Raw genomic sequence first — 112,349 nt, 5'->3', positions numbered from 1 at the left:
GGCGATCTCTTGCGCCGCTCGGCGGGCCGCGAGCCGAACAAGCTCGCGGTAAGCTGCGGCGATGTGAGCTGGACCTTTGCCGAGATGGACGCGATCTGCAACCGGCTCGGCCGCGGCCTGCTCGGGCTCGGCGTCAGGAAGGGCGATCGTATCGCCGTGCTGTCGCGCAATTCGCACGCCTTCGCCGCGCTGCGCTTCGCGGCAGCGCGGATCGGCGCCGTGCTGGTGCCGATCAACTTCATGCTCAATCCGGACGAGATCAATTTTATCCTGAAGAGCTCCGGCGCGAAACTGCTCGCAACCGGCCCCGATTTCGTCGGGCCCGCACGCGCGGCGAGCGCGAAGGATTGCGCGGTCGAGAAGACGATCTGGCTGCCGGGCGAGGATCCCGCATCGGCGCCCGCGGGCCTCATCACTTTCGACGATCTCCTCGACGCGGACGGCTCGTTCCTGGACGCATCGGTCGACAGCCGCGATCTCGCGCAGATCGTCTACACCAGCGGCACGGAATCCCTGCCCAAGGGCGCGATGCTGACCCACGAGGCGGTGATGTGGCAGTATGTCAGCTGCATCATCGACGGCGGCATGAGCGCGGAGGACAAGTTTCTGCACGCCCTGCCGCTCTATCATTGCGCTCAGCTCGATGTCTTCCTTGGCCCGCAGATCTATCTCGGCGCCTCCGGCGTGATCACGGGCAAGCCGACCGCCGACAATGTTCTGGCGCTGATAAAGGCACACAAGATCACGTCCTTTTTCGCGCCGCCGACGATCTGGATCGCGATGCTGCGCTCGCCGAATTTCGACAACACCGATCTGTCGACATTGCAGAAGGGTTATTACGGCGCTTCGATCATGCCGGTGGAGGTCCTGCTCGAGCTGCAGCGCCGCCTGCCGAACGTCAAATTCTGGAATTTCTACGGCCAGACCGAGATCGCGCCGCTTGCGACCGTGCTGCGACCGGAGGATCAGCTGCGCAAGGCCGGCTCGGCCGGCAAGCCCGTGCTCAATGTCGAAACGCGCGTGGTCAACACGGCGATGGAGGACGTCAAGGTCGGCGAGGTCGGCGAGATCGTGCACCGCTCGCCGCATCTGCTGTCCGGCTATTACAACGATCCGGTGAAGACGGCGGCGGCGTTCTCCGGCGGCTGGTTTCATTCCGGCGATCTCGCCACGGTCGACGACGAAGGCCACATCACCGTGGTCGATCGCGTCAAGGACATGATCAAGACCGGTGGCGAAAACGTCGCGAGCCGCGAGGTCGAGGAGATGGTCTACCGCATCCCCGCCGTCTCCGAGGTCGCTGTCGTCGGCCTGCCCGATCCACGCTGGATCGAGGCGGTGACCGCGATCGTCGTGGTCAAGAGCGGGGAGAAGCTGGACGAGGACGCCGTCATCAAGCACTGCGCCGGCCAGATGGCGCATTTCAAGGTGCCCAAGCGCGTCATCTTTGTCGATAGCCTGCCGAAGAATCCGAGCGGCAAGTTGCTGAAGCGCGAGCTGCGCCAGCGCTTCGTCGGCGGCGAGACGCTCGACGAGGCGATCCAGAAGAATTTCGGGACGTGATGATCTCGCCTCAATACTTCTTCACGGTCGCACCGAAGGCCAGCCATAGCGCGATCGACGCGAGCCCGAAGCCGCCGAGCAGCAGGAAGGTCGGTCCGTAGCCGATCCATTGCGCGATCCAGCCGCCAAGCGCGGGACTGAGGCTCGCGCCGATGCCCTGCACCGTGATCACAGCGCCCTGGCCGAGATTGATGCGACCGGTGCCGTTGAGCGAGCGCGCGACCATGCCGGGGACGGCGATAGTCTGCAGCCCGGTGCCGATGCCGTCGAGCACCTGCATCGGCACGACGCCCCACCATCCCGTGACGAAGAAGGCAAGCACGCCGCGGATCGGCAGGAACATGAAGGAGACCAGAATCACCGGCCAGTAGTTGCGCTTGCTCGCGGCCTGCATCGCGATCAGCGACGTCACGATCATCACGCCCTGCGCGATCACCACGTTGGTCGCGACGAAGCTCGGCCCGTTCGCCTGCTCCTCGGCCACCGCGGCAAGTCCCCGACGAACGGCCCGATGCCCGACTGCATGTCGGCCATGAAGAAGTTGAGCGCGAACAAAGGCCAGATACAGGACGAGGTGGGGGACCGCGATGCCATCGATACTCGAACATGCTCTTCGTGTGTCGTGATCCCTTTGGCCAATCATTCTGACGTGGAGACCTGAACGTAACTGGCGCTCCTCGCGTTGGTTCCAGTCACTGCTGCCGGCCATCGATCTTGCCGAGAGCTTGTCCGCAATGGCATCCTGCGATCATCCCACGGAGCACGAGTCATGCCCCTCTGGACCTGCGAAACCTGCGGCGCTCAATTTCCCTCACGCGGAGCGCCGCCTGACTCCTGCCCGATTTGTGAGGACGAGCGGCAGTTCGTGAACTGGAAAGGACAGACCTTTCTCGCGCGCGAGGAACTCGCGCGGCGGCATCGATTGGTGGGACGCGACGATCTTGGCCTCACCGGGATCGGGATGGAGCCGAGCTTTGCCATCGGGCAGCGCGCGCTGCTGGTGCCTCAAGACGACGGCTGCGTGATGTGGGATTGCATTCCGCTGGCGACCGACGAGGCCATCCAATATGTCGCAGCACTCGGCGGGCTGAAGGCCATCGCGATCTCGCATCCGCATTACTACGGCGCGGTCGCCGACTGGAGCGACACGTTTGGCGGGGTGCCGGTCTATCTGCACGCCGACGACCGCGCTTTTGTCACACGGCCTCATCCGGCGATCGTGCACTGGACCGGCGAGAGCCATCGCATCTCCGATGACGTGCTGCTGCTGCGTACCGGCGGGCACTTCGCCGGCGCCACCATGCTGCATTGCGCGCGTGGTGCGGACGGCAGGGGCGCGCTGCTCACCGGGGACATCGCGCAGGTGACGATGGACCGCCGCTTCGTCAGCTTCATGTATTCCTATCCGAATTACATGCCGCTGGGCGCCGCCGCGGTGCGGCGGATCGCGGCCGCCGTCGAGCCGCTCGCCTTCGACCGGATCTACGGAGCCTGGTGGGGCCGCAACATCGCCAGCGGCGCCAAGGCCGCGTTCGCGGCGTCGGTCGCGCGCTATCTGTCGGCCATCGCCTGAGCCGGACCTGCGGATCGGATTTATCTTGCCGGCCTCAAATAACTGTACTATAAGTACAGTTATTGGGCCCTGCCGCAAAACCACGCATCTGCGGGTCCGGCATGATCGATGCATCGCGGAAGCCGTGGGGTGTTGCGGCCTCCGTGAGCGGGAGCTGAATGCATGACGGCGTATCGCGACTACGAGATTTTCGAGGCCGGGGACGTCTTGCTCCGGTCCGGGACTGTCTTTCCCTCCTTGAAGCTCGCCTACAAGACCTTCGGCACGCTGAGCCCGGCCCGGGACAACGTCATCCTCTATCCGACCTCGTTCAGTGCGCAGCACACCGATACGGAATGGCTGATCGGGCCCGACGGCGTGCTCGATCCTACGCGTTACTTCATCATCATCCCGAACCTGTTCGGCAACGGTCTGTCGTCCTCGCCGTCGAATACGCCCGTGCCCTTCCCCGCGGTGACCTATCACGATGCCATCGCGGTCCAGCACCGGCTGCTCGCCGAACGCTTCGGCATCTCAAGGCTTGCGCTGGTCTATGGCTGGTCGATGGGCGGTATGCAGGCCTATCACTGGGCGGCGCTGCATCCTGACATGGTCGAGCGTGCCGCGGTCGTCTGCGGCAGCGCCCGTTGCGCGCCCTACAATTATGTCTTCCTGGAAAGCGTGAAGGCTGCGCTCACTGCCGATCCCGCCTTCCGCGACGGCCGTTTCGTCGAAAAGCCCGTTGCCGGCTATCGCGCCATGGGGCGCGTCTATGCCGGTTGGGCGATGTCGCACGGCTTCTATCGCGACGAGCTGTGGCGCGAGGCCGGCTTCACATCGCTGGAGGATTATCTCGTCCGTGCCTGGGACGCGACGTTTGCGCGGCGCGACGCCAACGACCTCCTGGCGCAGATCGGGATCTGGCAGAATGGCGACGTCAGCCGCTGCCCGACATTCGCAGGCGATCTCGATCGGGCGCTGGCGGCGATCAAGGCACACATGCTGCTGATGCCGGGCGCGACCGATCGCTATTTCGACGTCCGCGACAACGAGGACGAACTCGGCCGGCTCGTCAATGCGACATCAGCCGTGCTGCATCCGATCCCATCGCTGCATGGCCATCGCGCCGGCAACCCCGTCAACAATCCGCGCGACCAGGCCTTCATCAAGGCCGAGATCGCCGAGCTTCTCAGCAAGTAAAGCAGGCAACCGATCATGAGCGACTCAACCGTTTCAGAGCCCGGTCATCGCCTGAAGCCGCTGACACCGGCCATGCTGCGCGAATTGTCGGTTCGCTCCAATATCAGGGGGGCGATGCAGAGCCTTGGCCATTACGGCGTGATCCTGCTGGTAGGCGCGTTGATCTGGAAAGTTTCGGCGACGTGGGGCGTGCTCTGGGCGCTGCCGCTGATGGCGGCGCAGGGCTATGTCGTCGCCTTCCTGTTCATGGCAGTGCACGAGACCGCGCACAAGACCGCGTTCAGGAGCCGCAGCCTCAATCTCGCGGTGGGCTATCTCTCGGCCTTCATCATCGGACTGCCTTACGAATATTACTGCCTGTTTCACTGGGACCATCACCGCTACACGCAGGATCCGGCGAGGGATCCCGAGCTGATCGTCGGGGCGAAGCCGACATCCGATACGCAGCTTGCGCTGGCCTATAGCGGCCTGCTCCAGGTCGCCGGCCGGCTGCAGCTGATGCTCGGCCATGCGCTCACCGGCAAGGTCACCGTGCCGTGGATTCCCGAGGGCAAGCGCGCCGTTATCGTGACGGAGGCGCGAATCCATGTCGCACTCTATGCACTGCTGCTCGCGCTCTCACTCTGGTTTTCCTCAACGCTGCTGCTCTGGGTCTGGATCGTGCCGCTCATCATCGGGCAGTTCTTCCTGCGGCCCTACCTTTACGCGGAGCATACAGGTTGCGACCGCACCCGCAGCGCCTTCCAGAACACTCGCACCACCTATACCGGCGCGGTCGTCAAATGGTTCGCGTGGAACATGCCCTACCATGTCGAGCACCACGCCTATCCCTCGATCCCCTTTCACGCGTTGCCGAAGCTGAACGAGATCGTCGATGGCGAGATCGTCCATCGCGGCCGCGGCTACATCAGAACGACGCGCGAGACCTGGGCCTGGTTTCGCCGGCAGCGGCCCGCCGGCTAAGGCATGATCCGGAAAAGTGCGCAGCGGTTTTCCGAAAAGATCATGCTCAAACAACAACCCAAAGCGCGATGACGATTCATCCTAATCGCATCGCGCTTTAGTGCATGATCCGGACCCGAAGGACAGCGTAGACAATCACGTCGTGCTTTGGCCGACGAAAAGCTCCGGTCGCGGCGCGACCGGAGCTTTGTCGCGGAAGCAAGGTATCAATAGATCCCGTAGGCGCAGACATTCACGACGCGCACGCGCAGGCCATGACGGGTCCGGACGAGGCGCTCCTGGTAGCAGTTGCTGACGCCGGTGTTGACGTAGACGCCGCCGAACCCGAAGCCGGGACCCCAGTGATGATGGTGACCCCAGTGATGGCTATGGAAACCGCCGGCCGAGGCGGCGGTGGGGGCGAGAGCGGCAACGCCGAGCGAGCCGGCGGCGATCAGACCAAGTGCAAGCTTACGAAACATCTTCATTCTCCAGTTTGGCGCGAGGCCGTTGTTGTGTCCCTGCATCTCGGTCGAGACGAAACGCGAATGCGTTCATGGCGCGAGGGAGGAATCGTGTTTCAGGATTGTTTCGTGGACTGCGGCAAAATGTGCCGCCGTCGGGCTTTTCGCACTGCGCGATAGCGCATGGCCATCGCCTGCGTCAGCTCGATCATCTTCTCGCGGAGATCGGCGGGCTCCAGCACTTCGGCCTCGGGGCCGAGCCGCAGCAATTCAGCCGCGGCGTGCCACGACGTCTTGCCGACCGGGACTCGCGCAATGCGCCAGCCATCGGCATCGGTGGCCTCTTCAAGCTGCGTGCGTGCCTTGACGTAGGGCTGGCTCAGCGCGTCGAGCAGTTTGACGCCGAGCGGCGAGAGCCGCACGATCGCGACATTGGGATGCATCTCGGCCTCGAGGCGCAGCGTCGCGGCCTGCCAGTACGCGGCGAGATCGAAGCCGGCGGGACGATCGAAGCGGTCATCGAGCGCCGTGCAGTCGAGGACGCGCGCGACGCGATAGGTGCGCACGCTGTCGTCGACCTGGCCGGCGAGATACCAGCTGCCGCCCTTCAGCACGAGGCCGAGCGGCGCGACGCGGCGTTGCTTCTCCGCGCGCCAGCTCTGGTACCGGATCCTGATCAGCGTCCCGCGCAGCACGGCGCCGGCGATGGCGCGCAGGTGCTTTGGGTCTTCCGCCTCGCCGAACCAGCCCGGCGCGTCCAGGTGAAAACGCTCCTGCATCCGCTCGGCGTCTTCGCGCAGATTCTCGGGCAGCGCAGCCATCAGCTTGTTCTGCGCGGCGATCATCGCGGCATCGAGCCCGAGCGCCGCCGCCGGGCCGGGCAATCCCGCCAGGAACAGCGCGCCCGCCTCGCTCTGCGACAGGCCGTTCAGCCGCACGCGATAGCCGTCGAGCAGGCGATAGCCGCCTTCCGCGCCGCGGTCGGCGTAAACGGGAACGCCGGACGCCGCGAGCGCGTCGATGTCGCGATAGATCGTGCGCACCGAGACTTCGCAGGCCTCCGCGAGCGCGGGCGCGGTGACCCGCCCCCGGGCCTGGAGGGTGGTGAGGATCGACAGCATCCGGCTCGCGCGCATGATCCCTTAAACCATACCTGACAGAAGATGTCAGGTATGGCCGGCTACAAGCTGCGCCATCGCCAAAAGGCCCGATGGAGACCGCCATGACCGATCCAAACCGCATCACGCTGTATTACTCGCCGCAAAGCCGCGCCACCGGCACGCGGGTGCTGCTGGAGGAGCTGGGGGCTCCTTACGATCTCCATGTCCTCAACATGAAGGCCGGCGAGCAGCGTAAGCCCGCCTATCTCGCCATCAATCCGCTCGGCAAGGTGCCGGCGATTCGTCACGGCGAGGCACTGGTGACGGAGCAGGTCGCCATCACCATCTATCTCGCCGACCTGTTTCCGCAGGCCGGCCTCACGCCCGCGCTGAACGATCCGCTGCGCGGCCCTTATCTGCGCTGGATCGCGTATTACGGGTCTTCGTTCGAGCCGGCCCTGATCGACAAGTTCATGCAGCGCGAGCCGGCGCCGATCACGCAATCGCCCTATGCCGATTACGACACCATGTTAGGTGCGCTCGAGGCGCAGCTGTCGAAGGGCCCGTATCTGCTCGGCGAGCGCATGACGGCCGCCGACGTGTTGTGGGGCGTCGCGTTCAGCTGGACCATGATGTTCGGCATCGTGCCGAAGAAGGACGTGTTCGTCCGCTATGCCGAACGGATGACGGCGCGACCGGCGTTCCAGCGCATCACGGCAGCCGACGCCGAGATGGCGGCGCAGCATGCCGCTTCGGTTGGGGGCTGAGCTGGTCCGCCAATTTCCGCTGTCGTCCCGGATATGCGCTTCGCTTGTCCGGGACGACATCGAGTATTTGGCACGGCCGTACACTGCCTGACCGTCGTCGCCGGCAGCAGTCCCCGCTCAAAACCGCGGTGCTCGCTTCTCGGCAAACGCCTGTATGCCTTCCTTGATCTCGTCGCCCCGCATGCTGTCGCGGTGGCGCTGGTCGGCGGCGGGTTCATCGAGCTCGCCGCGAGCGAACTCGTTGATGGCGCGCTTCATGCCGCGCATTGCCTGCGGGGCGTTGCCGGCGAGGACGCCAGCGAGCCTGTCGACTTCCTCGTCGAGGAGTTCCACCGGCACCATCGCGGTGAGATAGCCGATGCGCAGCATCTCCGGCGCGCTGATCTTCTGCGCGGTCAGGAACAGCTTCTTGGCATTGTCCGCGCCGAGACGCGTCACGTAGCGTTTGATGCCGCCCGGGTAATAATGCAGCCCAAGCCGCGCCGCCGGCATGAACATTTCCGCGGTATCGACGCCGATCCGGAAATCGCAGGCGAGCGCGAGGTCGGTCGAGCCGCCATAGACGCCGCCGTTGAGCCGGCAGATGGTCGGTACGCCCAAATCCTCCAGCCGGTTGACGACCACCTCGAAGGCCGAGCCCGCGCTCTGCTGCTCGCTCGCGCTGACTGCGCGCTCCGCCACCGAATTGAGATCATAGCCCGCGGAGAAGGCGCGCCCGGTGCCGGTCAGCACCAGCACGCGAATATCGGGATCGGCCTCGACCCGGTCGAACAGTCTTGTCAGTTCGCCGAGATCCTCCGCCTGGAGCCGGTTGAGATGTTTCGGCCGATTGAGGCGTATGGTGGCGCGTGCGCCGGCGATTTCGAGCAGGGGGCCGGTGGCTGCGTCGGCGGTGTCCGACATTCTTGTCTCCATTGTACTTGTTCTCGAGCGCGCGGCGTTTTGCGTCCGCGTCGATGGTCTCCGCGAGATCGGGATGCCGCGCCATCAACACGCGGAAGAGCGGAGATCAGCAGCTTGGACATGCGGGCAGGCTATTCGGTCTCGGGCAAGGCTTGAGGCCCCGGTTGGGACGTCGGCGCCAAAGTGCCCGCCCGGGAGGAGGCCGTCAACGACGGTGCAGGCCGCTCTTTCGGTGCCGCTGCGCCGGGCCTGCTCGTCCGTGCCGTCGTCGCTGGCGGAGTGCCTACTTGAAATCTGGCGGCTCGTCGTAGCCGCGGCGGCTGCTGAAGAACAGCAGCACCATGAGCCCGACGCCGACGATGACGGAAAACCCCGCGCCCAGCGCCAGCGCCACATAGCCTTCCGTCGGGATCGGATCACCTTCGATCGCCATTGCGGAATAGGCGAAGTAGCCGACCGCCGGCAGCATGGCCAGAAGGAGGATGATGAGGAGTGCACGCATGCCGCGTTCTCCGGTTGCAGCCGGAAAACCAACAATTGCGCATGGGCGGAGTTCCAGGCGGCCGAGCGGCGCTGACGGCAGCGGCCCCAAACCGGTGGATCAGGCGCTCTGGGCGGTCTTCACCACCACGACCTTGCTGTCGTCCAGCTGGGCCGGGCCGGCATCGCGCACCGTCTTTTCGGCTTCGCTGGCATGACGTTTCAAATAGTCGCGGCGCATGCCGATCTCGTCGCGGACGAATTCGTAGCCGAGCTTGAAGGTGTCGAGCCCGTCGGTACTGATCGTGCCGTCTCGTAGGCCGATAACGGCACCGCGCAAGATGGCCTCCAGCTCGTCCTGGAGACATTCGAGCTGATCCAGCGAGTGGGCGTGCTCGATCCGCTCGCCGATGTCGAGGATGGCCGTCGAGAGCTCGCTGGCCTTCCCCGGCGCGATGCGGGTGATCTTGGCGTAGATCGCCGCGAAGATCGAGCCGATGACGCTGAGCGCGGCGGCGCCCACATACATCAGGTCGGTGTACCTATCCATGAACGACTTGGTGTCGTCGTTGATGTAGTCGGCGGCCCCCTGGTGCGCCATCACGAAGGCGTCCTTCTCGATGGAGGCCGGCTCGATCCTGGTGGCAAAGCCGTTGTCGAGTCCGAGCGCGGATTTGTTCTCGTAGATGGTGCGGGCCAGTTCGCCTGCCGTGGACGTCGCCATCCTGGATTGCGCAACCAGCAGCCATTCGAGCCCGATCGTGTCGAGATCGTCGTCGGGAATTTGCGGCGAAGCCGACAGCGTGCCCGCCGTCAGCGTCTCCTCGGAAATGCCGGGGAATTTGCGCGCCAGCGCCTTGACTTCGTCGATCGCGTTGAGCGTGAAGCCGCCGCGCCTGGCGACCTGCTCATAGGCCTTGTCCCTGACAGCCCTGGAGGCGTGGACGATGGCGATCACAGCGCCAAAGCCGTTTGGCGGTGCGAACAGCTTGTCGAGCGTCGCGCCTTGCGGCGCCATCTGGATCCTCGCAGCGTCGGGGATGTCGAGGATGCTGCGGACGAAGGCGAGGGAGGATTCATTCTCGGCGACGACCGCGACCTTCCTCTTCTTCAGATCGGCGATCGACTTGATTTTCCTGTTGCCGGGGCCCAGCAGGAGCACGAGATCATGCTCGAGGATCGCGAGCGTGCGCGCGCGCAGCGGCACCTTGGCATCCGTGCGCAGGACGGTGAGATCGGCCTGCTTGCGGTCGAACTGGGCGAGCGCCTTGGCGCTGTCCGCGTTGTTGACGATCTTGATCCGGACGCGCGAGGCGTTGTCATTCAGCACAGTGGCGAGCTTGGCCGCGAACAGCGCCTCGTCACTGTTGGGAGCACCGACGGCAAAGGTCAGCGTCTCCGAATTGTGCACCAAGGCGCGACCGCCCCAGACGGTGGCGAACGACAGCAGCAGGGTGAGCACGACGTAGAGGAAAACCTGCTGCTGATTTGTCTTGATCACCTTGGGGCGCCGGGGCGCCGCTTCGGTCGGCGATGAGGTGGGGCCTTCAGTACTCATGGCAGCACCTGGCCTTAGTCTCGGAGGGCGGCGGCTCGCGGCGGGCGCCCTGTAATTCGTAAACGTCTGAAAAAAGAAAGATATTCTCTGTCGCCGATGATAGCGCGAAGGTAACAGAATGCAAATTTCGAGCCGGCGGTAACCTTACGCGATGCGTCCGCGGCGATTGGTCATCCTATCACCAGTTAGCCACAGTTGGCGATTTTCCGGTTCCCCCGGCTGCATTCCGTCGCGGGAAATGTCATAAATCGCGCGTCCCGGCGATTTGACCGGTCCAAGAAGAAGTTGCGCTGAACGCTCCAATTCTTCTCGTCACGTCAATGAGGGCGTCAGCTTGTCGTTTCCACCCATGTCATCGGCGATTCCGGTTGAAGCGCTCATTGGCTGGATGTTGCTGCTCACCTTCAAGCACATCATCGCCGATTTCGTTCTCCAGACCGCCTGGATGGCGCACGGGAAGGACCAGAAGCATGGCTGGGCCCTGCCGCTGCTGGTGCACTGCCTGATCCACCTTGCCGTTGCGTTGCCGCTGATCCTGATCGTGGCGCCGAAATTCTGGTTCGTGGCGCTGATCGATTTCGCGATTCACATCACGATCGACCGCGCCAAGGGCTTCGTCTCTGCCAATTTCGGCGTCGACCTTGCGCATCCCTGGTTCTGGACCTTGATCGGCGTCGATCAGGCGCTGCACCATCTTACCGGCTTCGGCCTTTCCATCTACATGGCGGCGAACTGACTGCTGAGCAGTCATTCCGGGGCTCGCGAAGCGAGAACCCGGAATCTCGAGATTCCGGGTTCGGTCCTGCGGACCGCCCCGGAATGACGGAGTCACAATCTTCATGCTCCAACTCCCCCCAATGTGATTGCCCCCGCGCCTCCGATTCGCGGCCAGGGCGCAAGCACCCCGGGCGACTACCGGGCAGCGTGGTTAACCTTTCGTTAGAGAATTGCACTGCATCTTCCCTGCACGAGGGAGAACTGCAATGTTTTCAAGCCGCGACACCTTTGAAAGCGATTTCTGCCCGGTCCGCGACGAGCTCCTTGGCGAGATGTATCGCGCCAGCGAGAGTGGTCTGCCGAGGCTGGTTGAGAGTGTTTCCCCTGACGCGCGCGCCAGGCTGGCGCTGTTCTGCTACCGCCGCAGCCATTTGCACTCGCTGGCGGTCGCGATCGCAGCAAGCTGCAGCGAGCGCGACCTGGTCGAGAACGGCGGCCGCGTCGGTTCGACGCTCTTCGCGCTGTCGCGCCAAGGCACGGCGAAATCTTCACCGTCGCTGTCCGGCGGGCGCAAGCCGATTACGCTGTCGACCAAGCCGCTCTCGGTGCTCGCACCGCTCGATGACGAGCTCGACGATGAAATCGGCGAACCCGTTCCCGCCTAAGCGCCTTCTATAACGGGCAACCCGAACTTCCGACGTGCCATCGCGCATTCGGCGTCGCCCGGCATGCAGGTGCGGCACACCTCCGGCCGCACTTCGTAGATGCCGCAGGCCGTCATCTTTCCGATCTCTCCCTGCAAGGCCGAGCAGCGATCACCCTCGCAACGCATGCCGGACTGGCGCGCATTGACCAGCCCTTCGGGAATCGCGGCGAGCTCCTCGTCGCTCTCGATCGAGAAGCGCGGCCAGTTCTGCGAATAGCCGCAGCAGGCGCCGCAACCCTGGCAACAGCTCGACGGATCGATCCGGGAACTCTCTTCCATCATCATGTGTCCTTTGGCGGACCCCACACCAGGCTCTGCCGCCATCTTGCGCGCAGCACGTCGCGCCGCTCCGGATATCTCTCGTCGAGATAAGTCGCCTCGACCACGCGGTCGGTGCGGAAGCTGCGGAAGTCGCTGCGCAACTCGCACCAGGCCGCCAGCAGCCGCACCGCTTCGAGATAGCCGACCGAAATCGGCCAGATCACGCGCTCGCTGGGGCGGCCCTGCTCGTCGCGGTAGCGCAGCACGATCTTCTTGCCTTCGTGGATCTGGGTGCGGGTGCGCGCCATGTCCAGGCGGTCGGGCTCCCTGTTCCAGCTCGGCCGCGCCCGGCTCGCCGGCTCCAGCACGAAGGGCCGCAGGCGCTCGGGCACGGTGTCGGCGATCTTGGCCATCAGGTCTTCGGCCGCGCGCGCCAGCGCGGAGTCGGCGTGGCCTGCGACCCATTGCGCGCCCAGCACCGCCGCCTCGATCTCGTCGGGTGTCAGCATGAGCGGCGGGAGGTCAAAGCCCTTTTCCAGGATGTAACCCATGCCGGCTTCGCCGCGGATCGGCACGCGCTGGCCGATCAGCGTCGCGATGTCGCGATAGATCGTGCGCTTCGACGTCTCGAGCTCGGCCGCGATCGCGTCCGCCGTCAGCGGCTTACGCGTGCGCCTCAGCACCTGGATGATTTGAAACAGCCGGTCGGCGCGTCTCATGACAGTCCCTTGTCGCTGCTTTTTTCTCGGTGGTCTTTTCAGAAGGCGGCGCGCGGCTGCTGACAGGATGTTGGCAGCAGGGGAGTTCTATACCGGGACAACACATCGACTGAAGAGGATTTGTCCATGATTATTCCAACCCATTTCGGCCCGGCCGGCCCGTTGTGGCGGAGCCAGCCTTTCCAGGTCCGGGCGTGGCAAGCCTGGGCATTCCGCCGCCTCGTTTCGCTCGATGTCACGGTCGTCGACCTCCGCCTTGCGCTCGCGACCGCCGTGACGCGTTCGCTGCTCCATGCCGCGGATGCGCTGGTCCGCCACGTGATGGGCCGGGCTTGGCGAGGGGCCCGCTTCGCAGAAGATATCACGGCTGCTGCCACCATGGTGGCAGCAGCCGGTCGCTAGGTTCCGTCAAATCGTTCGACAGGTTCAGGAGAGCTCGCATGATCACGCTTTACGGCTTTGGCGCCGGCTTCGGCCTGCCGGAAATCAGCACCTTCGTCACCAAGACGGAAGTGCAGCTCAAGATGGCGGGGCTGCCCTACCGGAAGGAGCGGGCGATGCCGCCCGCTTCCCCCAAGGGGCAGCTGCCCTTCATCGACGACGGCGGCGAGGCGGTGGCCGATTCCACTTTCATTCGCGCTCATATCGAACGCCGCTACGGCTTCGATTTCGATGCCGGGCTCTCGTTGCAGGAACGCGCGCAGGCCTGGGCATTCGAGCGGATGATCGAGCATCACGTCTACTGGGCCCTGGTCGGCGCACGCTGGGTCGATCCGGTCAATTTCGCCAAGGGGCCCGCGCATTTCTTCGACGGCGCGCCGGAGCACAACCGCGAGAAGCTGCGCGAGGATGCGCAATTCCGGGTCGCCGAGAACTATCTGCTCTCCGGCCTCGGCCGCCATGCGCCGGATGACGACGTCGATCTCGCGGTGCGCTCGCTGTTCGCGCTGTCGGTGCAACTCGGCGACAAGGCGTACCTGATGGACAACAAGCCCTGCGGCGTCGATGCCACCGCTTTCGGCGCTCTGGCCGGGATACTGACGCCGTTCTTCGAATCGGCCTTGCGCCAACGCGCTGAGGGATTTCCGAACCTCACCGCCTATGTCGATCGCATGATGGACAATTACTATCCGGAGTTCGCCTGGACGCCGCTGCGGCAGGCGGCGTAGGAACGCGGTGTATCTGCTTCGTCATGCCCGGGCTTGTCCCGGGCATCCACGTTCTTCGCGCCGCGTGGCAAGGCGTGGATGGCCGGGACAAGCCCGGCCATGACGACCTCAGTGGCGATGCCATTCAAGAACCGAAAAACAAAAGAGCCGGCCAATGGGCCGGCTCTCGTCGTCTCAGATCTTTCGCCGTACCTACTTCACCAGCATGTACTTGCCGTCCTTCACCGTGAGCAGGATGCGCGAGCGCTCGTCGAGGCCGTAGCGGTCCTTTTCGGTGAAGTTGTAGACGCCCTGGCTCGCCGCCAGCTCCTTCTCCGTCAGCAGCGCCTGGCGAATGGCTTCGCGGAATTCCGGCGTGCCGGGTTTTGCGGTTTTCAGCGCCGTCGGGATCACGCGCTTGAGGATTTCGAACGCGTCATAGGAATGGCCGGCAAACTGGCTGCGGCTGTTTGGGCCATATTTGGCTTCATAGGCCGAGTTCAGCGCGAGGCCCGGCTTCTTGGTCAGCGCGCTGTCCGGCTGGTCCTCGGGGTCCATGACGGGCCCGGAGGCCATCAGCACGCCCTCCGCCGCTTTGCCGGCGATGCGGATGAAGTCCATGCTGGCAGCACCGTGGGTCTGGTAGATCAGGCCCTTGTAGCCGCGCTCGCGCAGCTCGGTCTGCGGCAGCGCGGCTGCGGTGCCGGACGCACCGACCAGAATCGCGTCCGGATTGGCAGCGACGAGCTTCAGCACCTGTCCGGTCACCGAGGTGTCGGGACGGGCAAAGCGCTCCTCGTCGACGATGGTCATGCCCATCGGCACGGCCTGGGCCTTGAGGTCGTTGAACCAGAGGTCGCCGTAGGAATCGGAATAGCCGATATAACCGAGCGTCTTCACGCCCTTTGTCTTCATGTGATCGTACAGCACCTTGCCCACGATCGGAATCGGCTGCGGCATCGCGACCGACCACTTCATGCGCTCGGGCGTGATCGGGAACGGCGCAAGACCGAAATGCGGGATGCCGGCTTCATTGGCGACGTTGGAGACCGCGATGGTCGGCGGCGTCAGCGCCGAGCCCATGATGAGGTCGGCCTTGGATTCGGTCACGAAGCGGCGGGCGTTGGTGGTCGCGGTGGTGGGATCGCCGCCGTCGTCGAGCACGATCACCTTCAGCGGCACGCCGCCGATTTCCTTCGGCACGAATTCCAGCGCATTGCGCTCGGGAATGCCGAGCGCGGCGCCCGGGCCGGTCGTGGTGGTGGTGATGCCGATGGTGATTTCGCTGGTCTGGGCCAGCGCAGGCAATGCCGGCAGCGCCAGCGCGGCCGCGGTGATGGCGGCGGTCAGGTAAAAGCGTTTCATCTATTCCTCCCTTGACGAGTTTCTTTGAAAGCAGAAATCGGGGGGTAATTCAGCCCCCTCTTTTGGTGATGCGGCGATTTAGCTCCAGACTTAACTCCCCGTGAATTTGGCTACCATTTCCGCCGGGAATGGTGCGGATTTCAGCTTGTCGGGGTTAACGGGATCGCGGCCGACCAGGACGCGGGTCTCGAACCCCTCGAGCGCCAGCGCCTCGCCCTTGTAGACGTTGTGCTTCACCTCGAAGCTCGAGCGCTTGATGCTCTCGATCCTGGTTTCGATGGTGATCCAGTCGCCATAGGTCGAGGGGATGTAGAACTTGGCCCGCGTGTCGACCATGGGAATGCCAACCAGGCCGTATTTGCGGACCAGGTCCTGCTTGGAGAAGCCGGCGACCTCGAACAGGGTCGAGGTCGAATCGTCGAACATCGCGAAATAGCGCGGGTAATAGACGATGTTGGCGGGGTCGCAATCGCCCCACTGGATCTGGACCTCGCGCCGGTTCACGAACATGCGCGGCGCCTTATTTCGGCGCCATGCGCAGCGAGCCGTCGAGACGCACCACTTCGCCGTTCAGGTAGGCGTTCTCGACCATGTGCAGCGCCAGCGCGGCGAACTCGTCGGCATTGCCGAGCCGGCGCGGGAACGGGATCGCTGCGGCGAGCGAGTCCTGGGCTTCCTGCGGCAGGTTGGCCAGCAGCGGCGTGAGGAACAGGCCGGGCGCAATCGTCAGCACGCGGATGCCGAATTGCGCGAGCTCGCGCGCGATCGGCAGCGTCATGCCGACGATGCCGCCCTTGGACGCCGAATAGGCCGACTGGCCGATCTGGCCGTCATAGGCGGCGACCGAGGCGGTGTTGATGATGACGCCGCGCTCGCCGGTCGCCTGCGGCTCGAGCCTGGACATCTCGGTCGCGGCAAGGCGCAGCATGTTGAAGGTGCCGATCAGGTTGACCTTGATCACCTTGTCGAAATCGGCGAGCGCCATCGGGCCGTCGCGGCCGACCACGCGCTTGGCAACGCCGATGCCGGCGCAATTGACCAGCACGCGGGCCGGGCCGTGGGCCTTCGTCGCCTGCGCGATCGCGGCTTCAGCGGAGGCGGCATCGGAGACGTCGCAGGTCACGGCGACGCCCTTGATCTCGGCGGCGACGGTTTCCGCGAGCTTGGCATTGAGATCGAAGACCGCGACCTTGGCGCCCTGCGCCGCCAGTTTTCGCGCAGTGGCAGCGCCAAGCCCCGATGCACCGCCGGTCACGATGGCTGCCTGATCCTTCAACAACATGGCGTTCTCCTTTGGCGATGATTTCTCAAGCGACCGATATCACACGGTTCGACGGATTGGCAGCGTAGAGCTCCTCGATCAGCTCGCCGCGATGCTCCAGCACCGCGCGCTGGTTGATCGAGCCCTTGTCGGTGACCTCGCCCTTGTCGATCGACAGCGGCGCGTCCATCAGGATCGCGCGGGTGATCCGCGTCGAGGAGCCCGTGGCTTGACTGAGGAAACGGGTCAGGCGCTCGCGAAAAGCCTCGCGGACCAGGCGGTCGCGCGTGGCGACGACGAGATCGTCGGTCGGCAGCGTCGGGTTGATCAGCCGGCAACCGTCGAGATCGAGCACGACGAGCGCGGAGACCTCGTCGCGGTTGATGCCGGCGATGATCACGTCGCGCACCAGCGGTGCGCAGGCCGCAACGAAGCGTGCGCGCAACGGACCGACGCTGACCCAGGTGCCGCTCGCCAGCTTGAAATCCTCGCCAATGCGGCCGTCGAAGTCGAAGCCGGCGTTGAGATCATCGGGATCGGCCGGCTTGAGCGCATCGCCGAGCTTGTAGAAGCCTTCCTCGTCGAACGATTTTGCAGTGATGTCCGGCTGGCGCCAGTAGCCGGGCATCACGTTCGGCCCCTTGCAGCGGACCTCCAGCTTGCCGTTGTTCGGAACCAGCTTGGCGTCATTGCCCGAGACGGGCAATCCGACATGGCCGGAGCGGCTGGTGCGCGGATTGACCGACATGAAGAACGGCGCGGTCTCGGTGGCGCCCAAGCCCGTCAGCATCGGCACGCGGTAGCCTTTTTCCTTCACCGCGAGCTCGTCAAGGCTGTCCCAGACGAAGGGCGACAGCGCCGCGCCCGAGAAGAACATCGCATGCAGCCGGTCGAAGAACTTTGCGCGCAGGCCCTGGTCCTCGCGCAAATACGGCAGCAGCGATTCGTAACCCTTGGGCACGTTGAAATACACCGTCGGCGAAATCTCCTGGAGATTGCGCACGGTCTCCTCGATGCCGCCGGGCATCGGCTTGCCGGCGTCCAGATACATCGAGCCGCCATTGTAGAGCGTCAGGCCGATATTGTGGTTGCCGCCGAAGGTGTGGTTCCAGGGCAGCCAGTCGATGATGACGGGCGGCTCGTCCTTGAGGAAGGCGAGCGTCTCGCGCAGCATCACCTGGTTGGCGCAGATCATGCGCTGGGTGTTGATGACGGCCTTGGGGTTGCCGGTCGACCCCGAGGTCAGCAGGAATTTTGCGATGGTGTCGGGGCCGATCCTGCCGTGGACGTCGTCGAGATCGCTGCGGAGCGGCGTTGCCATGAGGTCGGCGAGCAGGGTGACGTCGCGGCCCGGCACGTGGCCAAAGGACGCGGCGATCTCGGTGCCGAGCGAGACATTGGCGGTGAGCGCGTCGGCGAACTTGTCGGCATCCTCGGCGAAGACGAGGCCGGGCGTCAGCAGCTTCATCAGATAGGACAGCTTGCCGTAATCCTTCGACACCAGCGAATAGGCCGGCGACACCGGGCAGAACGGAACGCCGGCATAGAGCGCGCCGAAGGCGAGCAGGGCGTGGTCGATCGAGTTGCCGGAGAGGATGACGACCGGGCGCTCTGCGGACAATCCGCGTGCAATCAGGCTCGACGCGATGTGCCGGCTCGCGGTGAGCAGCTCGGCATAGGTGATCTTGCGCCAGAAGCGGCCGGCTTCGCGCTCGGCCATGAAGACGCGGTCCGGCGTCGTCGTCGCCCAATGATGCAGGCGGTCGGTGATGCGGACGGGATAGTCGCCGAGCGGCTGCTTCGGCCTGAGGTAAATCGTGCCGTCATCGCGGCGCTCGACGTTGACGGCGGGATCGCCGAACGAGATCGGGCGCAGCGGGAAAGTGCTCGCGCCGCGCTCCGTGCTGGAAGAGGACGGCTGCGCGCTCATGACTTCGGCTTCACCTTCGCGGTCTTGTGTTCGAGGAACTCGCGGATCCGGCGCTTGGCCTCCTTGTCGCTCTGCGCGACGGTCGCCATCAGCGATTCCATCAACAGACCCGTCTGCGGATTGGCCTCCGCGATCATCGGCAGCGCCTGCAGCACGGCAAAATTGGTCAGCGGCGCGTTGGAGGCGATCTTGGTCGCAAGCTCCAGCGCCTTGCCGAGCCCGTTGCCGGCCTCCGTCAGATATTGCGCGAAGCCGTAGGACGCGCCCTCGGTCGCGCTATAGACGCGTCCGGTCAGCATCATGTCCATCATCCTGGCGACGCCGATCAGGCGCGGCAGCCGCACCGAGCCGCCGCCGCCGACGAAGATGCCGCGTTGCCCCTCCGGCAGCGCGAAATAGGTCGAGGGCTCGGCGACGCGGATATGCGCGGCGCAGGCGAGCTCCAGCCCGCCGCCGATCACGGCACCCCGGAGCGCCGCGATCACGGGCACGCGGCTGTACTGGATGCGGTCGAACACCCGGTGCCACATCTGGGAATGGAGCAGGCCGCCGGTCGCATCGTGCTCGGTGAGCTCGGAGAGATCGAGGCCTGAGGAGAAATGATCGCCGATGCCATGGATCACGACCGCGCCGATGTCCTCGGGCAGCGACGCAAAGCACTCGCCGATTTCCAGGATGATGCCGTCATTGAGCGCATTGCGCTTGGCCGGCCGGTTCAGACCCACGGTCAGAACCCGGTCCGCCCGCTCGATCCTCAAAAGCCCGGAGGCGCCCGCGCTGGCGGTCTCGGCGTTTCCCTGTGTCATTTGCGTCCTTGTCAGAATAGTTATGTTGTATAACGAATTCCGGGGGAGTCAAGGAGGGGCGGCGCCCGATATCGCTCTCGGCTGGCATTGATCTGCCCGGCGTCCGCCCGGCGAGGCGGCGCGCCAGGGGTGGGGTGGGTAGCGCAACTGTCGCCACATTCTCCGTCACTGCGCGCAATGACGAGGTGGCAGCTTTCTCACATGACCTGGTGCACGTCGATCACGACGCGGTCCGCATGGCGCGCGGCCGAGCCGACAAAGATATGCTCCATCAGCCAGCGATATTTGTCGTGCCCGGTCTCGAACTTCGGCACGGTGCGGAAATAGATCAGCTTGGGATCGACCGGCTCGCCGCGCTTGAGCTTTTGCAGGAGCTCGACCGGGCCGAAGCGCATTCCCTTGTTCTCGACATAGACGATGGCGCCGTCGTCGGTCTCGAAAGCGTATTTCGCCTCGAGATCGATCAGCTCGTTGGGACGGATGACTTGGAAGTCGGCGCCGAACGGCAGCACACGGCCCTTGACCGCGCCCGTCACCTCGCCGCCGACGATCGGGATGATGCGCCGGACGCCGATGCCGGTCTCGCCGGCGGTGACGACCTCGCCGATGCGCGCGGTGATGGTGAAGACGTACTTTGTTTCCAGCGTGGGTGTGGTCATCGCTTCATCTCTCAATGCGCCATCATGCGCGTCGGCAGCCAGGTCGCCAGCAGCGGGAAGGCGATCAGGATCACGAGGCGCACGAGGTCGGTCGCCACGAAGGGGATCACGCCCTTGAAGATCGTGGAGAAGGACACGTCCTTCACCACGCTTTTTATGACGAAGACGTTCATGCCGACCGGCGGATGGATCAGGCCGAGCTCGACGGTCATGACGATGATGATGCCGAACCAGATCGGGTCGAAGCCGAGATGCATGATCACCGGGAAGATGATCGGCACGGTCAGGATGATCATCGCCATGGCGTCCATCAGGCAGCCGAGCACGAGATACATCACCATGATCAGCGCCAGCACGCCGTAGGGCCCGAGGCCGAGACCGGTGAGGAATTCCGTGACCTTCTGCGGCGTCTGCGTCACCGTGAGGAAATAGCCGAAGATCAGCGCGCCGATCAGCACGGTGAACACCGCGGCCGCGGTGCGCGTGGCCTGCAGCAGCGAGGCCAGCACCTTCTCGCGGTCGAGCCGGCCGGTCAGCACGCCGATGATGAAGGCGCCGGTGGCGCCGACGCCGCCGGCCTCGGTCGGCGTGAAGCGCGGCAGGAAGGGCAGGCCGTAGAGACCGCCGATCACGAAGACGAATAGCAGCACCGGCGCCCAGATCTCCTTCAATCCGGCAAAACGTTCGCGCCAGGGTGTCACCTTGCCCTTGGGCAGGAAGTCGGGGCGGAAATAGCCGATCAGGAAGATCGTGATCATGTACATGGTCATCGCGAGCAGGCCCGGGATGATGCCGGCGATGAAGAGCTTGCCGATGTCCTGCTCGGTGATGATGCCGTAGACCGCGAGCACGGTGGAGGGCGGCAGCATCGCGCCCAGCGTGCCGCCCGCTGCGATCACGCCGGTGGCGAAGGATTGCGGATAGCCGAACCGGCGCATCTCGGGGTAGGCGACCGCGGAGAAGGTCGCGGCGGTCGCCACCGACGAGCCGCAGATCGCAGCGAAGCCGCCGCAGGCGCCGACGGTCGCAATGCCAAGCCCGCCGCGCAAGTGGCCGACAAAGCCATTGGCGGCCCGGAACAGCTCCCGGCTCATGCCGGAATTGCTGACGAAGGAGCCCATCAGCAGGAACATCGGAATGACGCCGAAAGTGTAGTCGGTGACCGTTCGCATTGAGGTCTGGCCGACCAGCTTCAACGCCGGCGTCGCGCCGACCAGATAGGAAAAGCCGGTGACGCCGACGAGGCCCATGGCCATGCCGACCGGCACGCGCAGCAGCATCAGGACGAAGAGGGAAACGAAGCCGATAACGGCGACGGCATCGGTGCTCATGATTACTCCGTCGCCTTGATCTTGGGGTCGTGCATCTCTTCGGGATGGAAGATCAGCCGGTAGGTGCGGATCGCGATCAGCAGCACGGCGCAGACGTCGCCGATCCAGGCGACCGCGAAGAACGGCCAGGTCGGCATGTGCAGGTCGAAGGTCTGGACGTTGTCGTTGTAGGTGCCGCGCACCTTGTCGAACAGCGTCCAGGTCTGCACGGTGACGACGAACAGCAGCACCAGCGTCGCGAACACGTCGATCCAGCGCTGATGGCGCGGGCCGACATTGCCCCAGACCAGATCTACCGTGATGTGAGTGCCGCGATAGGACGTCGCCGCGATGCCCCAGAAAATGAGGATGCCGAGCAGCATGCGGCCGATGTCGAAACTGTCGGGGATCGAATAGTTCAGCGTGTTGCGCAGCAGCACCGACAGGAAAATGTCGAGCGCGACGATGCCGACGAAGCCGGCCGCGATCCATTCGATCGAGTCGATCACGCGATCCATCCAGGAGCGCTTCATGGGGGAAGAATCCTATCTAAATCCAGCGAAGCCGGGTTCAGTTTTTCCGCGAGGGAGGTGCGCTCCCTCCCCCGCTTGCGGGGGAGGGTTGGGGAGAGGGTGCTTCCACAATCGAGAGCCCGCAAGAGGAGAGAGCCCCCACCCGGCGCTTCGCGCCGACCTCTCCCGCGAGCGGGAGAGGTGCAGCGAGTGCGCGGTCGCAGTTGGGCGTCACTCCGCCAGCGCGTTGTACTTCTTCAGCGATGCTTTCAGGTCCGCGAGCGCCGCACCGGGATCGACGCCGGCCTTCTTGGCATTATCGCTCCAGGTCTTGACCAGCGGCTCGGCGGCCTTCTTCCAGGCGGCGGTCTGCTCGGCCGTCAGCTTGTAGACCTCGTGACCGGACTCCGCCTTCACCTTGGCGATGCCGGCATCCTCGAACTTGCCCCAGTGCTCGCCGACCGTGCCCGCCATCTCGACCGTGCAATTCTTGTCGATCGCGGCCTTCTGCTTGTCGGACATCGCATTGTACTTGTCCTTGTTGATCACGAACACGAAGGTCGTGGTGTAGAGCGGCGCCTCCATGTCGTATTTGGTCACCTTGTCGATGCCGAACAGCACCAGGGAGCCCCAGGGGAAGGTGACGCCGTCGGCGACGCCGCGCTCGATGATGTCGCGTACTTCGGGTGCGGAGGACTGCACATTGGTGCCGCCGAGCGAAGTGACGAAATTCGCCATGGTGGCATGAGCGGGGCGGATCTTCAGGCCCTTCACGTCCTCGGGGTTGACGATCTTCTTGGTGCGGGAGTGGAACGAGGAGGGCGAGTGGACGAAGGCGAGACAGTATTTGACGTCCTTCATCTCCTTCTCGGCATATTTGCGATACCAGGCGTCGAGCCCCATCGAGCCGCCCTTGGCGTCCGAGATCAGGAAGGGCAACTCGCCTGCGCCGATGATCGGGAAGCGGCCGGGCTGATAGCCGGGGTTGACATAGGTGACGTCGGCGATGCCGTCGCGCGCCATGTCGTAATGGTCGAACGCCTTGCCGAGCTGCTGGGCCGGAAACACCTTGCCCTTGATGGTGCCGCCGGAATCCTTCTCGACCGCGGCGGCCCAGTCCTCGAGTGATTTCTGCAGCGGATGCGAGGCCGGCACCCAATGCGAGATCTTCAAATCGAAGGTCTTCTCCTGCGCGAACGCTGGGCTCACGCTTGCTGCCAGCAGCAACGCCAGACAGGCTTTCCTCATCACGCGTCTCTCCCTGTTTTCGACGGCGGGCTTCGATGGCCCGGTCTCGTTAATTAACATGTTATCTAATTGGCCGGCGCGTTCAAGCCGGAATTGCCGCGCACCTCGCCGCGCCGTCTACATCATCCATGTTGCATGGATTTGTCGCGCTGCGGCGAACGCCCTCCCTTCTTCCCAACCGTTATATGATATAAGTATCCTGCGCGGAGCGAGGCGACAAGCGACCCGCGATGAAAGCCTACAGGATCGGAAGGAGCAAGTATTGCGGACAAAAGTCGCAATCATCGGAGCCGGCCCGGCCGGATTGTTGCTCGGGCAACTGCTGCACACATACGGCATCGACAACGTCATCCTGGAGCGGCAGAGCCCGGACTACGTGCTCGGCCGCATCCGCGCAGGTCTCCTGGAGGAAGGAACTGTCTCACTGCTCGATCAGATCGGCGCCGGCGCGCGGGCCCATGCGGAAGGACTGGTGCACGAAGGCATCGAGCTCGCCTTCTCCGGCCGCCGTCACCGCATCGACATGAAGGGCGCAACCGGCAAGACGGTGATGATCTACGGCCAAACCGAGGTCACGCTCGACCTGATGAATGCGAGGAAGGCCGCTGGTCTCATCTCCGTCTACGAGGCCAGGGACGTGCAGCCGCATGATTTCGACGGCAGTCACCCGCGCGTAACTTATGTGAAAGACGGCGTCACCCACGCGATTGATTGCGATTTCATTGCCGGCTGCGACGGTTTCCATGGCGTCAGCCGCGCCAGCGTCCCGTCTTCGGCGATCGAGGAGTTCGAGCGGGTCTATCCATTCGGCTGGCTCGGCATTTTGTCCGACACCCCGCCTGTCAGCCACGAGCTGATCTATTCCAACCACGCCCGCGGCTTTGCGCTGTGCACCATGCGCTCGACCAAGCGCAGCCGTTACTATGTGCAATGCGCGCTCGACGATCATGTCGACCAATGGCCGGACGACCGCTTCTGGGACGAATTGAAGCGCCGGCTCGACCAGGAGGCGGCCGACAGCCTCGTCACGGGCCCGTCGATCGAGAAGAGCATCGCGCCGCTGCGCAGCTTCGTCGCCGAGCCGATGCGCTTCGGCCGGATGTTCCTGTGCGGCGACGCCGCCCACATCGTGCCGCCGACCGGTGCCAAGGGGCTGAACCTGGCCGCCAGCGATGCGCATTATCTGTCGAGCGCGCTGCGCGAGTTCTACGACGAGAAATCCAGCGCCGGCATCGACGCCTACTCCGCCAGGGCGCTGGCACGCGTCTGGAAAGCTGTGCGGTTCTCCTGGTGGATGACCTCGATGCTGCACAAATTCCCCGACACCGGCACCATCGGTGCCCGCATCCAGCTCGCCGAGCTCGACTACGTCACGCAGTCGCAAGCGGCGATGACGTCGCTGTCGGAGAATTATGTCGGGCTGCCGTTCTAGAGCGGCATCGCGCGTTCTCTCAACATCGTCATTGCGAGCGAAGCGAAGCAATCCAGGAATCCCGCCGTGGAGACGGTCTGGATTGCTTCGTCGCGAGAGCTCCTCGCAATGACGGCGTGCCCGTTTCAAACGCCCGCGCAAATCCCGTTTAAAACTTTGTAGGCGGTGAAACTGTCATCCACATCGCGTTCAATGGCGGAAGCCAACCACACGCGAGACAGCCATGACCTCCACCGAGATCCCCGCCGGCTTCGAGCCGCATTTCCGCAAAGCCCCGCTCACCGATCCCTGGGAGCCGCTCTATTCGAAGAAGACCGACAAGGGCGTCACCGTGGGATTGCGGCTGGCGACGCCGCACACCAATGCGCGCGGGCTGATCCATGGCGGACTGATCGCGGCGCTGGCCGATGCCGCCATGGGCTACAGCTGCGCGCAGGCGACGGACTGGACGACGTCATTCGTCACCATCTCGCTGTCGGTCGACTATGTCGGCGCCGCCGAGATCGGCCAATGGCTCGCGGTCGAGGGCGAGGCCATCAAGACCGGCTCCACGATCTGCTTTGCGCAATGCCTGGTGAAGGCGGACGATGCCGTGATCGCGCGGGCGAGCGGGACGTTCCGCGTGGTGCCGAAGAAGGGGTGAGGCCCAACTCTCTCCGTCGTCATGCCCGGGCTTGACCCGGGCATCCACGTCTTTGGCGCTGCATGCGTGGAGGCGCGTGGATGGCCGGGACAAGCTCGGCCATGACGAAAAGAGATCACACAAACCTCCACTCCACCGTCTCCACCACGAGATCGACGAACGCCCGCACCTTGGCTGAGAGCAGGCGCGAGGTCGGATAGACGATGTGGATCGGCAGTGCCGGCTGCTCGTAGGCCGCCAGTACTATTTTCAGCCGACCGCGCTTCAGTCCTTCCGCGGCCTGATAGGCCAGCACCCGCGTCACGCCGCCGCCGGCCTTGGCATATTGCAGCGCCGCGTCGGCGCTGTTGCTGGTGAAGCGCGGGGTCGGTATGACCTCGATGTCGCGGCCGTCGCGCAGGAAGCGCCATTCGGACCAAGGGCCGAACTGGATGGTCTGGTGCTCGCGAAGGGCCTCCGGCGTCCTCGGCTCGCCATGGCGCTTCAGATAGCCCGGCGCTGCCACCACGATCCGCCGCATCTCGCCGACCTGGCGCGCAACGAGCGAGGAATCGGCGAGATGGCCGATCCGCACCGCGGCGTCGACGGCGTCCTCGACGAGGTTGACGAGATGATCCGACAACCGCAATTCGCAGGCGACTTCGGGATAGCGCGTGAGATAGGCGGTCATGATCGGCCCGACATGTAGCCGGCCGAAGCCGACCGGGGCCGACACCACCAGACGTCCGCTCGGGCGGTTGCGCTCCTCCCGTGCCGAGCCATCGGCTTCATCGACGTCGGCGAGGATGCGCCTGACGCGCTCCAGATACCGGGCGCCGACGTCCGTCAACCTCACCTGCCGGGTCGTCCGCTGCAACAGCCGCGCGCCGAGATGCTCCTCCAGCGCCGCGATCGTTCGCGTCACCGCCGAGGGCGACAGCCCCAGCTTGCGTGCCGCCGGCGCAAAGCCGCGCAGATCGGCGACGGTGACGAAGACGTGCATGGATTCGAGGCGGTCCATGGCATTATTGCATATATCGCAACGATGAAGTGTCAAGCGGGTCGATTGTTTTGGCCGGCGTAAGGTCCATCTTGCGCACGGAAGACGCAGCGATGCGCCGGGATTTCAGGAGATGTTCCGATGACGACAGCAGTCCACACCTATGCCAGCGACGTCGCCTTCTCGCCGGCGGTGAAGGCGATCCAGGCGCGCAAGGGCTCGCGGGAGGCCTATGCGCGGAGCGAGCAGCGCGGATGGCGCACCGAGGTCGACGAGAACCTTGAAGCCTTCCTCGCCGAGGCCAACAGCTTCTATTTCGCCACCGCTTCGGCGGACGGCCAGCCCTACATCCAGCACCGCGGCGGACCGAAGGGGTTTCTCAAGGTGCTCGACAAGCAGACGCTGGCGTTCACCGACTATGCCGGCAATCAGCAGTTCATCACGCAGGGAAATCTGTCGGAGAATCCCAAGGCCTATATCTTCGTGATGGACTACGCGCATCGCCGCCGCGTGAAGATCTGGGGCGAGGCGCGGGTGGTCGAGGACGACGCGGCGCTGACCACGTCGCTGATGCCGAAAGGCTACCGCGCGCGGCCGGAGCAGGTGATCCTGTTCAAGATCGCCGCCTGGGACACCAACTGCCCCCAGCACATCCCGCAGAAGTTCGACGCGGGCGACGTTGCCGCGGCGCTGGCGGCTCGGGACGCGAGGATCGCGGAGCTGGAAGCGGAGATCGCGGCGTTGAAGGGCGAGAAGGCGGAAACTTCGTAAACGCGCCGCTCGCTTACCCTCCCCCTCCAGGCAGGGCAATCGCATATGGAAGCGCGGCGGGAAACTCGCCTGCGGCCATCCTTCGAGACGCCCGCCTCCGGCGGGCCCTCAGGATGAGGGCGGAGTGTGCAGCGGCAGTTTCAAAGGACACCGCTCTAGCGAAGCCTCATCCTGAGGAGACCGCGGAGCGGTCGTCTCGAAGGACGAGGCGCTTGCTCAGACCTTTCCGAGAGATCACATGCGATTCCCCTGCCCCTCCAGGGGAGGGTGAGAAACTACACCACGCTCTCGCCTTCGTGCTGGAAGCCGAGATAGCTCGCCGCGACGCGCTCGTTTGCCGCGATGTCGCTGGCCTTGCCGCTGAGCACGAACTCGCCGAGCTCCATCACGTAGGCCTGGTCCGCGATCTTCAGCGCGGCCTGCGCGTTCTGCTCGACCAGCAGCACCGAGACGCCGCTGGCGCGCAGCTCGGTGACGATCCGGAAAATGTCGGCGACGATGATCGGCGCGAGGCCGAGGCTCGGCTCGTCCAGCATCAAGAGCTTTGGCTCGCCCATCAGCGCGCGGCCCATCGCGAGCATCTGCTGCTCGCCGCCGGAGAGCGTGCCGGCGAGTTGCTTGCGCCGCTCCTTCAGCCGCGGGAACAGCGTGTAGACCCGCTCCATCGAGGCCTTGGCCTTGCTCCGCTCGATGCGGAAGGCGCCCAGCTCGAGATTGTCCTCGACATTCATGGTCACGAACAATTCGCGGTGCTCGGGGACGAGGCCGAGGCCCATCGCGACGCGGTCCTCGATGTCGAGCCGTGCGAGATCCTGGCCGGCAAAGGCGACGCGGCCCTTCAGCGGCAGAATGCCCATGACGGCCGAAAGCAGCGTGGTCTTGCCGGCGCCGTTGGCGCCGACGATGGTGACGATCTGGTTGGCCCCGACCTCGAGCGAGACCGAGCGCACCGCCTCGACCTTGCCATAGGCGACATGGGCATCGGTGACGGACAACAGCGCGCTCATGCCGCCACTCCGAGATAGGCCTTGATCACTTCGGGATTGGTCTTGATCGTGGCGGGGGTGCCTTCCGCGATCTTGGTGCCGAAATCGAGCACCACGATGCGGTCGGCGAGGTTCATGACAAAGCCCATGTCGTGCTCGACCAGGAGCACGCTCATGCCGCCGTCGCGCAGCTCGCGGAGCAGCGCGGCGAGGCGCTGCTTCTCCATGTGGCGCAGGCCCGCGGCCGGCTCGTCGAGCAGCAGCAGCATCGGATCGACGCAGAGCGCGCGGGCGATCTCGACAATGCGTTGCTGGCCGAGCGAGAGGCTGCCCGCGAGCTGGTGCATCTGGTCGGTGAGGCCGACGCGCTCGATCTGGCGTGCGGCCTCGGCGAGCAGCTTGGCCTCGTCGGTGCGGTCGAGCCGCAGCATCGAGGCGATCGGGCCGGAATGGCCGCGCAGATGCGCGCCGATCGCGACGTTCTCCAGCACGGTCATGTCAGGCACGAGCTTGACGTGCTGGAAGGTGCGGGAGATGCCGAGCTTGACGATCTCCTGCGGTGGCGCGTTGTCGACCTTCCTGCCGAGCACCGAGATCGAGCCCGAGGTCGCCGACAGCACGCCGGTGATCAGGTTGAAGGTGGTGCTCTTGCCCGCCCCGTTCGGCCCGATCAGCGCGACGATCTCACGGGCCCGGACGTCGAAGGAGACGTTGTTGACTGCGATCACGCCGCCGAATTGTTTTCGCGCTTTCTCCACCTGAAGCAGGACGCCGGACTGAACCGGTGAGCGTGTGCGCGACTCCAGCTTCAGGGAGGTGTCGGGCTTCGTGCCGCCGGTGCGTTCGGGCAGGAACGACATCAGCCAGGGCCAGAGGCCGCCGGGCGCGAGCTGCAGCAGGGCCACCAGCATGATCCCGAACACGATGGTCTCGACCTGGCCGGAGCCCGGCAGGATCAGCGGCAGATAGCTTTGCAGCACTTCCTTCAGCACCACGACGATCGCCGCGCCCAGGACGCCGCCCCAGACATAGCCGGCGCCGCCAACCACCGCGATGAAGAGATACTCGATGCCGGCCTGTGCGCCGAACGGCGTCGGGTTCACCGCGCGCTGAAGATGCGCATAGAGCCAGCCGGAGAGGCCGGCGAGCACCGCGGCATGGATGAACACCAGCATTTTTGCGCGCGGCGTGTGCACGCCGAAGGCTTCCGCCGCGATATGGCCGCGCCTGAGCGCGCGGATGGCGCGGCCGGTGCGGGAGTCCAGGAGGTTCATCGTCAGCAGGGCCGAGAGGATCACGGCGACCCAGATCGCGTAGTAGATCGAGCCGGGCGAGAGCATCTTGAACGCGCCGATCGACAGCGGCGGGATCGCCGAGATGCCGTCGTTTCTCCCCAGGAATTCCAGCTTGCTGAAGAGATAGAACAGCCCGAGCCCCCAGGCGAGCGTGCCGAGCGGCAGATAATGGCCGGAGAGGCGGACGGTGACCAGACCGAGCAACACCGCGAGCGATCCGCTGACCACGAGCGACAGCGGCAGCGTCAGCCAGGGCGACAGGCCGTAGGCCGTCGACAGCACCGCGGTGGTGTAGGCGCCGAAGCCGACGAAGGCCGCTTGTCCGAAGGAGGTCAGGCCGCCGACGCCGGTCAGCAGCACGAGGCCCATCGCGACGAGCGCCGCGAGACCGATATTGTCGAGCAGCACGATCCAGAACGGCGGCATGCCCGGGACGAACGGGATCGCCGCCATGAGAGCTGCGAATATGAGGATGGGAAGCCGGCTCTGCATCGCGCGTCAGTCCTTCTCTTCCTCGACCGCGGGCGCGGCGAGCGAGCGCAGCAGCAGCACGGGGATCAGCAGCATGAAAACGATCACTTCCTTGTAGTTGGAGGCATAGAAGGACGAGAACGCCTCGACGATGCCGACGACCAGCGCCGCGACGGCGGTGAGGGGATAACTGACGAGCCCGCCGATGATCGCGGCGACGAAACCCTTCAGGCCGATCAGGAAGCCGCTGTCATAGTAGAGCGTCGTGATCGGCACGATCAGGATGCCCGACAGCGCGCCGATCACGGACGCCAGCAGGAAGGCGATCTGCCCGGACAGCGTGGTGCGGATGCCGGCGAGCCGCGCTCCCAGGCGGTTCACGGCGGTCGCGCGCAGCGCCTTGCCGTAGAGCGTCAGGCCGAAGAACAGCCAGAGCCCGACGATGAAGGCGATGGTGATGGCGTAGACGGTGATGCTCTGGCCGGTGAAGCGCAGCGCGCCGGCGGTGAAGGCACCGGGCAGCACGGCAGGTCCGCGCTGGCCCTCGGCGCCGAAGAACAGCAAGCCCAGCCCCTGCAGCGCGAGATGGACACCGACGGACGCGATCAGCAGCACCAGCACCGAGGTGTGCGCCAGCGGCTGGAACGCGATACGGTAGAGATAGAGCCCGATCATCGCGACGATCACCAGCGACAACGCGATGCAGACCACGACCGGCGGCTTCTGCGCGGCGAAGTAAAGCGTCAACGCCAGCACGAGGGCCGGCAGCACGATGTTGGTGATGAGGCTGCGCACGATCAGCCGCGCATGCAGCGCCTTGCGCGCCACGAACAGGTCGAAGGCGAACGCGCCGATGCCGAGTGCGAGCGCGAGCTTGGCCGTGCCCGGCATCTGGCCCGCGGCCAGCGAGGCATAGGTCAGCGCGCCATAGGTGACGAATTCGCCTTGGGGAATGAGGATGACGCGGGTGACGGCGAACACCAGGACCAGCGCCAGGCCGAGCAGCGCGTAGATCGCGCCATTTGTGATGCCGTCCTGCACCAGGAACAGCATGATGGTGGTATTCAAGACCGGACGCTCCCCCTCAAGATTGAGGACCGGTCTCCGCAATTGCGGTGGATGGTCCCCTCACAGCCATTGAAATACGCTGACGATATTTGATATGGTCCATAACAATTATCAAATATAACATCAAGGGTGGGGAACGACCCGACCCGAATTTAGCGGGATTGCGAGCACGAGGCGATGACCGTTTCCAAAACCGCTGAAAAGTCCTCCGAAAAACCTGCCGACGCGGCCAAGGGCCGCAAGGACGCGGGCGACGTCCAGGCCGAAGCGCTCCAGCTCGGCGAGCTCTCCGAACAGCTCGGCTATGTCCTGAAGCGGGCCCAGCTCAAGGTGTTCGAGAACTTTCTGCGCTGCATGGCCTCGCTCCAGCTGACGCCGGCGCAGTTCTCGGTCCTGCTCCTGGTTGAGAAGAACCCTGGCCGTAACCAGACCGAGATCGCCTCCACCCTCGGCATCCTCAGGCCGAACTTCGTGGCGATGCTCGACAATCTCGAAAGCCGCGACCTTTGCGCGCGGATCCGCTCCACCAACGACCGCCGCTCGCACATCTTGGTGCTGACCGACAAGGGCAAGGCCGTGCTGGCGCGGGCGAAAAAGCTCGTCGCCACCAAGCACGAGGCCCGGCTGAACGATCTGCTCGGCCAGGCCAACCGCGAAGCCCTGATCGGGATGCTCTCGAAGATCGCCAACGAGTTTTGAGGCGGTTAGTCATTCTTGGGTGCGCGCGCGATCCAGGAATTTCGCGCCGCACTTGCACGTATCGCCCTTAAGACCAGACATCAGATGCGCAATTGCGCATTGAGGATCGCACCCACGCGCCCGGAATAACGGACGAGCCTGATGGCGGAGTGCGAGGGCGCGAGCTCCGAGGACGTCCACGGAATGATGCGCCGCATATAGAAAATGATGCTTGAAACGTCATTTTGTGTGCCCTAAGCTTGGTATATTGATCACCGCAACTGCCAGGGACATCCTGCCCCGTGATCACCGCCGCGCAGCTTCGAGCCGCCCGTGCCTTGCTCAGGATCGACCAGCGCGAACTCGCGCAGCGCTGTTCGCTGTCTCTGCCGACGATCCAGCGCATGGAGGCCTCCGAAGGGGTGATCCGCGGCAATGTCGACTCCCTGGTGAAGCTGGTCGAGGCGCTGTCGGTTGCCGGCATCGAGCTGATCGCCGAGGGGGCGGCGTCGAGCGCCGGGGGCCGCGGGGTGCGGCTGAAGTCTCCACCCCCGAGAGCAGGCGACCAATAGCGATGGCGACGCGCGCGCAGATCATGATCGAGGAGTGGCCATGATCGCCGTGGCGCTATGGTCAGTGGCGGTTCTGCTGGCGCTGGCGCCTGCGGGAGTCGTGCTGTCGACGCGCCCGCGCGGCTCGATCATCCTTTACGGCGGATGCCTGGTCGCCACATCGACGCTATGTGTCACGGCGCTGTCCGATCTGCTCTATTTCCCTCATCTGTCAGCGAGCGTGACACTGCCGATCGGATTGCCCTGGCTCGGTGCTCATTTCCGGCTCGATGCACTGTCCGCCTTCTTCCTCGTCGTCGTTAATCTCGGCGGCGTCGCTGCGAGCCTGTTCGCGCTCGGTTACGGCCAGCACGAGGACTCCCCCGGCCGCGTGCTGCCGTTCTATCCCGCCTATCTCGCAGCGATGAATGTCGTCGTGCTGGCAAACGATGCCTTCAGCTTCCTGGTCGCCTGGGAATTCATGTCGCTGACCTCCTGGGCGATGGTCGTGTCGCATCACCGGGAGGCCGAGAATGTCCGCGCCGGCTATGTCTATCTTCTGATGGCGAGTTTCGGCACGCTGGCGCTGCTGCTCGCCTTCGGCCTGCTCGCGAGCGGCGCCGGTTACGATTTCGATGCGATCCGAGCCTCGCATCCTTCCGCTGCGCTGACCGGCATGGTTGTGATCCTCGTGCTGCTGGGCGCCGGCTCCAAGGCCGGCCTGGTGCCGCTGCACGCTTGGCTGCCGCTCGCCCATCCCGCCGCACCCAGCCACGTCTCTGGTCTCATGAGTGGCGTCATGACCAAGGTCGCCGTCTACGGTTTCGTGCGCATCGTCTTTGATCTTCTGCCCGAACCGGTGTGGTGGTGGAGCATGGTCGTACTGCTGGTCGGCGGCCCTACCGCGACGCTGGGCGTGCTCTATGCGCTGATGCAGCGCGATATCAAGCGCGTGCTGGCCTATTCAACGATTGAGAATATCGGCATCATCTTCACCGGCCTCGGGCTGGCGCTGGCTTTCAAGGCGGAAGGGCTCGACTGGGTGGCGGCGCTCGCTTTCACCGCGGCGATGCTGCACGTCTTCAACCATGCGCTGTTCAAGAGCCTGTTGTTCTTCGGCGCCGGTGCGGTGCTGGGGTCAACCGGCGAGCGCGACATGGAAAAGCTCGGCGGGCTGATCCATCGCATGCCGAAGACGGCGTTCGCGGTACTGGTCGGCTGCGTCGCGATCTCGGCATTGCCGCCGTTCAACGGCTTCGTTTCGGAGTGGCTGACCTTCCAGGCGATCCTGCTCTCACCGCAACTGCCGAACTGGGGATTGAAGCTGATCATCCCGGCGGTCGGCGGACTGCTGGCGCTCGCCGCCGCGTTCGCCGCGGCGTGTTTCGTCAAACTCTACGGCATCAGCTTCCTCGGCCGTCCTCGTTCGGATGTCGCCGCATCCGCGCACGAAACGGATCGCTTCTCGCTCGCCGCGATGTTCGCGCTAGCCGCTCTCTGCTTCGTCGCCGGCATCTTGCCCGGCCTCTTCATCGACGCGCTCGCACCGGTGAGCGAGGCCATGGTCGGCAACGTCATGCCGCACCAGACCGGACTGGACTGGCTGACCATCGTGCCGATCGCGCAGAGCCGTAGCTCCTATAACGGCCTCTTGGTGTTTCTGTTCGCGGCGCTCAGCGGCATGGCCGCAGCCTCCGCCATTCATCGCCTGGCGTCCGATCGCTTGCGTCGCGCTCCGGCCTGGGATTGCGGCTATCCGGATCCGAACCCCGCGATCCAGTACTCCGCCTCCAGCTTCTCGCAGCCGATCCGCCGCGTGTTCGGCAGCGTGATCTTCGCTGCGCGCGAGATCGGCGAGATGCCGCAGCCCTTGTCGCCCGCGCCGGCCCGGTTCACCGTCGAGATGCGCGACCTGATCTGGGAGGCGCTCTACGCGCCGATCGCCAAGGTGATCGGCGTTACGACCGAGCGCGTCAATATGCTGCAGTTCCTCACCATCCGCCGCTATCTGACTCTGGTCTTCGCTGCGTTGATCGTGCTGCTCCTGGTGGTGGCGCTATGACCGCGCTTCGTGACCTCCTCTCGCAAGGCGTTCAGATGTGCCTCGTGCTGCTGCTTGCGCCATTGCTAACCGGCTTCGTCCGCAAGGTGAAGGCGCGGCTGTTGCGTCGGCGCGGTCCGCCGCTCTTGCAGCCCTATCGCGATCTCATCCGCCTGATGCGCAAGGACGTCGTGCTCGCGGACAACGCCTCCTGGCTGTTCCGCGTCATTCCCTATCTGATGTTCGCAGGAACCTGGGTCTCGGCCTCGTTGGTGCCGACTTTCGGCAATGGTCTGTTGTTCTCCTGGAGCGCCGACCTCATCGCCATCACCGCACTGCTCGGCAGCGCGCGTTTCTTCCAGGCGCTCGCCGGCATGGACGTCGGCACCGCCTTCGGCGGCATCGGCTCCAGCCGCGAGGTGATGATCGCCTCGCTCGCCGAGCCTGCGATGCTGATCACCGTCTTTTCCGTCGCGATGATCGCAGGCTCGACCCAGCTCTCCAACGTCGCCGAATTCATGGGCTCGGACGCGGTCGGTCTGCGTGTGTCGCTGGGCATGGCGTTCGTGGCACTGACCATCGTGGCGCTGGCGGAGAATGCCCGTATCCCCGTCGATAACCCAGCCACCCATCTCGAGCTCACCATGGTGCATGAGGCCATGGTGCTGGAATATTCGGGGCGGCATCTCGCGCTGATCGACCTGTCGTCGCAGCTCAAGCTCCTGCTCTATGTCTCGCTGATTGCCTGCGTGTTCCTGCCATGGAGCACCGCGACTGCGGACGCGAGCGTTGCGAGGCTCGTTTCCGGCGCGCTGCTCTATTTCGGCAAGCTGGCGGTCCTTGGCCTTCTGCTCGCCGTGTTCGAGACGTCGATCGCCAAGATGCGGGTATTCAGGATCCCCGAGTTCCTGGGCGCGGCGCTGATGTTGGCGCTGCTTGCCACCCTGTTGCGCTTCGTGTCCGGGAGCCTCTAGCGATGAGCAGCCTGCAATTCGACATCGCCCATCTGCTCTCCGGCTCTCTGGTGCTCGCGAGCTTCATGATGCTCTATCAGGACCGGCTCTATGCGCTGCTCAATGTCTATGCGCTGCATGCCGGCGTGTTGGCGCTGTCGGTGGCGTGGCAGGCCTATGTGCAGCACGCGCCACATCTCTACGTCACGGCGCTGATCGCACTGGTCTTCAAGGCCATCATCATTCCGGTGGCGCTGCACCGGATCATCCGACGACTCGGCATCCACCGCGAGATCGAGAACGTGATCGGCGTGGGCCTGACCATGATGGCCGGCATCGGCCTCGTCGCGCTGTCGATGGTGGTGATGCTGCGCGTGACCCCGGGCGCCGACGCGCTGGCGCGCGAAGACCTTGCCTTCGCGCTGTCGGTGGTGCTGCTCGGGCTCCTGATCATGGTGACGCGACGCAACGCCGTGAGCCAGGTGGTCGGCTTCATGTCGCTGGAGAACGGGCTGGTGCTGGCGGCGACCGGCGCCAAGGGCATGCCGCTGGTTGTCGAGATCAGCGTCGCCTTCTCGGTGCTGATCGCCTTCATCGTGATCGGCATCTTCCTGTTCCGCATCCGCGAGCGTTTTGACAGCGTGGACGTGCAGGCGCTCGATCGCTTCAGAGGAGAGCGGCGATGACGATCGATGCGCTCGGTGCGATCCTGCTGATCCCGGTCATCTCGGCCGCGCTGCTCGCGATCCTGCCTGGCTACATGCTGACGGCGAAGCTCAACGTCGTTGCGGCGCTCGCGACCTTCCTCACCTCGCTGTCGCTGTTCGTGATCGAGCCGACGTCGGGGCAATATCTGCTGCTTGACGACCTCAACAAGGTTTTCATCGTGCTGACGACCTTCGTCGGCTTCACGACATCGGTGTTCAGCGCGAGCTACATCCACCACGAGATCGAGATCGGGCGGCTGACGCAGGCCTTCCTGCGTTTCTATCACGCGATGTATCAGATGCTGATGTTCGCAATGAACCTCGCGCTCGTCGCCAACAATATCGGCCTGATGTGGGTGGCGGTCGAGACGGCGACGTTGACGACCGTGCTGATGGTCGGCATCTACCGCACCCATGAGGCGCTGGAAGCCGCCTGGAAATATTTCATCCTCGGTAGCGTCGGCATCGCGCTCGCGCTGTTCGGCACGATCCTGGTTTACATGGCGGCGCGTCCTGCGGTGGGCGAGGGGCTGGACGGCATGGTATGGACGGTGCTGGTGAAGCACGCCGCACAGTTCGACCCGGCGTTGCTCAACGTCGCCTTCGTCTTCCTCTTGCTGGGCTACGGTACCAAGGTTGGCCTCGCACCGTTGCACGCCTGGCTGCCGGATGCGCATGCCGAGGGCCCGACGCCGATCTCGGCGGTGCTGTCCGGCCTGTTGCTCAATGTTGCGCTCTATGCGCTCCTGCGTTTCAAGATGATGCTCGCGGTCAACTCCGAGGCGATCGCGCCGGGTCCGCTGATGGTGACCATGGGCCTGATCTCGGTGATCTTCGCGGCGCTGATGCTGTACCGTCGCCGCGACATCAAGCGGATGTTCGCCTATTCCTCGATCGAGCATATGGGCATCATTGTATTCGCCTTCGGCATGGGCGGGCCGCTCGCGAACTTCGCAGGTCTGTTGCACATGACCATGCATTCGCTGACCAAGTCGGCAATCTTCTTCGCCGTCGGCCATATCGCACAGGTCAAGGGCACACAGAAGATCGCCGATATCGGCGGCCTCACGGCGACCAACCCCGTGCTCGGCTGGGGCCTGATGCTCGGCGTCATCGCCATCGTCGGGCTGCCGCCGCTCGGCATCTTCATGAGCGAGTTTCTAGTGGTGAGCTCGACTTTCGCCCGCGCGCCCTGGCTGACGGTGATCCTGGTGCTCGGCATCATCATCGCACTCGGCGGGCTCTTCCTGCGGGTCGGCGAGGTGATGTTCGGCGAGCCCAAAGGCAAGACCGCGCCCGCGGAAGCCTCCTACGTACCGATGTTCATGCACCTCGGATTGGTACTGATGGCCGGGATCTATCTGCCGCCGGTGCTGGTCACCGGCTTCCAGAACGTCGCCAAGCTCCTGGGGTAAGCGATGGGCATCCTCGACGGCATCCCCCATGTCAATGCGGTGTTGTCGCACCAGCCCTGGCCGCGCGCGGTCGTGACGGAGGCGGGCTGGCAGGCGGCGATCGATCGACTGGTCGAGGGAGGCCTCACACTGCTTGGCTTCTGGGGCGAGCCGACCGCTGTGCATATGGCGATGCTCGATGGAGGCTCGGCCGAGATCGCGGTCGTCACTTACGAGTGTACGGCCGGCACATTTCCAAGCGTCGCCAGCCGTCACCCGCCGGCGCTTCGGCTGGAGCGGACCATCCATGATCTGTTCGGGCTTGTTCCGACGGCTGCTGACGATCTGCGGCCATGGCTCGATCACTATGCCTGGGGCAAATCCTATCCGTTCTCCGGCCGCGACGCATCGCGCGACGTGCGGCCATACCAGTTCCTTCCGGTCGACGGCGAGGCGTTGCACCAGGTGGCGGTCGGCCCCGTCCATGCCGGGATCATCGAGCCCGGCCATTTCCGCTTCACCGCCAATGGCGAGCATGTGGTGCGGCTGGAGCAGTGGCTCGGCTACACCCACAAGGGCATCGAGTCGCTGATGCAGGGCGCGAGCCTCGAGGCCGCGGCAAAGCTCGCCAACCGGACCTCCGGCGACAGCGCCGTCGCCTATGCCTTCGCCTTTGCGTGTGCCGTGGAAGCGGCGCTGCAGATCGAGGCGCCGAGGCAAGCGACCCTTTTGCGGGCGCTGATGGCGGAACTGGAGCGGCTCGCCAATCATTTGGGCGACATTGGAGCCATCTGTAACGACGCGTCGTTCGCGCTGATGCATGCCCAGACCGGCATTTTGCGTGAGCGTTGCTTGCGCGCTGCGAATGTCGCGTTCGGCCATCGCCTGATGATGGACGTCATCGTGCCCGGTGGTGTGATGCGTGACATCGCGCCGGACGGCGTTTCCGCGCTACGGGCGCTGCTCGCGGAGCTACGCAAGGTCTTTCCGCGCTTGATCGAGCTCTATGACAACACGGCGTCGTTGCAGGACCGCACCGTCACCACGGGGATCGTGAAGGCGGAATACGCGCGCCAGTTTGGCGCCGGCGGTTATGTCGGCCGCGCCTCTGGCCGCGATTTCGATGCGCGGCGGGCGATTGCCTACACGCCTTACGACGCGTTGTCGTTCGAGGTACCGGTACTACAGGCCGGTGACGTAAACGCGCGGGTCTGGATCCGAATCCGCGAGGTCGAGCAGAGCATCGAACTGATCGAGCAGATCCTCGACCAACTTGGGCCGGGAGGGCTCGAAACCGCGCTGCCTCCCAGGATCGGCCGCGGTGCCTGTGAAGGCATGGCGCTCACCGAGGCCTTCCGCGGCGACGTCCTGGTGTGGTTGCGGCTCGATGGCGAGTTGCGCGTCGAACGCTGCCACCTGCGCGACGCGTCGTGGTTCCAGTGGCCGCTGCTGGAAGCCGCAATCGAGGGCAACATCATTGCCGACTTCCCGCTCTGCAATAAGTCGTTCAACTGTTCCTATTCGGGCGCGGACCTCTAAGCCATGCGCAAGACCCTGCTCGAAAGCCTCACCCATGGTTCGCTGACGGAGCCCGCGCCGACGCCGGACGATTCGGCGCTGGCGGAGCTTGCAACGAAGGTCGACCGCGCCGCCCGGGCCAGGCTCGGGCGTTCTCTTGCCATTCGCGAGGTCGATGCCGGGTCCTGTAACGGCTGCGAGCTGGAGATCCACGCGCTTGCCAACGCCTTCTACGACATCGAACGTTTCGGCCTGCGCTTCGTCGCCTCGCCACGCCATGCCGACGTGCTGCTGGTCACGGGTCCCGTGACGAAGAACATGCGACAGGCGCTGGAGCGGACCTACAACGCGACACCCGATCCGAAATGGGTCGTCGCGGTCGGCGGCTGCGCGATCGATGGCGGCATTTTCAGAGGTAGCTACGCCTGCGTCGGCGGCGTCTCGGAGACTGTTCCGGTGGATCTGCACATCAAGGGCTGCCCGCCGTCTCCGATGGAGTTGCTGAAGGGCCTGCTCGCGCTGCTGGAGCACGTCAGCGGCAAGCGGTAAGCCGCATCCGCACCTACATACTCCGTCATTCCGAGCCAGCGGGTGCGCTCGCCGCACTCCCGCTGTCATCGCCCGCCTTGTGCGCACTTACGGCGCTGGGGCGCGCGATCCAGTATTTCACAGACAGCGCGAGGATACGGAGAAGCCGCTGCTTGCTGGATTCCCCGCGTTCGCGGGGAATCCAGTGGTGTTGTGGTCGAACTGGTGCCCAAATGCGGAGACGACGCCGGACGGAGCACCTCTCAATCCACCAAAATCACCCTGATGTCGTTCACGTTGGTCAGCGTCGGTCCCGGCGTGAGCAGATCGCCTGTCGCCTCGAAGAACGAGGTCGCGTCGTTGTTGGCGAGATAGACCTGCGGCTGCAGTCCCTGCGACTTCATCTTTGCGAACGTTGCGGAGTCGATCAGCGCGCCGGCGGGGTCGGTGGGGTTGCCGGCGCCGCCGTCGGCGCCGTCGGTGTCGCCGGCGAGCGCCGCGATGCCGGCCATGTCCTGCAACAGGCCGGCGAGCGCCAGAGCGTATTCCTGGTTCGGTCCGCCGCGCCCCTGGCCGCGCACGGTGACCGTGAGCTCGCCGCCGGAGAGGATCGCGACGCGCTTGCCTTGCGCACGCGCTTCGAGCGCGAGCCTGGCGTGATCGGCGGCGACCTCGCGCGCCTCGCCTTCGAGGTCGGCGCCGAGATCGATGGTTTCGTAACCGGAGGCGCGCGAGAGCTTCACCGCGGCGTCGAGCGACTGCTTGGGCCGCGCGATCAGCTCGAAATGTGCGCGCGCAAAGGCCGGGTCACCCGGCTTGCAGCTCTCGTTGGCGGGATCGTCGAGCGCGCGGCGCACCGCATCGTCGATGTCGAGCCTGTACTTCGCCACGATCGCGCGCGCATCCGCCAGCGTCGTCGGATCCGGTACGGTGGGGCCGGAGGCGATCGCGGAAGGATCGTCATGCGGCACGTCGGAGATCGCGAGCGTGACGATCTCTGCCGCGTTTCTGCCGGCGCGCGCCAGCCGCCCGCCCTTGATCCGCGACAGGTGTTTCCTGACGATGTTCATCTCGCCGATCGGCGCGCCCGAGCGCAGCAGCGCCTTGTTGACCGCCTGCTTCTGCGCGAAGCTGATGCCATTCGCCGGCGCGATCCAGTTGGCCGATCCGCCGCCGGTGAGCAGCACCAGGAGCAGATCGTCGGGCCGGGCCTCGCCCGCCAGCGCGAGCGTGTCGGCCGCGCCCTTCAGGCCGGCTTCGTCAGGCACGGGATGCCCGGCCTCGACCACGCGGATGCGGCGCGTCGGCACGCCGTAGCCGTGGCGCGTGGTGGCGATGCCGATCAGCCGCTCCGGCGGGAGCTCGAGCGCATCGAGATAATGCCGCTCGGCCGCCGCGGCCATTGCACCTGCGCCCTTGCCCGCGGCGAGGCAGATCACGCGTCCCTTGGGCGCGGGGCGCAGATGCGGAGCCAGAATCGTGTTCGGGTGGGCGGCGGCAACGGCGGCGTCGTAGAGCGCGCGGAGCAGGGGACGGCGGTCGGTCATGACGATGGCCTTGAGCAGACTGAAGTGGTGGCGATGAGGTCGCCGGTCATCTGCCTACCGCATCGTGCGCCAAAGCGTAAGCGGCCTGCACCATCATTCGATTGTGCAATCGCGTGATCAAAAACCCCGCGCAAGCAAAAGCCCCCTGCGCGACCGGCGCAGGAGGCTTCTCGTCGTGCGTTTCGTGCGCCGGCTAGCCGCCGGCTTCCGCGTTGATCACGTCGCCGAACAGCTCCCATCGCTCGCCCTTGAAGCGTTGCAGCTGCAGCGAGCTGATCGGGGCGAAATCGGTCGCCGACGTGTTGATCTTGATGCCGGGCAGCAGCGCCTCGGTGCGGAAGTCCTTCAGGCTCGCGGCCTGCTTCATGACATTCGCGCGCGTGAGGTCGTCACCGCAGTTCTTCAGCACCTGGACCAGCGTCTGTGCGACGCCGTAGCCGACGATCGTGCCGCCGTCGGTCTTGTCGCCTTCGGGGAAGTATTTCGCCATGAAGTCGAGGAATGCCTTCATGCCGGCATCGTTGGCCCATTGCGCATCGGTGGTGTCCTTCAGATAGGCCGCCGAGATGATGCCTTGCGCGTTCTCGAAGCCTGCCGGCTTGATCACGCTGCCGACCGAGGCCGAGACGTTGTTGAGGAAGTGGATCGGCTTCCAGCCGATCTCGGCATTCTTCTTGATCGCCTGCGCCGCGAATTTCGGCGTGGTGATGTTGATGAAGACGTCGGCGCCCGTCGCCTTCAGCTTGACGATGTGGTTGTCGATGGTCGGCTCCGATGTCTCGTAGCTTTCCTCCAGCACGATCATGCTTGCGGCCTTGGCGCCGAGGCCGTCCTTCAGGCCTTTCAGGTAATCCTTGCCGTAATCATCGTTCTGGTAGAGCACGCCGATCTTGGCGTTCGGCAGCTCCTTCAGGATGTATTTCGCGTAGATCTGAGTCTCGCTCTGGTAGTTGGGCTGCCAGCCCATCGTCCAGGGGAAGTCCTTCGGATCGTTCCACTTGGTGGCGCCGGTGGCGACGAACAGCTGCGGCACCTTCTTCGAGTTCATGTATTTCTGGATCGCCGAGTTCGGCGGCGTGCCGAGCGAGTTGAAGATGAACAGCACCTCGTCGCTCTCGACCAGCTTGCGGGCCTGCTCCACCGTCTTCGGCGGCGAATAGGCGTCGTCATAAGAGATGAAATTGATCTTGCGGCCGTTGATGCCGCCTTCGTCGTTGATCTTCTTGAAATAGGCGGCTTCGGTGCGCCCGATGATGCCATAGGCGGAGGCCGGTCCGCTGTAGGGCATGATGTTGCCGATCTTGATTTCGGTGTCGGTCGCGCCGGTATCGTATTTCTTCTGGGCCGATGCAGTTGAAGTCGAGGCCGCAATGAGCGCGAGCGCCAATGATGCGGCCGCAAGCTTGCCGGTAACAGCAGGCATTCCAATCTCCCTATTTTTCTTGGTGTGTGCGTCCCTTTTCTTGACTTGATTGTTTTTGGCGACGCGGCTGCAATTCAATACGATTTGCCGGAAAGCTTCAAGGAAAACCCCTGCGGCAGGACCGCAGGGGCTGCGTCTTTAGTCTATTGAGGCTTACATCTTTAGCGGCTGGTTAAGGTCAGCCGCCGACGTCCCCGCTCAAGATCTCGCCAAATCGCTCCCAATGCTCGCCCTTGAAGCGGATCAGTTGTAGCTGCGAGAGCGGCGCGAAATCGGAGGCCGACGTGTTGACCTTGATGCCCGGCAGCAGGCCGGCCGGCTCGAAATTTTTGATGCTGGCGGCCTGCTTCATGACGTTCTCGCGGGTCAGATTGTCACCGCAGGCCTTCAGCACGTGCACCAGACCCTGGCTCACGATATAGCCATACATCACCGAGGCGTCGGCGCGGTTCGCATCCGGATAGTACTTATCCAGGAATTCGTTCCAGGCGATCATCGCCGGGTCCTTCTTCCATTGCGCGTCGGTCGGGTCCTTGAAGTACTGCGACGAGATGATGTCCTGCGCGTTCTCGAAGCCGGCCGGCTTGATCACGCTGCCGATCGAGCCCGAGACGTTGTTGAGGAAATGCAGCGGCTTCCAGCCGAGCTCGGCGTTCTTCTTGATCGCCTGCGCCGCGAATTTCGGCGTGGTGATGTTCATGAAGACATCTGCGCCCGTGGCCTTCAGTCTCACGATGTGCGAGTCGATGGTCGGCTCGGAGACCTCATAGCTGTCCTCGATCACGATCATCGAGGCCGCCTTGGCGCCGAGGCCGTCCTTGAAGCCCTTCAGATAGTCCTTGCCGTAATCGTCGTTCTGGTAGAGCACCGCGATCTTGGCGTCCGGCTTGTTCTTCAGGATGTACTTCGCGTAGATGACGGTCTCGCTCTGGTAGTTCGGCTGCCAGCCCATCGTCCACGGGAAGTCCTTAGGATCGTTCCACTTGGTGGCGCCGGTGGCGACGAACAGCTGCGGCACCTTCTTCTGGTTCATGTATTTCTGGATCGCCGAGTTCGGCGGCGTGCCGAGCGAGTTGAAGATCAGCAGCACCTCGTCGCTCTCGACCAGCTTGCGCGCCTGCTCCACGGTCTTCGGCGGCGAATAGGCATCGTCATAGGTGACGAAGTTGATCTTGCGGCCGTTGATGCCGCCTTCTGCGTTGACCTTGCGGAAATAGGCCTCCTCGGTCTTGCCGATCACGCCGTAGGCGGAGGCCGGTCCGCTGTAGGGCATGATGTTGCCGATCTTGATCTCGGTGTCGGATGCGCCGGTGTCGTATTTCTTCTGGGCGGATGCTGCCGTGGAAAGAGCGGCAGCCAGCACGAGGGCAGCCGAGAAGGCCCCCAATCGCACATGCATTGCAGGCATCTTGATCTCCCTGGGAAGGTTTGAATGTGTCGATTGTTCTTGTTGGGGGCGATCGTTGCTCGTCGCTCCATCGCGCATTCAATACCTATCCACGGCGGTCAGCAAGGAGAACGCAGCGCATCAGCGTCGCAGGGCCGGCGATCTTTCGAAGACGATGCTGGAATATTCCGGCGCGTGAGATTTGCGGCGCCAATCCACCGCTGGAGTTGCTTCTTGCAGATGCTGCGATCTTGAATTGTGCCGCCGCTCAGTGGCCGATGTCGCTGGAGATGATATTGCCGAACAGCTCCCATTTCCGGCCCTTGAACCGCATCATCTGGAGTTGCTCGATCGGGGCATAATCGTCCGGCGCGGTATTGATCTTGATGCCGGGCAGCAGCGTATCGGGTTCGAAGTCCTTCAGGCTGGCGGCCTGCTTCATGACGTTCTCGCGGGTGAGATCGTCGCCGCACATCTGCAGCACCTTCACCATGGTCTGCGCGGCGGCATAGCCGAACACGACGCCGGCATCGAGCTTGTTGGCCTTGGGGTCAAATTGGGCGAGGAAGCTGTAGAACTTCCTCATGCCGTCATCGGCATTCCACTGCGGATCGGAGCCGTCCTTGGTGTAGCTCGCCGACAGGATGCCTTGCGAGATCTCGAACCCCGCCGGTTCGATGACGCCGCCGACTGAGGCCGAGACGTTGGAGATGATGTGGACCGGATGCCAGTTGATCTCCGCCGCCTTCTTGATCGCCTGCGCCGTGAATTTCGGTGTGGTGATGCTGATGAAGACGTCGGCGCCGGAGGCTTTCAACTTGACGACGTGCTCGTCGACCGCCGGCTCCGAGGTGCTGTAGGCCTCTTCCAGCACGATCATCGAAGCCTTGGCGCCGAGGCCCTCCTTCAGCCCGTTCAGATAGTCCTTGCCGAAATCGTCGTTCTGGTAGAGCACGCCGATCTTTCCGTCCGGCTTCTCCTTCATGATGTATTTGGCGTAGATGCGCGCCTCGCTTGCGTAGTTCGGCTGCCAGCCCATGGTCCAGGGATATTGCTTGGGATCGTTCCATTTCGACGCGCCGCTCGCCACGAACAATTGCGGCACCTTCTTCTCGTTCATGTATTTGCGGATGGCGGTATTCGTGGAGGTGCCGAGCGAGCCGAAGATCAGGAGCACCCCGTCGCTCTCGACCAGCTTGCGCGCCTGCTCCACCGTTTTCGGCGGCGAATAGGCGTCATCATAGGAAATGAACTTGATCTTGCGGCCGTTGATGCCGCCCTCGGCATTGACCTTGTTGAAATAGGCCTCCTCGGCCCTGCCGATCGAGGCATAGGCGGAGGCCGGCCCGCTATAGGGCATGATGTTACCGATCTTGATCTCGGTATCGGATGCGCCGCTGTCGTATTTCTTCTGCGCCAGCGCTTCGCTGCTCATTGCAGTGCACAAGGCGAGTGCGGCCCAGAGGGACGCAACCTGGAAACGAACGGCGACCATTGTTCTCCTTCCTCGGGGTGGATGGGTCGCATTGAACAAGATTGACACCCGCCGTCAACAAAAAGCCCCCGCGGTTGCCCGCGGGGGCTATCTACGCCGGATCGTTGCGTCAGCGTGTCACTCGGAGGCGAGGTCGCCGCTGATGATCTCGCCGAACAGTTCCCACTTCTCGCCCTTGAAGCGCTGCATCTGGAGCTGGGCGATCGGGGCGAAGTCGGTGGCGCTGGTGTTGATCTTGACGCCGGGCAGGAGCGTGTCCGGCGCAAAATCCTTCAACGAAGCCGCCTGCTTCATGAGATTGGCGCGGGTGAGATCGTCGCCGCACATTTCCAGCGCCTTGGCGAGGGTCGACGCAGCACCGTAGCCGTAGACCATGGCGGTGTCGGTCTTGTCCGCACCCGGCATGTACTTGTCGATGAACTCGTTCCACCTCTTCATGCCGGGATCGTTGGCCCACTGCGGATCGGTGGAGTCCTTGGCATAGGCCGCGGACAGCACGCCTTGCGATGCCTCGAAGCCGGCGGGTTTCATGACGCTGCCGACCGAGATCGACACGTTGGTGAGGATCTGGAGCGGCTTCCAGCTGAGCTCGGCGGTCTTCTTGATGGTCTGGGCCGCGAACTTCGGCGTGGTGTAGATCAAGAGCACGTCGGGATTGGCCGCCTTGATCTTGACGATGTGGCCGTCGATCGACGGCTCGGAGATCTCGTAGCTCTCTTCCATGATGATCATGGATGAGGCCTTCGCGCCGAGACCGTCCTTGGTGCCCTTGAGGTAGTCTTTGCCGAAATCGTCGTTCTGATAGAGGATCGCGATCTTGGCGTCGGGCTTCTCCTTCATCAGCCATTTTGCGTAGATCCGCGCTTCGCTCTGGTAGGAGGGCTGCCAGCCCATGGTCCAGGGGAAGGTCTTCGGATCGTTCCACTTGGTAGCGCCGGTGGCGACGAAGAGCTGCGGGATCTTCTTGGCGTTGAGGTATTTCTGGATCGCGGTGTTCGAAGGCGTGCCGAGCGGGTTGAATACGGCCAGCACCTCGTCGCTCTCGACCAGCTTGCGGACCTGCTCGACCGCCTTCGGCGGCGAGTAGGCGTCGTCATAGGTGACGAAGTTGATCTTGCGGCCGTTGATGCCGCCCTTGTCGTTGATCATCTTGAAATAGGCTTCCTCGGTCTTGCCGATGAGGCCATAGGCCGACGCCGGACCGCTGTACGGCATGATGTTGCCGATCTTGATCTCGGTATCGGACGCGCCGGTGTCGTATTTCTTTTGGGCGAGTGCAGCGCCGGAGGCGAGAGTGACGGCCGCCGTTGCCGTGACCAGCGCGGCGGCTCGCAGTGTTCTTCCGAAAAGCAATTGGGTCTCCTTGGTTAAACGACAGTCCTTGAGAGTTTTCAGTTCTTCCTGAGCTTGCCGACGAGTTGCTGGCCCAGGATCGCGACCTGCCTCGCGCCATGCGGCACGAGGTAGATGACGAGGAACAACAGCACGCCGAACACCGCGCCGGAGAGCCCCTTGGAGATGCTTTCCGCCATGTTCGGCACGAAGATGATGAAGGCCGCTCCGACGAACGAGCCGGGCAGCCAGCCGACGCCGCCGACGACCATGCCGAGGAACAGCGAGATCGCGAGCGTGATGGTGTAGCTGTCGGGCGCGACGAATTGCACGGCGATGGCGCCGAGCGAGCCGGCAACGCCGGTGATGCCGGCGGACACTCCGAAAGCCAGCGTCTTGTAGAGCGCGACGTTGACGCCCATCGAGGAGGCCGCGATCTCGTTGTCGCGGATCGCCATGAAGGCGCGGCCCGAGCGGGAGCGCAGCAGGTTCACCGAGAAGATGTAGATCGCGACCGTCACGGCGAGCGTGAAGTAGTACAGCCACATGTCCTGCGACATCGGCAGGCCGAACGGCGCGTCCGGCTTGGTGACGACGAGGCCCTGGACGCCGCCGGTCCAGTGCTCGAGGAAGTTCAGCTTCAACAGCTGCGGCATCGCGGTGGCGAGCGCGAAGGTCGCTAGCGCGAGATAGACGCCCGACAGCCGCAGCGCTGGCTTGCCGAACAGGTAGCCGAAGCCGAAGCAGACCGTGGCGGAAATCGGAATTGTCAGCGCATAGTTGACATTGAAGTACTCCATCAGCACCGCCGACGTATAGGCGCCGACGGCGTAGAAGGCGCTCTGGCCGAGCGAGAACTGGCCGGAGCCGCCGGTCAGGATGTTCAGCGCCAGCACCGCCAGCCCGTAGATCAGGAGCATCGTCATCTGGAAGATGACGAAGTTCTTGACGAACACCGGCACGATCAACAGCGCCACCAGCACCACCAGCGAGGTGCCGGTGCCCAGCGTCATGGCCCGCTTCGGAACGGCCTCGACCGCCTCGTGGCCTTCGGCAACGACTTCTTCTGCTGCGCTCATGATCAAACTCGCTTGACGATATGCCGGCCGAACAGGCCAGCGGGTTTGACGACCAGGACGGAGATGATCAGCGCGAGCGCGATCGGGAGTTTCAGCTCGTTGCCAACGCCGGGGATGTAGGTGCCGGCGAGGTTCTCGAAGATGCCCATGAGGAAGCCGCCGACGACGGCGCCGAACGGGCTGGTCAATCCGCCGAGCACGGCGGCTGCAAAACCGTAGATCAGTACGCCGCCCATCATGTTGGGCTCCAGGAACACGACCGGAGCGATCAGCATGCCGGCGATGGCGCCGATCGCCGAGGCCATGCCCCAGCCGAGCGCGATCATCCAGGAGGTGTTGATGCCGACGAGGCGGGCGGATTCAGGCACCGAGGCGGCGGCCCGCATGGCGAGGCCGATCCGCGTGTACTGGAAGAAGAAGTAGAGCCCGACCAGCAGCAGCACCGTGACGCCGATCATGCCGGCTTGGTGGGTCGAGATCAGCTGGCTGCCGAGGAACGGCGAGGAGCCGAACGGGGTCGGGTATTGCTTGATGGTGAAATCCCAGATCAAGCCGGCTGAGGAGTTGATGATCGCGAACAGGGCGATGAAGCCGGCGACATTGGTCAGCACCGGCGCCTTGGCGAGCGGCTTGAACAGGATGCGCTCGATCGCGACGCCGCCGACGAAGGCGAAGACCAGCGTGATCACGAACGCAGCCCAATAGGGCACGCCCCACTGCATCAGCTGCCATGAGACGAAAGTCGCAAACATGGCCATCTCGCCTTGCGCGAAGTTGAGATGGTCGATGGCCTGGTAGATCATCACCACGGCCAGCGCCATGCAGGCGTAAATGGCGCCGGTGGCGATTCCAGCCAGGACCTGGTTGGTGAAAAGCTCCATTTGTCCCGGCTCCCTCAGTAACCCAGATAGGATTTGCGGATTTCTTCGTTGTTCGCGATGTCCTTGGCGTTGCCCGACATCACGATGCGGCCGGTCTCGATCACATAGGCCTGATCGGCGAGCTCGAGCGCGAGCTGGGCGTTCTGCTCGACCACCAGGATCGACACCTTGTCCTCGCGATTGATCTTGCCGAGGATGCCGAACAGATCGCGCACCACCAGCGGCGCAAGGCCGAAGGAGGGCTCGTCCAGCAGCATCAGCCGCGGCCGCAGCATCAGGGCACGGGCGACCGCGAGCATCTGCTGCTCGCCGCCGGACAGCGTGCCGGCCTGCTGGGTGTGCCGCTGCTTCAGGACCGGGAAATGCGCATACATGCGCTCGATGTCGGAGACGATGCCGGCACTGTCCTTGCGGGTAATGGCTCCGAGCTGGAGATTTTCCTCCACCGTCATGGTGGTGAAGGTGCCGCGGCCCTGCGGCACATGGGCGATGCCGAACCGCACGATGCTCTCGGTGGAGCGGTTGTTCAGCGGCTTGCCGTCGAACTCGATGCCGCCAGTGGAGCGCACCATGTTGCAGATCGCGCGCAGCGTGGTGGTCTTGCCGGCGCCGTTGGCCCCGAGCAGCGTCGTGAGGGAGCCCTCGTTGAGCGAGAAGGACAGGCCATGGAGCGCCTGGACCTGGCCGTAATAGGCGCGCAGGTCCTTGACGTTGAGCAGTGTCGTCATTGGTCTTTGCTCCCGAGATACGCCTTGATGACGTCGGGGTCCGCCTGCACCTGGGCAGGGGTGCCTTCCGCGAGCTTCTTGCCGAAATTCAGCGCGACGACGTGATCGGCGATCGACATCACGAGTCCCATGTGATGCTCGACCAGGAGCACCGTCATGTGGCGCTCGTCGCGGATTTTGCGGATGAGGTCGCCGAGCACGTAGACCTCCTCATGATTGAGGCCGCCGGCGGGCTCGTCGAGCAGCAGGATCTTCGGATCGGCCGCCAGCGCGCGCGCCAGCTCGACCCGCTTCTGCGTGCCGAAGGGCAGGCCGGAGACGACGGTGTGGGCGACGTCCTCGAGGTTCAGATAGGCGAGGATCTCATGCACCTTCCTGTTGACGTCAGTCTCGCTGCGCCGGACCCAGGCCAGGCGCAGGGAGTCGCTGATGATGTCGCTGGAGGTCTTCGAATGCGCGCCGACGCGGACGTTGTCCATCACCGACAAGTTCGGGAACAGCGCCACGTTCTGGAAGGTGCGGCCGATACCGATCTCGGCGATCCGATGCGGCGGCCGCGAGAGGATGCTGACGCCATCCATCAGGATGTCGCCGGACGACGGCTGATACAGCCGCGAGAGGCAGTTGAAGAGCGTGGTCTTGCCGGCGCCGTTGGGGCCGATCAATCCGAGGATCTGGCCCTTGTGCATGTCGAAGGACACGCCGTTGAGCGCGACGATGCCGCCGAACACGACGCTGACGTCGCGAACTGCGAGCAGGGGCGATGTCCCCCGCGCGAGCTGTGCCTGCGTCATCTCGTCTCGCTCACGTCGTTCGGTGAGCGATGGGGCGATGCGAACCGCTCCCGATGATGACAAAAGCTATCTGAACCCCTCGGCCACACGTGCAACTTTTCCTCCTGATTTCAGCTTTTTGCTGACGTCTTTTTTTGAGTGCGGCATCAGACCCCCGAGCGCCGCTTCGATGTTCCTTACCATCGCAAGCAGACGCGGTCCAATGTCGTTGATCAAACGCTCTTCCGTGAAACGGAATGCCGGCGCGCCGCAATTGAATGCGTAAGGTCCGGTTCCGTCGTTGAGCTTGAGCGCGACGCCGGCGGCACCGATGTCGTCGTGCCAGTCGCCGACGGATATCGCAAAGCCGTATTTCGCCACGGTCTCGCCGGAACGCTCCAATCCGTCGCGCATCTTCGGCCAGCGGCTGCCGTAATGTTCGCGCAGAATGCGCGACACTTCAGCGCGACCCTCGTCGTCGAGCGCCCAGAAATAGGCGCGACCCATCGCACTGGTTGCAATCGGCACGCGGGCGCCGACGTCAAGTTGAACGCCGACCGTCTCGCTGCCGCGGCTCTGCCCGAAATAGATCATGCTGTGACGGTCGCGGCCGCCGACGGCGACGGCACCGCCGGTCGCGCGCATCACTTCCTCCCGGAACGGCTCCGACAAATGCCGAACGCCCAGATTGGCCAACGCAGCGTAACCGAGCGCCATCGCTGCGGGGGCGAGCTGGTACTTCTCGAAGCGGGGAACCGGCGTCAGATAGCCAAGCTTGGTCAACGTGTAGGTCAGCCGCGACACGGTGGGCTTGGGCAGATTGGTGCGGGCCGCAATCTCCTGATTGCCGAGAAGGCCGTCATTGGGGTGGAACGCGCGCAATACATCCAGTCCGCGGGAAAGCGCGACGACGAAATTCCGATCGGTCGCAGTCTTCTTTCCTGTACGCTTCATCCCTGATCTGCTTCTTGCGCGGAGTCGTTGACAACGTCCGTGCTTCAAAATAACCCTGCCGTCAAGATGCGGAATTAAATTCCGCACCGCGAAATCGAACAAAAGTAAATCCCCACCAAGGAGGGACACCGTGAGCGAAGTGGTCAAGCTTGAGCGTCATGACGAAATCGGGATCGTCACGGTCAACAGTCCTCCGGTCAATGCGCTGAGTGCCGCAGTCCGCGGCGGCATTCTGGAATGCATCAAGGCCGCAATCGCCGATCCCGCCATCAAGGGTATCGTGCTGACCTGCGCCGGCCGCACCTTCATCGCCGGGGCCGACATCACCGAATTCGGCAAGCCGCCAAAGCCGCCGGCCCTCAACGACGTGCTGTCCGAGATCGAGAATTCGCCGAAACCGGTCGTTGCCGCGATCCACGGCACCGCGCTCGGCGGCGGCCTCGAGGTCGCGCTCGCCTGTCATTTCCGCGTGGCGGTGAAAGAGGCCAGGCTCGGCCTGCCCGAGGTGAAGCTCGGTCTCCTGCCCGGCGCCGGCGGCACCCAGCGCCTGCCCCGCGCGGTCGGGCCGGAACTCGCAGTCAAGATGATCGTCGGCGGCGACCCGATCGGTGCGGCGGAGGCGCTGAAGAACGGCCTGATCGAAGAGATCGTCGTAGGCCCGGCCTCGGGCGGCGAAGCCTTCGTGCGCAAGCTGCTGGCCGAGAAGCGCCCGCTGCGCCGCCTGCGCGACGACGATTCCAAGATCGCGGCCGCCAAGGCCGACCGCTCGATCTTCACCAATGCCGTCGCCGCCATGACCAAGAAGTCGCGCGGCCTGGAGGCGCCGTTCGCGGCGGCCGACGCAGTCGGCTACGCCATTGACCTACCCTTCGACGAAGGTTTGAAGAAGGAGCGCGAGGGCTTCCTGAAGCTCGTCGCCAGCGACCAGTCCAAGGCGCAGCGCTATGCGTTCTTCGCCGAGCGCGAAGCCGCCAAGATCGCGGGTGTCCCCGAAGGCACCAAGCCGCGGCCCGTGAACCGCGTCGCCATTCTCGGCGCCGGCACCATGGGCGGCGGCATCGCGATGTCGTTCGCCAATGCCGGCATTCCCGTCACCCTGATCGAGACCGCCGACGAGCAGCTCAAGCGCGGCATGGGCGTCATGCAGAAGAACTGGGAAGCGACCGCGGCGCGCGGCGGCATCCCGGCGGACGCGCCCGCCAAGCGCATGGCGCTGATCGACGGCAAGGTCGGCATCGAGAATGTCGGCGACGCCGACCTCGTCATCGAGGCCGTGTTCGAGACCATGGCGGTGAAGAAGGAAGTGTTCGGCAAGCTCGACCAGTACGCCAAGCCCGGCGCGGTGCTCGCCTCCAACACCTCGTACCTGAACATCGACGAGATCGCGAAGTCGACCAAGCGTCCGCAGGACGTGCTCGGCATGCACTTCTTCTCGCCGGCCAACGTCATGAAGCTGTGCGAGATCGTGCGTGCCGACAAGACCGCGCCGGACGCTCTCGTGACCGCTGTCACGATCGCGCGCAAGATTGCAAAAGTGCCGGCCGTGGTCGGCGTCTGCGACGGCTTCGTCGGCAACCGCATGCTCGCCCAGCGCGGCAAGCAGTCCGAGAAGCTGCTGTTCGAAGGCGCCTTGCCGCAGCAGGTCGATGCCGTCGTCACCAAGTTCGGCATGCCGATGGGTCCGTTCGCGATGGGCGACCTCGCCGGCCTCGACATCGGCTGGCGTTCGCGGAAGGACCGCGGCATCAAGTCGGAGATCGCGGACGCGCTGTGCGAGGCCGGCCGCTTCGGCCAGAAGACCGGCAAGGGCTACTACAAGTATGAAGCCGGCTCGCGCGCCCCGCTGCCCGATCCCGAGGTCGAGAAGCTGATCGACGAGACGCTGCTGCGCCTCGGCCGCAAGAAGCGCGTCGTCAGCGACGAGGAGATCCTCGAGCGCATGATGTATCCGATGATCAACGAGGGCGCGAAGATCCTCGAGGAGGGCATCGCGGCGCGTCCCTCGGACATCGACGTGGTCTGGCTCTACGGCTATGGCTGGCCGATCTACCGTGGCGGCCCGATGTACTGGGCCGACACCGTCGGCCTCAAGCATATCGCCGATCGCCTGTCCTTCTACGCCAGGGAGACCAACGACCCGAGCCTCGAGCCCGCACCGCTGCTGAAGAAGCTCGCGGCCGAAGGCAAGACGTTCGCCTCGCTCGCGGCGTCGAAAGCGGCGTGATCAAGGGCGCCGTGGCCGCGATGTCTCGCTCCGGGCAACGCTCTCTCCGTTCCCTCCCCCCTTGTGGGGGAGGGGCAGGGAGGGGGGTAGCCCCGGGCACCAGCGTTTGTGGCCACCCCCTTCCCCAACCCTTCCCCACAAGGGGGAAGGGAGCCTGGGCAGTTTGCCCGCCTCACCGCAATCAAGACCATTCATGACCCATCCCGGCGAACAGTTTTACCCCGAGGGCGTGCGTTGGGACGATACCATCGTCCAGGGCACGCTGCCCGACCTGCTGGCGAAGGCCGCGGCCGAGTACGGCCCGCGCACCGCGTTGGAATTCCGGGACCGTCCGATCAGCTACACCGAGCTCGCAGCTCAGGCCGAGCGCGCGGCGGCGGCGTTCCTGCGCGCAGGCTGCGGCAAGAGCTCTTCCGTCGCGCTGTTCCTCGGCAACACGCCGGACCACCCCGTCAACTTCTTCGGCGCGCTGAAGGCAGGTAGCCGCGTTGCGCATCTGTCCCCGCTCGACGGCGAGATCGCGCTGACGCACAAGGTCTCCGACTCCGGCTCGCGCCTGCTCGTCACCTCGAACCTCCAGGCATTGCTGCCGACCGCGCTGAAATTTCTGGAGAAGGGGCTGATCGACCGCCTGGTCGTCTGCGAGGACGATCATTGGGGCAAGGTCGGCACGCCGCAGGCGGCGATCCCCAACGATCCCCGCATCGTGACCTTCAAGACCTTCGTCGAGGGGGCCACCGTGCCGGCGCAATGGCCTTCCGTGACGCCCGACGACGTCGCGCTGCTGCAATATACCGGCGGCACCACCGGCCTGCCCAAGGGCGCCATGCTGACCCACGGCAATCTCACCTCTGCGGTGTCGATCTACGACGTCTGGGGCAAGCCGGGGCGTGTCGCGCGTGGCGATGCCATCGAGCGCGTGATCTGCGTGCTGCCGCTGTTCCACATCTACGCGCTCACCGTCGTGCTTTTGTCCTCGCTCAGGCGCGGCAACCTGATCTCGCTGCACCAGCGCTTCGACGTCGAGGCGGTGATGCGCGACATCGAGGTCAAGCGCGCGACATACTTTCCGGGCGTGCCGACGATGTGGATCGCGATCGCCGCGCTGCCCGATCTCGACAAGCGCGACTTTTCCTCGCTCGCCACCATCGGCTCCGGCGGCGCGCCGCTGCCGGTCGAGATCGCGAGCTTCTTCGAGCGCAAGGTCGGCAAGAAGCTGCGCAGCGGCTGGGGCATGACCGAGACGTGCTCGCCCGGCACCGGCCATCCGCCTACGGGGCCGGACAAGCCCGGCTCGATCGGCCTGACGCTGCCCGGCATCGAGCTCGACGTCGTTGCGCTCGACGATCCGACAAAAGTGCTGCCGGCCGGCGAAGTCGGCGAAATCCGCATCAAGGGCCCGAACGTCACCAGGGGTTACTGGAACAAGCCGAAGGAATCGGCGGAGTCCTTCGCCGACGGCCGCTTTCTCACCGGCGACATCGGCTATGTCGACACCGACGGCTATTTCTTCCTGGTCGACCGCAAGAAGGACATGATCATCTCCGGCGGCTTCAACGTCTATCCGCAGATGATCGAGCAGGCGATCTACACCATCCCCGGCGTGCACGAGGTGATCGTGCTCGGCATTCGCGATCAGTATCGCGGCGAGGCCGCAAAAGCCTTCATCAAGCTGAAGCCCGGCGCAAAGCCGTTCTCGCTCGACGAGCTGCGCGCGCAGCTCACTGGGAAGCTCGGCAAGCACGAACTGCCGGCCGAGGTCGAGTTCGTCGACGATCTGCCGCGCACGCCGGTCGGGAAATTGTCGCGCCACGAATTGCGCCAGCAGCAGAAACCGTCACAATCCACCAAAACCGCATCAGGAGTCCGTTCTTGACCGACGCCGTCATCGTTTCCACCGCCCGCACCCCGATCGGAAAGGCCTATCGCGGCGCGCTCAACGCCACCGAGGGCGCAACCCTGCTCGGCCACGCCATCGGCGAGGCCGTCGCGCGCGCCAAGGTCGACCCGAAGGAGGTCGAGGACGTCGTGATGGGCGCCGCCCTCCAGCAGGGCGCGACCGGCGGCAACATCGCGCGCAAGGCGCTGCTGCGCGCCGGCCTTCCCGTCACCGTCGCCGGCACCACCATCGACCGGCAATGCGCCTCCGGTCTTCAAGCCATCGCGCTGGCCGCCCGTTCGGTGCTCTTCGACGGCGTCGAGATCGCGGTCGGCGGCGGCGGCGAGTCGATTTCGCTGGTGCAGAACGACAAGATGAACGGCTTCCACGCCCAGGACCCGGCGCTGCTGAAGATCAAGGGCGAGGTCTACATGCCCATGATCGACACCGCGGAAGTCGTGGCCAAGCGCTACGGCATCTCGCGCGAACGCCAGGACGAATATTCGCTGGAGAGCCAGCGCCGCACCGCCGCCGCGCAGCAGGGCGGCAAGTTCAAGGAGGAGATCGCGCCGATCACGACGCAGATGGCCGTCACCGACAAGGCCACCGGCGCCGTGTCGATGAAGGAGGTCACGCTGTCGCAGGACGAAGGCCCGCGCCCCGAGACCACCGCTGAAGGCCTCGCCGGCCTCAAGCCCGTGCGCGGCGACGGTTTCACCGTCACCGCCGGCAACGCCAGCCAGCTCTCCGACGGCGCCAGCGCCTGCGTGATCATGAGCGACAAGGAAGCCGCCAGGCGTGGCCTCAAGCCGCTCGGCATCTTCCGCGGCTTCGTCTCCGCCGGCTGCGAGCCGGACGAGATGGGCATCGGCCCGGTCTTCGCGGTGCCGCGCCTCCTCAAGCGCCACGGCCTCACCGTGGACGACATCGGCCTCTGGGAGCTCAACGAAGCCTTCGCGGTGCAGGTGCTCTATTGCCGCGACAAGCTCGGCATCGACCCCGGCAAGATCAATGTCGACGGCGGCGCGATCGCGGTCGGCCATCCCTACGGCATGTCGGGCGCGCGCCTCACCGGCCACGCCCTGATCGAGGGCCGCCGCCGCAAGGCCAAGTACGCGGTCGTCACCATGTGCGTCGGCGGCGGCATGGGCGCGGCGGGGCTGTTCGAGGTGCTGCAGTAGATGTTTCTGTCATTCCGGGGCGCCGCGAAGCGGCGAGCCCGGAATGACGACGGGTTTGGTAAGAACAAGATCGCTCACAGGAGGATCCGATGGATCTGGCATTTACGAAGGAAGAGCAGGCGTTTCGCGAGGAAGTGCGGCAGTTCTTCCGCGACAACGTGCCGCCGGACACGCGGCGCAAGATGGTCGAGGGCCGTCATCTCTCGAAGGACGAGATGGTGAATTGGTGGCGCATCCTCAACAAGAAGGGCTGGGGCGTCAGCCATTGGCCGAAGGAATTTGGCGGAACGGGGTGGACCGCCGTGCAGCACTACATCTTCAACGAGGAGCTTCAGGCTCACCCGGCGCCGCAGCCGCTCGCCTTCGGCGTCAGCATGGTCGGTCCGGTCATCTACACCTTCGGCAACGAGGAGCAGAAGAAGAAGTACCTGCCGCGCATCGCCAATGTCGACGATTGGTGGTGCCAGGGCTTCTCCGAGCCCGGCTCCGGCTCCGACCTCGCCTCGCTGAAGACCAAGGCCGAGCGCAAGGGCGACAAGTGGATCATCAACGGCCAGAAGACCTGGACCACGCTGGCCCAGCACGCCGACATGATCTTCTGCCTCTGTCGCACCGACAACAACGCCAAGAAGCAGATGGGCATCTCCTTCATCGTGTTCTCGATGAAGTCGAAGGGCGTCACCGTGCGCCCGATCCAGACCATCGACGGCGGCCATGAGGTCAACGAGGTGTTCTTCGACGACGTCGAGGTGCCCTACGAGAACCTGATCGGCGAGGAGAACAAGGGCTGGGACTACGCAAAATTCCTGCTCGGCAATGAGCGCACCGGCATCGCCCGCGTCGGCGTCTCCAAGGAGCGCATCCGCCGCATCAAGGAGCTCGCGTCCAAGGTCGAATCCGGCGGCAAGCCGATCATCCAGGACGCGGCGTTCCGCGAGAAGCTCGCGGCGTGCGAGATCGAGCTGAAGGCGCTCGAGCTCACCCAGCTCCGCGTCGTCGCCGACGAAGGCAAGCATGGCAAGGGCAAGCCCAACCCGGCGTCCTCGGTGCTGAAGATCAAGGGCTCCGAGATCCAGCAGACCACCACCGAGCTCCTGATGGAAGTGATCGGCCCGTTCGCCGCGCCTTTCGACGAGCACGGCGACGACGGCTCGAACGAAGCCATGGACTGGACCGCCCAGATCGCGCCGAGCTACTTCAACAACCGCAAGGTCTCGATCTACGGCGGCTCCAACGAGATCCAGCGCAACATCATCGCCAAGGCGGTGCTGGGGCTGTGATCTGCCCCCTCTCCGCGACGGCGGGGAGGGCAATATTCCACCGTCATTCCGGGGCGCGACGAAGTCGCGAACCCGGAATCCATCGGGCCGCATACGCTGAGGCGAAATGGATTCCGGGCCTGGCCCTACGGGCCATCCCGGAATGACGAAGTCAAATAAGTCCGGGTACGAGGAACCAAAGAAATGGATTTTGACCTGTCCGAGGAGCAGCGGCTTCTCAAGGAAAGCATCGACGGCCTGCTGACCGATTCCTACGATTTCGAGCAGCGCAAGAAATACATGAAGGAGAAGGGCGGCTGGAGCAAAGCGGTCTGGCTCAAGCTCGCCGAGCAGGGCCTGCTCGGCCTGCCCTTCGCAGAGGCCGATGGCGGCTTCGGCGGCGGCGGCGTCGAGACCATGATCGTGATGGAGGCGCTCGGCAAGGCGCTGGTGCTGGAGCCCTATCTCGCCACGGTCGTGATCGGCGGCGGCTTCCTGCGCCATGCCGGTACCGATGCGCAGAAGGCCGCGCACGTGCCCGCCATCATCGACGGCAGCAAGACGCTCGCCTTCGCTCAGCTCGAGAAGAACTCGCGCTACGATCTCTTCGACGTCTCGACGACCGCGAAGAAGAAGGGCGATGGCTGGATCATCGACGGCGAGAAGTTCGTCGTGCTCAATGGCGAGAACGCCGACACGCTCGTCGTCACCGCGCGGACCAAGGGCGATCGCCGTGACGGAAGCGGCATCGGCGTGTTCCTGGTGCCCGGGACCGCCAAGGGCGTCGCCAGGAAGGGCTATCCGACCCAGGACGGCCTGCACGCCGCCGACATCACCTTCACCGGTGTCGAGGTCGGTGCTGACGCCGTGCTGGGCAATCCCGAGGATTCCCTCGCGCTGATCGAGCGCGTGGTGGACGAAGCCCGCGTCGCGCTCTGCGCCGAGGCGGTCGGCCTGATGGACGAATCGCTCACGACCACGGTCGAGTACATCAAGACGCGCAAGCAGTTCGGCGTCGCGATCGGCTCGTTCCAGTCGCTCCAGCACCGCGCCTCCGACATGTTCGTCGCCGCCGAGCAGGCGCGCTCGATGTCGATGTTCGCGACCATGGCTGGTGATTTCGAGGACGCGAAGGAGCGCACGAATGCGATCGCCGCGGCCAAGGTTCAGATCGGCAAGTCGCTGAAATTCGTCGGCCAGCAGTCGATCCAGCTCCACGGCGGCATCGGCATGACCATGGAGGCGAAGATCGGCCACTACTTCAAGCGCCTCACCATGATCGAGAACACCTTCGGCGACACCGAATATCACCAGCGCCGCGTCGCCGATGCGGGCGGGTTGATCTAGCTACTCGATGACTGTCATCCCGGGGCATCGCGAAGCGATGAGCCCGGGATCCATCGTGCGGCATCGTGCGCGGTGAAATGGATTCCGGGCTCGCGCCAAGAGGCGCGCCCCGGAATGACGAAAGAGAGAGGGCGCCCCCCATGAAAAACACCCCGTTCGATCTCACCGGCAAGGTCGCCGTGGTCACCGGCTCCAGCCGCGGCATCGGCCGCTCCTCCGCTGAACTCCTCGCCAGGCTTGGCGCCAAGGTCGTGGTCTCCTCGCGCAAGGCCGACGCCTGCAAGGAAGTGGCCGACGGCATCAACGCGTCCGGCGGCGATGCAACCGTCATCCCCTGCAACGTCGCGCGCAAGAGCGAGGTCGAGGCGCTGATCGCGGGGGCCACGAAGCACTACGGCAAGATCGACATCCTCGTCTGCAACGCCGCCGTCAATCCCTATTACGGCCCGCTGCTCGACATCACCGATGAAGCCTTCGACAAGATCATGGGTTCGAACGTCAAGAGCAACATCTGGCTCTCCGCGCTCGCGATCCCGCAGATGGCGGAGCGCGGCAACGGCTCCGTCGTCATCATCTCCTCGATCGGCGGCTTGCGCGGCTCCACCGTGATCGGCGCTTACGGCATCTCGAAAGCCGCCGACTTCGCGCTGTGCCGTTCGCTCGCCGGCGAATGGGGCCCGAAAGGCGTCCGCGTCAACTGCATCGCGCCCGGCCTCGTCAAGACCGATTTCGCCCGCGCGCTCTGGGAAGACGAAGCCAACCTCAAGCGCCGCACCGCCACCACGCCGCTTCGCCGCATCGGCGAGCCCGAGGAGATCGCCGGCGCGGTCGCCTATCTCGCCTCCGATGCGTCGAGCTTCATGACCGGCCAGACCATCGTCATCGACGGCGGCGTGACGACGGCGGCAGTGTAGGCCTCTCACGACGTGCAATTGCACCGACGCTGCGCTTCCCTTGCCCTCCCCTGGAGGGGCAGGGCAATCGCATATGAGGAAACGCGGCGGGAAATTCGCCTGCGGCCATCCTTCGAGACGCCCGCCTCCGGCGGGCCCTCAGGATGAGGGCGGAGTGTGCAGCAGCAGTTTCAAAGGACACCGCTTTGGCGAAGCCTCATCCTGAGGAGACCGCAAAGCGGTCGTCTCGAAGGACGAGGCGCTTGCTCAAGCCCGTCCGAAAAGTCATATGCGATAGCCCTGCCCCTCCAGGGGAGGGTAAGCGAGTCCAATCTTGACCTTCCGCCTCCAATCCGCTCCCCTTTGGCGCGACACAATGATCCTCCGCAGGGAAACGCCAAGGTAAGCCGCCATGTCTTTCGTCCTCGCCATCGACCAGGGCACCACCTCCTCGCGCGCGATCGTGTTTCGCGGCGATATTTCCATCGCGGCAAAGGCGCAGGCCGAATTCCCGCAGCACTTTCCGGCCTCGGGCTGGGTCGAGCACGAGCCGGAGGACATCTGGACCTCGACGGTGATGGTCTGCCGCGAGGCGATCGCGCAGGCCGGCATCGGCGCAAAGGACATCGCCGCGATCGGCATCACCAACCAGCGCGAGACCACCGTGGTGTGGGACCGCGCCACCGGGCAGGCCGTGCACCGCGCCATCGTCTGGCAGGACCGCCGCACCGCCGACATCTGCGCGAAACTCAAGGCAGAAGGCCGCGAGCCCGTGATCTCGCAGAAGACCGGCCTGATCATCGATCCCTATTTCTCCGGCACCAAGGTCGCCTGGATCCTGGACCACGTCCCCGGCGCGCGCGCCCGCGCCGCGCGCGGCGAATTGATGTTCGGCACCGTCGATTGCTACCTGCTCTGGCGCCTCACCGGCGGCAAGGTGCACGCCACCGACGCCACCAACGCCTCGCGCACGCTGCTGTTCAACATCCACACAGGGCAATGGGACGACGAGCTGCTGGAGATCATCGGCGTGCCGCGCTCGATGCTGCCCGAGGTGAAGGATTCCTCCGCGCGGTTCGGCGAGAGCACGCCCGACCTGTTCGGCGGCCCGATCGCCATCTCCGGCATCGCCGGCGACCAGCAGGCCGCCACCATCGGCCAGGCCTGCTTCCGCCCGGGCATGATGAAGTCCACCTACGGCACCGGCTGTTTTGCCTTGCTCAACACCGGCACGACTCCCGTGGTGTCGAAGAACAAGCTGCTCACCACCGTCGCCTACCAGCTCGACGGAAAACGTACCTATGCGCTCGAAGGCTCGATCTTCGTCGCAGGCTCGGCGGTGCAATGGCTGCGCGACGGCCTCGGCATCATCAAGCACGCCGCCGAGACCGGCCCGCTCGCCGACCAGTCCGACTCCATGCAGAGCGTCTATCTCGTCCCAGCCTTCGTCGGCATGGGCGCGCCCTACTGGAATCCGCGCGTGCGCGGCGCGCTGTTCGGCCTCACCCGCAACACCGGGCCTGCCGAGCTCGCCCACGCCGCGCTCGAAAGCGTCTGCTACCAGACCTTCGATCTCTGGGCCGCGATGCGCGCGGACTGGCCGAGCTCGGAAACCGCCAGCGTCGTGCTCCGCGTCGACGGCGGCATGACGGCGTCGGACTGGACCATGCAGCGCCTCGCCGATCTGCTCGATGCCCCCGTCGATCGCCCCGTGATCCAGGAGACTACGGCATTGGGCGCCGCCTACCTCGCCGGGCTTCAGGCCGGCGTCTATCCCGAGCCGACCAAATTCGCCGACAATTGGCGATTGGAGCACCGCTTCAAGCCGAACATGAGCCAAGCGACAAGAGAGCGGAAGCTCGCCGGCTGGGCGAGGGCAGTGAAAGGCGTGCTCGCGAGCGATGAGGGGGAATGACAAGCAAGCAGCCACCTTCGCGTGAGGCGAGCACGAACGTTGGGCTCCCTCTCCCGCTTGCGGGGGAGGGCTGGGGTGGGGGTGTCTCCGCGGCGGGATTGAAGATGACGGAGGGCTCCCCGCGCGGAGAGAGTTTTCGCTCGCCGCGTCGGGATGATGCCCCGCATCGCCCTGCGTGTCGGCCTCTCCCGCAAGCGGGGGTACAGCTATCGCATACACGAAGAAAAACGTAGCGGGCAGTTCGCCTGCGGCCCATCCTTCGAGACGCCCGCCTGCGGCTGGCCCTCAGGATGAGGTCGCGTTTTGCGGTGAGATATTGGACCCTCATGGTGAGGAGCCCGCCAAAGCGGGCGTCTCGAACCATGCAGGCCCGGCTCATCCGGCAACCTCCCACTGTCATATGCGATAGCCCTGCGCGAACGGGTGAGCCGAACAAGGTAGTTTCAGTGAAGGACCACATCTCATGATCCTCCCCGACGGCTATTCCGACGTCCCCAACGGCAAGATCGCTGCCGTCGTCACTCATCTGGAGATGACCACACCTCCCGCGCGCCGCGCCGATCCGCCCGGCGGCTGGACCCTGCGCAAGGTCGACGCTCCCTCGCTTCATTGGTACCGCGACATCTTCCGCCGCGTCGGCGAAGACTGGCTGTGGTTCTCGCGAGCCCGAATGAATGACACGGAGCTTGCCGCGGTCATCCACGCACCTGATGTCGAAGTCTACGCACTGGTTGCGGATGGCCGCGACGAAGGCCTGCTCGAGTTGGACTTCCGCGAGCCCGGCCAGTGCGAGCTGACCTATTTCGGCGTCACCGCACCCTTGATCGGCACCGGCGCCGCCCGCTTCCTGATGAACCGCGCGCTGGAGCTTGCCTGGTCGCGCGATCTCCGCCGCGTCTGGGTCCACACCTGCACGCTCGATCATCCGTCGGCCGTCGCCTTCTATCAGCGCTCCGGCTTCCGCCCCTTCCGCCGCCAGATCGAGGTGGCGGATGATCCACGCCTCGACGGCACAGCGCCGCGCGATGCGGCGAAGCATGTGCCGATCATCGAATAGTGCACGGCTGCCTCCCCACCGTCATTCCGGGGCGCGCCACTTGGCGCGAGCCCGGAATCCATTGGTCAGCAGGAGGCGATGCATGATGGATTCCCAGATGTGCAATTGCGCATCATAGCTCGCGCTTCGCGCGCCCCGCTCGCAATCGGCGGGCCGGCGTGGGCGCGCGTCCATGTTCATGATGTCGCAGCGGAGCACGCCCTGTCCGTTATCGCTGAAGAACTGGCAGGCGATGTTCTTCGACGGCGTCAGGAAGCCGATCGGGCGGTCGTCGATCTGGCGGTCCTGGGCTTGGGCGGCGCCGATCATCGGCAAGAGGATCGATATCAGGATCAGTCCGCGCGATCCCACATGCCATTCCCAATCACCTGTCGAAATTCACCGCTGTGGTGTTGGCGCCGCAGACCAGAACCGCGACGCGCTCGGTGGGTGAGGGACGATAGCGGCCGGACAGCAGCGCGGCAAAGGCAGCCGCGCCGCCGGGCTCGGCCACCAGGCGCAAGCGCGACCACAGGGCGGCCTGCGCCTGCCGGATTGCATCGTCGCTGACGAGGACGACGCGTTCGACATGGGCGCGTGCGATCGGAAACATCAATTCGCCGACGCGCCGCGGCGCAAGGCTGTCGGCGGCAATGCCGCCGGCTGGCGCATCGACCGGAGCGCCTGCCTCGAACGCGGCGTGCAGGGTTGGCGATTGCTCCGGCTCGACCGCGACGATGCGTGTCCTGCCGGCGTACCACGCCGCAATGCCGCCAATCAGCCCGCCGCCGCCGACCGCCACCAGCAGCGTGTCGATGCCGGGCGCATCCTGCTCCAGCTCCAACCCGACGCTGCCCTGGCCGAGCAGGGTTTCGGCCTGATCGTAGGCATGGACGGCCAGCGCGCCGGTCTGGGCGACATGCGCCTCGCTCGCGGCGAGCGCATCGGCGTAGCGGCTGCCCGCGATCACGAGCTTTGCGCCGTAAGTCCTGATCCGCTCGGCCTTGGCCGGCGAGGTGATGTCGGGCACGAAGATCGTGGCGGGAATGCCGAGCCGCTGCGCCGCATAGGCGACAGCCGCGCCGTGATTGCCGCCGGATGCGGCGACGACACCGGCCTGCGGCACCTGCCGCAGCAGCAGGTTGGCGAAGGCGCCGCGCGCCTTGAACGATCCGGAATGCTGCAGCATCTCGAGCTTGAAGGTGACGGGTGCGGCCGGCAGGCCGAAATCGGAGAGATCGGCCTGAACGAGGGGCGTGCGCCTGATATGCGGACGGATGACGGCTTCGGTCGCCGCAATCCGCTCCCGCGTGATGTCCATTGTCGCTGTCATGATGCCGTCGAGGATACCGCAAGGAAACGTTGACAACTCGCGCTGTGGGTCGAGCGCTGTCAGGCGCAGATCGCGGACGTGCTCGCCGTGCTGGAAGCCGAGCGCGCCAAGGTGACGACGCCGTACTGGCTGGGCGACCGCATCGGCCATGCCGACGTCGCAGTCGCCTGCGTCGTCCGCTTCACCCGCGAGGCACACCCGCAGCTGTTCGACGCGGCACGCTATCCGGTGCTTGCGGCCCATGCCGAGCGCTGCGAGGCGCTGGCTCCGTTCAAGGAGATCGTGCAGCCCCTGGCGCCGCCGAAGGGGTGATTATCCCGATGTCATTCCGGGGCGCGCGAAGCGCGAGCCCGGAATCCATCGTGCGGCGGATGATGCGGAGAAATGGATTCCGGGCTCGCGCCAAAAGGCGCGCCCCGGAATGACGGCGAGTGGCGAGGCCGAGCTTAAGACCGGCGCAGCAGCCGATGATGGAATATTACTGCTGTTTTGCCCGACGCCGCAATTCGTTTCGGCAAGACCGAAATTGCTCAAGCTTTTCAACCCCATTGCTACTGTGCATGGGGTTGTTTTCGCAGTTTTTGTTTGGAGACGCGGCTAACCCGCCCCCGCGCGCTTCTTCTGCCAGACGAGGTGCACCGCGCAGGTGCAGCCCGGCGGGTGCGAGGCGAGGTCCTTGGGGGCCTCGTCATTCGCGGGTGTCGCCGCAAAGGTCTTGTCGCTCGCGCTCTGCTGCGAGGGAATGTAGTTCAGCACCGGTGCCAGCCAGCGTTCGGTCTCCGCCACCGTCATGCCCTTGCGCGCCGCGTAGTCCTCGACCTGGTCGCGCTCGATCTTGCCGACGCCGAAATAGAAGCTCGCAGGGTTCGCGAAATAGAGCCCCGATACGGACGAGCCCGGCCACATCGCAAAGCTCTCGGTCAGCTTCACGCCCGCCGTGTTCTCGGCGTCGAGCAGTTCGAACAGCGTCGCCTTCTCGGTGTGATCGGGCTGGGCGGGATAGCCGGGCGCGGGACGGATGCCCTGATACTTCTCCAGGATCAGCTCCTCGGTCGACAGCGCCTCGTCCGGCGCATAGGCCCAGAACTCGCGGCGGACGCGAGCATGCATGCGCTCGGCGAAGGCCTCGGCGAGGCGGTCGGCCAGCGCCTTGCACAGGATCGAGGAGTAGTCGTCGTTGGCGCTTCTGAAGCGGTCGGCGACCGCGTCCTCGCCGATGCCGGCGGTGACGACGAAGCCGCCGATATAGTCGGGCACGCCCGCGGGCGCGATGAAGTCGGCGAGCGCGGCGTTGAAGCGGCCCTCGCGCTTCTCGAGCTGCTGGCGCAGCGTGTGCAGCGTCGCGATTGGCCTGGTCCGGCTTTCGTCGGCATAGAGCACGATGTCGTCGCCTTGCGCATTCGCCGGCCAGAAGCCGATGGTGGCGCGGGCCCGGAACCATTTCTCCCTGACGATGGTGTCGAGCATCTTGCGCGCGTCGTCATAGAGCGAGCGCGCGACCTCGCCGACCTTGGCGTCGTCGAGGATGGCGGGGAAGCGCCCGGCGAGCTCCCAGGTCTGGAAGAACGGCGTCCAGTCGATGCAGTCGACCAGCTCGGCGAGATCGTAGTCTTCGAAGCTGCGGATGCCGAGGAAGGTCGGCTTCACCGGCTTGTTGGCGGCGAAGTCGACCGGCACGCGGTTGGCGCGGGCGGCGTCGAGCTTCAGCCGCTTCTTGTCCGCCTGCGCGCGCAGATGCGCCTCCGAGATCCTGGCGTATTCGGCCCGCACCTCGGCGGCATAGGTCTCGCGCTTCTCGGGCGAGAGCAGCGAGGACGCGACGCCGACGGCGCGGCTGGCGTCGTTGACGTGCACGACGGGACCGGCGCGATAGCTCGGATCGATCTTCACGGCGGTATGCACGCGGCTCGTGGTGGCGCCGCCGATCAAGAGCGGCAGCTTGAGGCCTTCGCGCTGCAATTCGCCGGCGAAGAACGCCATCTCGTCGAGCGAGGGCGTGATCAGGCCTGACAGCCCGACGATGTCGGCCTTCTCGGCTTTCACGGTCTCGACGATCTTGGCCGCCGGCACCATCACGCCGAGGTCGATGACCTCGAAATTGTTGCACTGGAGCACGATGCCGACGATGTTCTTGCCGATGTCGTGGACGTCGCCCTTGACCGTCGCGAGCACGATCTTGCCGGCGGACGAGGAGCCCTCCGTGCCGATGCCGTTCGCGAGGTTGCGCGCCTTCTCTTCCTCCATGAACGGCATGAGGTAAGCAACGGCCTGCTTCATGACGCGCGCGGATTTCACCACCTGCGGCAGGAACATCTTGCCGTCGCCGAAGAGGTCGCCGACCACGTTCATGCCAGCCATCAGCGGTCCCTCGATCACGTCGAGCGGACGCGAGGAAGTCTTGCGGGCCTCTTCAGTGTCCTGCTCGATGAATTCGGTGATGCCGTGCACCAGCGAATGCGACAGCCGCTTCTCCACCGGCCATTCGCGCCAGGCGAGATCGGCTTCCTTGCCTTCGGTCTTCTTGCCGCGGAATTTCTCCGCCAGCGCCAGCAGGCGTTCGGACGCGCCGGGATCGCGGTTGAGGACGACGTCCTCGCAGGTCTGGCGCAGTTCGGGATCGATGTCGTCATAGACGATCATCTGACCGGCATTGACGATGCCCATGTCCATGCCGGCCTTGATGGCGTGATACAGGAACACCGAATGCATGGCCTCGCGCACCGGCTCGTTGCCGCGGAACGAGAACGACAGGTTGGAGACGCCGCCCGAAACGTGGGCGCCCGGCAGGTTCTGCCGGATCCAGCGCGTCGCCTCGATGAAGTCGACGCCGTAATTGCTGTGCTCCTCGATGCCGGTCGCGATCGCGAAGATGTTCGGATCGAAGATGATGTCCTCGGGCGGGAAGCCGACGCGGCCCACCAGGATGTCGTAGGCGCGCTTGCATATCTCGGTCTTGCGCGCGAACGTGTCGGCCTGGCCGGCCTCGTCGAACGCCATCACGACGACCGCCGCGCCGTGGCGGCGGGCGATCTTCGCCTCGTGAATGAACTTGTCCTCACCTTCCTTCATCGAGATCGAGTTGACGACCGGCTTGCCCTGCACGCATTTCAGGCCGGCCTCGATCACCGAGAATTTCGAGGAGTCGACCATGACGGGGACGCGGGCGATGTCGGGCTCTGCGGCGACGAGGTTGAGGAAGGTCACCATCGCAGCTTCGGAGTCGAGCAGGCCCTCGTCCATGTTGACGTCGATGATCTGCGCGCCGTTCTCGACCTGGTCGCGCGCGACCTGCAGCGCGGCGGTGTAGTCGCCGGCGGTGATCAGCTTGCGGAAGCGGGCCGAGCCCGTGACGTTGGTACGCTCGCCGACGTTCACGAACGGGATCGCGTCCGTCAGCACGAAGGGCTCGAGGCCGGAGAGCCTTAGGCGCGGTTCGATCTCCGGCACGATGCGCGGCTTGTGCGGGGCGACGGCGGCTGCGATCGCCGCGATATGGTCCGGCGTGGTGCCGCAGCAGCCACCGACGATGTTGACGAGGCCGTCGCGGGCGAACTCGCCGATCAGGCGCGCCATGTATTCGGGCGTCTCGTCATACTGGCCGAACTCGTTGGGCAAGCCTGCATTGGGGTAGGCGCACACCAGCGTGTCGGCGACGCGGCCGATGTCGGCAATATGGGCGCGCAGATCTTCGGCGCCGAGCGCGCAGTTGAAGCCGATGGTGATGGGTTTTGCGTGCCGCACCGAATTCCAGAACGCCTCCGGCATCTGGCCCGAGAGCAGGCGGCCGGACTTGTCGGTGATGGTGCCCGACACCATCACGGGCACGTCGATGCCGCGTTCTTCCGTGATCTCGGCGATCGCATAGAGCGCCGCCTTGGCGTTGAGCGTGTCGAAGATGGTCTCGACCAGCAGCAGATCGACACCGCCGTCGAGCAAGCCGCGGATCTGCTCGCCATAGGATTTGCGTAAGTCGTCGAAGGTAACGGCGCGGTAGCCGGGATTGGAAACGTCGGGCGAGATCGAGGCGGTGCGGTTGGTGGGGCCGATGGCGCCGGCGACGAAGCGCGGCTTGCCGTCTTCGGCGGCGACGCGCCGCGCGGCATTGCCGGCGAGGCGGGCGCCTTCGCGCGCCATCTCGTTGACGATGTCGGCGAGGTCGTAGTCGGCCTGCGCGATCGAGGTCGTGGAGAAGGTGTTGGTCGCGACGATGTCGGCGCCTGCGCGCAAGTACGCGGCGTGGATGTCTTCGATGGCCTGCGGCTGGGTCAGGATCAGGAGGTCGTTGTTGCCGCGCAGGTCGCGATGAAAGGTCTTGAAGCGCTCGCCGCGGAAGGCGGCCTCGTCGAGCTGGAGGTTCTGGATCATCGTGCCCATGGCGCCGTCGAGCACGAGAATGCGTTCGCGCGCGGCGTTGAGGAGGGCGGTTCGCTTGGCGGATACGGGTACGGTCATCTGATCTTACGCAGCCTTCTGGGCGGTCTTGGCGCGAATGCCGAGCAAATGGCTGATCGCGAATACGAGATCGGCGCGGTTCATGGTGTAGAAGTGGAAGGTGTCGACGCCGTGCTTGGCGAGCTTCTGCACCTGGCCGGCCGCGACGGTTGCGGCCACCAGCTTACGCGTCTCGGCATCGTCATCGAGGCCGTCGAATTTCGCGGCGAACCAGTCCGGCACGGTGGTGCCGGCGCGGGTGACGAAATTGCGCGCCTGCTTGAAATTGTGCATGGGCATGATGCCCGGCACGATCGGGATGTCGATGCCGCGGGCACGGACGCGATCGAGATAGCGGAAATAGAGGTCGTTATCGAAGAACACCTGCGTGATCGCGCGCGTCGCACCCGCATCGACCTTGGCCTTGAGCGTGTCGATGTCGGCGTCGAAGTCGCGCGCCTCGGGGTGCTTCTCGGGATAGGCCGACACGGAGACCTCGATGTCGCCATGCCGCTTCTTGATTCCCGCGACGAGGTCGGCCGAGCTCTGGTAGCCGTCGGGATGGCTCGAATAGGGCGTGCCGATGCCGCCGACGGGATCGCCGCGCAAGGCCACGATGTGGCGGACGCCGACCTCGTGATAGCGGTCGACGATCTCGTCGATCTCGCCGCGCGAGGCGCCGACGCAGGTCAGATGCGCCGCCGGCAGCAGCGCGGTCTCCTTCAGGATGCGCGCGATGGTGGAATGGGTGCGCTCGCGGGTCGAGCCGCCGGCGCCATAGGTCACCGAGACGAATTTCGGCTCGAGCGGGGCGAGGCGCTTGATGGTGTCCCAGAGATTGCGCTCCATCTCCTCGGTCTTGGGCGGAAAGAACTCGAAGGAGATCGCCGACCGCTTCAGGTGCCCGTCGGCTGTCGCAGGCGTCGTCACGTCAGTCATGGCACCACTCACTCCAATTTCCGCCGGCCCGGGGGTCTAGCTTGGGAGTGCCTAAGATAGGGCAAAGGCAGGTTGGTCGACAGCCCATCATTGATGGGAAATGGCCCACTATCCGTTCGATACCTTCAATTTGTAAGCTATAACGCTTTGTTGTGGGAAGGTCGCAGAGAGACTAAATCTGTTTATATTATAAGATTTTGCTTGGTTTCTTGCGCCTTCGCTTTGTCAGTTTTAGTGGTGGGCAGTATGAAGATGCCGTGTTTCAGATGTATTTTGGCCCAACGAGCATCTCTCGTGACGGCCCGCTCGTCCGTACCGTCAGGCCTGCGCAGCCCGCCATTGCCGCCGCACCGTCATCCATTACGCTAACGCGCCATGATCCCGCTCTCAGTCCTCGACCTCTCCGTCGTCACCACGGGCACCAAGCCCGCCGCGGCGCTGCGCAACAGCATCGATCTGGCGCGCCACGTCGACGGGCTCGGCTATGTCCGCTACTGGCTCGCCGAGCATCACAACCTGGCCTCCGTTGCGAGTCCCGCGCCTGATGTGATGATCGGGCAGATCGCGGCGGTGACCAAGCACATCCGCGTCGGCTCCGGCGGCGTGATGCTGCCCAACCACGCGCCGCTGGTGGTGGCCGAGCGCTTCAAGATGCTGGAGGCGCTCTTTCCCGGCCGGATCGATCTCGGTCTCGGTCGCGCGCCGGGCACCGATGGTGCGACGGCCTACGCGCTGCGCAGCCGGCTCGACCGGCGCGAGGGCGACGATTTCCTGGAGCGCCTGCACGAGTTGATTCTGTGGGAGACGCGCGAATTCCCTGCGGGACACCCCTACAACAACGTCGTCGCGATGCCCGACGACACCAGGTTGCCGCCGATCTGGCTGCTCGGCTCCAGCGACTATTCCTCGGAACTGGCCGCACAAGTCGGCATGGGCTTCGCCTTCGCCCATCATTTCGCCACCCACGACGCGATCGATGCGATGGTGCATTACCGCAATCGTTTTCAGCCCTCAGCCTGGTGCGCGAGTCCGCATGCCATTCTCGCGGTCGCCGTCATTACGGCCGATACCGACGAGGAGGCCGAAAGGCTCGCCTCTTCCTTTGACCTCAACCGGCTGCGCCGTGACCGCGGTCAATATCTGCCGCTGCCGAGCGTCGAGGAGGCGATGGCCTATCCGTATACGGACGCCGAGCGCACCTCGATCTTGCGCAACCGCTCGCGCCTGTTCGTCGGCAGCCCCGCGACTGTGCAGAAGAAGCTTCAGCCGCTGATTTACGCCAGCAAGCCGGACGAACTGATGGTGATCACCGCCGTGTACGACCACGAGGCGCGCAAGAAATCATATTCGCTGCTGGCGGAGGCGTTCGGGCTTAGAGCGGCTGCGTAGCCGTTGATTGTCATTCCGCGGCGACGCGAAGCATCGAGCTCAGGTGCGCAATTGCGCACTCTGGAATCTCGAGATTCCGGGTTCACGCTTCGCGTGCCCCGGAATGACGGGATTAGTCCTGCGTCTCGCTGAACGTCGCGCGGAACGGATGTCCCGGATATACGCCGACGATGCGGAATTCGCGCGAGAAGAATTTCAGCTCTTCGATCGCGAAGGCGAGGCCCTTGTCATCGGGATGGCCGTCGACGTCGGCATAAAACTGCGTGGCGAAGAAGTTGCCGTCGACCATGTAGCTCTCGAGCTTGGTCATGTTGACGCCGTTGGTCGCAAAGCCGCCAAGCGCCTTGTAGAGTGCGGCCGGCAGATTGCGCACCCGGAACACAAAAGTGGTGACCAGCGGGCCCGCGCCTTGGGCCGCCCATTTCGGCTCGCGTGCCAGCACTACGAAGCGGGTGGTGTTGTGCGCCTCGTCCTCGATATCCTCGGCGAGGATGTCGAGGCCGTAGATCTTTGCGGCGAGACGCGAGGCGATCGCGGCCACGGTCTTGTCCTTGCGCTCGGAAATGTCGCGGGCGCTGCCGGCGGTGTCGGCGTGGACGATCGGCTTGATGCCCAGCTTGCGGATGATGCGCCGGCACTGGCCGAGCGCATGAACATGGCTCTCGACGCTCTTGATGTCTTCGAGCCTGGTCCCCTTCACCGCCATCAGCTGATGCCGGACCGGCAAGAACCATTCGCCGATGATGAAGAGGCCGGAGGCCGGCAGAAGGTGATGGATGTCGGCGACGCGGCCGGCGACCGAGTTTTCGATCGGGATCATGCCGAGATCGGCTTCGCCCGACGAGATCGCCGACAGCGCGTCCTCGAAGGTGGCGCAGGGCATCGGTTCGGCCTCGGGATAGGCCTCGACGATGGCGATATGGGAATTGGCTCCAGGCTCGCCCTGGAATGCGATTTTCAGCTTGCTCATGTCTTGAAGTGCTCCTGCTCGGCCTTGTAGCAGCGGCTCAGGATTTGGAAAGGATGCTGCGGGCGGTTTCGAGATCGGGCGGCGTGTCGACGCCGCGGGGGACGCTGTCGACGATCATGATATCGATGCGCATGCCGGCCTCGATCGCCCGCAACTGTTCCAGGCTCTCCTGGCGTTCCAGGGGCGAAGGCGGCAGCGACACGAACCGCTCCAGCGCCGCGCGGCGATAGGCATAAAGGCCGATGTGGTGGTATCGCGGTCCGTCGCCGTAAGGGGCAGTGGCACGCGTGAAATAAAGTGCCCGCAACCGCTTCGGCCCGATCGGCGAGCCGATGGCCTTGACCACGCTCGGCGCGAGGTCCTCCTCCTCGGTGTGGATCTGCGAGGCCAATGTGACGATATCGACCGCGGGGTCGTCGAACGGCGGCAACACCTCGCGGATCGTTGCCGGCGTGATGGTGGGAAAATCGCCCTGGAGATTGATCACGATCTCGGTCTTGCCCTCGGGATCGAGCTTTTGCATGGCCTCGTGGATGCGGTCGGAGCCCGACGGGTGCTCGGAGCGGGTCATCACGGCCTCGCCGCCATGGGCAGTGACGACCGAGGCGATCTCCGGCGTGTCGGTTGCTACCGCGACCCGGCCGATTGCAGCGGCTTCGGCCCGGCGCAGCACATGCACGATCATCGGCAATCCCGCGATATCGGCGAGCGGCTTGCCCGGCAGGCGGGTGGCGGCCATGCGGGCCGGGATCAGCACCAGGATGCGAGGATCGATCATCGGGTCAAGAGCCTGGAAACGGGGCGTTTTCCGCGCCGAGAAATGGAGTGGGGACGGGCTGAAAGCCGGCTCGCTTATACGGGTTGCCAGACCCCGGGCAAACCGATATCTCAATGGCAAAACTCGGGGAAACAATAAGGAACGCTTTGATTCTCCCGAGGCTCGTCCTGGCGGCCGCTTGGGCCGCTGTTTCCTTCTTGCGGTGGGGCCTGGCCGGAAATGGACTCTTTCGAACTCAACAAGATTCTCGGTGCCGTGCTCGGCACCTGCCTCTTTCTGCTGGTGACGAGCTTCACCGCGAGTGCGCTGTTCTCCCCTAAGATGCCGGAAAAGCCGGGCTTCGAGATCGCCGTAAAGGAAGATGCCGGCCACGGCAAGGAAGGCGCCGCTGCGGCGGCACCGTCCGAGCCGATCGAGAAGCTGCTCCAGACCGCCTCCGTCGAGAAGGGCGCGGCGGCCGCCAAGAAGTGCGGCGCCTGCCACACATTCGAGAAGGGCGGCCCGAATCGGGTCGGTCCGAACCTCTATGGCGTCGTCGGCGAGCCAAGAGGCCAGGGCCGTGGTGGCTTCAACTTCTCGGCGGCCATGAAAGCCAAGGGCGGCAACTGGACGTTCGACGACCTCAACAAGTTCATCGCCAATCCGAAGGGCTTCATTCCCGGCACCGCCATGGGCTTTGCCGGCATCCAGAAGGATTCCGAACGCGCCGACGTCATTGCCTACCTGAACTCGCTGTCGGAGCATCCGCAGCCGCTTCCGACGGCCTCGAAGTAAGGCCTCAAACCCCGATTTCGGAAGATGCGGCCAGGCTGAAAAGCCTGGCCGTTTCGCTATCCGGGCCTTGCGACGACGTTATCGGGGCGTTTGGCCGCATCTGCCAGGCAGTCCAGCCTTCCAAGATGAGGAAAAAGCAACATATTTTCCGTCGAAACCTCGCCTATATTGGAAACTTAAAGGAGTAGCCTCCTTCAAGACAGGGATGTTGATTTGGCCATTACCCGACGCGATCTTCTGCTCACCGGCACTGCGGCCGCAGCGCTCCCCGCCCTCGGTTCCGTCGCGGGCGTTCCCGTCGTCGGCGCGGCCGAAGCGCAGTCTTCCAATGAGCTGCCCTGGCGCCACGCGCTGTCGCTGTTCGGAAAGGTCAAGTACCCCGCCGACTTCAAGCGCTTCGACTACGTCAATCCGGAGGCGCCCAAAGGCGGCATCGCGCGCCAGATCGCCGTCGGCACGTTCGACAATTTCAACATCGTCGTATCAGGTGTGAAGGGGCAGGTCGCCGGTGCCGTCGCCTTCATCTACGAATCCCTCATGACGCCCTCGCTTGACGAGGTCTCGACCGAGTACGGCGCGCTGGCCGAAGCGGTCAGCCACCCGGACGATTTCTCCTTCGTCACCTATCGTTTGCGGTCGCAGGCGAAATGGCATGACGGCAAGCCCGTCACGCCGGAGGACGTGATCTTCTCGCTCGATTCCTTCAAGAAGCATCACCCGATGTATTCGGCCTATTACAGCCATGTGGTGAAGGCCGAGAAGGTCGGCGAGCGCGAAGTGAAGTTCGTATTCGACGCGCCCGGCAACCGCGAATTGCCGCAGATCGTCGGACAGCTCACGGTCTTGCCGAAGCATTGGTGGGAGGGGACGGACGCGCAGGGCCGCAAGCGCGACGTCTCCGCCACCACGCTGGAAGTGCCGCTCGGTTCCGGCCCCTACAGGGTCAAGGAATTTGTGGCTGGTCGGTCGATCGCGCTGGAGCGCGTCAAGGACTATTGGGGCCGCGACCTTCCCGCGAATGTTGGCCGCAACAATTTCGACGAGCTGCGCTACGAATATTTCCGCGACGCCACTGTCGCGATCGAGGCCTTCAAGGCCGACCAGGTCGATTGGCGCACCGAGAACAGCGCGAAGAACTGGGCGACCGCCTACGACTTCCCGGCCGTGACCGAAAAGCGGGTGATCCTCGAGGAGTTCGTCAACCGCAGTTCGGGCGTGATGCAGGCCTTCGTGCCGAACCTGCGCCGCGCCAAGTTCAGCGATCCCCGCGTGCGTCGTGCGCTCAACTACGCGTTCGACTTCGAGGAGATGAACAAGCAGATCTTCTACGGTCAGTACAAGCGCATCAGCAGCTATTTCGATGGCATTGAAGATCTGATGGCGACCGGACTGCCGCAAGGGAAGGAGCTCGAAATCCTCGAGACCGTCCGCGCCCAGGTTCCGCCCGAGGTCTTCACGACGGCCTACACCAATCCGGTTGGCGGCAGCCCGGAGGCCGTCCGGGAGAATCTTCGCGAGGCGCTGCGCCTGTTCAAGGAGGCCGGCTATGAGGTGCGCGACCGCAAGCTGGTCGACGTCAAGACCGGCGCCCAGTTCACCCTGGAATTGCTGAACTCGGATCCGAGCTTCGAGCGGATCACGCTGTTCTACAAGCCGTCCCTGGAACGGCTTGGCATTGCCGTCAGTGTGCGGACGGTCGATCCGACCCAGTACGAGAACAGGACGCGCGAGTGGGACTTCGATATCGTCACCAACTCGTGGGGCGAGTCGCAGTCGCCGGGGAACGAGCAGCGCGAGTTCTGGTCGTCCAAGACGGCCGATATCGCCGGGTCGCGCAACATCGGCGGCATCAAGAATCCCGCGATCGACAAGTTGATCGAACGGGTGATCTACGCCACCGATCGCGACGATCTGGTGGCCGCAACCAAGGCGCTGGACCGCGTACTGCTGTGGAATCACTATGTCGTGCCGCAGTGGACCTACAATAAGGTGCGCACCGCGCGCTGGGATCGCTTCGGCCGGCCGGCGGAATTGCCCAGATATGGTCAGTCCGGTTTCCCGTTCATCTGGTGGTACGACGCAGACAAGGCGGCGCGGATCGCAAAGAAGTCGTGAAGGACATTCCCCGCATGACGCAGATGTCACGCCGCCATGTGCTGGCCTTGGGTGTTGGCGGCGCCCTCGGGGCGTCCATTGGTGCGCCGTTGCGCAGTGCGTGTGCATCGGAAGTCGGGACCGAGGCTCACGGCATCTCTGCGTTCGGCGATCTCAAATATCCCGCCGATTTCCACCATTTCGACTACGTCAATCCGTCTGCGCCGAAGGGCGGCACGTTCTCGCTCATCCCATCGACGAGGTCGTATAACCAGTCCTACCAGACCTTCAACTCGCTCAACGCCTACATCCTCAAGGGCGATGGCGCGCAAGGCATGGACATGACCTTTTCGCCGCTGATGGTGCGCGGCAGCGACGAGCCGGACGCGATGTACGGACTTGCCGCAAAATCCGTGCAGATATCGCCGGACAGGCTGGTCTACCGCTTCACGATGCGGCCGGAGGCGAAATTTCACGACGGCACCAAGCTCACCGCGCATGATGCGGCGTTCTCGCTGACGACGCTGAAGGCCAAGGGCCACCCGCTGATTACCGTGCAGATGCGCGACGTGGTGAGCGCGGAAGCGATCGACGACGCGACGCTCGTCGTCACCTTTGCCAAGGGGCGCGCCCGTGACGTGCCGCTCTATGCCGCCGGACTTCCGATCTTTTCGAAAGCGTACTACGCGTCCCGGCCCTTCGACGAATCGACGCTGGACGTTCCGCTCGGCTCCGGTCCGTACAAGGTCGGCAGGTTCGAGGTCAACCGCTACATCGAATTCGAGCGGGTCAAGGATTGGTGGGCCGCCGATCTGCCGGTTTGCCGCGGCAGCTACAATTTCGATGTCGTGCGCTACGAGTTCTATCGCGACCGCGACGTCGCCTTCGAAGGTTTCACCGGCAAGAGCTATCTCTATCGCGAAGAGTTCACCTCGCGCATCTGGGCAACGCGCTATGACTTTCCGGCCGTGAAGGATGGCCGGGTCAAGATGGAGGTCGTGCCCGATGACACTCCGTCCGGAGCGCAAGGCTGGTTCATCAACACGCGACGCGAGAAATTCAAAGACCCGCGCGTGCGCGAGGCCTTGACCAATGCCTTCGATTTCGAGTGGACCAACAAGACCATCATGTACGGCGCCTATGCCCGTACGGTGTCGCCATTCCAGAACTCGGACCTCATGGCGGGCGATGCTCCGCCTTCGCCGGAAGAGCTGAAGCTGCTGGAGCCGTTTCGCGGCCAGGTTCCGGACGACGTTTTCACGGCACCATTCACGCCGCCGGTCACGGACGGCTCCGGACAAGACCGCACCCTGTTGCGCAAAGCACAGCAATTGCTGAACGAAGCCGGCGTGCCGATCAAGGACGGCAAGCGGATGCTGCCGAATGGCGAGGTGTTCAAGATCGAGTTCCTGTTGGACGAACCTTCCTTCCAGCCGCATCATGCGCCCTACATCAAAAACCTCGGGACGCTCGGTATTGAAGCGAACGTGCGCCTCGTCGATCCGGTGCAATACAGGGCGCGTCAGGACGACTTCGATTTCGACATGACGATCCAACGCTTCAGCATGTCCGCGACGCCAGGCGACGCCATGCGCTCGTTCTTCTCCTCGCAGGTCGCGAACACCAAGGGTTCGTACAATCTCGCGGGCATCGCTAGCCCGGCCATCGACGCCATGATCGAGAAAATCATGTCGGCTGACAGCCGCGAAGAGCTGACCGTCGCCTGCCGCGCTTTCGATCGGTTGTTCCGCGCCGGCCGCTATTGGGTGCCGCAATGGTACAACAAGACGCACCGGCTGGCCTATTGGGACCAGTTCGGTCATCCGCAGAAGCTGCCGCGTTATGCCAACGGAGTCGGCGCGCCCGACATCTGGTGGCATGAACCCGCCAAGGCGGCCAAGCTCGAGCAGGCAAAATAGCCATGAGTGCCTATATCGCCCGCCGCATCCTCCTGATGATCCCGACGCTGCTCGGGATCCTCTTCGTGTCCTTCATCGTCGTGCAGTTCGCGCCGGGCGGCCCGGTCGAGCGCGTGATCGCGCAGCTCTCGGGCGCCGACACCGGCGGCACGTCCCGCATTTCGGGCGGCAGCGATTTTGCGCAGCGCGCGCCTGGGCAGGTCGGTGCCGGGGGCGACGCCATCAACTCCAAATATCGCGGTGCGCAGGGGCTCGATCCTGATTTCATCAAGAAGCTGGAGGTGCAGTTCGGCTTCGACAAGCCGGCACCGGAACGCTTCGCGCTGATGGTTTGGAATTTCGCCCGTTTCGATTTCGGCAAGAGCTATTTTCGCGATGTCAGCGTGATCCAGCTCATCAAGGAGAAGCTGCCGGTCTCGATCTCGCTCGGGATCTGGCTGACGCTGATCACCTATCTGATCTCGATTCCCCTCGGCATCCGCAAGGCGATGAAGGACGGTACGCGCCTCGACACCTGGACATCGACCGTCCTCGTGCTCGGCTATGCCATTCCCGGATTCCTCTTCGCCATTCTTCTGATCATCCTGTTCGCCGGCGGCTCCTTCTTCAACTGGTTTCCGCTGCGCGGGTTGACGTCAGACGGGTGGTCGGAGTTTCCCTGGTACTGGAAGATCATCGACTATTTCTGGCATCTGACGCTGCCGCTGATCGCCATGGGCCTCGGCGCGTTCACCACCATGACGTTCCTGACCAAGAACTCGTTCCTGGACGAGATCCGCAAGCAATACGTCATGACCGCGCGCGCCAAGGGGTGCAGCGAGAACCGGGTGCTGTACGGCCATGTCTTCCGCAATGCGATGTTGATCGTGATCGCCGGCTTCCCCGGGACCTTCATCCACGCCTTCTTTTCAGGCTCGCTCCTGATCGAGACCATCTTCTCGCTCGACGGGCTGGGGCTGCTCAGCTTCGAGAGCGTGCTCAACCGCGACTATCCCGTGGTGTTCGGTACGCTTTACATCTTTTCGCTGGTCGGTCTCGTGATCAACCTGATCTCCGACCTGACCTATATGTGGATCGACCCCCGGATCGATTTCGAGGCGCGGGAGGTCTGATGACGCTGGCCGCCCCAACGACGCCGATCGAAACCACGGCGAAATCGCCGCTCGGCGGTTCGGTGCCGATCACGCGCAAGCCGTTCGCGCCTTCGCCGCTCAACAGGCGGCGGTGGCAGAACTTCAAGGCCAACCGGCGCGGCTACTGGTCGTTCTGGATCTTCATCAGCCTGTTCGTGATCTCGCTGTTCGCCGAGCTGATCGCCAATGATCGGCCCTTCCTGATCAAGTTCGACGGCCGGCTGTATTGGCCCGCCTTCGTGACCTATTCGGAAACGACCTTCGGCGGTGATTTCGAAACTGCGGCCGACTATCGCGATCCCTATTTGCAGAAGCTCATCAAGGACAAGAACGGCACAATCGTCTGGCCCCTGATCCGCTATTCCTACGATACTCACAATCTCGACTTGCCGACGCCGGCGCCGTCGCCGCCGACCTGGATGTTGACGGAGAAGCAGTGCCAGCCGGTGGTGGAGAAGAAGGGGCTGAAGAGCTGCCGCGACCTCGAATATAACTGGCTCGGCACCGACGATCAGGGCCGCGACGTGGTCGCGCGATTGATCTACGGCTTCCGCATCTCGGTGCTGTTCGGACTTTGTCTCACGATCGTCTCGTCCGTCATCGGCATCGCGGCGGGGGCGGTGCAGGGCTATTTCGGCGGCCGGGTCGACCTGATCTTCCAGCGCTTCATCGAGATCTGGACGGCGATTCCTTCGCTCTACCTTCTCTTGATCCTGTCCTCGGTCCTCGTGCCCGGCTTTTTCGTGCTGCTCGGCATCCTCCTGCTGTTCTCCTGGGTCTCGCTGGTCGGTCTCGTGCGGGCCGAGTTCCTGCGCGGGCGCAACTTCGAATACATCCAGGCGGCGCGGGCGCTCGGCGTCTCCAACCCGGTCATCATGTTCCGCCACCTGCTGCCGAACGCGATGGTCGCGACCATGACGTTCCTGCCCTTCATCGTGTCCAGCTCGGTGATGACGCTGACGGCGCTCGATTTCCTGGGCTTCGGCCTGCCGCCGGGATCGCCTTCGCTCGGCGAATTGCTGTCGCAGGCCAAGTCCAATGTGCAGGCACCCTGGCTTGGCTTCTCCGGCTTCTTCTCGGTTGCGATCATGCTGTCGCTGTTGATCTTCGTCGGCGAGGCCGTGCGCGACGCCTTCGATCCGCGCAAGACGTTCAGGTAGTCCGATGGACGCAATCAACCAGCCCCTGCTCAGCGTGCGCGACCTTTCGGTGGCCTTCCACCAGGGCGGCGCCACCACGCTCGCGGTCGACAAGGTCTCGTTCCAGATCAAGCGCGGCGAATGCGTGGCGCTGGTCGGCGAGTCCGGCTCCGGCAAGTCGGTCAGCGCGCTTTCGATCCTGAAGCTGTTGCCCTATCCGAACGCGTCGCATCCCTCGGGCAGCATCCGCTTCAAGGGGCAGGAGCTGATCGACCGCTCCGAGCAGCAGATGCGCGAGATTCGCGGCAGCGACATCTCCATCATCTTCCAGGAGCCGATGACCTCGCTCAATCCGCTGCACACGATCGAGGCGCAGATCTGCGAGATCATCCAGCTGCACAATCCCACCAGCAATGCCGAGGCGCGCAGGCGGACGCTGGAGTTGCTGACGCAGGTCGGCATTCCCGAGCCCGAGACGCGGCTGAAGAGCTATCCGCACCAGCTCTCCGGCGGCCAGCGCCAGCGCGTGATGATCGCGATGGCGCTCGCCAACGAACCGGACCTCTTGATCGCGGACGAGCCGACCACGGCGCTCGACGTCACCGTGCAGGCGCAGATCCTGGCGCTTCTCGCCGAGATCCGTTCGCGGCTCGGCATGAGCCTGCTGTTCATCACCCACGATCTCGGCATCGTCCGCCGCATCGCCGACACCGTCTGCGTCATGAAGGGTGGCGTGATCGTCGAGCAGGGGCCGGTCGAGCAGGTCTTCAAGATCCCGAAGCATCCCTATACGCGCGACCTGCTCGCGGCGGAGCCGAAGCCGGATCCGGCGCCGCCGCAGCCGGATGCGCCGGTGGTGATGTCGACCAATGATCTCAAAGTCTGGTTTCCGATCAAGCGCGGCTTGATGCGCAAGACGGTCGGCCACATCAAGGCGGTCGATGGCGTCAGCATCGCCGTGCGCAAGGGCGAGACGCTTGGAGTCGTCGGCGAATCAGGCTCGGGCAAGACCACGCTGGGGCTCGCATTGCTGCGGCTGATCTCCTCGAACGGGCGCATCGTGTTCTTGGGCAAGGACATCCAGGGCCTGCGCTTCAAGGAGATGCGGCCCTTCCGGCGCGACATGCAGATCGTGTTCCAGGATCCGTTCGGCTCGCTCAGCCCCCGCATGTCGGTCGCCGACATCATCGCCGAGGGTCTCTCCGTGCATCAGCCGAAGCTGTCGCGCGAGGAGCGCGAGGCGCGCGTCGTCAAGGCGCTCGAGGATGTCGGGCTGCAGCCGGACACCCGCTATCGCTACCCGCATGAATTCTCCGGCGGCCAGCGCCAGCGCATCAGCATCGCGCGTGCGGTGGTGCTGGAGCCGGATTTCGTCGTGCTGGACGAGCCGACCAGCGCGCTCGACATGCTGTTCCAGGCGCAGATGGTCGACCTCTTGCGCGAGCTCCAGCGCAAGCGCGATCTCACCTACATGTTCATCTCGCACGATTTGCGCGTCGTCGCCTCGCTCGCCAGCCATCTCATCGTGATGCGCGGCGGCAAGGTGGTGGAGGAAGGCCAGGCCGCCGAGTTGTTCAAGAATCCGAAGACGGATTACACGCGCGCCCTGTTCGCGGCTGCGTTCCGGCTGGAAACGGCGGGGAACGGGGCGGTGGCGACGTAGCTTTCGTCATTCGCGGGGACTGCGACCTGTCCGTCGAGGGACGAAGGCGAAATGCTCGGGAAGATTCGAGGCGCCGCCTCAGCGTCCGCCTCAAATCCTGCCGCGGATGCAGGTCCGCAACTCGCGGCGTTACCTGCAGAGATAGCGGCGACCGTCTCGACCGATGTAGGTGCTCGTTGCCGGATCGTAGGATCGGTAGCGCTCCGCGCAAGAACGCGATGCGGCGCCGTCCATGCGAGCCAGGGCGTTGTCCTTTCCCGGCGCAGGAGCCGCGCCATCCGGGAACTCGAGGCCCATCCGACCTGCGGGCGTCAGTGTGCCATCCAGGTTGCGATTGGGGTGCTCGGCCTCGTACGTATCCGGATGGCTGCTTGCAAAGCCGGACTGCGCGTAGGCGGTGCTTAAGGTCAGGCCCGACAGCAAAGCCGCGGCAGCGAGAATCTTGAGTCCAGTCATAGTCGATCTCCATCACCAGCCGGTGCATCGTGCTGCCGGTGCGGTGAGATGTGGATCGACATGGTGCGGTCAACAAGCTCGCCGTGAGCCCATACTTGCTGCCCGGCCCAATGCGGTCGTTCAAAAACAGAAAGCGTCGTGTGTTTGTGGAACGAGGCGCAATGGTCGAGGCAGGCCCGCTAGAGTCGCTTGATCGCGGTGACCTCGCTGCCGGCCTGCCTGATCCGCGCAATCGCGGGCTCGATCGGTTCGATCACGGTCGCCATGTGATAGGCATTGGCGTGAACCATGGTGCTGCCGTCGCGGACGATGGCGACGTGGCCCTTCCAGAAGATCAGATCGCCGCGCAGCAAGCTGCCTTGCTCATGAGGCTCCAGCGCGCGGCCGAGTCCGGCCTGCTGCATGTCGCTGTCGCGCGGGCAGCCGATGCCTGCCGATGTCAGCGACACCTGCACGAGGCCGGAGCAGTCGATCCCGAAACTGCTCTTGCCGCCCCACAGATAGGGCGTGCCAACGAAGCGCTCGGCGACGGCGACGAAGTCCGGTTCGCGATGATCGAGCGGAACAAGGTGCAACTTCGGCAGGAACGTTCCTTCCCGCGTGACCGCGAAGGCCCCATCCACACGCACGATTGCGAGCTTTGATCCGAGCGCCAGCGTGTCGGCGGGCGGTAGCTTGATCGAGGGACCAGGGAACGCAAACGTCCGCAGCGCGCTGACCTTGTGCGTCGGCGCGGCCGTCGGCTTCAGGAGCGCCGCGTCGGGAAGCCAACCGACATAGCCGTCGCCATTGAGCTGGCCCCAGGCCCAGCCCTCGCCGTTGCGGTCGTAGATGGTGACGCGCTCGCCGCGTAGCGCCTCCGTCATCAGCATAGCGTTGGACGACGGCTGCTCGCGCATCGGCGCGAGCGCCTCGACCACCTCGAATTCCTCGCCGGTGACGAAGCGCTCCGCCTCGACCTTGCCTTCGAGATATTTCGCGGCGATGTCGCCCCGCGCCGGCGTCAGCCTTGGATCGTATCTTGGATCATGCATAGCGCTCGCTCAGCAATGCGTAGATGGCGCGCGCGGCCTGGCACTCGCCGCCCTCGGGCCGCGCCGGCTTCGCCGACGGCGTCCAGCCGTAGATGTCGACATGCAGCCAACTTCTGGCGTGCTCGACGAAACGTTGCAGGAACAGCGCGCAGGTGATCGAGCCGGCGAAGCCGCCGGACGGTGCGTTGGTGATGGTAGCCGTCTTGGAGTCCAGCCAGGCATCGTAGGGCGGCCACAGCGGCATGCGCCACAGCGGATCGTTCTCCTTCACCGCGCAACGCGCGACGTCGGCGGCCAGCGTCTCATCATTGGTGTAATAGGGTGGTAGATCCGGCCCCAGTGCGACGCGCGCCGCGCCGGTCAGCGTGCCCAGGTCGATCAGCAGGTCGGGTTTCTCTTCGTCGGCGAGCGCCAGCGCGTCGGCGAGCACGAGCCGGCCTTCGGCGTCGGTATTGCCGATCTCGACGGTAATGCCCTTGCGCGAGGTGAAGATGTCGAGGGGGCGGAAGGCATTGCCGGCAACCGCGTTCTCCACCGCCGGAATCAGCACGCGCAGCCGCACCTTCAGCTTCGCGTCCATCACCATGCGCGCGAGCGCGAGCACGTTTGCGGCACCGCCCATGTCCTTCTTCATGATCAGCATGCCGCTCGACGGCTTGAGGTCGAGCCCGCCGGTGTCGAAACACACGCCCTTGCCGACCAGCGTCACCTTGGGATGATCAGGATCGCCCCAGCCGATGTCGATCAGCCGCGGCGCGCGGCTGGAGGCCATGCCGACGGCGTGGATCAGCGGGAAATTCGTCTTCAGATCCGCGCCGATGGTGCAGGCGAAGCTCGCGCCGAACTCGGTTGCGAGCGCTTGCGCGACTGTGGCGAGTTCCTCCGGGCCCATGTCGTTGGACGGCGTATTGATGAGGTCGCGCGCCAGCATTGCGGCATCAGCGATCCGCTCGATCTCGGCCGCGTCGACACCGTCAGGCGGCACCAACCGGACCTTGGGGCGATCAGCCTTGCGGTAGCGGGCGTAGCGGTAGCACCCCAGTGCGAAGGCGAGCGCCGCCAGCCTCGGATCGTGCGGTGCGTTGGCAAAGCGATAGGTGCCCGGCGGCAGCAGGCCGGGCAGGGCGCCGGGGCGGAACAGGTCGCGCGATCTTGCACCCTCATCCTCGAGGCCGAACAGCACCTGCGCAATCGCCCCGTCCGGCGCGGGCAGCGCCAGATAGCCGCCCGGCTTGCCGGCAAAGGCACTCGCGGCGGCGAACTGGCGTTGCGCCGGCGGCAGCGTCTCGGCGGCCTGATCCCAACTCGATTTGGTCACGAAAGTGATGGGGATGGCGGTGGGCGACGTCTCGAAGATAGAGGGCATTGGCGGGTCCGGATCGTCAGATCAAGCGGGTCATGCGAACGGACGAGACTTCGCAGAGTTTCGCCGCCGCTGCAATCGGGCTTTGCCGTCACCGTTCGGCGACCGCTACTCGCCGCAAGGGGGCCATGCTAGGTTCGGGGGTGCGGCCGCCAGATGTTGAGATCGCCGGCGACCGACGAGGAAGCGCCGGAGGAATGCGATGGAATTTGTGTGGAGCGCGGTCACATTCGTCGGCCAGGCCGTCGAGGCGATTTTTGGCTATATCGAGCATCACCACTGGATCTTCGCGTTCCTTGCCGGCGGTTATGTCTTCTATCTCCACGATCGCTCCGTCCACGCGCGGTTCGATGCGCTCGACAAGCGCATCGACGAAATCCGCAGGCGGCTCGCCATCGAATATTGACCGGGCCGAAGAAGCCCTGGGGCGGGGTTCCCCGTTAACCCGCCATTAGGGTTAACAGTCTATTGCTGGCGCGTTCGGCTCGATCCATCCGCTCGAGAGTCAAAGCGTCATGCGTCAACGGTTCAGTCCTGCCCGGCTTCTTGCATCCGCCTCGCTCGTCGCGATGGTGGCGGTGAATCTCGGCGGCTGCACGGCAATGTCAAAGCTCTCCGACGTCACCGGCTCGGTCGGCGCTAGGGCGGAGGCGGCTCCCACCAATCGCGCGCCCACCGATCCAGCGCGTGCCGTCGAAGTCTATGGCGAGCGCTACCGCGCCAATCCCAAGGATGCCGATGCCGCGCTCGGCTACGGACAGGCCCTGCGCGCCAACGGCCAGCGCGCCCAGGCCGCCGCCGTGCTCGAGCAGGCGACCATCGCCAATCCCGGCAACAAGGCGCTGCTCGCCCAGTACGGCCGCGCACTCGCCGACAATGGCAATTTCCAGCAGGCTTACGACGTCCTGTCGAAGGCGCATTCACCCGACAATCCGGACTGGCGCCTGCTTTCGGTGCAGGGCACGGCGCTGGACCAGATGGGCCGTCACGAGGAGGCGCGATCCTATTACGCGAGCGCGCTGAAGATCGCACCGGGTGATCCCGGCGTGCTCTCCAATCTCGGCCTGTCCTATATGTTGTCGAGAGAGCTGCCGAAAGCCGAAGAGGCGTTGCGGCAGGCCTACGCCTCGCCGCGTGCGAGCGCGCGGGTGCGGCAGAACCTCGCCCTGGTCGTCGGTCTCCAGGGCCGCTTCGCGGAAGCGGAGACCATCGTGAAAGCGGACCTGCCTCCGGACCAGGCCGCGGCCAATGTCGCCTATCTCAAGGACATGCTCAGCCGCAGCGACGCTCCGCGCGGTGCACCGAAGCGGACGCCGGTTGCTTCGCTCAGCCAGTCCGACTGATCAGATCTGTTCGCCCGGACCTGGCCTGAGCGGCGAACCGCGCGGTCCGCTCTGGCTCATTGCAACTCCGTGACCTTGATGGCAGTCGGTCCGAGAATGACCACGAACAGCACCGGCAGGAAGAACAGGATCATCGGCACCGTCAGCTTCGGCGGCAGGGCGGCGGCCTTCTTCTCGGCCTCGTTCATGCGCATGTCGCGGTTCTCCTGCGCCATGACGCGCAAGGAATGGCCGAGCGGGGTGCCGTAGCGCTCCGCCTGCTGAAGCGCCAGACACACCGACTTGACGCCCTCGAGCCCGGTACGCCGTGCCAAGTTCTCATAGGCGACCTTGCGATCCTGCAAATAGGACAGCTCGGCCGTCGTCAGGGTAAACTCTTCCGACAGCGCGATCGACTGGCCCACGATCTCGGTCGCAACCTTCCGGAACGCCATCTCGACCGACATGCCGGATTCGATGCAGATCAGGAGCAGGTCGAGCGCGTCGGGAAACGCGCGCTTGATCGAGAGCTGGCGCTTGGCGATCGCATTCCTGAGGAACAGCATCGGCGCCTGAAGGCCGAGATAGGCAGCGCCAATGCAGATGCCGATCTTGACCGGCAGCGCCTGTTCCATACGCGCGATCACGAAGACGTAGAGGGCCGAGCCGATGAAGAGCACGATCGGGGCGACCATGCGGGCAAACAGGAAGGTGATGTAGGGTGCCTGGCCGCGGTAACCTGCCATGATGAGCTTGTCCCGCGCTGCTTCCTGCGCGAGCCATTTGGTGAGGTTGAAGTCCTCGACCACCTTGGAAACGAGTTGCTTCGGTGTCTGGCGCAGGGAGACCTTTTCGCTCTTGAGAAGGCGCTCACGCTCGCGCTGCCGGATGCGCTCGCGCTCGCTCGCCACCGCTTTCATGCGCTTGGAGAGACCCTCGCCGGCGAACAACGGCATCACCAGCGTATACACGGTTGCGCTGGCGGCGATGGCCGCGAGCAGCATGGTCATGAAACGGACGTCGTGCAGTTTCGAGACGAGGAATTCGACCATACGGCACCGTCAGAAATCGAAGTTGATCATCTTCTTCATCACCATGACGCCGATCGACATCCAGACGACGCAGCCGACCAGCATCAGCTGCCCGGTAGGATGAGTCCAAAGCAGGGCGATGTATTGCGGCGTCGTGAGATAGACGAGGAACATCACGATGGGCGGCAGCGAACCGATGATGCCGGCCGAGGCCTTGGCTTCCATCGACATCGCCTGGATCTTTTCCTTCATCTTCTTGCGATCGCGCAGCACCTTGGAGAGGTTGCCGAGCGCCTCGGAGAGGTTGCCGCCCGACTTCTGCTGGATCGACACCACGATGCCGAAGAAATTGGCCTCCGGCAGCGGCATGCGCTCGTAGAGCCGTGCGCAGGCCTCGCCCAGCGGCATGCCGATCGTCTGCGTCTCGATGATCGCCAGGAACTCGCTGCGCAGCGGCTCGGGAGAATCGGCGGCCACGACCTTGATCGATTCGAACAGCGGAAGGCCCGCCTTGATGCCGCGAACGATCACGTCAACCGCGTCGGGCAGCGCAGCCAGGAACTTGGCCTCGCGGCGCTTCTTCAGGAAGTTGAGTGCCCAGCGTGGCAGGCCGAAGCCGCCGGCAAAGGCGAGACCGGCGGCGCCGATCAGGCCGCCGCCGCCGAACAGAGCGCCCGCGAAGAACACGCCGGCCACGACGGCGGACACGATCCAGAACTTCTGCGGCGTCCAGTCAAGCCCCGCCTGCGACAGGCGGACGCTGAGCGGAACGCTCTTCTCCTGGGCGCGCCGCGCCTCGAGGTCCTTGAGCGTGGTCTCGACCTGCTCGCGGCGCGAGCGCTGGGTCTTCTCGGCCTGGCGGACCATGGGCGCCTCGGCGCGCGCGACCGAAGCGCGGCGGCTCTCCGCCTTTCGTTCCCCGGACAGCAGCGGATAGAGGAAGACCCAGGCGATGCCACCGACCGCTGCGGTGGCGAGGAAGGCGAGGGCGAGGACCTGCATGTTCATGGCGGCGCTGACCTGCTCACGTCGTCGGAGCGACTTCCGCTGCGTCGAGCGCAGCGGCAAGGCGCTTCTCATCGCCGTAGTAGCGGGCGCGTTCCCAGAACTTCGGGCGGCCGATGCCGGTCGAGCGGTGCCGCCCGATGATCTTGCCGTTGGCGTCCTCGCCGATCATGTCGTAGAGGAAGATGTCCTGGGTGATGATGGTGTCACCTTCCATGCCCATCACCTCGGTGATGTGGGTGATACGGCGTGAGCCGTCGCGCAGGCGCGCGGCCTGGACAATGACGTCGATCGAGGCGCAGATCATCTCGCGGATGGTTCGCGAGGGCAGGGAGAAGCCGCCCATCGTGATCATGGATTCGCAGCGCGACAGCGCCTCGCGCGGGTTGTTGGCGTGCAGCGTGCCCATCGAGCCGTCATGGCCGGTGTTCATGGCCTGGAGCAGGTCGAAGGCCTCGGGTCCGCGGACCTCGCCGACGATGATGCGTTCGGGCCGCATGCGCAGGCAGTTGCGCACCAGCTCGCGCATGGTGACCTGGCCCTCGCCCTCGATGTTGGGCGGGCGGGTTTCCAGCCGAACCACATGGGGCTGCTGGAGCTGGAGCTCGGCCGCGTCCTCGCAGGTGATGACGCGCTCGTCGTGCTCGATGTAGTTGGTGAGGCAGTTGAGCAGCGTGGTCTTGCCCGAGCCGGTACCGCCGGAGATCAGCACGTTGCAGCGGACCCGACCGATGATCTGGAGGATCTCGGCGCCTTCCGGCGAGATCGCGCCGAACTTGACGAGCTGATCGAGCGTCAGCTTGTCCTTCTTGAATTTTCGAATGGTGAGGGCGGGACCGTCGATCGCGAGCGGCGGCACTATGGCGTTGACGCGGGAGCCGTCGGCGAGGCGCGCGTCGCAGATCGGCGAGGATTCGTCGACGCGGCGTCCGACCTGGCTGACGATGCGCTGGCAGATGTTGAGGAGCTGCTGGTTGTCGCGGAAACGGATGCCGGTGCGCTGGATCTTGCCGCCGACTTCGATGAAGACGGTGCCGGCCCCGTTCACCATGATGTCTGCGATATCGTCGCGCGCGAGCAGAGGCTCCAGCGGACCGTAACCGAGCACATCGTTGCAGATGTCGTCGAGCAGCTCCTCCTGCTCGGCGATCGACATCACGATGTTCTTGATCGCGATGATCTCGTTGACGATGTCGCGGATTTCCTCGCGCGCCGATTCAGAATCGAGCTTGGCGAGCTGGGCGAGGTCGATCGCCTCGATCAGTGCGCCGAAGATAGTCGCTTTGACCTCGTAATAATTGTCCGAACGCCGGCTCTCCATGGCCGGAGGCGGCGCGATCTTGGCAGGGGCAAGCGGCGGCGAGGCGACGGCCGGCGGAGCTGGCGCGCGCGATATCGTCGGCGCCGGAGCCTGGGCAGGCTCGTGCGACACGGCGCCGGGCTTGGGCGCCCGAAAGTCGGTGTCTGTTCCGCTACGCTTACCGAACACTTAACAACTCCATGCGGCGGCTATCTTCCCCGCAACTTCTCAATCAGAGGTGAAAGCAGGGACGACTTTTGTTTCTTGGTCTCGCTGCGGCCGGTCAGGCGTTGGGCGATCTGCAGGAACATCTCGATCGACTTGTGGTTGGCGGAGATCTCCGCGATCATCTGGCCGTTGTTGGCCGCCGAGCCGAAGATTTGCGGCTCAAACGGGATCGAGACGATCGGCTGACTCTCGATCGCCTTGGCGAACTCCGTGGCGGCGATTTCGGGCCGTTTCGGCACGCCGACCTGGTTCAGGCAGTAGAGCGGCGGCCGGTCGTTGGGGCGCGCGGCCTTCAATAGGTCGAACAGGTTCTTGGTATTGCGCAGGTTGGCGAGATCAGGCGCGGCCACGATCAGGATGTCGTCCGCTCCAATCAAGGCGCGCTTGGTCCAGCCCGACCATTGATGTGGCACGTCGAGCACAATGCAGGGCATGGTGGAGCGCAGCGTGTCGAACACGGCGTCGAAAGCGTCGGTGCCGAAATCATAGACCCGGTCGAGCGTCGCAGGCGCCGCCAGCAGGCTGAGATGGTCGGTGCATTTCGACAGCAGGCGGTCGATGAAGGCGGTGTCGACGCGGTCGGGCGAGAACACGGCGTCGGCAATGCCCTGCGGCGGGTCCTGGTTGTAGTCGAGCCCGGCGGTGCCGAAGGCGAGGTCGAGATCGGCGACGACTGCGTCCATCGCAAGGTCGCGCGCGATCGCCCAGGCGACATTGTGAGAGATGGTGGAAGCCCCGACGCCACCCTTGGCGCCGACCACGGCGATGATGCGGCCGACCGCCTTGGCTTCCGGCGCCGAGAACAGGTTGCAGATCGAGCGCACGACGTCGATCGCGCCGACCGGCGCGAGCACGTAGTCGCTGACGCCGCGGCGAACCAGCTCGCGATAGAGCGTCACGTCGTTGATGCGGCCGATCACGACCACGCGGGTGCCGGCGTCGCAGACGGTGGCGAGTTGGTCGAGCCCGCTCAAGAGATCGCTGCGGCCGTCGCTCTCGAGCACGATCACGTTCGGCGTGGGGGCCGAGCGATAGGCTTCGATCGCGGCCGCCATGCCGCCCATCTGGATCTTCAGATGGGCCTTGCCGAGACGGCGATCCTCGCCAGCCGCCTGTACTGCGGCGGCAGTCTCCACGGTTTCGCAGAAGGCCTGGACCGAGACGCGCGGCGCAGGCGCAATATGCTCCTCCATCGGCGGAGGAGCGGCTTGCGGCTCCTCTTCTTGTGGCTGGCGCGCGTAGCTGATCATCTGCCGGTTTCGCTGAGTTTGGCCTTGTCGGCTTGGGGATAGATGGTCGCCGTCGAGACTCCCTTGCGATACTTCTCGAAGGCCATGGTGCGCCGCGGCGTGTATGACGGAGTTTCGGGCCGCGGCTGCTCCAGATCCGACGGATTGTCGACCATGGCCGCGAGGTTGCGCTGAGAGGCGCAGCCGTAGTTGTAATAGTCCTTGTTTTCGAACCAGCGCTTGTTCTTCATCGAGGGGCCGATGTCCTCAGGCCACAGGCCGCAGGGACCGGCGACCGCGGCGATCCTGGAATAGGTGAGCCGGATCGGCGGCAGGAAACGCCTGTCTTCCGGCCGATAGGGGTGAATGCTGACGCCGCGCGGCGGAACGCCTGCCGCCGCCAGCATCGCCTGGATCTCTCGCATCGTGTCTGCGATCGGACGAGCGTTGGGCGTATGGGACGGTACGTCGATGCGAATGGCGCCGGTGCCTTCGTGCAACCAGGTCGATGCGACACCCATCACGTCGGCGCGCTGGGCGGCGGTCAATCCACCGCGGGCATGGCCGACGAAGACGACGATCGAGCGATTCTGCTCCTCGATCGCGATCGGATGGCGCTGCTTGTAATCGTCGGGAATGGAGGCCGTGACGATTTCATCGTGCTGGCAGCCGCCGAGCGCAAGCGCCATGCCGACGAGCGCGCCACCGAGGCGGATGGCGCGTCTGCGAAGCTGGGGTGGTCTCGTGATCATCGTGAAGTCCCCGTTCCGCCTCAGTCGGTGATGAAGCCGTAGGTGCCGCGGTAGCTCTTGGCCGGTTCGGTCCGTCCGGGCACTCCGTAGAGCCTGTTGATATTGCCGATCAGCTGGGCCTGCGGATCCGCAGGCGGAGCGAAGCCGTCATCCGGCCGCGACAGGTCCTTCGGCGCCACCGCGCGAACGACGTAAGGCGTCACGATCACGACCAGCTCGGTCGCGTTGTTGACGAAGTCGCGGCTGCGGAACAGCGTGCCCAGGATCGGGAGCTGCATCAGTCCCGGCAATCCGCTGACCGCCTGCTTGGTCTGCTGCTGGATCAGGCCGGCCATCGCCATCGCGCCGCCGGAGGGAATTTCCAGCGAGGTCTCCGCGCGGCGGGTCCTGATCGAGGGCACCGTCAGCGAGTTCACCGTGGTCGAGGTCACCGCCTGCGACAGCGTGATCGCATTGTCGTTCGACAGCTCCGAGACCTCGGTCATCACCCGCAGGCTGATCTTGCCTTCACTCAGCACCACGGGCGTGAAGTTCAGCGAGATGCCGAACTTCTTGAAGCTGATCTGGGTGGTACAGACATGCGTGGTGGGGTCGCACGCGTAGCCCGCCGGGACCGGGAATTCACCGCCGGCGATGAACGTCGCCGATTCACCGGAAATCGCGGTCAGGTTCGGTTCGGCCAGCGTGCGGATCACGCCAGCGGTTTCCATCGCACGCAGGGTGGCCTGCACAGACGGCGTCGCGCCGAACTTGGTGGTCAGATTGTTGCTGTCCACCAGGTTGCGGCCATAGGCTGTGAACGGGTTCGAATTGGTGAAGCTCACCACGGAGGTGCCGTAGTTGAGATTGGCGGTGAGGTCGATGCCGAGCTGCTTGACGATGTTGCGCTGGACCTCGGCCACCGTCACCTTGAGCATGATCTGGTCGCGGCCGCGCACCACGATCGAGTTCACTACCTTGTCGGGGCCGCCGGCCAGGCGCGCGGCGAGATCGTTGGCCTGCTGCGCTTCCATCGGGTTGGCAGCCGTACCGGTCAGGACGATGCCGTCGCCGAGGCCGTCGATCTGGATGTCCGAATGGGGCAGGACCTGCTTCAGCGCGGCCCGCACGCCGTTGAGATCGCGCTTGACCGCGATGTCATAGGCCGCAATCTGCTGACCGGCGGAATCGAAGAACACGATGTTGGTCTGGCCGACCGCGGCGCCGATGATATAGGCGCGCTGCGCCGAGCGAACCACCGCATTGGCGATCTTGGGATCGGCGACCAGCACGTCCTTGATGTCGCGCGGCAGGTCGATCACGATGGACTTGCCGACGCCGAGCGAGAGGAAGCGAGCGTTGATCTGGCCGTCCGCCGCGGCCGGCGCGACGGGGCGGTAATCGGCAGCGATCACCGGGTTGAACGCCAGCGCGAAGGCGGCCGAAAACGACAGGGCGCGGACCAGTGAGGTTCGTATCGTCGCCGAATCTGCCCTGCATCTCATATCGACTGTCTTCATCGTGCCTTAGCCGTCTGACTTGGAATGCCGTAGCGAATGATCGAAATGCCGTCTCGCTTCTGCGCGGACTCGTCGAGCGTGATTTCGCTCATCTTGACGTCGGCGATACTGCGCAGCGCCAGCGACAGCGTGCCGCTCTGCCGCGCCGCGGAGAGCGTTGCGGTCTGCGCGGGATTAAGCTCGAGCGTGACGGTCTTGCCGATCACCGTGTTCTGGCCGTCCTTCTCCTTGGGCGCCTGGTCGATGGCCAGGACGCGGATATTGGCCAGGATGATCTCGGACGTGACGACGTCGGGGGCGCCGCTGCTCTGGTCCGGGTTCTTCAACCGGCGCGTGAGAAGCACGTCGACGCGATCGTTGGGCAGGATGAAGCCGCCAGCCCCGGTCTCCGGCGAGATCTCGGTCGAGATCGCCCGCATGCCGGTGGGCAGGATTGCCGCCATGAAGCCCGAGCCTTCGGGCTTGACCAGCTTCTGGTCGCGGATCGGCTCACCCTGAATGAACGGTGCGCGCGCGATCGAGCCGCTCACCTGGGTCGCGGCATCGGGACGCTCGTTGCGGCGGATGAAGGCGGTGCTGGCGGTCGCGGCCGGCCAGGTCTGCCATTGCAGGTCTTCCGGCTTCACGGTCTCGCCCAGGCCGATGTCGTTCTTGGCGACGAGGACGTCGACGGTCGGCAGCTGCGCGACCGGAAGCGGAGGCGGCGCAGAATTGTCGGTGCCGCTCGCCAGGTACGCGGCGACGCCGCCGGCGCAGATGGCGACCGTCAGGACGACAATGCGTGCCCTATTCATACGCTTCACTTTCCAACAATACGCTGCGGCGCTGCCGCCGCCGTGATCGGCAGTTGACCAGCTATTCGTCAAAGCATGGTTAATGAGGCGTATCTAAATCGCCTTAACGCCGGGTTTACCCTGTGCGTTCAGCGCAGTGCGAGGTGAGCGAGGTCGATCGCCTTCACCCATTCGGTCTCCGGGTAGACCATCAACGCGCTCAGAGCGAGCGCGATGCCGTAGGGAATGCCGCTCTCCTTGGCGTGCAGCCGTGCGAGCCAGGCCTGACCCACCAGCCCGTAGGGCAGCGGCCATTGCCGAAACTGGAGCAGGAGCAGCGTCAGCGCGCCGCCGAACAGCGAGGCGTAGAGCAGGAAGTTCATCAGCTGCGCGAAGCCGAACCAGAGCGCGACGGAAGCCGCGACCTTGGCGTCGCCGCCGCCCACCCAGCCCATCGCAAAGCAGGTGAAGGCCACGACCAGGACGAGCGCGCCGGCGCCGACATGCGTCATGATCTCGTAAGGTGCCATGCCACCGGCGAGGGCGAGCACGAAGAAGCCCGCGACCAGCGCCAGCGACACGCGGTTCGAGATCGTCATCGTGAAGAGATCGCTCGCGGCGGCGAATGCCATCAGGGCCGGGAAGAGCAGAAGGCGCGCAAGGTCGAGGATCATGGGCTGCGTCTTGAGGCCTGGGTTGGCCGCGGGAGCTGGCGTCGCCGGATGCTAGCGCGTAGTGCTAAACAAACCGACAACGGCGACAGGGACGCGAGGCCGGGAATGCTGAATGCGTTTCACCAGAAGCTGGCAATGCGCGCGGCGAGCGCGACCGTCGCAAGCAGCAGCGCAAGGCAGATCCAATAGGCCGGCGAGCCGGCCTGAGCCGCCCCCACCTCTTTCGCCGCGACCGCGGCATCGGTTCTGAACTTGTGCAACGCCACTGGAACTTGCCGTCTTCAGAAAAACAAAGGCCCCGGAGGACCGGGGCTTCTGCTGCCGGTCGTCGGTTGCCTACTTCAGCGACGTGCTGATCGAGCCGAACTTGCCGTTCAGCGTGGTGCCGAGATTGTTGACGACGGTGATGATGGCCAGCGCGATGCCGGCGGCGATCAGACCGTATTCGATGGCGGTGGCGCCGGATTCATCCTTCGCGAAGCGCGCAACCAAGTTCTTCATGAACAAAACTCCGTCTGGGTAGGATCGCCTCGTCCGGCGCTGTCTGATGCGAAGAGCATGAGAGCCGAGCTCTTTCGGTAAAGTTAATCCGATCGGGTAAACACTGGTCCGGCGCGATGCTTTCACCCAGAGTGAATTTCGCCTTAAAGCGGCAGCTGCGATACATTCCGGTTCCGGATGCATCGGCAGTGTGGTGCCTGCTTCACGCTCCCTTAAATTTCGCGGAGTACGCGTAGGCAGGACTGGAATTCGCAAGAGAGGCGACGATGTCGAGCCTGCCCATGCAAGTCGCCCTGATGCTCGGCGAGACCATCGTCAAGGTGATCCCCGTCACCTTCGTGCTCGCGGCCGTCTTCACCGTGCTGGAGCATTTCTGGGCCTGTAATCCCGGCGCGCCGTGGTGGCGCAAGCGGGAGATCATCACCGACATCTGCTACTGGTTCTTCGTTCCGGTGTTCGCCCGTACCATGCGGATCGGTCTTCTGATCATCGGCGCCAGCGTCGTCTTCAACATCCACGATGCCGACGAACTCATTGCCTTCTACGACAATGGCCATGGTCTGCTGTCGCAGCTGCCTCTGTGGGTTCAGGCTCTGCTATTCCTGGTGCTGTCCGATTTCATGCTGTACTGGCTGCACCGGCTCTTCCACGACGGTGGCTTCTGGAAGTACCACGCCGTGCACCATTCGTCGGAGGAAATCGGGTGGATCTCCGCGGCCCGCTTCCATCCCGTCAATCTCATGCTCGGAACGATCAGCGTCGACGTCGTGCTGCTGATGGCCGGTATCTCCCCCAACGTCATGATCTGGGTCGGCCCGTTCACCACCTTCCATTCGGCCTTCGTGCACGCCAACCTGAACTGGACCTTCGGACCGTTCAAATACGTGCTGGCAACGCCGGTATTCCACCGTTGGCACCATACCTCGCTCGAAGAGGGCGGCGACACCAATTTCGCCGGGACGTTTCCGATCTGGGACGTGCTGTTCGGCACCTTCCGCATGCCGGAGGGGAAGCTGCCGCAGGATTACGGCAAGGACGAAGCGACCATGCCGAAGGAGATCTGGGGCCAACTCGCCTATCCGTTCAAACAATAATCGGCGAGTTTGCGGAACGTTCATGAATTAAAGGCAGGTTGGCCGGGTCGGGCACCGGCTCCGCTGTTATCTGATCGCTTCTGCCGGTTTGTGACGTCCCGGGGGTAAGAGTATGCGTAAAGAGTTGCTGCGCCGTCATGCGCGCGTGTGTCTTCTGGTTGCCGCTGCGGTGCTGGCATGGCCGGCCGCCGGCCTTGCCGAGTCCACCGTGGACACGATCGCCGTCAGTGTCGACCAGGCCAAGCTGGTACGGCTGCCCGGCAAGGTGGCAACCATCGTGGTCGGCAATCCCCTGATCGCCGACGTCACGCTCCAGCCGGGCGGCATGATCGTCGTGACCGGAAAGGGCTATGGTGCGACCAACTTCATCGCGCTCGACCGGGGCGGCGAAATCCTGGTCGATCGCCAGATCCAGGTTGAAGGTCCGAGCGACCGGCTCGTCACCGTCTATCGCGGGATCGAGCGCGAGTCCTACAGCTGCGTACCGCTTTGCCAGCGTCGCGTGACGCTCGGCGACAGCGACACCTACTTCAACAACACGATGAGCCAGGCCGGTTCGCTGAGCAGCAGTGCCAGCGGCAGCGCCGGCGGGGGCGCCAAATCCAACTAGCCGGCCGGCGGATCTGCCGGGGCAGGATCGCGCCCGGCCTCTTGCGGACCGGGAGGCGACGTCTCTCCGCGCGCGCCGTGTTTCCATGCGCCCTGGGGTCGTGCCTGGTTAACGCATTCCTAACGGCGCGGTCCGCCGGACGCGGATCGCCTGAACATTTAGACAATCAGTTTCCGCTATTGAACGGGGCAGACGATCGCCTGTTGCTGGGGAATTCGACGTGATGCCATCGCCTGCACCTACGAGGTTCACGATCCGGAAAGCGCTGGCCCGGTTTCGCGGCAACCGCCGCGGCTCCGCGGCCGTCGAGTTTGCGTTGGTCGCACCGATGTTTTTCGGGCTGCTGTTCGCCATCATCGAGACGGCGCTCATGTTCTTCGCAAGCCAGGTGCTCGAGACCATCACGCAGAACTCCGCGCGCGCGATTCTGACCGGCCAGGCGCAAGCGCAGGGCGGTTCGGTGGCGACCTGCCAGACCTCGCCCAACTCGGTCACGGCGTGTGACCAGACAACGTTCAAGGCCTATGTCTGTACCCAGATTCCGGCACTGTTTGATTGCAGCAAGCTCTATGTCGACGTCGTGAGCACCAGCTCCTTCGGGACGCTGAGCCTCACCAGCTATGGCGATTCCTGCAATTTCAACCCGACCGGCATGCAGTACAATGCTGGGGCCTCCGGCCAGGTCGTCGTGGTGCGGCTGTTCTACCAATGGCCGCTCATCGTCACCGGCCTGGGCTACAACGCCGGATGCAGCAACAAACGGCTGATGGTGGCGACCGTGGCCTTCAAGAACGAACCCTTCTGAGGCAGATGGATCTGAGCGGACCAATGCAGGCGATTGCGAATATCTGGGGGAATGCACGCTGCTCCGTGCGCGACTTCGTCGCCGACAAGCGCGCGCTCGCGGCGACCGAATTCGCGGTCATCGTACCGCTGATGCTGGTCATGTTCTTCGGCACCGTCGAATTCTCGTCCGCCGTGGCGATTGACCGCAAAGTCACGTTGATCGCGCGGACACTGTCCGATTTGACATCGCAGTCGACGACGCTCGCCGATTCCGACATGCAGAACACGTTTACGGCAAGCATCTCGGTCATCATGCCTTACGACGCGACGCTGGTGAAGGGCACCATTTCCCAGATCTACATCGATGCCAACAGCATCGCCACGGTCCAGTGGAGCAGGGCCGGCACCATTGCGAGCGGCGCGACGCAAGCCACGCTGGCGACCTCGGCCCGGAAGGCCGGCGACAAGGTCACCGCAATGATTCCGCCGACACTCTTGATTCCGTCGAGCTATCTCATACTGAGCGAGGCGAACTACACTTACACGCCGACCGTCGGCTACGTGTTGAAATCGAACATAACGCTAAGCGATCTCTCCTACACGCGGCCGCGCCAGGTCACCTGCGTGCCCTACAACGGCGTACCGTCGACGTGTTGAGATTTGCGAGCCGACCCTGGAATGAAAAAGGCCGTGCGTCATGCACGGCCTTTTCCTTTGTCTTGCTCGCTTCGGCCCATCGGGGCCGAAAGCCGAGAACTCAGCCCGCGGCGCGGAGGTTATCCGCCGCCGACTTGCCCGAGCGGCGGTCGGCCACGATCTCGTAGGAGATCTTCTGGCCTTCGCGCAGCGAGCCGAGACCGGCGCGCTCCACGGCGCTGATGTGAACGAATACGTCCTGGCCGCCGTCGTCGGGCTGGATGAAGCCGAAGCCCTTGGTCGCGTTAAACCACTTCACGGTTCCCATGCTCATGGGTTAGTTCCTTCTCAGATAACACAATGTAAGAGCCCGCTTCCGCAGGCCGGTTAGATCGAATTTCTGGAAGGGTCGTCAGCGTGTCTGAACCGGCTGTACCGGTGGATGCCAATGTCGTCCGGCCGAAAATCGATTAATTCATTTTATCGGAAACAGGAGCCCGAAACAATCCGGACGTGCACGAATTTTTGATCCGCCGCGATGTCAGCGGCGGATCAATATCTAAGTCGGAATTTTATCTCGCGCGTGCGCGCCGTAGCCCGATTAGCGGCGGCGGAACTGGCCGCCGCGCTGTCCGGGACGGGGCGGTCCGCCTGCCGTGCTGGGACGTTCGTCTTTGTGGCGGAAAATCAACCGGCCCTTCTCGAGGTCGTACGGCGACATCTCGACCGTCACGCGGTCGCCCGCGAGCGTCTTGATGCGGTTCTTCTTCATCTTGCCGGCGGTATAGGCAACGATCTCGTGTCCGGCGTCGAGTTGCACGCGGTAGCGGGCGTCGGGGAGGATTTCGGTGACCAGTCCTTCGAACTGGATCAGCTCTTCCTTAGCCATGAATTTCTCCAGGTCGTGGACGGCTAGTGCGAATAGGGTTTGCGGTTCGGTTGGCTGTTTGGCCGACTCTCGCGGCGCAAAAAGGCAACGCCTTGTATCCCATCGGGCGTCCCGGCGCTATGCGCGGAACGCTGTTCCGGACGGTCGACAGGCGATGAATGCATCTTACCACCGGAGCGGCGGCGGCGAGAACCCTTCGACGGGCCACTGCCAGGCCGTCCGTCAGCAGGCCTTGCCTCGGCGTGCCGTCCTTCACCGTGCCTTCCGTCGCCTTGCTTGCCGGCACCATGGTGGCGCCCGTCGGCATGTCTTTCGTCGGCACGCCTCCCGTCACCGTGCCGTGCGCCCTGGGGACGCTGGCCGGGGCGGCCGCCCGGCCGGCCCTGTCGTTGCTGCGACGGGGCGGGACCGGTATCGCGGCGGCCGGCGTCGGTGCGGTGGTCCTCGCGCGGCAACGCGACGCGGATCAGCCGCTCGATATCGCGGAGATAGCTGAGCTCCTCGCCGCCTGCGACCAGCGAGATCGCAGTGCCGTCGGCGCCCGCGCGGGCGGTGCGACCGATGCGGTGGACGTAGGTCTCGGGGACATTGGGCAGGTCGAAATTGATGACGTGGGTGATGCCGTCGACGTCGATGCCGCGGGCGGCGATGTCGGTGGCAACCAGGGTGCGGATCTCGCCGGAGCGGAACTGCGCGAGCGTCCGCTCGCGATGGTTCTGGGACTTGTTGCCGTGGATGGCGCTCGCGGCAATGCCGGCCTTTTCAAGGGTCTTCACCACCTTGTCGGCGCCGTGCTTGGTGCGGGTGAAAACCAGTGCGCGGTTGATCGGCTCGTCCTTCAGGAGTTTGGTCAGGAAGGCGGGCTTGGAAGAGAAGTCGACCTGCAGGATGCGCTGGTTGATCCGCTCGGCGGTCGAGGAGACCGGGGTCACCGCGACGCGGGCCGGATCGCGCAGCATGGAATCGGCGAGTTCGGCGATGTCCTTGGGCATGGTCGCCGAGAAGAACAGCGTCTGCCGCTTGATCGGCAGCTTCGCGACGATTTTGCGGATATCGTTGATGAACCCCATGTCGAGCATGCGGTCGGCCTCGTCCAGCACGAGGAACTCGACGCTGGAAAGCTTCAGCCCGTTGCTCTGCACGAGGTCGAGCAGGCGGCCTGGGGTGGCGACCAGAACGTCGACGCCCTGCATCAAGGCGCGGACCTGGCGGCCCATCGGCACGCCGCCGATGGCGAGGGTCGACGACAGCCGGAGGTGACGGCCGTAGGCGTTGAAGCTGTCGAGGATCTGGCCGGACAGTTCGCGGGTCGGAGAGAGCACGAGTACGCGGCAGGTCTTGGGCTGCGGCTTGATGCGGTTCTCGAGCAGCCGGTGGAGGATCGGCAGCGCGAAAGACGCGGTCTTGCCGGTTCCGGTCTGGGCGATGCCGACGACGTCGCGGCCGGTCAGCGCGGTCGGAATGGTCTGGGCCTGGATCGGGGTGGGGGTGACGTAGTTCTCTTCACGAAGAGCGCGCGCGATGGGTTCGGCGAGGCCGAAATCCTGAAACGAAGTCAAAAGAGGGGTTCTTTCCATGTCAAAAGCGGGCGCCCGGCGCATTCGGCGCGGCGCGCGCAAAAGGGTGTCGAGAAGACACCTGCGTGTTTGGGGTGTCGGATGGGCTTGGGAGAATGGGGCAAGCCAGAGGCCCGTACGGGCTTAAGAACACGCGGCTCGCTATGACCCCTTGATTCGCAAGAGGCCTCGGGTTGTCATATGGAACATCGAGGGGGCGCTTTCAAGGCAAGTGCGACCGAAACAGCAATTGGGTGCAAAAATAGTGATGCCGGAAATTTAGCCAGAACTGACAGATTGCTCAAAAACTAACCTGCATGCCGCTTTCGCATACATTTTGGTTGCCTATAATTTGAGCGACATGACTGCGGTGAAACTTCGAATTCTGCCAATTACTTAAGTAAATTCAAATGGTTGATGGGTGCTCAGCCCATGGCATGGTTCTTGCGATTCCGTTAATCGCAGGCGGCCGCGGGGCCGTTTCGCAGCATTTTCACGTCTGCGTCAGGGAGATGAGACACTCATGTTTAGGAAATCCACTCACGATATAGCGGCGTCATTTAGCCGCCGCGGCGTGCTCGCCGCGACCGCCGGACTGGTGCTTGGTCTGGCTTCATTGACCGGCGCGAAGGCCGCGGACGACACCATCAAGGTCGGCGTGCTCCACTCCCTGTCCGGCACCATGGCGATCAGCGAAACCACGCTGAAGGATACTATCCTCTTCCTGATCGATGAGCAGAACAAGAAGGGCGGCGTACTCGGCAAGAAGCTGGAAGCCGTTGTCGTTGACCCCGCTTCGAACTGGCCGCTGTTCGCCGAAAAGGCGCGCGAGCTGATCACCAAGGACAAGGTCGCGGTCGTGTTCGGCTGCTGGACCTCGGTTTCGCGCAAGTCGGTGCTCCCGGTCTTCAAGGAGCTGAATAACATCCTGTTCTACCCCGTTCAGTACGAGGGTGAGGAGAGCGAGCGCAACGTGTTCTACACGGGTGCGGCGCCGAACCAGCAGGCGATCCCGGCCGTCGACTATCTGATGAAGGAAGAGAAGGTGAAGCGCTGGGTGCTCGCGGGCACCGACTACGTCTATCCGCGCACGACCAACAAGATCCTGGAAGCCTATCTGAAGTCGAAGGGTGTCGCCCAGGAAGACATCATGATCAACTACACGCCGTTCGGTCACTCCGACTGGCAGACGATCGTGGCCGACATCAAGAAGTTCGGCTCGGCCGGCAAGAAAACCGCGGTGGTCTCGACCATCAACGGCGACGCCAACGTTCCCTTCTACAAGGAGCTCGGCAACCAGGGCATCAAGGCAAAGGACATCCCGGTCGTTGCGTTCTCCGTGGGTGAGGAAGAGCTCGCCGGCATCGACACCAAGCCGCTGGTCGGTCATCTCGCCGCCTGGAATTACTTCGAGTCGATCAAGACCAAGGACGGGTCGAACGAGAAGTTCATCAAGGACTGGCAGGCCTACACCAAGAACCCCAAGCGCGTGACCAACGATCCGATGGAAGCGCACGTGATCGGCTTCAACATGTGGGTGAAGGCGGTCGAGAAGGTGAAGTCGACCGATCCGGACAAGGTGATCGACGCGCTTCCCGGCATCGAGGCGCCGAACCTGACCGGCGGCGTGTCGAAGATGCTGCCGAACCACCACATCACCAAGCCGGTGTTCATCGGCGAGATCAAGGCGAACGGCCAGTTCGACGTGGTCTGGAAGACGCCGGGCCTCGTCGCGGGCGACGCCTGGTCGAAGGAGCTGGAAGGCTCAAAGGACCTGATCGGCGACTGGGTCGGCAAGAAGTGCGGCAACTTCAACACCAAGACCAACAAGTGTCTCGGTTCGGGCTCCTGATCCGGATCTGACGTCCATTGCACGATCGGAGAGGGCGGCGATCCCGCCGCCTTCTCCACTCATTTCTGCCGGGGTCATTCACAGTGCCAGCCCATTTGTCCGCCCGTCTCTGCACGCTTGCACTCTCGTTGTTTCTGATCGCGTTCGCGCTGCCGGCCTTCGCCGGTCCGTTCGAGGATGCGGTCGCCAAATTCGCCAATGACGATTTTTCCGACACGGAAGAGGCGATCGGCGTGGTCGCGGGCAGTGGCAACCCGTTGGCCTTCCCCATCATCAGCGCGCTCCAGGACGGCCGCCTCATGGCCGATCCTGACAGCAAGAAAGTTTACGTCACCGGCGCCGACGGCAAGTCGATCGACGCTGCGACCGGCGAGGCCGTCGCTAGCGTTCCCGACAGTGCGAGCGCGGTTCGTCTCAACAACCGCCTGCGCCGCAGCGTCGACGCCGCGCTCGGCGGCCTGACGCTTCAGTCGCCAGACGTCGGAACGCGGCTGCAGGCCGCGCAGTCCGTCTTCAAGTCGCATGAGGAGACCGCGCTCGAGGCGGTCGATGCGGCGCTTGCCAAAGAAACCAACAGATCCGTCAAGACCGCGCTCGGCGAGGCTCGCGCCGCGATCCTGCTGTTCAAGTCCGACGCCACCGAGGTCGAGAAGCTCGAGGCCGTCGCCACCCTCAAGGCGCGCGGCGACCAGGACGCGCTGGCGTTGCTCACCGGCATGGGCGACCAGCCGGCGTCGGTAACCAAGGCCGCCGCGAGCGCGATCGGCTCGATCCAGAGCTCGCTCGCGGTCTGGTCCATGGTGCAGAACGCCTGGTACGGCCTCTCGCTCGGCTCGGTGCTGCTGCTCGCGGCGATCGGACTCGCCATCACCTTCGGCGTGATGGGCGTCATCAACATGGCGCATGGCGAGATGGTGATGATCGGGGCCTACACCACCTTCGTGGTGCAGGAGGTGATCCGCACCCGCTATCCCGGCCTGTTCGACTATTCGCTGCTGATCGCCGTGCCTCTCGCCTTCCTGGTTGCCGGCGCCATCGGCGTGCTGATCGAGCGCAGCATCATCCGTTTCCTCTACGGCCGGCCGCTCGAGACGCTGCTGGCGACGTGGGGCCTGTCGCTCGTGCTGCAGCAGGCGGTGCGAACCATGTTCGGTCCGACCAACCGCGAGGTCGGCAACCCCTCCTGGATGAGCGGCGCGTTCGAGCTCGGCCAGATCACCATCACCTATAACCGGCTCTGGATCCTCGTCTTCACGCTCGCCGTGTTCGCGATCCTGCTCGCGATGCTGCGCTATACCGCGCTGGGGCTGGAGATGCGCGCGGTGACGCAGAACCGTCGCATGGCGGCCTCGATGGGAATCGCCACCTCGCGCGTCGACGCGCTGACTTTTGGCCTCGGCTCCGGTATTGCCGGTATTGCCGGCGTGGCGTTGTCGCAGATCGACAATGTGAGCCCCAATCTTGGCCAGAGTTACATCATCGACAGTTTCATGGTCGTGGTGTTCGGCGGGGTCGGCAACCTCTGGGGTACCTTGGTCGGCGCGTTCACGCTCGGCATCGCCAACAAATTCCTGGAGCCGGTCGCCGGCGCCGTGCTCGGCAAGATCGCGATCCTGGTCCTCATCATCCTGTTCATTCAAAAGCGGCCGCGCGGCCTGTTCGCGCTCAAGGGCCGTGCGGTGGAAGCATGACCCCTCACATGCTGACGCGATCGCTGGACCGTGGCGCGACGATCTTCCTCGCCGTCGTCGCCGCCTGCGGCATCCTCATCCCGCTCTCCAACCTGCTGCTGCCCGCGGACTCGTTCCTGCAGGTGCCGACCTATCTCGTCGCGCTCTGGGGCAAATATGTCTGCTACGCCATCCTCGCGCTCTCGATCGACCTGATCTGGGGCTATTGCGGCATCCTCTCGCTCGGCCACGGCGCCTTCTTTGCGCTCGGCGGCTATGCCATGGGCATGTACTTGATGCGGCAGATCGGCACCCGCGGCGTTTATGGCAATCCGATCCTGCCCGATTTCATGGTGTTCCTGAACTGGCAGCAGCTGCCCTGGTACTGGTACGGCTTCGACATGTTCTGGTTCGCCGCGCTGATGGTGCTGGTCGTGCCGGGCCTGCTCGCCTTCTGCTTCGGCTGGCTCGCCTTCCGCTCCCGGGTCACCGGCGTGTATCTGTCGATCATCACGCAGGCGATGACCTATGCGCTGCTGCTCGCCTTCTTCCGCAACGATTTCGGCTTCGGCGGCAACAACGGCCTCACCGACTTCAAGGACATTCTGGGCTTCAACGTGCAGGCGGAAGGCACCCGTGCCGCGCTGTTCGCGCTGAGCTGCCTGGCACTGGTCATAGGTTTCCTGATTTGCCGCGCCATCGTCTCATCCAAGCTCGGCAAGGTACTGATCGCGGTGCGTGACGCGGAATCGCGGACGCGCTTCCTGGGTTACCGCGTCGAATCCTACAAGCTGTTCGTGTTCACGGTGTCGGCCTGCATGGCCGGCGTCGCCGGTGCGCTCTACGTGCCGCAGGTCGGCATCATCAATCCGAGCGAGTTCGCTCCGGGTAACTCGATCGAGGCGGTGATCTGGGTCGCGGTCGGCGGCCGCGGCACGCTGGTCGGTGCCGCGCTCGGCGCCGTCGTCGTCAACTACGCCAAAACGCTCTTCACCTCCGGCATGCTGGCGCCGTACTGGCTCTTCATGCTGGGCGCGCTGTTCATCCTGGTGACCCTGCTGCTGCCGAAGGGCATCGTCGGCACCTTCAACGCCTGGTGGGATTCGTCGAAGGACAAACGCACCGCCGCGGCCTCCGTGAGCGCGGCGGCCGAAGACGGTGTCACCGAACCCAAGATGGCGGAGTAGGTGCAATGAACGTCATGGATACCCGCGCGACTTCCGCGATGCTTTATCTGGACGGGGTGCACGTCTCGTTCGACGGCTTCCACGCCATCAACAACCTGTCGCTGACGCTCGAGCCCGGCGAGATGCGCGCCATCATCGGCCCGAACGGCGCCGGCAAGACCACGATGATGGACATCATCACCGGCAAGACCAAGCCCGACGAGGGTACCGTGCTGTTCGACGGCGTCACCGACCTGACGCGGCTCGACGAGACCCGGATCGCCGAACTCGGCATCGGCCGGAAATTCCAGAAGCCGACCGTGTTCGAGAGCCAGACCGTGCAGGACAACCTGCTGCTCGCGCTCAATGTCGACCACAGCGTCAAGGCCACGCTGTTCTGGCGCGGCAGCAAGGCGGAATCCGAGCGCATTGACAGGGTGCTGGAAACGATCCGCCTCACCGACGCCCGCAACCGCCTCGCGGGCAGTCTCAGTCACGGCCAGAAACAGTGGCTCGAGATCGGCATGCTGCTCGCGCAGGACCCCAAGCTGCTCCTCGTCGATGAGCCTGTCGCCGGCATGACCGACGTCGAGACGCATCTCACGGCCGAGTTGCTCAAGGAGATCAACAAGACCCACACCGTCATGGTGGTCGAGCACGACATGACCTTCGTGCGCGAGCTCGGCGTCAAGGTCACCTGCCTGCACGAAGGCACCGTGCTCGCGGAAGGAACCATCGACCAGGTCTCGTCCAACGAGCGGGTCATCGAAGTCTATCTGGGACGCTGAGCCATGCTTGAGGTCAAGGACATCAACCTGTTCTACGGCGCGGCGCAGGCGCTGCGCGGCGTCTCGATCTCGGCCGAGCCCGGCAAGGTGACTTGCGTGCTCGGGCGTAACGGCGTCGGCAAGACCTCTCTCTTGCGAGCCATGGTCGGGCAATATCCGATCTCCTCGGGCGCGATCGTGTTCGACGGCAGCGATATCACGGGCCTGAAGCCCTACGAGCGTGCGCGCAAGGGCATCGGTTTCGTGCCGCAGGGCCGCGAGATCTTTCCGCTGCTGACGGTCGAGGAAAATCTCAAGACCGGCTTCGGGCCGCTCAAGCGCGAAGACAGGCACATTCCGGACGACGTGTTCTCGCTGTTTCCGGTGCTGCAATCCATGCTCGGCCGGCGCGGCGGCGACCTCTCCGGTGGCCAGCAGCAGCAGCTCGCGATCGGCCGCGCACTGGTGATGCGGCCGAAGCTGCTCCTGCTGGACGAGCCGACCGAGGGCATCCAGCCCTCGATCATTAAGGACATCGGCCGGGCCATCTCCTACCTGCGCAATCTCGGCAACATCGCCATCGTGCTGGTCGAACAATATCTCGACTTTGCCTGCGAACTCGGCGACAGTTTCGCGGTGATGGATCGCGGCGCGGTGAAGTTCACCTGCGATCGCGCCAACCTGGATCCCGGCGAGATCAGCCGCCAGATGGCGCTGTAAGTCGGGGACCGGTAAGCCAAGAAATCCTGCCGCGACCGGCTGGGGAGACGGATGCGCAGCGACGCTTCAGCGACAAGTTCGGTGTTCGAGGCCAACCGCGCCCGCGGCGCCGTCAGGTTCGACGTGCACGCTCGTGACGGTGTGACGCGGCGCGGGGCCTTGCATGAATCCGGTTCGCTCCGCGTGCGCTTTCCCTCGCCCGAAGACGAAGGCCTCTCCGGCGTGTTCGTCAACACCGCCGGCGGCGTTGCCGGTGGTGATCGCTTCGACATCGAGATATCGGCGTCGGATGGCTCGCGGCTGACACTGACCACGGCGGCGGCCGAAAAGGTCTATCGCGCGCCGGGGCCCGCGGCGCAGCTCGGGATTGCCTTGAAGGTCGCTGCGGGTGCACGTCTCGCCTGGCTGCCACAGGAGACGATCCTGTTCGATCGCGCCCGGGTTCACCGCCGCTTCGACATCGCGCTCGACGAGAACGCTTCGCTCCTGCTTTGCGAGATCGTCGTGTTCGGCCGCACCGCCATGGGCGAGCGGATGGAGCAGGGCGAATTCGTCGACCGCTGGCGGCTTTCTCGCGGCGGGAAGCTGGTCTTCGCCGAAACGGTCAGGCTCGACGGCGATATCGGCGCAAAGCTCGCGCGATCCGCGGTCGCCAAGGGTGGCGCGGCGATCGGCACGGCTCTGATCGTGCCTGGCGATGAGGCACTGGTCGAGCGTATCCGCGAGGCGTCGGAGTCCTTCTCCGGCGAGGTCGGGATATCCGCCTGGAATGGCTTTGCAATGGCGCGGTTCTGTGCCCAAGATGCGGCGCGTTTGCGCGCCGACATGATGGCGGTGCTGGCGCGCACCGGTGTGGCCCTGCCGCGACTGTGGCTGAATTGATGACTGGCTGAATTGACGTGTTGAACGGAAGAGATTTCGCATGAACCTGTCTCCCCGCGAAAAGGACAAGCTTCTGATCTCGATGGCGGCGATCGTGGCGCGCCGCAGGCTGGATCGCGGCGTCAAGCTCAACCATCCCGAGGCGATCGCGATCATCTCCGACTTCATCCTCGAAGGCGCGCGCGACGGCCGCACCGTCGCCGAGCTGATGCAATCCGGCGCGCAGGTCCTGACCCGCGATCAGGTGATGCCGGGGATTCCCGAGATGATCCACGACATCCAGGTCGAGGCGACATTCCCTGACGGGACGAAGCTGGTCACCGTGCACGAGCCGATCCGGTAAACACACACGTCATTCCGTGGCGCCCGCAGGGCGAACCCGGAATCCAGAGATTGTTGATCGAGATTCCGGGTTCTCGCTTCGCGACCCCCGGAATGACAGAGGAAAGCGAACATGATCCCCGGCGAACTCTTCATCCAGGACGGCGAGATCGAGCTGAATGCCGGCCGCAAGACCGTGACGCTGACGGTCGCCAACACCGGCGACCGCCCGATCCAGGTCGGCTCGCACTACCATTTCTTCGAGACCAACCCGGCGCTGAAGTTCGACCGCAAGAAAGCCCGCGGCATGCGCCTCGACATTGCCGCCGGCACCGCCGTCCGCTTCGAGCCCGGCCAGACCCGCGACGTCCAGCTCGTCGCCATGGCCGGCAAGAAGACGATCTACGGTTTCCGCGGCGACGTCATGGGGAAGCTGTGACACCCGGAGGAACGAGCACGGCGCGGCACGGTTGAGGCGAAAACGGAGGTATTTGCCATGCTGCCTGCCATCCGCCTCGTCTCCGAAGCTGCCGAACTCGCCGCACGCCGCCACAACGGCATGGCGCGCAAGGGGCGCGGCAATGAGCCTTATGTCAATCATCTCGCCGAGGTCGCGAACCTGCTTGCGACTGCGACTGACGGTGCCGACGCCGAGCTCGTCGCTGCCGGCTGGCTGCACGACGCAATCGAGGACACCGACACGACGGCCGAGGAGCTGGCACAGAGATTTTCCGCGCGTGTCGCTTCCCTGGTCGCCGAATGCACCGACGACATGAACTTGCCGAAGGCCGAGCGGCGGCGCCGGCAGGTGCTGGACGCACCGAACAAATCCGCTGGCGCGAAGCTGATCAAGATCGCCGACAAGATCAGCAATACGGGGGCGCGGATTCAAACCGATCCCAGTGCTGAGGAACGCGACGATCTCGCCGATTACGTCGAGTGGGCAACGCAGGTCGTCGCGGGTTGCCGCGGCGGCAATGCGTGGCTCGACGAGAAATTCGATGATGCCGTGAAAGCAGCGAGGGCGCTGCTATGACCTACCAGACATTCAAACGCAAACGGGGCTTGTGATGTCCGTCAAGATAAAGCGTTCCGTCTATGCCGACATGTTCGGCCCGACCACCGGCGACAAGGTGCGGCTGGCCGACACGGATCTCATCATCGAGGTCGAGAAGGATTTCACCACCTACGGCGAGGAGGTGAAGTTCGGCGGCGGCAAGGTGATCCGCGACGGCATGGGGCAGTCGCAGGTCACCAACAGGCAGGGCGCGGCCGACACCGTCATCACCAATGCGCTGATCGTCGATCACTGGGGCATCGTGAAGGCCGACGTCGCGATCAAGGACGGCATGATCTCCGGGATCGGCAAGGCCGGCAATCCCGACATCCAGCCGGGCGTCACCATCGTCATCGGCCCCGGCACCGACGTCATCGCCGGCGAAGGAAAAATCCTCACCGCCGGCGGCTTCGACAGCCACATTCACTTCATCTGCCCGCAGCAGATCGAGCACGCGCTGATGTCAGGCGTCACCTCGATGCTGGGCGGCGGCACCGGTCCCTCGCACGGCACCTTCGCGACCACCTGCACGCCTGGCCCCTGGCACATCGCGCGGATGATCCAGTCGTTCGACGCCTTCCCGGTCAATCTCGGTATTTCCGGCAAGGGCAACGCCTCGCGCCCTGCCGCCCTGGTCGAGATGATCAAGGCCGGCGCCTGCGCGCTGAAGCTGCACGAGGACTGGGGCACGACCCCGGCCGCGATCGACAATTGCCTGTCGGTCGCCGACGATCACGACATCCAGGTGATGATCCATACCGACACGCTGAATGAATCCGGCTTCGTCGAGGACACGGTCAAGGCCTTCAGGGGCCGCACCATTCATGCCTTCCACACCGAAGGCGCCGGCGGCGGTCACGCCCCCGATATCATCAAGATCGCCGGCCTGAAGAACGTGCTGCCGTCCTCGACCAACCCGACGCGGCCCTTCACCCGCAACACCATCGACGAGCATCTGGACATGCTGATGGTGTGCCACCACCTCGATCCCTCGATCGCGGAAGATCTGGCGTTCGCCGAAAGCCGCATCCGCAAGGAGACGATTGCGGCCGAAGACATCCTGCACGACCTCGGTGCGCTCTCGATGATGTCGTCGGACTCGCAGGCCATGGGCCGTCTCGGTGAGGTCATCATCCGCACCTGGCAGACCGCCGACAAGATGAAGAAGCAGCGCGGGTCCCTGCCGCAGGACAAGGGCAAGGACAACGACAATTTCCGCGTCAAGCGCTACATCGCCAAGTACACGATCAATCCGGCGATCGCGCACGGCGTGTCGAAACTGATCGGCTCGGTGGAGAAGGGCAAGCTCGCCGATCTCGTGCTGTGGTCGCCCGCCTTCTTCGGCGTCAAGCCGGATTGCATCGTCAAGGGCGGCACCATCGTCGCCGCGCCCATGGGCGATCCCAACGCCTCGATCCCGACGCCGCAGCCGGTGCACTACCAGCCGATGTTCGGCGCCTTCGGCAAGGCGCTCACGGCCTCCTCGGTGGTGTTCACCTCGAAGGCGGCGGCGACAGGCGGTCTCGCCCGAAAGCTCGGCATCGACAAGAAGCTCTATGCCGTCCAGAACACTCGCGGCAGGATCTCGAAGAAGAGCATGATCCACAACGACGCCACGCCCAATATCGAGGTTGATCCGGAGACCTACGAAGTGCGCGCCGACGGCGAACTGCTCACCTGTGCGCCCGCCGAGGTGCTGCCGATGACGCAGCGGTATTTCATGTACTGAAATAGCGCCTCAACGCATGTCCAGGGAGGGAAGTCCGGCCGCGTGTCCGGGGACGGCTTTTTGCGGTTTTGCGTTCGGTCCCGCCTGGTCTAATGTCCCGCCCGGTATCTTAACCTTCAGAAGAAAAGCCGGGAGGATTTCTCGTGATCTACGTCGTTGCCACCTTGACCATCAAGCCCGAAACGCGCGCCGAATTCATTTCAGCTGCCATCGCCTGCATCAAGGAGACGCGGAAGGAGCCCGGCAATATCGCCTATGATCTGCATGAGAGCGTCACCGATCCCAGCAAGATGGTGTTCGTCGAGCAGTGGGAGAATGCCGAGGCGCTGGTGCCGCATCGCGCCATGGAGCACATGAAGACGTTCGGCCGCGTCGCGGTGAAATGCTTCACGGCGCCGCCGAAGATCGAGGTGATCACGCCCGAGAAGGTCGAGACACGGTAAAGAGGTAGGACGCATGATCCGGGCGACGCAGGTCAAAGGGCAGCACCGCTTCACGGAAGCGCCGGCGGATACGGTCGTGCTCGATTTCGACGATCGGCATCGACGCCGCATGGCGATGACGGGCACGCGGGGGCTCGAGTTCCTGCTCGACCTGGAGCATGCCGTCGCGCTGCGCGGCGGCGATGCGCTGGTGCTGGAGGACGGCCGGCTGATCGAAGTGGTCGCGGCGCCCGAGCCGCTGCTCGAAATCCGCGGCCGCGATCCGCACCACCTCATCCGGGTCGGCTGGCATCTCGGCAATCGCCATCTGCCGACGCAGATCATGGCCAAAGCCTTGCGCATCCGCCGCGACCACGTCATCGAGGCCATGGTGAAGGGCCTCGGTGCCCGCGTGATCGAGATCGAGGCGCCGTTCGATCCCGAGGGTGGGGCCTATGCCGATGCCGGCCACGCGCATGGGCACGATGACCATGCGCATCGCGACGACGGCCATCAACACCATGATCACGGCCACCACCATCATGATCATGCCGCGCATGATCATGGCCACGGTCACCACCATCACCACGATGAGCACTGCGACCACCCCGACCATCACGATGGCCACAAGCATGCTCATGACCACAAATGAGCCGGTCGGCGCCGGTGCCCTTGCCGAGGGCGAGGCTGCGGCGCTGTACCGGCTGATGACCTGGCTGTCGCCGGCGTTCCCGGTCGGCGGTTTCTCCTATTCCAGCGGCCTCGAATGGGCCGTCGAGGCGGGCGACATCACCGACACCGCCTCGCTGGCGGATTGGCTCGATGCGATGCTCGGCGACGGCTCCGGCTTTTGTGACGCGACGTTTCTGGTCCACGCCTATCGCGCCACAGAAGCGGGCGAGATCACCGCTTTGAACGAGATCGCCGAACTCGCCGCCGCCTTCGTGCCGTCGCGCGAGCGGCAGCTGGAGACGACCTCGCAGGGCCGCGCCTTCATCGACATCGCCCGCGCCGCGTGGAATGCCGACGGACTGGATGCCGTGATTGCGGCATGCAGCACGCCGCTGGTCTATCCCGTTGCGGTCGGTGTCGTCGCCGCGATGCACGCCGTGCCGCTGGCGCCGACGTTGCACGCTTTCCTGCATGCGCTGGTCTCGAACTGGATCTCGGCGGCCAGCCGCCTCATTCCGCTCGGCCAGACCGATAGCCAGCGTGTGCTGGTAAGGCTGGAAGCCGCCGTCGCCGCGACCGCCAATCGTGCGCTGGATGCGGCATTGGACGATCTCGGCAGCGCGACCTTCCGGGCCGATCTCGCCAGCTTGCGGCACGAGACGCAATATACGCGGCTGTTTCGCTCGTGAGCGGCGCGGCTTTGGCCAATCGAGAGAAAGCGAATCACATGTCGAAATCCAACGGCCCCTTGCGTGTCGGCGTCGGCGGCCCGGTCGGGTCGGGCAAGACCGCGCTGATGGACCTGCTCTGCAAGAACATGCGCGAGCGCTATGACATTGCGGCGATCACCAACGACATCTACACTAAATGGGATGCGGAGTTCCTCGTGCGTTCGGGTTCGCTGACGCCGGATCGCATCGCCGGCGTCGAGACGGGCGGCTGCCCGCACACCGCGATCCGCGAGGATGCCTCGATGAACCTTGCCGCGGTCGCGGATATGCGCGCCAAGTTTCCCGGGCTCGATCTCGTGCTGATCGAGTCCGGCGGCGACAATCTCGCTGCCACTTTTTCCCCAGAGCTGGCGGACCTCACCATCTACGTCATCGATGTCGCCGCCGGCGACAAGATCCCGTCCAAGGGCGGCCCCGGCATCACCCGGTCCGACCTCCTGGTCATCAACAAGACCGACCTCGCGCCCCATGTGGGCGCCTCCCTGGAGAAGATGGAGACGGACGCGAGGCGCATGCGCGGCGAGCGTCCCTTCGTCATGAC

General features: G+C 64.5%; 107 protein-coding genes and 2 pseudogenes (2 of these 109 running past the window's edge). 56 read left to right on the top strand and 53 right to left on the bottom strand.

What is annotated here, in order from left to right; genetic code table 11:
- A protein-coding gene (locus tag ACSHT2_RS16960; protein WP_440642555.1) for an acyl-CoA synthetase crosses the window boundary here: on the top strand, positions 1–1,563 show its 3' portion. Its footprint begins 51 nt before the window's first position; 1,563 of the gene's 1,614 nt are visible here — the last part of the coding sequence; its start codon lies beyond the left edge, outside the window; its stop codon occupies positions 1,561–1,563.
- Positions 1,564–1,573: 10 nt separating this feature from the next.
- On the opposite strand, the pseudogene ACSHT2_RS16955 reads toward ACSHT2_RS16960, so the two are convergent.
- Positions 1,574–2,143: pseudogene (locus ACSHT2_RS16955) on the bottom strand (MFS transporter); the annotation flags it as partial.
- A 189-nt stretch (positions 2,144–2,332) separates the two neighbouring features.
- Here ACSHT2_RS16955 and ACSHT2_RS16950 point away from each other — a divergent pair.
- The 3 genes from ACSHT2_RS16950 (at position 2,333) to ACSHT2_RS16940 (ending at position 5,278) form a co-directional block, all read left to right on the top strand.
- Positions 2,333–3,136, top strand: a complete 804-nt coding sequence (locus ACSHT2_RS16950) for an MBL fold metallo-hydrolase (protein ID WP_440642554.1) — start codon at positions 2,333–2,335, stop codon at positions 3,134–3,136.
- 162 nt (positions 3,137–3,298) lie between these two features.
- On the top strand, positions 3,299–4,315 hold the full coding sequence (locus ACSHT2_RS16945) for an alpha/beta fold hydrolase (RefSeq protein ID WP_440642553.1): 1,017 nt from the start codon (positions 3,299–3,301) through the stop codon (positions 4,313–4,315).
- Positions 4,316–4,330: 15 nt separating this feature from the next.
- Positions 4,331–5,278, top strand: a complete 948-nt coding sequence (locus tag ACSHT2_RS16940; RefSeq protein WP_440642552.1) for a fatty acid desaturase — start codon at positions 4,331–4,333, stop codon at positions 5,276–5,278.
- A 206-nt stretch (positions 5,279–5,484) separates the two neighbouring features.
- Here the strand turns inward: ACSHT2_RS16940 and ACSHT2_RS16935 are convergent, their stop codons facing one another.
- Both ACSHT2_RS16935 and ACSHT2_RS16930 read right to left on the bottom strand, forming a co-directional pair.
- Positions 5,485–5,739, bottom strand: coding sequence for a hypothetical protein (locus ACSHT2_RS16935; protein ID WP_319328807.1), 255 nt, complete (start codon positions 5,737–5,739; stop codon positions 5,485–5,487).
- Positions 5,740–5,837: 98 nt separating this feature from the next.
- On the bottom strand, positions 5,838–6,857 hold the full coding sequence (locus tag ACSHT2_RS16930; RefSeq protein WP_440642551.1) for a helix-turn-helix transcriptional regulator: 1,020 nt from the start codon (positions 6,855–6,857) through the stop codon (positions 5,838–5,840).
- An 86-nt stretch (positions 6,858–6,943) separates the two neighbouring features.
- On the opposite strand from ACSHT2_RS16930, the gene ACSHT2_RS16925 reads away from it, so the two are divergent.
- Positions 6,944–7,588, top strand: a complete 645-nt coding sequence (locus tag ACSHT2_RS16925) for a glutathione S-transferase family protein (RefSeq protein ID WP_440642550.1) — start codon at positions 6,944–6,946, stop codon at positions 7,586–7,588.
- Between the two features lie 117 nt (positions 7,589–7,705).
- Here the strand turns inward: ACSHT2_RS16925 and ACSHT2_RS16920 are convergent, their stop codons facing one another.
- The 3 genes from ACSHT2_RS16920 to ACSHT2_RS16910 form a co-directional block, all read right to left on the bottom strand.
- Positions 7,706–8,491 (bottom strand): enoyl-CoA hydratase/isomerase family protein, encoded by a 786-nt coding sequence (locus ACSHT2_RS16920; RefSeq protein ID WP_440642549.1) that lies wholly within the window; start codon positions 8,489–8,491, stop codon positions 7,706–7,708.
- A gap of 283 nt (positions 8,492–8,774) precedes the next feature.
- Complete coding sequence (locus tag ACSHT2_RS16915; protein ID WP_440642548.1) at positions 8,775–8,993, bottom strand: hypothetical protein; 219 nt, start codon at positions 8,991–8,993, stop codon at positions 8,775–8,777.
- A 99-nt stretch (positions 8,994–9,092) separates the two neighbouring features.
- Entirely contained in the window at positions 9,093–10,529 is a 1,437-nt protein-coding gene (locus tag ACSHT2_RS16910) for a TAXI family TRAP transporter solute-binding subunit (protein ID WP_440642547.1), read from the bottom strand.
- Between the two features lie 388 nt (positions 10,530–10,917).
- On the opposite strand from ACSHT2_RS16910, the gene ACSHT2_RS16905 reads away from it, so the two are divergent.
- Positions 10,918–11,265, top strand: a complete 348-nt coding sequence (locus ACSHT2_RS16905) for a DUF3307 domain-containing protein (protein ID WP_440642856.1) — start codon at positions 10,918–10,920, stop codon at positions 11,263–11,265.
- 247 nt (positions 11,266–11,512) lie between these two features.
- Positions 11,513–11,911 carry a hypothetical protein gene (locus ACSHT2_RS16900; protein WP_440642546.1) on the top strand — a complete coding sequence of 133 codons (399 nt, stop codon included), beginning with the start codon at positions 11,513–11,515 and terminating at the stop codon, positions 11,909–11,911.
- Here ACSHT2_RS16900 and ACSHT2_RS16895 read toward each other — a convergent pair.
- Positions 11,908–12,231, bottom strand: a complete 324-nt coding sequence (locus ACSHT2_RS16895) for a YkgJ family cysteine cluster protein (RefSeq protein ID WP_440642545.1) — start codon at positions 12,229–12,231, stop codon at positions 11,908–11,910. The two genes, ACSHT2_RS16900 and ACSHT2_RS16895, sit on opposite strands and share 4 nt — an antisense overlap.
- Positions 12,232–12,233: 2 nt before the next feature.
- Complete coding sequence (locus ACSHT2_RS16890) at positions 12,234–12,932, bottom strand: helix-turn-helix transcriptional regulator (protein ID WP_319328818.1); 699 nt, start codon at positions 12,930–12,932, stop codon at positions 12,234–12,236.
- Positions 12,933–13,058: 126 nt separating this feature from the next.
- Between ACSHT2_RS16890 and ACSHT2_RS16885 the strand changes: the two genes are divergently transcribed.
- Entirely contained in the window at positions 13,059–13,334 is a 276-nt protein-coding gene (locus ACSHT2_RS16885; RefSeq protein WP_440642544.1) for a hypothetical protein, read from the top strand.
- A 38-nt stretch (positions 13,335–13,372) separates the two neighbouring features.
- Complete coding sequence (locus ACSHT2_RS16880; protein WP_440642543.1) at positions 13,373–14,101, top strand: glutathione S-transferase family protein; 729 nt, start codon at positions 13,373–13,375, stop codon at positions 14,099–14,101.
- 192 nt (positions 14,102–14,293) lie between these two features.
- Here ACSHT2_RS16880 and ACSHT2_RS16875 read toward each other — a convergent pair whose 3' ends face one another.
- From ACSHT2_RS16875 to ACSHT2_RS16835, 9 genes are all read right to left on the bottom strand, one after another.
- Complete coding sequence (locus tag ACSHT2_RS16875; RefSeq protein ID WP_440642542.1) at positions 14,294–15,445, bottom strand: ABC transporter substrate-binding protein; 1,152 nt, start codon at positions 15,443–15,445, stop codon at positions 14,294–14,296.
- Positions 15,446–15,535: 90 nt separating this feature from the next.
- On the bottom strand, positions 15,536–15,955 hold the full coding sequence (locus ACSHT2_RS16870; protein ID WP_271529855.1) for an acyl-CoA thioesterase: 420 nt from the start codon (positions 15,953–15,955) through the stop codon (positions 15,536–15,538).
- A gap of 10 nt (positions 15,956–15,965) precedes the next feature.
- Entirely contained in the window at positions 15,966–16,727 is a 762-nt protein-coding gene (locus ACSHT2_RS16865) for an SDR family NAD(P)-dependent oxidoreductase (protein ID WP_440642541.1), read from the bottom strand.
- Positions 16,728–16,752: 25 nt separating this feature from the next.
- A complete protein-coding gene (locus ACSHT2_RS16860) occupies positions 16,753–18,636 on the bottom strand; it encodes a feruloyl-CoA synthase (RefSeq protein WP_440642540.1) in 1,884 nt (627 codons plus the stop codon).
- The gene (locus tag ACSHT2_RS16855) at positions 18,633–19,442 is read right to left on the bottom strand and encodes a crotonase/enoyl-CoA hydratase family protein (RefSeq protein WP_440642539.1); all 810 of its coding nucleotides are present in this window, start codon (positions 19,440–19,442) and stop codon (positions 18,633–18,635) included. Before ACSHT2_RS16855 ends, ACSHT2_RS16860 begins: the two co-directional genes overlap by 4 nt.
- Positions 19,443–19,639: 197 nt before the next feature.
- Entirely contained in the window at positions 19,640–20,101 is a 462-nt protein-coding gene (locus ACSHT2_RS16850) for a DUF3237 domain-containing protein (RefSeq protein ID WP_440642538.1), read from the bottom strand.
- 11 nt (positions 20,102–20,112) lie between these two features.
- Positions 20,113–21,432 carry a TRAP transporter large permease gene (locus ACSHT2_RS16845; protein WP_440642537.1) on the bottom strand — a complete coding sequence of 440 codons (1,320 nt, stop codon included), beginning with the start codon at positions 21,430–21,432 and terminating at the stop codon, positions 20,113–20,115.
- Positions 21,433–21,434: 2 nt separating this feature from the next.
- Positions 21,435–21,944, bottom strand: a complete 510-nt coding sequence (locus ACSHT2_RS16840; protein ID WP_271509831.1) for a TRAP transporter small permease — start codon at positions 21,942–21,944, stop codon at positions 21,435–21,437.
- A 210-nt stretch (positions 21,945–22,154) separates the two neighbouring features.
- On the bottom strand, positions 22,155–23,171 hold the full coding sequence (locus ACSHT2_RS16835; RefSeq protein WP_440642855.1) for a TRAP transporter substrate-binding protein: 1,017 nt from the start codon (positions 23,169–23,171) through the stop codon (positions 22,155–22,157).
- Positions 23,172–23,433: 262 nt separating this feature from the next.
- Here ACSHT2_RS16835 and pobA point away from each other — a divergent pair, with 262 nt between their 5' ends.
- Positions 23,434–24,603 carry a 4-hydroxybenzoate 3-monooxygenase gene (gene pobA, locus ACSHT2_RS16830; protein WP_440642536.1) on the top strand — a complete coding sequence of 390 codons (1,170 nt, stop codon included), beginning with the start codon at positions 23,434–23,436 and terminating at the stop codon, positions 24,601–24,603.
- A 223-nt stretch (positions 24,604–24,826) separates the two neighbouring features.
- A complete protein-coding gene (locus ACSHT2_RS16825; protein ID WP_440642535.1) occupies positions 24,827–25,246 on the top strand; it encodes a PaaI family thioesterase in 420 nt (139 codons plus the stop codon).
- A gap of 115 nt (positions 25,247–25,361) precedes the next feature.
- On the opposite strand, the gene ACSHT2_RS16820 is transcribed toward ACSHT2_RS16825, so the two are convergent.
- The gene (locus ACSHT2_RS16820) at positions 25,362–26,246 is read right to left on the bottom strand and encodes a LysR family transcriptional regulator (protein ID WP_440642534.1); all 885 of its coding nucleotides are present in this window, start codon (positions 26,244–26,246) and stop codon (positions 25,362–25,364) included.
- A 120-nt stretch (positions 26,247–26,366) separates the two neighbouring features.
- Here ACSHT2_RS16820 and ACSHT2_RS16815 point away from each other — a divergent pair, with 120 nt between their 5' ends.
- A complete protein-coding gene (locus tag ACSHT2_RS16815) occupies positions 26,367–26,996 on the top strand; it encodes a pyridoxamine 5'-phosphate oxidase family protein (RefSeq protein WP_440642533.1) in 630 nt (209 codons plus the stop codon).
- Between the two features lie 275 nt (positions 26,997–27,271).
- Here the strand turns inward: ACSHT2_RS16815 and ACSHT2_RS16810 are convergent, their stop codons facing one another.
- From ACSHT2_RS16810 to ACSHT2_RS16800, 3 genes are read right to left on the bottom strand one after another with little or no spacing between them, the layout of a single operon-like run.
- Positions 27,272–28,003 (bottom strand): ABC transporter ATP-binding protein, encoded by a 732-nt coding sequence (locus ACSHT2_RS16810; protein WP_440642532.1) that lies wholly within the window; start codon positions 28,001–28,003, stop codon positions 27,272–27,274.
- Positions 28,000–29,769 (bottom strand): branched-chain amino acid ABC transporter ATP-binding protein/permease, encoded by a 1,770-nt coding sequence (locus ACSHT2_RS16805; RefSeq protein ID WP_440642531.1) that lies wholly within the window; start codon positions 29,767–29,769, stop codon positions 28,000–28,002. Before ACSHT2_RS16805 ends, ACSHT2_RS16810 begins: the two co-directional genes overlap by 4 nt.
- A 6-nt stretch (positions 29,770–29,775) precedes the next feature.
- On the bottom strand, positions 29,776–30,816 hold the full coding sequence (locus ACSHT2_RS16800) for a branched-chain amino acid ABC transporter permease (protein WP_440642530.1): 1,041 nt from the start codon (positions 30,814–30,816) through the stop codon (positions 29,776–29,778).
- A 177-nt stretch (positions 30,817–30,993) separates the two neighbouring features.
- Here ACSHT2_RS16800 and ACSHT2_RS16795 point away from each other — a divergent pair, with 177 nt between their 5' ends.
- From ACSHT2_RS16795 to ACSHT2_RS16760, 8 genes are all read left to right on the top strand, one after another.
- Positions 30,994–31,515, top strand: coding sequence for a MarR family winged helix-turn-helix transcriptional regulator (locus ACSHT2_RS16795; RefSeq protein ID WP_440642529.1), 522 nt, complete (start codon positions 30,994–30,996; stop codon positions 31,513–31,515).
- A gap of 281 nt (positions 31,516–31,796) precedes the next feature.
- Positions 31,797–32,066, top strand: a complete 270-nt coding sequence (locus ACSHT2_RS16790; RefSeq protein ID WP_271529836.1) for a helix-turn-helix domain-containing protein — start codon at positions 31,797–31,799, stop codon at positions 32,064–32,066.
- A gap of 34 nt (positions 32,067–32,100) precedes the next feature.
- Positions 32,101–34,107: a hydrogenase 4 subunit B gene (gene hyfB, locus ACSHT2_RS16785; RefSeq protein ID WP_440642528.1), complete on the top strand. Its 2,007-nt coding sequence runs from the start codon at positions 32,101–32,103 to the stop codon at positions 34,105–34,107.
- A complete protein-coding gene (locus ACSHT2_RS16780) occupies positions 34,104–35,060 on the top strand; it encodes a respiratory chain complex I subunit 1 family protein (RefSeq protein WP_440642527.1) in 957 nt (318 codons plus the stop codon). Before hyfB ends, ACSHT2_RS16780 begins: the two co-directional genes overlap by 4 nt.
- 2 nt (positions 35,061–35,062) lie before the next feature.
- Entirely contained in the window at positions 35,063–35,725 is a 663-nt protein-coding gene (locus ACSHT2_RS16775) for a hydrogenase-4 component E (protein ID WP_035671393.1), read from the top strand.
- Positions 35,722–37,161: a hydrogenase 4 subunit F gene (locus ACSHT2_RS16770; protein ID WP_440642526.1), complete on the top strand. Its 1,440-nt coding sequence runs from the start codon at positions 35,722–35,724 to the stop codon at positions 37,159–37,161. The genes ACSHT2_RS16775 and ACSHT2_RS16770 overlap by 4 nt, the downstream gene beginning before the upstream one ends.
- Before the next feature lie 3 nt (positions 37,162–37,164).
- On the top strand, positions 37,165–38,679 hold the full coding sequence (locus ACSHT2_RS16765) for a hydrogenase large subunit (protein ID WP_440642525.1): 1,515 nt from the start codon (positions 37,165–37,167) through the stop codon (positions 38,677–38,679).
- 3 nt (positions 38,680–38,682) lie between these two features.
- Positions 38,683–39,207, top strand: coding sequence for an NADH-quinone oxidoreductase subunit B family protein (locus ACSHT2_RS16760; RefSeq protein WP_271529830.1), 525 nt, complete (start codon positions 38,683–38,685; stop codon positions 39,205–39,207).
- A 242-nt stretch (positions 39,208–39,449) separates the two neighbouring features.
- On the opposite strand, the gene ACSHT2_RS16755 is transcribed toward ACSHT2_RS16760, so the two are convergent.
- The 10 genes from ACSHT2_RS16755 to ACSHT2_RS16710 form a co-directional block, all read right to left on the bottom strand.
- Complete coding sequence (locus ACSHT2_RS16755; protein ID WP_440642524.1) at positions 39,450–40,733, bottom strand: glycerate kinase type-2 family protein; 1,284 nt, start codon at positions 40,731–40,733, stop codon at positions 39,450–39,452.
- Positions 40,734–40,926: 193 nt separating this feature from the next.
- On the bottom strand, positions 40,927–42,156 hold the full coding sequence (locus tag ACSHT2_RS16750; RefSeq protein ID WP_440642523.1) for an ABC transporter substrate-binding protein: 1,230 nt from the start codon (positions 42,154–42,156) through the stop codon (positions 40,927–40,929).
- A gap of 178 nt (positions 42,157–42,334) precedes the next feature.
- Positions 42,335–43,564, bottom strand: a complete 1,230-nt coding sequence (locus tag ACSHT2_RS16745; protein ID WP_440642522.1) for an ABC transporter substrate-binding protein — start codon at positions 43,562–43,564, stop codon at positions 42,335–42,337.
- A gap of 247 nt (positions 43,565–43,811) precedes the next feature.
- The gene (locus ACSHT2_RS16740; protein WP_440642521.1) at positions 43,812–45,038 is read right to left on the bottom strand and encodes an ABC transporter substrate-binding protein; all 1,227 of its coding nucleotides are present in this window, start codon (positions 45,036–45,038) and stop codon (positions 43,812–43,814) included.
- Positions 45,039–45,155: 117 nt separating this feature from the next.
- Positions 45,156–46,391 carry an ABC transporter substrate-binding protein gene (locus ACSHT2_RS16735; RefSeq protein WP_319328870.1) on the bottom strand — a complete coding sequence of 412 codons (1,236 nt, stop codon included), beginning with the start codon at positions 46,389–46,391 and terminating at the stop codon, positions 45,156–45,158.
- A gap of 38 nt (positions 46,392–46,429) precedes the next feature.
- On the bottom strand, positions 46,430–47,449 hold the full coding sequence (locus ACSHT2_RS16730; protein WP_440642520.1) for a branched-chain amino acid ABC transporter permease: 1,020 nt from the start codon (positions 47,447–47,449) through the stop codon (positions 46,430–46,432).
- 2 nt (positions 47,450–47,451) lie between these two features.
- Positions 47,452–48,330 carry a branched-chain amino acid ABC transporter permease gene (locus tag ACSHT2_RS16725; protein ID WP_440642519.1) on the bottom strand — a complete coding sequence of 293 codons (879 nt, stop codon included), beginning with the start codon at positions 48,328–48,330 and terminating at the stop codon, positions 47,452–47,454.
- Between the two features lie 14 nt (positions 48,331–48,344).
- A complete protein-coding gene (locus ACSHT2_RS16720; protein ID WP_008135694.1) occupies positions 48,345–49,058 on the bottom strand; it encodes an ABC transporter ATP-binding protein in 714 nt (237 codons plus the stop codon).
- The gene (locus ACSHT2_RS16715) at positions 49,055–49,852 is read right to left on the bottom strand and encodes an ABC transporter ATP-binding protein (RefSeq protein ID WP_440642518.1); all 798 of its coding nucleotides are present in this window, start codon (positions 49,850–49,852) and stop codon (positions 49,055–49,057) included. The genes ACSHT2_RS16720 and ACSHT2_RS16715 overlap by 4 nt, the downstream gene beginning before the upstream one ends.
- Positions 49,853–49,918: 66 nt before the next feature.
- Entirely contained in the window at positions 49,919–50,785 is an 867-nt protein-coding gene (locus tag ACSHT2_RS16710; protein WP_319329105.1) for an IclR family transcriptional regulator, read from the bottom strand.
- A gap of 130 nt (positions 50,786–50,915) precedes the next feature.
- Between ACSHT2_RS16710 and ACSHT2_RS16705 the strand changes: the two genes are divergently transcribed.
- The 8 genes from ACSHT2_RS16705 (at position 50,916) to ACSHT2_RS16670 (ending at position 62,540) form a co-directional block, all read left to right on the top strand.
- On the top strand, positions 50,916–53,009 hold the full coding sequence (locus ACSHT2_RS16705; protein WP_440642517.1) for a 3-hydroxyacyl-CoA dehydrogenase NAD-binding domain-containing protein: 2,094 nt from the start codon (positions 50,916–50,918) through the stop codon (positions 53,007–53,009).
- 193 nt (positions 53,010–53,202) lie between these two features.
- Positions 53,203–54,885, top strand: coding sequence for a dicarboxylate--CoA ligase PimA (gene pimA, locus ACSHT2_RS16700; protein ID WP_440642516.1), 1,683 nt, complete (start codon positions 53,203–53,205; stop codon positions 54,883–54,885).
- Positions 54,882–56,069: an acetyl-CoA C-acyltransferase gene (locus ACSHT2_RS16695; RefSeq protein ID WP_440642515.1), complete on the top strand. Its 1,188-nt coding sequence runs from the start codon at positions 54,882–54,884 to the stop codon at positions 56,067–56,069. The genes pimA and ACSHT2_RS16695 overlap by 4 nt, the downstream gene beginning before the upstream one ends.
- An 89-nt stretch (positions 56,070–56,158) precedes the next feature.
- A complete protein-coding gene (pimC, locus tag ACSHT2_RS16690) occupies positions 56,159–57,349 on the top strand; it encodes a pimeloyl-CoA dehydrogenase large subunit (RefSeq protein WP_440642514.1) in 1,191 nt (396 codons plus the stop codon).
- 183 nt (positions 57,350–57,532) lie between these two features.
- The gene (gene pimD, locus ACSHT2_RS16685) at positions 57,533–58,675 is read left to right on the top strand and encodes a pimeloyl-CoA dehydrogenase small subunit (protein ID WP_440642513.1); all 1,143 of its coding nucleotides are present in this window, start codon (positions 57,533–57,535) and stop codon (positions 58,673–58,675) included.
- 140 nt (positions 58,676–58,815) lie between these two features.
- On the top strand, positions 58,816–59,589 hold the full coding sequence (locus ACSHT2_RS16680) for an SDR family NAD(P)-dependent oxidoreductase (protein ID WP_440642511.1): 774 nt from the start codon (positions 58,816–58,818) through the stop codon (positions 59,587–59,589).
- 391 nt (positions 59,590–59,980) lie between these two features.
- Positions 59,981–61,483 (top strand): glycerol kinase GlpK, encoded by a 1,503-nt coding sequence (glpK, locus tag ACSHT2_RS16675; RefSeq protein ID WP_440642509.1) that lies wholly within the window; start codon positions 59,981–59,983, stop codon positions 61,481–61,483.
- Positions 61,484–61,946: 463 nt separating this feature from the next.
- On the top strand, positions 61,947–62,540 hold the full coding sequence (locus ACSHT2_RS16670; RefSeq protein ID WP_440642508.1) for a GNAT family N-acetyltransferase: 594 nt from the start codon (positions 61,947–61,949) through the stop codon (positions 62,538–62,540).
- 21 nt (positions 62,541–62,561) lie between these two features.
- Here ACSHT2_RS16670 and ACSHT2_RS16665 read toward each other — a convergent pair whose 3' ends face one another.
- Positions 62,562–62,891 (bottom strand): hypothetical protein, encoded by a 330-nt coding sequence (locus ACSHT2_RS16665; RefSeq protein WP_440642506.1) that lies wholly within the window; start codon positions 62,889–62,891, stop codon positions 62,562–62,564.
- Positions 62,892–62,904: 13 nt separating this feature from the next.
- The gene (locus ACSHT2_RS16660) at positions 62,905–63,852 is read right to left on the bottom strand and encodes a threonine/serine dehydratase (protein WP_440642505.1); all 948 of its coding nucleotides are present in this window, start codon (positions 63,850–63,852) and stop codon (positions 62,905–62,907) included.
- Positions 63,853–63,885: 33 nt separating this feature from the next.
- Here ACSHT2_RS16660 and ACSHT2_RS16655 point away from each other — a divergent pair.
- Positions 63,886–64,164 (top strand): annotated as a pseudogene (locus ACSHT2_RS16655) (glutathione S-transferase C-terminal domain-containing protein); the annotation flags it as partial.
- A 285-nt stretch (positions 64,165–64,449) separates the two neighbouring features.
- Here ACSHT2_RS16655 and metH read toward each other — a convergent pair.
- Together metH and metF are read right to left on the bottom strand one after the other, a co-directional pair.
- On the bottom strand, positions 64,450–68,304 hold the full coding sequence (gene metH / locus ACSHT2_RS16650; protein ID WP_440642503.1) for a methionine synthase: 3,855 nt from the start codon (positions 68,302–68,304) through the stop codon (positions 64,450–64,452).
- Positions 68,305–68,310: 6 nt separating this feature from the next.
- Positions 68,311–69,222 (bottom strand): methylenetetrahydrofolate reductase [NAD(P)H], encoded by a 912-nt coding sequence (metF, locus tag ACSHT2_RS16645; protein ID WP_440642502.1) that lies wholly within the window; start codon positions 69,220–69,222, stop codon positions 68,311–68,313.
- Between the two features lie 375 nt (positions 69,223–69,597).
- Here metF and ACSHT2_RS16640 point away from each other — a divergent pair, with 375 nt between their 5' ends.
- Positions 69,598–70,611: an LLM class flavin-dependent oxidoreductase gene (locus ACSHT2_RS16640; RefSeq protein WP_440642501.1), complete on the top strand. Its 1,014-nt coding sequence runs from the start codon at positions 69,598–69,600 to the stop codon at positions 70,609–70,611.
- A gap of 112 nt (positions 70,612–70,723) precedes the next feature.
- On the opposite strand, the gene ACSHT2_RS16635 is transcribed toward ACSHT2_RS16640, so the two are convergent.
- Together ACSHT2_RS16635 and ACSHT2_RS16630 are read right to left on the bottom strand one after the other, a co-directional pair.
- Complete coding sequence (locus tag ACSHT2_RS16635) at positions 70,724–71,581, bottom strand: prephenate dehydratase (protein WP_440642500.1); 858 nt, start codon at positions 71,579–71,581, stop codon at positions 70,724–70,726.
- Positions 71,582–71,618: 37 nt separating this feature from the next.
- Complete coding sequence (locus ACSHT2_RS16630; protein ID WP_440642499.1) at positions 71,619–72,359, bottom strand: 3-deoxy-manno-octulosonate cytidylyltransferase; 741 nt, start codon at positions 72,357–72,359, stop codon at positions 71,619–71,621.
- Positions 72,360–72,578: 219 nt separating this feature from the next.
- On the opposite strand from ACSHT2_RS16630, the gene ACSHT2_RS16625 reads away from it, so the two are divergent.
- The 6 genes from ACSHT2_RS16625 (at position 72,579) to ACSHT2_RS16600 (ending at position 81,081) form a co-directional block, all read left to right on the top strand.
- Positions 72,579–73,133, top strand: a complete 555-nt coding sequence (locus tag ACSHT2_RS16625) for a c-type cytochrome (RefSeq protein ID WP_319328907.1) — start codon at positions 72,579–72,581, stop codon at positions 73,131–73,133.
- 213 nt (positions 73,134–73,346) lie between these two features.
- Positions 73,347–75,248: an extracellular solute-binding protein gene (locus ACSHT2_RS16620; protein ID WP_440642498.1), complete on the top strand. Its 1,902-nt coding sequence runs from the start codon at positions 73,347–73,349 to the stop codon at positions 75,246–75,248.
- A gap of 14 nt (positions 75,249–75,262) precedes the next feature.
- The gene (locus ACSHT2_RS16615) at positions 75,263–77,146 is read left to right on the top strand and encodes an extracellular solute-binding protein (RefSeq protein ID WP_440642497.1); all 1,884 of its coding nucleotides are present in this window, start codon (positions 75,263–75,265) and stop codon (positions 77,144–77,146) included.
- 2 nt (positions 77,147–77,148) lie between these two features.
- Positions 77,149–78,258, top strand: a complete 1,110-nt coding sequence (locus tag ACSHT2_RS16610; protein ID WP_440642496.1) for a microcin C ABC transporter permease YejB — start codon at positions 77,149–77,151, stop codon at positions 78,256–78,258.
- Positions 78,258–79,439 carry an ABC transporter permease gene (locus tag ACSHT2_RS16605; protein ID WP_319328914.1) on the top strand — a complete coding sequence of 394 codons (1,182 nt, stop codon included), beginning with the start codon at positions 78,258–78,260 and terminating at the stop codon, positions 79,437–79,439. The genes ACSHT2_RS16610 and ACSHT2_RS16605 overlap by 1 nt, the downstream gene beginning before the upstream one ends.
- Before the next feature lie 4 nt (positions 79,440–79,443).
- Complete coding sequence (locus tag ACSHT2_RS16600; RefSeq protein WP_440642495.1) at positions 79,444–81,081, top strand: ABC transporter ATP-binding protein; 1,638 nt, start codon at positions 79,444–79,446, stop codon at positions 81,079–81,081.
- Positions 81,082–81,210: 129 nt separating this feature from the next.
- Here ACSHT2_RS16600 and ACSHT2_RS16595 read toward each other — a convergent pair whose 3' ends face one another.
- The 3 genes from ACSHT2_RS16595 to ACSHT2_RS16585 form a co-directional block, all read right to left on the bottom strand.
- Positions 81,211–81,537 (bottom strand): BA14K family protein, encoded by a 327-nt coding sequence (locus tag ACSHT2_RS16595; RefSeq protein WP_440642494.1) that lies wholly within the window; start codon positions 81,535–81,537, stop codon positions 81,211–81,213.
- 179 nt (positions 81,538–81,716) lie between these two features.
- Positions 81,717–82,571 (bottom strand): C40 family peptidase, encoded by an 855-nt coding sequence (locus tag ACSHT2_RS16590; RefSeq protein WP_440642493.1) that lies wholly within the window; start codon positions 82,569–82,571, stop codon positions 81,717–81,719.
- Complete coding sequence (locus ACSHT2_RS16585; RefSeq protein WP_440642492.1) at positions 82,564–83,937, bottom strand: leucyl aminopeptidase family protein; 1,374 nt, start codon at positions 83,935–83,937, stop codon at positions 82,564–82,566. Before ACSHT2_RS16585 ends, ACSHT2_RS16590 begins: the two co-directional genes overlap by 8 nt.
- Positions 83,938–84,136: 199 nt before the next feature.
- On the opposite strand from ACSHT2_RS16585, the gene ACSHT2_RS16580 reads away from it, so the two are divergent.
- Both ACSHT2_RS16580 and ACSHT2_RS16575 read left to right on the top strand, forming a co-directional pair.
- Complete coding sequence (locus tag ACSHT2_RS16580; protein WP_440642491.1) at positions 84,137–84,340, top strand: hypothetical protein; 204 nt, start codon at positions 84,137–84,139, stop codon at positions 84,338–84,340.
- A gap of 109 nt (positions 84,341–84,449) precedes the next feature.
- Positions 84,450–85,277, top strand: a complete 828-nt coding sequence (locus ACSHT2_RS16575; protein ID WP_440642490.1) for a tetratricopeptide repeat protein — start codon at positions 84,450–84,452, stop codon at positions 85,275–85,277.
- A 56-nt stretch (positions 85,278–85,333) separates the two neighbouring features.
- On the opposite strand, the gene ACSHT2_RS16570 is transcribed toward ACSHT2_RS16575, so the two are convergent.
- The 10 genes from ACSHT2_RS16570 to ACSHT2_RS16525 all read right to left on the bottom strand — a co-directional run bounded on the left by ACSHT2_RS16570 (position 85,334) and on the right by ACSHT2_RS16525 (position 94,248).
- A complete protein-coding gene (locus tag ACSHT2_RS16570) occupies positions 85,334–86,308 on the bottom strand; it encodes a type II secretion system F family protein (RefSeq protein WP_440642489.1) in 975 nt (324 codons plus the stop codon).
- A gap of 9 nt (positions 86,309–86,317) precedes the next feature.
- On the bottom strand, positions 86,318–87,295 hold the full coding sequence (locus ACSHT2_RS16565) for a type II secretion system F family protein (RefSeq protein ID WP_440642488.1): 978 nt from the start codon (positions 87,293–87,295) through the stop codon (positions 86,318–86,320).
- Between the two features lie 16 nt (positions 87,296–87,311).
- Positions 87,312–88,781, bottom strand: a complete 1,470-nt coding sequence (locus ACSHT2_RS16560) for a CpaF family protein (RefSeq protein WP_440642487.1) — start codon at positions 88,779–88,781, stop codon at positions 87,312–87,314.
- A 20-nt stretch (positions 88,782–88,801) separates the two neighbouring features.
- On the bottom strand, positions 88,802–90,070 hold the full coding sequence (locus tag ACSHT2_RS16555) for an AAA family ATPase (protein ID WP_440642486.1): 1,269 nt from the start codon (positions 90,068–90,070) through the stop codon (positions 88,802–88,804).
- Entirely contained in the window at positions 90,067–90,801 is a 735-nt protein-coding gene (locus ACSHT2_RS16550; protein ID WP_319328931.1) for a CpaD family pilus assembly protein, read from the bottom strand. Before ACSHT2_RS16550 ends, ACSHT2_RS16555 begins: the two co-directional genes overlap by 4 nt.
- Before the next feature lie 20 nt (positions 90,802–90,821).
- Positions 90,822–92,285, bottom strand: coding sequence for a type II and III secretion system protein family protein (locus tag ACSHT2_RS16545; RefSeq protein WP_319328932.1), 1,464 nt, complete (start codon positions 92,283–92,285; stop codon positions 90,822–90,824).
- A gap of 11 nt (positions 92,286–92,296) precedes the next feature.
- A complete protein-coding gene (cpaB, locus tag ACSHT2_RS16540; protein WP_440642485.1) occupies positions 92,297–93,094 on the bottom strand; it encodes a Flp pilus assembly protein CpaB in 798 nt (265 codons plus the stop codon).
- 128 nt (positions 93,095–93,222) lie between these two features.
- On the bottom strand, positions 93,223–93,747 hold the full coding sequence (locus ACSHT2_RS16535) for an A24 family peptidase (RefSeq protein WP_440642484.1): 525 nt from the start codon (positions 93,745–93,747) through the stop codon (positions 93,223–93,225).
- A 119-nt stretch (positions 93,748–93,866) separates the two neighbouring features.
- Positions 93,867–94,013: a hypothetical protein gene (locus tag ACSHT2_RS16530; RefSeq protein WP_370115901.1), complete on the bottom strand. Its 147-nt coding sequence runs from the start codon at positions 94,011–94,013 to the stop codon at positions 93,867–93,869.
- A gap of 70 nt (positions 94,014–94,083) precedes the next feature.
- A complete protein-coding gene (locus ACSHT2_RS16525) occupies positions 94,084–94,248 on the bottom strand; it encodes a Flp family type IVb pilin (RefSeq protein WP_440642483.1) in 165 nt (54 codons plus the stop codon).
- 266 nt (positions 94,249–94,514) lie between these two features.
- Here ACSHT2_RS16525 and ACSHT2_RS16520 point away from each other — a divergent pair, with 266 nt between their 5' ends.
- The 4 genes from ACSHT2_RS16520 (at position 94,515) to ACSHT2_RS16505 (ending at position 97,395) form a co-directional block, all read left to right on the top strand.
- Positions 94,515–95,342, top strand: a complete 828-nt coding sequence (locus ACSHT2_RS16520) for a sterol desaturase family protein (RefSeq protein WP_440642482.1) — start codon at positions 94,515–94,517, stop codon at positions 95,340–95,342.
- A 112-nt stretch (positions 95,343–95,454) separates the two neighbouring features.
- Positions 95,455–95,952, top strand: a complete 498-nt coding sequence (locus ACSHT2_RS16515) for a pilus assembly protein N-terminal domain-containing protein (protein WP_440642481.1) — start codon at positions 95,455–95,457, stop codon at positions 95,950–95,952.
- 223 nt (positions 95,953–96,175) lie between these two features.
- Positions 96,176–96,757: a TadE/TadG family type IV pilus assembly protein gene (locus ACSHT2_RS16510; protein ID WP_440642480.1), complete on the top strand. Its 582-nt coding sequence runs from the start codon at positions 96,176–96,178 to the stop codon at positions 96,755–96,757.
- 23 nt (positions 96,758–96,780) lie between these two features.
- Positions 96,781–97,395 (top strand): TadE/TadG family type IV pilus assembly protein, encoded by a 615-nt coding sequence (locus tag ACSHT2_RS16505; protein WP_319328940.1) that lies wholly within the window; start codon positions 96,781–96,783, stop codon positions 97,393–97,395.
- Positions 97,396–97,495: 100 nt separating this feature from the next.
- Here ACSHT2_RS16505 and ACSHT2_RS16500 read toward each other — a convergent pair whose 3' ends face one another.
- The 3 genes from ACSHT2_RS16500 to ACSHT2_RS16490 form a co-directional block, all read right to left on the bottom strand.
- A complete protein-coding gene (locus tag ACSHT2_RS16500; RefSeq protein ID WP_014439634.1) occupies positions 97,496–97,708 on the bottom strand; it encodes a cold-shock protein in 213 nt (70 codons plus the stop codon).
- A gap of 267 nt (positions 97,709–97,975) precedes the next feature.
- On the bottom strand, positions 97,976–98,263 hold the full coding sequence (infA, locus tag ACSHT2_RS16495) for a translation initiation factor IF-1 (protein ID WP_024340539.1): 288 nt from the start codon (positions 98,261–98,263) through the stop codon (positions 97,976–97,978).
- 23 nt (positions 98,264–98,286) lie between these two features.
- Positions 98,287–99,864, bottom strand: a complete 1,578-nt coding sequence (locus ACSHT2_RS16490; RefSeq protein WP_440642479.1) for a DEAD/DEAH box helicase — start codon at positions 99,862–99,864, stop codon at positions 98,287–98,289.
- A gap of 478 nt (positions 99,865–100,342) precedes the next feature.
- Between ACSHT2_RS16490 and urtA the strand changes: the two genes are divergently transcribed.
- From urtA to ureG, 14 genes are all read left to right on the top strand, one after another.
- On the top strand, positions 100,343–101,671 hold the full coding sequence (gene urtA, locus ACSHT2_RS16485; protein ID WP_440642477.1) for an urea ABC transporter substrate-binding protein: 1,329 nt from the start codon (positions 100,343–100,345) through the stop codon (positions 101,669–101,671).
- An 83-nt stretch (positions 101,672–101,754) separates the two neighbouring features.
- Positions 101,755–103,362: an urea ABC transporter permease subunit UrtB gene (urtB, locus tag ACSHT2_RS16480; protein ID WP_440642475.1), complete on the top strand. Its 1,608-nt coding sequence runs from the start codon at positions 101,755–101,757 to the stop codon at positions 103,360–103,362.
- Complete coding sequence (gene urtC, locus ACSHT2_RS16475) at positions 103,359–104,528, top strand: urea ABC transporter permease subunit UrtC (protein WP_440642474.1); 1,170 nt, start codon at positions 103,359–103,361, stop codon at positions 104,526–104,528. The genes urtB and urtC overlap by 4 nt, the downstream gene beginning before the upstream one ends.
- Positions 104,529–104,533: 5 nt before the next feature.
- The gene (gene urtD, locus ACSHT2_RS16470; protein WP_271529780.1) at positions 104,534–105,295 is read left to right on the top strand and encodes an urea ABC transporter ATP-binding protein UrtD; all 762 of its coding nucleotides are present in this window, start codon (positions 104,534–104,536) and stop codon (positions 105,293–105,295) included.
- A gap of 3 nt (positions 105,296–105,298) precedes the next feature.
- Entirely contained in the window at positions 105,299–105,994 is a 696-nt protein-coding gene (gene urtE / locus ACSHT2_RS16465; protein WP_028177269.1) for an urea ABC transporter ATP-binding subunit UrtE, read from the top strand.
- 51 nt (positions 105,995–106,045) lie between these two features.
- On the top strand, positions 106,046–106,876 hold the full coding sequence (locus ACSHT2_RS16460; RefSeq protein ID WP_440642473.1) for an urease accessory protein UreD: 831 nt from the start codon (positions 106,046–106,048) through the stop codon (positions 106,874–106,876).
- A 40-nt stretch (positions 106,877–106,916) separates the two neighbouring features.
- Positions 106,917–107,219 (top strand): urease subunit gamma, encoded by a 303-nt coding sequence (locus tag ACSHT2_RS16455; RefSeq protein ID WP_007605424.1) that lies wholly within the window; start codon positions 106,917–106,919, stop codon positions 107,217–107,219.
- Positions 107,220–107,330: 111 nt separating this feature from the next.
- Positions 107,331–107,636, top strand: coding sequence for an urease subunit beta (locus ACSHT2_RS16450; protein WP_026202067.1), 306 nt, complete (start codon positions 107,331–107,333; stop codon positions 107,634–107,636).
- A gap of 57 nt (positions 107,637–107,693) precedes the next feature.
- The gene (locus ACSHT2_RS16445; protein WP_440642472.1) at positions 107,694–108,233 is read left to right on the top strand and encodes an HD domain-containing protein; all 540 of its coding nucleotides are present in this window, start codon (positions 107,694–107,696) and stop codon (positions 108,231–108,233) included.
- A gap of 34 nt (positions 108,234–108,267) precedes the next feature.
- The gene (gene ureC, locus ACSHT2_RS16440) at positions 108,268–109,983 is read left to right on the top strand and encodes an urease subunit alpha (protein WP_440642471.1); all 1,716 of its coding nucleotides are present in this window, start codon (positions 108,268–108,270) and stop codon (positions 109,981–109,983) included.
- A 143-nt stretch (positions 109,984–110,126) separates the two neighbouring features.
- Positions 110,127–110,426 (top strand): putative quinol monooxygenase, encoded by a 300-nt coding sequence (locus ACSHT2_RS16435; protein ID WP_440642470.1) that lies wholly within the window; start codon positions 110,127–110,129, stop codon positions 110,424–110,426.
- Between the two features lie 13 nt (positions 110,427–110,439).
- Positions 110,440–111,057: an urease accessory protein UreE gene (locus ACSHT2_RS16430; protein WP_440642469.1), complete on the top strand. Its 618-nt coding sequence runs from the start codon at positions 110,440–110,442 to the stop codon at positions 111,055–111,057.
- A complete protein-coding gene (locus ACSHT2_RS16425; protein WP_440642854.1) occupies positions 111,038–111,766 on the top strand; it encodes an urease accessory protein UreF in 729 nt (242 codons plus the stop codon). The genes ACSHT2_RS16430 and ACSHT2_RS16425 overlap by 20 nt, the downstream gene beginning before the upstream one ends.
- Before the next feature lie 38 nt (positions 111,767–111,804).
- Positions 111,805–112,349 carry the 5' portion of an urease accessory protein UreG gene (gene ureG, locus ACSHT2_RS16420; RefSeq protein WP_440642468.1) on the top strand. Its footprint extends 79 nt past the window's final position, so the window shows 545 of its 624 coding nt (coding positions 1–545); its start codon is at positions 111,805–111,807; the stop codon falls past the right edge of the window.

This window comes from Bradyrhizobium sp. PUT101 (genome assembly GCF_052043945.1).
Classification (GTDB): Bacteria; Pseudomonadota; Alphaproteobacteria; order Rhizobiales; family Xanthobacteraceae; genus Bradyrhizobium.
Note: the sequence above shows the minus strand (reverse complement) of the source record. Positions and strands in the feature narration are given on the sequence as shown.

Bases quoted from the DNA above. Each gene is read 5' to 3' on its own strand.
- ACSHT2_RS16580 (WP_440642491.1), top strand. From the start codon at position 84,137: ATGGAATTTGTGTGGAGCGCGGTCACATTCGTCGGCCAGGCCGTCGAG.
- ACSHT2_RS16725 (WP_440642519.1), bottom strand. From the start codon at position 48,330: ATGGAGCTTTTCACCAACCAGGTCCTGGCTGGAATCGCCACCGGCGCC.
- pimD (WP_440642513.1), top strand. From the start codon at position 57,533: ATGGATTTTGACCTGTCCGAGGAGCAGCGGCTTCTCAAGGAAAGCATC.
- ACSHT2_RS16820 (WP_440642534.1), bottom strand. From the start codon at position 26,246: ATGGACCGCCTCGAATCCATGCACGTCTTCGTCACCGTCGCCGATCTG.
- ACSHT2_RS16940 (WP_440642552.1), top strand. From the start codon at position 4,331: ATGAGCGACTCAACCGTTTCAGAGCCCGGTCATCGCCTGAAGCCGCTG.
- ACSHT2_RS16460 (WP_440642473.1), top strand. From the start codon at position 106,046: ATGCGCAGCGACGCTTCAGCGACAAGTTCGGTGTTCGAGGCCAACCGC.
- ACSHT2_RS16875 (WP_440642542.1), bottom strand. From the start codon at position 15,445: ATGAAACGCTTTTACCTGACCGCCGCCATCACCGCGGCCGCGCTGGCG.
- ACSHT2_RS16545 (WP_319328932.1), bottom strand. From the start codon at position 92,285: ATGAGATGCAGGGCAGATTCGGCGACGATACGAACCTCACTGGTCCGC.
- ureC (WP_440642471.1), top strand. From the start codon at position 108,268: ATGTCCGTCAAGATAAAGCGTTCCGTCTATGCCGACATGTTCGGCCCG.
- ACSHT2_RS16680 (WP_440642511.1), top strand. From the start codon at position 58,816: ATGAAAAACACCCCGTTCGATCTCACCGGCAAGGTCGCCGTGGTCACC.
- ACSHT2_RS16765 (WP_440642525.1), top strand. From the start codon at position 37,165: ATGGGCATCCTCGACGGCATCCCCCATGTCAATGCGGTGTTGTCGCAC.
- ACSHT2_RS16775 (WP_035671393.1), top strand. From the start codon at position 35,063: ATGAGCAGCCTGCAATTCGACATCGCCCATCTGCTCTCCGGCTCTCTG.
- urtA (WP_440642477.1), top strand. From the start codon at position 100,343: ATGTTTAGGAAATCCACTCACGATATAGCGGCGTCATTTAGCCGCCGC.
- ACSHT2_RS16760 (WP_271529830.1), top strand. From the start codon at position 38,683: ATGCGCAAGACCCTGCTCGAAAGCCTCACCCATGGTTCGCTGACGGAG.
- ACSHT2_RS16515 (WP_440642481.1), top strand. From the start codon at position 95,455: ATGCGTAAAGAGTTGCTGCGCCGTCATGCGCGCGTGTGTCTTCTGGTT.
- ACSHT2_RS16740 (WP_440642521.1), bottom strand. From the start codon at position 45,038: ATGGTCGCCGTTCGTTTCCAGGTTGCGTCCCTCTGGGCCGCACTCGCC.
- ACSHT2_RS16925 (WP_440642550.1), top strand. From the start codon at position 6,944: ATGACCGATCCAAACCGCATCACGCTGTATTACTCGCCGCAAAGCCGC.
- ACSHT2_RS16630 (WP_440642499.1), bottom strand. From the start codon at position 72,359: ATGATCGATCCTCGCATCCTGGTGCTGATCCCGGCCCGCATGGCCGCC.
- ACSHT2_RS16640 (WP_440642501.1), top strand. From the start codon at position 69,598: ATGATCCCGCTCTCAGTCCTCGACCTCTCCGTCGTCACCACGGGCACC.
- ACSHT2_RS16920 (WP_440642549.1), bottom strand. From the start codon at position 8,491: ATGTCGGACACCGCCGACGCAGCCACCGGCCCCCTGCTCGAAATCGCC.
- urtC (WP_440642474.1), top strand. From the start codon at position 103,359: ATGACCCCTCACATGCTGACGCGATCGCTGGACCGTGGCGCGACGATC.
- ACSHT2_RS16900 (WP_440642546.1), top strand. From the start codon at position 11,513: ATGTTTTCAAGCCGCGACACCTTTGAAAGCGATTTCTGCCCGGTCCGC.
- ACSHT2_RS16840 (WP_271509831.1), bottom strand. From the start codon at position 21,944: ATGAAGCGCTCCTGGATGGATCGCGTGATCGACTCGATCGAATGGATC.
- ACSHT2_RS16525 (WP_440642483.1), bottom strand. From the start codon at position 94,248: ATGAAGAACTTGGTTGCGCGCTTCGCGAAGGATGAATCCGGCGCCACC.
- ACSHT2_RS16850 (WP_440642538.1), bottom strand. From the start codon at position 20,101: ATGACCACACCCACGCTGGAAACAAAGTACGTCTTCACCATCACCGCG.
- ACSHT2_RS16910 (WP_440642547.1), bottom strand. From the start codon at position 10,529: ATGAGTACTGAAGGCCCCACCTCATCGCCGACCGAAGCGGCGCCCCGG.
- ACSHT2_RS16930 (WP_440642551.1), bottom strand. From the start codon at position 6,857: ATGCGCGCGAGCCGGATGCTGTCGATCCTCACCACCCTCCAGGCCCGG.
- ACSHT2_RS16860 (WP_440642540.1), bottom strand. From the start codon at position 18,636: ATGAGCGCGCAGCCGTCCTCTTCCAGCACGGAGCGCGGCGCGAGCACT.
- ACSHT2_RS16770 (WP_440642526.1), top strand. From the start codon at position 35,722: ATGACGATCGATGCGCTCGGTGCGATCCTGCTGATCCCGGTCATCTCG.
- ACSHT2_RS16715 (WP_440642518.1), bottom strand. From the start codon at position 49,852: ATGACGCAGGCACAGCTCGCGCGGGGGACATCGCCCCTGCTCGCAGTT.
- ACSHT2_RS16935 (WP_319328807.1), bottom strand. From the start codon at position 5,739: ATGTTTCGTAAGCTTGCACTTGGTCTGATCGCCGCCGGCTCGCTCGGC.
- ACSHT2_RS16825 (WP_440642535.1), top strand. From the start codon at position 24,827: ATGACCTCCACCGAGATCCCCGCCGGCTTCGAGCCGCATTTCCGCAAA.
- infA (WP_024340539.1), bottom strand. From the start codon at position 98,263: ATGGCTAAGGAAGAGCTGATCCAGTTCGAAGGACTGGTCACCGAAATC.
- urtD (WP_271529780.1), top strand. From the start codon at position 104,534: ATGAACGTCATGGATACCCGCGCGACTTCCGCGATGCTTTATCTGGAC.
- ACSHT2_RS16615 (WP_440642497.1), top strand. From the start codon at position 75,263: ATGACGCAGATGTCACGCCGCCATGTGCTGGCCTTGGGTGTTGGCGGC.
- ACSHT2_RS16555 (WP_440642486.1), bottom strand. From the start codon at position 90,070: ATGATCAGCTACGCGCGCCAGCCACAAGAAGAGGAGCCGCAAGCCGCT.
- ACSHT2_RS16810 (WP_440642532.1), bottom strand. From the start codon at position 28,003: ATGAGCGCGCTGTTGTCCGTCACCGATGCCCATGTCGCCTATGGCAAG.
- ACSHT2_RS16805 (WP_440642531.1), bottom strand. From the start codon at position 29,769: ATGCAGAGCCGGCTTCCCATCCTCATATTCGCAGCTCTCATGGCGGCG.
- ACSHT2_RS16610 (WP_440642496.1), top strand. From the start codon at position 77,149: ATGAGTGCCTATATCGCCCGCCGCATCCTCCTGATGATCCCGACGCTG.
- ACSHT2_RS16865 (WP_440642541.1), bottom strand. From the start codon at position 16,727: ATGTTGTTGAAGGATCAGGCAGCCATCGTGACCGGCGGTGCATCGGGG.
- ACSHT2_RS16600 (WP_440642495.1), top strand. From the start codon at position 79,444: ATGGACGCAATCAACCAGCCCCTGCTCAGCGTGCGCGACCTTTCGGTG.
- ACSHT2_RS16750 (WP_440642523.1), bottom strand. From the start codon at position 42,156: ATGCCTGCTGTTACCGGCAAGCTTGCGGCCGCATCATTGGCGCTCGCG.
- urtE (WP_028177269.1), top strand. From the start codon at position 105,299: ATGCTTGAGGTCAAGGACATCAACCTGTTCTACGGCGCGGCGCAGGCG.
- ACSHT2_RS16510 (WP_440642480.1), top strand. From the start codon at position 96,176: ATGCCATCGCCTGCACCTACGAGGTTCACGATCCGGAAAGCGCTGGCC.
- ACSHT2_RS16670 (WP_440642508.1), top strand. From the start codon at position 61,947: ATGATCCTCCCCGACGGCTATTCCGACGTCCCCAACGGCAAGATCGCT.
- cpaB (WP_440642485.1), bottom strand. From the start codon at position 93,094: ATGAATAGGGCACGCATTGTCGTCCTGACGGTCGCCATCTGCGCCGGC.
- ACSHT2_RS16585 (WP_440642492.1), bottom strand. From the start codon at position 83,937: ATGCCCTCTATCTTCGAGACGTCGCCCACCGCCATCCCCATCACTTTC.
- ACSHT2_RS16880 (WP_440642543.1), top strand. From the start codon at position 13,373: ATGATCACGCTTTACGGCTTTGGCGCCGGCTTCGGCCTGCCGGAAATC.
- ACSHT2_RS16710 (WP_319329105.1), bottom strand. From the start codon at position 50,785: ATGAAGCGTACAGGAAAGAAGACTGCGACCGATCGGAATTTCGTCGTC.
- ACSHT2_RS16835 (WP_440642855.1), bottom strand. From the start codon at position 23,171: ATGAGGAAAGCCTGTCTGGCGTTGCTGCTGGCAGCAAGCGTGAGCCCA.
- ACSHT2_RS16625 (WP_319328907.1), top strand. From the start codon at position 72,579: ATGGACTCTTTCGAACTCAACAAGATTCTCGGTGCCGTGCTCGGCACC.
- ACSHT2_RS16575 (WP_440642490.1), top strand. From the start codon at position 84,450: ATGCGTCAACGGTTCAGTCCTGCCCGGCTTCTTGCATCCGCCTCGCTC.
- ACSHT2_RS16660 (WP_440642505.1), bottom strand. From the start codon at position 63,852: ATGACAGCGACAATGGACATCACGCGGGAGCGGATTGCGGCGACCGAA.
- ACSHT2_RS16815 (WP_440642533.1), top strand. From the start codon at position 26,367: ATGACGACAGCAGTCCACACCTATGCCAGCGACGTCGCCTTCTCGCCG.
- ACSHT2_RS16870 (WP_271529855.1), bottom strand. From the start codon at position 15,955: ATGTTCGTGAACCGGCGCGAGGTCCAGATCCAGTGGGGCGATTGCGAC.
- ACSHT2_RS16450 (WP_026202067.1), top strand. From the start codon at position 107,331: ATGATCCCCGGCGAACTCTTCATCCAGGACGGCGAGATCGAGCTGAAT.
- ACSHT2_RS16595 (WP_440642494.1), bottom strand. From the start codon at position 81,537: ATGACTGGACTCAAGATTCTCGCTGCCGCGGCTTTGCTGTCGGGCCTG.
- ACSHT2_RS16500 (WP_014439634.1), bottom strand. From the start codon at position 97,708: ATGAGCATGGGAACCGTGAAGTGGTTTAACGCGACCAAGGGCTTCGGC.
- ACSHT2_RS16550 (WP_319328931.1), bottom strand. From the start codon at position 90,801: ATGATCACGAGACCACCCCAGCTTCGCAGACGCGCCATCCGCCTCGGT.
- ACSHT2_RS16535 (WP_440642484.1), bottom strand. From the start codon at position 93,747: ATGATCCTCGACCTTGCGCGCCTTCTGCTCTTCCCGGCCCTGATGGCA.
- ACSHT2_RS16730 (WP_440642520.1), bottom strand. From the start codon at position 47,449: ATGAGCGCAGCAGAAGAAGTCGTTGCCGAAGGCCACGAGGCGGTCGAG.
- pimA (WP_440642516.1), top strand. From the start codon at position 53,203: ATGACCCATCCCGGCGAACAGTTTTACCCCGAGGGCGTGCGTTGGGAC.
- ACSHT2_RS16520 (WP_440642482.1), top strand. From the start codon at position 94,515: ATGTCGAGCCTGCCCATGCAAGTCGCCCTGATGCTCGGCGAGACCATC.
- ACSHT2_RS16720 (WP_008135694.1), bottom strand. From the start codon at position 49,058: ATGACGACACTGCTCAACGTCAAGGACCTGCGCGCCTATTACGGCCAG.
- ACSHT2_RS16915 (WP_440642548.1), bottom strand. From the start codon at position 8,993: ATGCGTGCACTCCTCATCATCCTCCTTCTGGCCATGCTGCCGGCGGTC.
- ACSHT2_RS16745 (WP_440642522.1), bottom strand. From the start codon at position 43,564: ATGCCTGCAATGCATGTGCGATTGGGGGCCTTCTCGGCTGCCCTCGTG.
- ACSHT2_RS16425 (WP_440642854.1), top strand. From the start codon at position 111,038: ATGCTCATGACCACAAATGAGCCGGTCGGCGCCGGTGCCCTTGCCGAG.
- ACSHT2_RS16565 (WP_440642488.1), bottom strand. From the start codon at position 87,295: ATGAACATGCAGGTCCTCGCCCTCGCCTTCCTCGCCACCGCAGCGGTC.
- metF (WP_440642502.1), bottom strand. From the start codon at position 69,222: ATGACTGACGTGACGACGCCTGCGACAGCCGACGGGCACCTGAAGCGG.
- ACSHT2_RS16505 (WP_319328940.1), top strand. From the start codon at position 96,781: ATGCAGGCGATTGCGAATATCTGGGGGAATGCACGCTGCTCCGTGCGC.
- ACSHT2_RS16605 (WP_319328914.1), top strand. From the start codon at position 78,258: ATGACGCTGGCCGCCCCAACGACGCCGATCGAAACCACGGCGAAATCG.
- ACSHT2_RS16755 (WP_440642524.1), bottom strand. From the start codon at position 40,733: ATGACCGACCGCCGTCCCCTGCTCCGCGCGCTCTACGACGCCGCCGTT.
- ACSHT2_RS16905 (WP_440642856.1), top strand. From the start codon at position 10,918: ATGTTGCTGCTCACCTTCAAGCACATCATCGCCGATTTCGTTCTCCAG.
- ACSHT2_RS16635 (WP_440642500.1), bottom strand. From the start codon at position 71,581: ATGAGCAAGCTGAAAATCGCATTCCAGGGCGAGCCTGGAGCCAATTCC.
- ACSHT2_RS16795 (WP_440642529.1), top strand. From the start codon at position 30,994: ATGACCGTTTCCAAAACCGCTGAAAAGTCCTCCGAAAAACCTGCCGAC.
- ACSHT2_RS16570 (WP_440642489.1), bottom strand. From the start codon at position 86,308: ATGGTCGAATTCCTCGTCTCGAAACTGCACGACGTCCGTTTCATGACC.
- ACSHT2_RS16455 (WP_007605424.1), top strand. From the start codon at position 106,917: ATGAACCTGTCTCCCCGCGAAAAGGACAAGCTTCTGATCTCGATGGCG.
- ACSHT2_RS16445 (WP_440642472.1), top strand. From the start codon at position 107,694: ATGCTGCCTGCCATCCGCCTCGTCTCCGAAGCTGCCGAACTCGCCGCA.
- ACSHT2_RS16845 (WP_440642537.1), bottom strand. From the start codon at position 21,432: ATGAGCACCGATGCCGTCGCCGTTATCGGCTTCGTTTCCCTCTTCGTC.
- metH (WP_440642503.1), bottom strand. From the start codon at position 68,304: ATGACCGTACCCGTATCCGCCAAGCGAACCGCCCTCCTCAACGCCGCG.
- ACSHT2_RS16945 (WP_440642553.1), top strand. From the start codon at position 3,299: ATGACGGCGTATCGCGACTACGAGATTTTCGAGGCCGGGGACGTCTTG.
- glpK (WP_440642509.1), top strand. From the start codon at position 59,981: ATGTCTTTCGTCCTCGCCATCGACCAGGGCACCACCTCCTCGCGCGCG.
- ACSHT2_RS16590 (WP_440642493.1), bottom strand. From the start codon at position 82,571: ATGCATGATCCAAGATACGATCCAAGGCTGACGCCGGCGCGGGGCGAC.
- pimC (WP_440642514.1), top strand. From the start codon at position 56,159: ATGGATCTGGCATTTACGAAGGAAGAGCAGGCGTTTCGCGAGGAAGTG.
- ACSHT2_RS16895 (WP_440642545.1), bottom strand. From the start codon at position 12,231: ATGGAAGAGAGTTCCCGGATCGATCCGTCGAGCTGTTGCCAGGGTTGC.
- ACSHT2_RS16890 (WP_319328818.1), bottom strand. From the start codon at position 12,932: ATGAGACGCGCCGACCGGCTGTTTCAAATCATCCAGGTGCTGAGGCGC.
- ACSHT2_RS16430 (WP_440642469.1), top strand. From the start codon at position 110,440: ATGATCCGGGCGACGCAGGTCAAAGGGCAGCACCGCTTCACGGAAGCG.
- ACSHT2_RS16855 (WP_440642539.1), bottom strand. From the start codon at position 19,442: ATGACACAGGGAAACGCCGAGACCGCCAGCGCGGGCGCCTCCGGGCTT.
- ACSHT2_RS16885 (WP_440642544.1), top strand. From the start codon at position 13,059: ATGATTATTCCAACCCATTTCGGCCCGGCCGGCCCGTTGTGGCGGAGC.
- ACSHT2_RS16780 (WP_440642527.1), top strand. From the start codon at position 34,104: ATGACCGCGCTTCGTGACCTCCTCTCGCAAGGCGTTCAGATGTGCCTC.
- ACSHT2_RS16490 (WP_440642479.1), bottom strand. From the start codon at position 99,864: ATGCGCCGGGCGCCCGCTTTTGACATGGAAAGAACCCCTCTTTTGACT.
- ACSHT2_RS16950 (WP_440642554.1), top strand. From the start codon at position 2,333: ATGCCCCTCTGGACCTGCGAAACCTGCGGCGCTCAATTTCCCTCACGC.